This window comes from Rubripirellula tenax (assembly GCF_007860125.1).
GTDB classification, from domain to species: Bacteria; Planctomycetota; Planctomycetia; order Pirellulales; family Pirellulaceae; genus Rubripirellula; species Rubripirellula tenax.
This window is the reverse complement of sequence record NZ_SJPW01000002.1, coordinates 627,818-743,160: the sequence shown is the minus strand read 5'-3', so window position 1 is coordinate 743,160 and position 115,343 is coordinate 627,818. Positions and strand designations below refer to the sequence as shown.

Annotated in this window: 84 protein-coding genes, 1 tRNA gene and 3 pseudogenes (1 of these 88 cut by a window edge); 33 read left to right on the top strand and 55 right to left on the bottom strand. The window is 54.7% G+C overall.

Annotated features, from left to right (window positions below; genetic code table 11):
• Positions 1–60: 60 nt before the first annotated feature.
• The 22 genes and pseudogenes from Poly51_RS31205 to Poly51_RS08415 all read right to left on the bottom strand — a co-directional run bounded on the left by Poly51_RS31205 (position 61) and on the right by Poly51_RS08415 (position 35,271).
• Positions 61–1,890, bottom strand: a complete 1,830-nt coding sequence (locus tag Poly51_RS31205; protein ID WP_246114353.1) for an LptA/OstA family protein — start codon at positions 1,888–1,890, stop codon at positions 61–63.
• Between the two features lie 66 nt (positions 1,891–1,956).
• Positions 1,957–2,979: pseudogene (locus Poly51_RS31760) on the bottom strand (M56 family metallopeptidase); the annotation flags it as partial.
• The gene (locus Poly51_RS08500; RefSeq protein WP_146456280.1) at positions 2,976–3,365 is read right to left on the bottom strand and encodes a BlaI/MecI/CopY family transcriptional regulator; all 390 of its coding nucleotides are present in this window, start codon (positions 3,363–3,365) and stop codon (positions 2,976–2,978) included. The gene Poly51_RS08500 and the pseudogene Poly51_RS31760, both read right to left, overlap by 4 nt.
• A 346-nt stretch (positions 3,366–3,711) precedes the next feature.
• Entirely contained in the window at positions 3,712–4,176 is a 465-nt protein-coding gene (locus Poly51_RS08495) for a hypothetical protein (protein ID WP_246114352.1), read from the bottom strand.
• 2 nt (positions 4,177–4,178) lie between these two features.
• Positions 4,179–5,102: a hypothetical protein gene (locus tag Poly51_RS08490; RefSeq protein WP_146456278.1), complete on the bottom strand. Its 924-nt coding sequence runs from the start codon at positions 5,100–5,102 to the stop codon at positions 4,179–4,181.
• Between the two features lie 361 nt (positions 5,103–5,463).
• A complete protein-coding gene (locus Poly51_RS08485; RefSeq protein WP_246114351.1) occupies positions 5,464–8,316 on the bottom strand; it encodes a serine/threonine-protein kinase in 2,853 nt (950 codons plus the stop codon).
• 35 nt (positions 8,317–8,351) lie between these two features.
• Positions 8,352–8,435: pseudogene (locus Poly51_RS31755) on the bottom strand (hypothetical protein); the annotation flags it as partial.
• On the bottom strand, positions 8,432–9,043 hold the full coding sequence (locus tag Poly51_RS08480; protein WP_186775422.1) for an RNA polymerase sigma factor: 612 nt from the start codon (positions 9,041–9,043) through the stop codon (positions 8,432–8,434). The pseudogene Poly51_RS31755 and the gene Poly51_RS08480, both read right to left, overlap by 4 nt.
• A gap of 313 nt (positions 9,044–9,356) precedes the next feature.
• On the bottom strand, positions 9,357–15,287 hold the full coding sequence (locus Poly51_RS08475; RefSeq protein WP_146456273.1) for a M56 family metallopeptidase: 5,931 nt from the start codon (positions 15,285–15,287) through the stop codon (positions 9,357–9,359).
• Complete coding sequence (locus Poly51_RS08470; RefSeq protein ID WP_146456271.1) at positions 15,284–15,685, bottom strand: BlaI/MecI/CopY family transcriptional regulator; 402 nt, start codon at positions 15,683–15,685, stop codon at positions 15,284–15,286. The genes Poly51_RS08475 and Poly51_RS08470 overlap by 4 nt, the downstream gene beginning before the upstream one ends.
• 216 nt (positions 15,686–15,901) lie before the next feature.
• Entirely contained in the window at positions 15,902–20,533 is a 4,632-nt protein-coding gene (locus tag Poly51_RS08465) for a WD40 repeat domain-containing serine/threonine protein kinase (protein ID WP_146456269.1), read from the bottom strand.
• Positions 20,523–21,146: an RNA polymerase sigma factor gene (locus Poly51_RS08460; RefSeq protein ID WP_246114350.1), complete on the bottom strand. Its 624-nt coding sequence runs from the start codon at positions 21,144–21,146 to the stop codon at positions 20,523–20,525. Before Poly51_RS08460 ends, Poly51_RS08465 begins: the two co-directional genes overlap by 11 nt.
• 646 nt (positions 21,147–21,792) lie before the next feature.
• Positions 21,793–22,245 carry a hypothetical protein gene (locus tag Poly51_RS08455; protein ID WP_146456267.1) on the bottom strand — a complete coding sequence of 151 codons (453 nt, stop codon included), beginning with the start codon at positions 22,243–22,245 and terminating at the stop codon, positions 21,793–21,795.
• A gap of 48 nt (positions 22,246–22,293) precedes the next feature.
• On the bottom strand, positions 22,294–24,207 hold the full coding sequence (locus Poly51_RS08450; protein ID WP_146456265.1) for a serine/threonine-protein kinase: 1,914 nt from the start codon (positions 24,205–24,207) through the stop codon (positions 22,294–22,296).
• Complete coding sequence (locus Poly51_RS08445; protein ID WP_146456263.1) at positions 24,194–24,805, bottom strand: RNA polymerase sigma factor; 612 nt, start codon at positions 24,803–24,805, stop codon at positions 24,194–24,196. The genes Poly51_RS08450 and Poly51_RS08445 overlap by 14 nt, the downstream gene beginning before the upstream one ends.
• 198 nt (positions 24,806–25,003) lie before the next feature.
• Entirely contained in the window at positions 25,004–26,503 is a 1,500-nt protein-coding gene (locus Poly51_RS08440) for a hypothetical protein (RefSeq protein WP_146456261.1), read from the bottom strand.
• Complete coding sequence (locus Poly51_RS08435; RefSeq protein WP_146456259.1) at positions 26,500–28,809, bottom strand: hypothetical protein; 2,310 nt, start codon at positions 28,807–28,809, stop codon at positions 26,500–26,502. The genes Poly51_RS08440 and Poly51_RS08435 overlap by 4 nt, the downstream gene beginning before the upstream one ends.
• A gap of 402 nt (positions 28,810–29,211) precedes the next feature.
• Positions 29,212–30,585: a hypothetical protein gene (locus tag Poly51_RS08430; protein WP_146456257.1), complete on the bottom strand. Its 1,374-nt coding sequence runs from the start codon at positions 30,583–30,585 to the stop codon at positions 29,212–29,214.
• 84 nt (positions 30,586–30,669) lie between these two features.
• Positions 30,670–31,461, bottom strand: coding sequence for a hypothetical protein (locus tag Poly51_RS31200; protein ID WP_246114349.1), 792 nt, complete (start codon positions 31,459–31,461; stop codon positions 30,670–30,672).
• A gap of 309 nt (positions 31,462–31,770) precedes the next feature.
• Positions 31,771–31,974 (bottom strand): annotated as a pseudogene (locus Poly51_RS31750) (MBL fold metallo-hydrolase); the annotation flags it as partial.
• Entirely contained in the window at positions 31,971–34,022 is a 2,052-nt protein-coding gene (locus Poly51_RS08420; protein WP_146456253.1) for a S8 family serine peptidase, read from the bottom strand. The gene Poly51_RS08420 and the pseudogene Poly51_RS31750, both read right to left, overlap by 4 nt.
• A 55-nt stretch (positions 34,023–34,077) precedes the next feature.
• Entirely contained in the window at positions 34,078–35,271 is a 1,194-nt protein-coding gene (locus tag Poly51_RS08415) for a hypothetical protein (RefSeq protein WP_146456251.1), read from the bottom strand.
• Between the two features lie 240 nt (positions 35,272–35,511).
• Between Poly51_RS08415 and Poly51_RS08410 the strand changes: the two genes are divergently transcribed.
• The gene (locus Poly51_RS08410; protein ID WP_146456249.1) at positions 35,512–36,279 is read left to right on the top strand and encodes a hypothetical protein; all 768 of its coding nucleotides are present in this window, start codon (positions 35,512–35,514) and stop codon (positions 36,277–36,279) included.
• Positions 36,242–38,581 carry a protein kinase family protein gene (locus Poly51_RS08405; protein WP_146456247.1) on the top strand — a complete coding sequence of 780 codons (2,340 nt, stop codon included), beginning with the start codon at positions 36,242–36,244 and terminating at the stop codon, positions 38,579–38,581. The genes Poly51_RS08410 and Poly51_RS08405 overlap by 38 nt, the downstream gene beginning before the upstream one ends.
• Before the next feature lie 154 nt (positions 38,582–38,735).
• Here Poly51_RS08405 and Poly51_RS08400 read toward each other — a convergent pair whose 3' ends face one another.
• Together Poly51_RS08400 and Poly51_RS08395 are read right to left on the bottom strand one after the other, a co-directional pair.
• Positions 38,736–39,107, bottom strand: a complete 372-nt coding sequence (locus Poly51_RS08400) for a hypothetical protein (RefSeq protein WP_146456245.1) — start codon at positions 39,105–39,107, stop codon at positions 38,736–38,738.
• Between the two features lie 188 nt (positions 39,108–39,295).
• Positions 39,296–40,561: an HD domain-containing protein gene (locus Poly51_RS08395; protein ID WP_146456243.1), complete on the bottom strand. Its 1,266-nt coding sequence runs from the start codon at positions 40,559–40,561 to the stop codon at positions 39,296–39,298.
• Between the two features lie 412 nt (positions 40,562–40,973).
• Here Poly51_RS08395 and Poly51_RS08390 point away from each other — a divergent pair, with 412 nt between their 5' ends.
• Positions 40,974–43,715, top strand: coding sequence for an FAD-binding protein (locus Poly51_RS08390; protein ID WP_146456240.1), 2,742 nt, complete (start codon positions 40,974–40,976; stop codon positions 43,713–43,715).
• A gap of 38 nt (positions 43,716–43,753) precedes the next feature.
• On the opposite strand, the gene Poly51_RS08385 is transcribed toward Poly51_RS08390, so the two are convergent.
• Entirely contained in the window at positions 43,754–44,308 is a 555-nt protein-coding gene (locus Poly51_RS08385) for a peptidoglycan recognition protein family protein (RefSeq protein ID WP_146456238.1), read from the bottom strand.
• Positions 44,309–44,619: 311 nt separating this feature from the next.
• Positions 44,620–45,642 carry a tyrosine-type recombinase/integrase gene (locus Poly51_RS08380; RefSeq protein WP_146456236.1) on the bottom strand — a complete coding sequence of 341 codons (1,023 nt, stop codon included), beginning with the start codon at positions 45,640–45,642 and terminating at the stop codon, positions 44,620–44,622.
• 247 nt (positions 45,643–45,889) lie between these two features.
• Here Poly51_RS08380 and Poly51_RS08375 point away from each other — a divergent pair, with 247 nt between their 5' ends.
• On the top strand, positions 45,890–46,396 hold the full coding sequence (locus tag Poly51_RS08375; protein ID WP_146456233.1) for a hypothetical protein: 507 nt from the start codon (positions 45,890–45,892) through the stop codon (positions 46,394–46,396).
• A 104-nt stretch (positions 46,397–46,500) separates the two neighbouring features.
• On the opposite strand, the gene Poly51_RS08370 is transcribed toward Poly51_RS08375, so the two are convergent.
• The 11 genes from Poly51_RS08370 to Poly51_RS30970 all read right to left on the bottom strand — a co-directional run bounded on the left by Poly51_RS08370 (position 46,501) and on the right by Poly51_RS30970 (position 57,120).
• Positions 46,501–46,743 carry a hypothetical protein gene (locus tag Poly51_RS08370; RefSeq protein ID WP_146456231.1) on the bottom strand — a complete coding sequence of 81 codons (243 nt, stop codon included), beginning with the start codon at positions 46,741–46,743 and terminating at the stop codon, positions 46,501–46,503.
• 72 nt (positions 46,744–46,815) lie between these two features.
• Complete coding sequence (locus Poly51_RS08365) at positions 46,816–47,214, bottom strand: hypothetical protein (protein ID WP_146456228.1); 399 nt, start codon at positions 47,212–47,214, stop codon at positions 46,816–46,818.
• On the bottom strand, positions 47,214–47,738 hold the full coding sequence (locus Poly51_RS08360; RefSeq protein WP_146456227.1) for a hypothetical protein: 525 nt from the start codon (positions 47,736–47,738) through the stop codon (positions 47,214–47,216). The genes Poly51_RS08365 and Poly51_RS08360 overlap by 1 nt, the downstream gene beginning before the upstream one ends.
• Positions 47,739–47,740: 2 nt before the next feature.
• Positions 47,741–48,769: a DUF932 domain-containing protein gene (locus tag Poly51_RS08355; RefSeq protein WP_146456225.1), complete on the bottom strand. Its 1,029-nt coding sequence runs from the start codon at positions 48,767–48,769 to the stop codon at positions 47,741–47,743.
• A gap of 843 nt (positions 48,770–49,612) precedes the next feature.
• The gene (locus tag Poly51_RS08350; RefSeq protein WP_146456222.1) at positions 49,613–50,986 is read right to left on the bottom strand and encodes a hypothetical protein; all 1,374 of its coding nucleotides are present in this window, start codon (positions 50,984–50,986) and stop codon (positions 49,613–49,615) included.
• A gap of 32 nt (positions 50,987–51,018) precedes the next feature.
• Positions 51,019–53,814 (bottom strand): type IV secretory system conjugative DNA transfer family protein, encoded by a 2,796-nt coding sequence (locus Poly51_RS08345; RefSeq protein ID WP_146456220.1) that lies wholly within the window; start codon positions 53,812–53,814, stop codon positions 51,019–51,021.
• Positions 53,815–53,830: 16 nt separating this feature from the next.
• A complete protein-coding gene (locus Poly51_RS08340; protein WP_146534090.1) occupies positions 53,831–54,547 on the bottom strand; it encodes a dienelactone hydrolase family protein in 717 nt (238 codons plus the stop codon).
• Positions 54,547–55,188, bottom strand: a complete 642-nt coding sequence (locus tag Poly51_RS08335; protein WP_146456216.1) for a hypothetical protein — start codon at positions 55,186–55,188, stop codon at positions 54,547–54,549. The genes Poly51_RS08340 and Poly51_RS08335 overlap by 1 nt, the downstream gene beginning before the upstream one ends.
• Positions 55,189–55,934: 746 nt before the next feature.
• Entirely contained in the window at positions 55,935–56,474 is a 540-nt protein-coding gene (locus Poly51_RS08330; RefSeq protein WP_146456213.1) for a hypothetical protein, read from the bottom strand.
• Between the two features lie 17 nt (positions 56,475–56,491).
• Positions 56,492–56,761 carry a hypothetical protein gene (locus Poly51_RS08325; RefSeq protein WP_146456211.1) on the bottom strand — a complete coding sequence of 90 codons (270 nt, stop codon included), beginning with the start codon at positions 56,759–56,761 and terminating at the stop codon, positions 56,492–56,494.
• A complete protein-coding gene (locus Poly51_RS30970; RefSeq protein WP_222435813.1) occupies positions 56,761–57,120 on the bottom strand; it encodes a hypothetical protein in 360 nt (119 codons plus the stop codon). Before Poly51_RS30970 ends, Poly51_RS08325 begins: the two co-directional genes overlap by 1 nt.
• A 486-nt stretch (positions 57,121–57,606) precedes the next feature.
• On the opposite strand from Poly51_RS30970, the gene Poly51_RS08320 reads away from it, so the two are divergent.
• Together Poly51_RS08320 and Poly51_RS08315 are read left to right on the top strand one after the other, a co-directional pair.
• On the top strand, positions 57,607–58,662 hold the full coding sequence (locus tag Poly51_RS08320; protein ID WP_146456209.1) for an MT-A70 family methyltransferase: 1,056 nt from the start codon (positions 57,607–57,609) through the stop codon (positions 58,660–58,662).
• A 146-nt stretch (positions 58,663–58,808) separates the two neighbouring features.
• A complete protein-coding gene (locus tag Poly51_RS08315; RefSeq protein WP_146456207.1) occupies positions 58,809–59,036 on the top strand; it encodes a hypothetical protein in 228 nt (75 codons plus the stop codon).
• A gap of 51 nt (positions 59,037–59,087) precedes the next feature.
• Here Poly51_RS08315 and Poly51_RS30965 read toward each other — a convergent pair whose 3' ends face one another.
• Entirely contained in the window at positions 59,088–59,825 is a 738-nt protein-coding gene (locus tag Poly51_RS30965; protein WP_222435812.1) for a hypothetical protein, read from the bottom strand.
• A gap of 80 nt (positions 59,826–59,905) precedes the next feature.
• On the opposite strand from Poly51_RS30965, the gene Poly51_RS08305 reads away from it, so the two are divergent.
• Complete coding sequence (locus Poly51_RS08305; protein WP_246114348.1) at positions 59,906–60,175, top strand: helix-turn-helix domain-containing protein; 270 nt, start codon at positions 59,906–59,908, stop codon at positions 60,173–60,175.
• A gap of 180 nt (positions 60,176–60,355) precedes the next feature.
• On the opposite strand, the gene Poly51_RS08300 is transcribed toward Poly51_RS08305, so the two are convergent.
• On the bottom strand, positions 60,356–61,195 hold the full coding sequence (locus Poly51_RS08300; RefSeq protein WP_146456204.1) for a hypothetical protein: 840 nt from the start codon (positions 61,193–61,195) through the stop codon (positions 60,356–60,358).
• Between the two features lie 539 nt (positions 61,196–61,734).
• Here Poly51_RS08300 and Poly51_RS08295 point away from each other — a divergent pair.
• The 10 genes from Poly51_RS08295 to Poly51_RS08250 all read left to right on the top strand — a co-directional run bounded on the left by Poly51_RS08295 (position 61,735) and on the right by Poly51_RS08250 (position 74,489).
• The gene (locus tag Poly51_RS08295; protein ID WP_146456202.1) at positions 61,735–62,703 is read left to right on the top strand and encodes a TauD/TfdA family dioxygenase; all 969 of its coding nucleotides are present in this window, start codon (positions 61,735–61,737) and stop codon (positions 62,701–62,703) included.
• Positions 62,693–63,766: an ATP-grasp domain-containing protein gene (locus tag Poly51_RS08290; protein WP_146456200.1), complete on the top strand. Its 1,074-nt coding sequence runs from the start codon at positions 62,693–62,695 to the stop codon at positions 63,764–63,766. The genes Poly51_RS08295 and Poly51_RS08290 overlap by 11 nt, the downstream gene beginning before the upstream one ends.
• Positions 63,767–63,839: 73 nt before the next feature.
• Positions 63,840–64,988, top strand: coding sequence for an AAA family ATPase (locus Poly51_RS08285; protein WP_146456198.1), 1,149 nt, complete (start codon positions 63,840–63,842; stop codon positions 64,986–64,988).
• Entirely contained in the window at positions 64,989–67,328 is a 2,340-nt protein-coding gene (locus tag Poly51_RS08280; protein ID WP_146456196.1) for a S8 family peptidase, read from the top strand. It begins immediately after the preceding gene.
• Positions 67,325–68,134, top strand: coding sequence for a sigma factor-like helix-turn-helix DNA-binding protein (locus Poly51_RS08275; protein WP_146456193.1), 810 nt, complete (start codon positions 67,325–67,327; stop codon positions 68,132–68,134). Before Poly51_RS08280 ends, Poly51_RS08275 begins: the two co-directional genes overlap by 4 nt.
• Positions 68,131–68,724 (top strand): hypothetical protein, encoded by a 594-nt coding sequence (locus tag Poly51_RS08270; protein ID WP_146456191.1) that lies wholly within the window; start codon positions 68,131–68,133, stop codon positions 68,722–68,724. The genes Poly51_RS08275 and Poly51_RS08270 overlap by 4 nt, the downstream gene beginning before the upstream one ends.
• A complete protein-coding gene (locus Poly51_RS08265; RefSeq protein ID WP_146456189.1) occupies positions 68,708–72,127 on the top strand; it encodes an ATP-dependent helicase in 3,420 nt (1,139 codons plus the stop codon). The genes Poly51_RS08270 and Poly51_RS08265 overlap by 17 nt, the downstream gene beginning before the upstream one ends.
• An 82-nt stretch (positions 72,128–72,209) precedes the next feature.
• On the top strand, positions 72,210–72,911 hold the full coding sequence (locus Poly51_RS08260; protein WP_146456187.1) for a multiubiquitin domain-containing protein: 702 nt from the start codon (positions 72,210–72,212) through the stop codon (positions 72,909–72,911).
• The gene (locus tag Poly51_RS08255) at positions 72,886–74,058 is read left to right on the top strand and encodes a ThiF family adenylyltransferase (protein ID WP_146456185.1); all 1,173 of its coding nucleotides are present in this window, start codon (positions 72,886–72,888) and stop codon (positions 74,056–74,058) included. The genes Poly51_RS08260 and Poly51_RS08255 overlap by 26 nt, the downstream gene beginning before the upstream one ends.
• Positions 74,058–74,489: a DUF6527 family protein gene (locus Poly51_RS08250; RefSeq protein ID WP_146456183.1), complete on the top strand. Its 432-nt coding sequence runs from the start codon at positions 74,058–74,060 to the stop codon at positions 74,487–74,489. Before Poly51_RS08255 ends, Poly51_RS08250 begins: the two co-directional genes overlap by 1 nt.
• 112 nt (positions 74,490–74,601) lie before the next feature.
• Here Poly51_RS08250 and Poly51_RS08245 read toward each other — a convergent pair whose 3' ends face one another.
• From Poly51_RS08245 to Poly51_RS30350, 9 genes are all read right to left on the bottom strand, one after another.
• Positions 74,602–75,840 (bottom strand): tyrosine-type recombinase/integrase, encoded by a 1,239-nt coding sequence (locus Poly51_RS08245; protein ID WP_146456181.1) that lies wholly within the window; start codon positions 75,838–75,840, stop codon positions 74,602–74,604.
• 176 nt (positions 75,841–76,016) lie between these two features.
• Positions 76,017–76,099: transfer RNA gene (locus tag Poly51_RS08240), tRNA-Leu, on the bottom strand.
• 83 nt (positions 76,100–76,182) lie between these two features.
• Positions 76,183–77,478, bottom strand: coding sequence for a glutamate-1-semialdehyde 2,1-aminomutase (gene hemL, locus Poly51_RS08235; RefSeq protein WP_146456179.1), 1,296 nt, complete (start codon positions 77,476–77,478; stop codon positions 76,183–76,185).
• Positions 77,479–77,525: 47 nt separating this feature from the next.
• Positions 77,526–78,119, bottom strand: a complete 594-nt coding sequence (gene leuD, locus Poly51_RS08230; RefSeq protein WP_146456177.1) for a 3-isopropylmalate dehydratase small subunit — start codon at positions 78,117–78,119, stop codon at positions 77,526–77,528.
• Positions 78,120–78,219: 100 nt separating this feature from the next.
• Positions 78,220–79,641 carry a 3-isopropylmalate dehydratase large subunit gene (gene leuC, locus Poly51_RS08225; protein ID WP_146456175.1) on the bottom strand — a complete coding sequence of 474 codons (1,422 nt, stop codon included), beginning with the start codon at positions 79,639–79,641 and terminating at the stop codon, positions 78,220–78,222.
• A 214-nt stretch (positions 79,642–79,855) separates the two neighbouring features.
• A complete protein-coding gene (locus Poly51_RS08220) occupies positions 79,856–80,866 on the bottom strand; it encodes an NAD-dependent epimerase (protein WP_146456173.1) in 1,011 nt (336 codons plus the stop codon).
• A gap of 19 nt (positions 80,867–80,885) precedes the next feature.
• A complete protein-coding gene (locus Poly51_RS08215) occupies positions 80,886–81,089 on the bottom strand; it encodes a hypothetical protein (RefSeq protein WP_146456171.1) in 204 nt (67 codons plus the stop codon).
• 113 nt (positions 81,090–81,202) lie between these two features.
• Positions 81,203–83,059: a glutamine--fructose-6-phosphate transaminase (isomerizing) gene (glmS, locus tag Poly51_RS08210; protein WP_146456169.1), complete on the bottom strand. Its 1,857-nt coding sequence runs from the start codon at positions 83,057–83,059 to the stop codon at positions 81,203–81,205.
• 358 nt (positions 83,060–83,417) lie between these two features.
• Entirely contained in the window at positions 83,418–84,158 is a 741-nt protein-coding gene (locus Poly51_RS30350) for a hypothetical protein (protein ID WP_186775421.1), read from the bottom strand.
• Between the two features lie 228 nt (positions 84,159–84,386).
• On the opposite strand from Poly51_RS30350, the gene Poly51_RS08195 reads away from it, so the two are divergent.
• The 3 genes from Poly51_RS08195 (at position 84,387) to Poly51_RS08185 (ending at position 91,235) form a co-directional block, all read left to right on the top strand.
• Positions 84,387–86,534, top strand: a complete 2,148-nt coding sequence (locus Poly51_RS08195) for a S8 family serine peptidase (RefSeq protein WP_146456163.1) — start codon at positions 84,387–84,389, stop codon at positions 86,532–86,534.
• 91 nt (positions 86,535–86,625) lie between these two features.
• A complete protein-coding gene (locus tag Poly51_RS08190) occupies positions 86,626–88,803 on the top strand; it encodes an FdhF/YdeP family oxidoreductase (protein ID WP_146456161.1) in 2,178 nt (725 codons plus the stop codon).
• Between the two features lie 215 nt (positions 88,804–89,018).
• Positions 89,019–91,235, top strand: coding sequence for a hypothetical protein (locus Poly51_RS08185; protein ID WP_146456159.1), 2,217 nt, complete (start codon positions 89,019–89,021; stop codon positions 91,233–91,235).
• Positions 91,236–91,270: 35 nt separating this feature from the next.
• Here the strand turns inward: Poly51_RS08185 and prfB are convergent.
• A protein-coding gene (gene prfB / locus Poly51_RS08180) for a peptide chain release factor 2 (protein WP_390621754.1) occupies positions 91,271–92,384 on the bottom strand; the annotation gives its coding sequence in 2 pieces (ribosomal slippage) (positions 91,271–92,314 and positions 92,316–92,384; 1,113 coding nt in all).
• 75 nt (positions 92,385–92,459) lie between these two features.
• Between prfB and mnmA the strand changes: the two genes are divergently transcribed.
• The 7 genes from mnmA to Poly51_RS08145 all read left to right on the top strand — a co-directional run bounded on the left by mnmA (position 92,460) and on the right by Poly51_RS08145 (position 103,724).
• Complete coding sequence (gene mnmA / locus Poly51_RS08175) at positions 92,460–93,596, top strand: tRNA 2-thiouridine(34) synthase MnmA (RefSeq protein ID WP_146456156.1); 1,137 nt, start codon at positions 92,460–92,462, stop codon at positions 93,594–93,596.
• A gap of 251 nt (positions 93,597–93,847) precedes the next feature.
• On the top strand, positions 93,848–94,642 hold the full coding sequence (locus Poly51_RS08170) for a hypothetical protein (RefSeq protein WP_146456153.1): 795 nt from the start codon (positions 93,848–93,850) through the stop codon (positions 94,640–94,642).
• Positions 94,643–94,822: 180 nt separating this feature from the next.
• Positions 94,823–95,053, top strand: coding sequence for a DUF3311 domain-containing protein (locus Poly51_RS08165; RefSeq protein WP_146456151.1), 231 nt, complete (start codon positions 94,823–94,825; stop codon positions 95,051–95,053).
• Positions 95,050–96,735: a sodium:solute symporter family protein gene (locus Poly51_RS08160; protein WP_246114347.1), complete on the top strand. Its 1,686-nt coding sequence runs from the start codon at positions 95,050–95,052 to the stop codon at positions 96,733–96,735. The genes Poly51_RS08165 and Poly51_RS08160 overlap by 4 nt, the downstream gene beginning before the upstream one ends.
• Complete coding sequence (locus Poly51_RS08155) at positions 96,735–98,543, top strand: SLC13 family permease (protein ID WP_146456149.1); 1,809 nt, start codon at positions 96,735–96,737, stop codon at positions 98,541–98,543. Before Poly51_RS08160 ends, Poly51_RS08155 begins: the two co-directional genes overlap by 1 nt.
• Positions 98,540–102,529, top strand: coding sequence for an ATP-dependent RNA helicase HrpA (gene hrpA, locus Poly51_RS08150; RefSeq protein WP_146456147.1), 3,990 nt, complete (start codon positions 98,540–98,542; stop codon positions 102,527–102,529). The genes Poly51_RS08155 and hrpA overlap by 4 nt, the downstream gene beginning before the upstream one ends.
• A gap of 7 nt (positions 102,530–102,536) precedes the next feature.
• Positions 102,537–103,724, top strand: a complete 1,188-nt coding sequence (locus tag Poly51_RS08145; protein ID WP_146456145.1) for a vWA domain-containing protein — start codon at positions 102,537–102,539, stop codon at positions 103,722–103,724.
• 48 nt (positions 103,725–103,772) lie between these two features.
• Here Poly51_RS08145 and Poly51_RS08140 read toward each other — a convergent pair whose 3' ends face one another.
• The 3 genes from Poly51_RS08140 to Poly51_RS08135 all read right to left on the bottom strand — a co-directional run bounded on the left by Poly51_RS08140 (position 103,773) and on the right by Poly51_RS08135 (position 105,610).
• A complete protein-coding gene (locus Poly51_RS08140) occupies positions 103,773–104,996 on the bottom strand; it encodes a DUF1559 domain-containing protein (RefSeq protein WP_146456143.1) in 1,224 nt (407 codons plus the stop codon).
• Between the two features lie 7 nt (positions 104,997–105,003).
• A complete protein-coding gene (locus Poly51_RS30345) occupies positions 105,004–105,174 on the bottom strand; it encodes a hypothetical protein (RefSeq protein WP_186775420.1) in 171 nt (56 codons plus the stop codon).
• Between the two features lie 145 nt (positions 105,175–105,319).
• A complete protein-coding gene (locus Poly51_RS08135) occupies positions 105,320–105,610 on the bottom strand; it encodes a DUF1294 domain-containing protein (protein ID WP_222435811.1) in 291 nt (96 codons plus the stop codon).
• A 36-nt stretch (positions 105,611–105,646) separates the two neighbouring features.
• Here Poly51_RS08135 and Poly51_RS08130 point away from each other — a divergent pair, with 36 nt between their 5' ends.
• Both Poly51_RS08130 and Poly51_RS08125 read left to right on the top strand, forming a co-directional pair.
• A complete protein-coding gene (locus tag Poly51_RS08130; protein ID WP_146456139.1) occupies positions 105,647–107,611 on the top strand; it encodes an AAA domain-containing protein in 1,965 nt (654 codons plus the stop codon).
• 330 nt (positions 107,612–107,941) lie between these two features.
• Positions 107,942–109,060, top strand: a complete 1,119-nt coding sequence (locus Poly51_RS08125) for a hypothetical protein (protein ID WP_146456137.1) — start codon at positions 107,942–107,944, stop codon at positions 109,058–109,060.
• 41 nt (positions 109,061–109,101) lie between these two features.
• Here Poly51_RS08125 and Poly51_RS08120 read toward each other — a convergent pair whose 3' ends face one another.
• Positions 109,102–110,421: a hypothetical protein gene (locus Poly51_RS08120; protein WP_146456135.1), complete on the bottom strand. Its 1,320-nt coding sequence runs from the start codon at positions 110,419–110,421 to the stop codon at positions 109,102–109,104.
• 47 nt (positions 110,422–110,468) lie between these two features.
• Here Poly51_RS08120 and Poly51_RS08115 point away from each other — a divergent pair, with 47 nt between their 5' ends.
• Positions 110,469–110,867: a hypothetical protein gene (locus tag Poly51_RS08115; protein ID WP_146456133.1), complete on the top strand. Its 399-nt coding sequence runs from the start codon at positions 110,469–110,471 to the stop codon at positions 110,865–110,867.
• Between the two features lie 182 nt (positions 110,868–111,049).
• The gene (locus tag Poly51_RS08110) at positions 111,050–112,867 is read left to right on the top strand and encodes a hypothetical protein (protein ID WP_146456131.1); all 1,818 of its coding nucleotides are present in this window, start codon (positions 111,050–111,052) and stop codon (positions 112,865–112,867) included.
• Positions 112,868–112,911: 44 nt separating this feature from the next.
• On the opposite strand, the gene thpR is transcribed toward Poly51_RS08110, so the two are convergent.
• Positions 112,912–113,481 carry an RNA 2',3'-cyclic phosphodiesterase gene (gene thpR, locus Poly51_RS08105; protein ID WP_146456129.1) on the bottom strand — a complete coding sequence of 190 codons (570 nt, stop codon included), beginning with the start codon at positions 113,479–113,481 and terminating at the stop codon, positions 112,912–112,914.
• Positions 113,482–113,560: 79 nt separating this feature from the next.
• Here thpR and Poly51_RS08100 point away from each other — a divergent pair, with 79 nt between their 5' ends.
• The gene (locus Poly51_RS08100) at positions 113,561–114,541 is read left to right on the top strand and encodes an alpha/beta fold hydrolase (RefSeq protein ID WP_186775419.1); all 981 of its coding nucleotides are present in this window, start codon (positions 113,561–113,563) and stop codon (positions 114,539–114,541) included.
• Positions 114,542–114,569: 28 nt separating this feature from the next.
• On the opposite strand, the gene Poly51_RS08095 is transcribed toward Poly51_RS08100, so the two are convergent.
• A complete protein-coding gene (locus tag Poly51_RS08095) occupies positions 114,570–114,932 on the bottom strand; it encodes a 2Fe-2S iron-sulfur cluster-binding protein (protein ID WP_146456125.1) in 363 nt (120 codons plus the stop codon).
• A 175-nt stretch (positions 114,933–115,107) separates the two neighbouring features.
• Between Poly51_RS08095 and Poly51_RS08090 the strand changes: the two genes are divergently transcribed.
• A protein-coding gene (locus tag Poly51_RS08090) for a DEAD/DEAH box helicase (RefSeq protein ID WP_246114345.1) crosses the window boundary here: on the top strand, positions 115,108–115,343 show its beginning. It continues 3,094 nt past the right edge of the window; only the first 236 of its 3,330 coding nucleotides appear in the window; it begins with the start codon at positions 115,108–115,110; the stop codon falls past the right edge of the window.

Sequence of the window (115,343 nt, the reverse complement as noted above, 5' to 3'; positions counted from 1 at the left end):
CGCAGAGCCAAGTCAGCGTCGACCGCAAGGAATCACGAGGACTCTACGGAAACCTGCTGGTCAAGGCATGTCAAACTCACCGGTTTTCAGGTTGTACTTCATTGAGACGGCTTTCGTATTGACCGAGTATTGTTCAACGGTGCCGTTTGCTGGAATGGTGCCATTGAACGAAACATTGCCGAGGAGATGCAGCACGTGTGATTCGCCTCCGTCAAACAATTCAACCTTGTCCGCCGAAAGCTTGGTGTCGCCAGTTTGTAACCTGACGTTACCAGTGAACTGCAAATCGTTGCCATAGGAAAGACTCTCAGACACGCCCCGAAAGCCATGTTCCTTCATCTCAAATCGCAACGGTGATCCCGTGATCCGCAGGCCATCCTCGCTAAGCGATAGTTCTTTGCCCTGTACTTTCAGCGCGGAATCGTCAAACGCGAAATCCAGTACGGTATCGGCTTGGAAATGCATCGTCTTTTGGGGCAAATTGAAAACAATCTCTCCGCTAGGACTCGCAATCAGCAGATCGTCATTGTCTTCTGACAGCGCAATGTTCTTTCCCTTGATCCGAACTTTCTCATCGCTGATCTCAAATTCAAATGTGCCTTCAAAATGTGGTGCCCAGCCGAACTTACGGATCGCCTTGGTAAGCTTCAGTGTGTCCTCGTCTGACATTCGGGGACCGTCAGCTTTGATCAGGACGGGTTCATCTTCCGCATCGCTTTCAGCATTTACTTCCGCAACGGCAGGGACAGTTGCATAGGGTTGTGCCTGGAAAAAGGTGATATCGCTGTTCACACCTGGCGAAATTGCGGATGCCGAAGCATCGGTATTGGCTTGCTGCTCGATCATTGACACTGGAGTCGCGGTCAGAATCACGAGCGACACAATCTCTGGGTCGCTCAAGTCTGGCATTGCGTACGCCAAACTATGGCCATGGGGCAAATCAGTTTTAGTGAGGAACTGCTGCCTGACCACTTTCGGCACTTGGACGCCGCAAGTCTTTCCACCGGATTGAAACGAGAATGTGGAGACGTTTTCAATCACCGATCGGTAACACCTGACGTTGAGATCAATGAATCGTTCGTCCATTTCGGGACACAGGGTCAATTCAACACCGCTTTTCTCGATTCGTATTTCGGCTTCTGGTGACTCGTTCGCTGGATTCTGTAATCCCACGACGAACGGACGCTGTGTCATGTCTGCAATGTTTCCTTCTTGGCCATTGAATAGCGTGACGCGCGGCGAGTGAAGCAGATTAGATCGAGCATCGCCTTGGACTTGCTCGACGAGCGATCGCAGTTCAGCGGGACTCAACAACACCATCAACACAGGTGTGCTCCCCGTGTCTTGCGGAATCAAAGCCCAATCCAATGGAAGCTTGCTGAATTTATCCGAGGCCATTGAAACGAACTTAGCATCCATGGTCACTTGATCCGTGAAACCATACTTCTCAATTCGCTCGAGTTCCCTCTTGACGCGATTGTGCGATGAATCGTCGCCTCGAACAATCACTCGATCACCGTCAACGATCACCCCGGTAGGGGCGACATGAGGAAGGTGCCTCGAAACATTTGCCAGAGAACTGGAAAGGATCGCGTCCGCCTGAGCGTCAGTGCATGCGTCTTCCTGCTTGATCTTCTCGATGGCTGGCTTCGCATCGTATGTTTTCACAAACTGCGGCGTGCTCGTTGGAATTGGCGTCCCAGGTCGTGGGGCTGGTTCGTTGGCAGACGCTTGCTGGACCTGCCAGGTCAAATCCTTCGGTGGGTACGGCGGGGCTTGATCGCCTGCGATGCTAAGGGCCGCACCGGGTAGCACACATGCGGCTCCGATCAACATCACGGGGACGACCCACCATGGTCGTTGTGCTTTTGCATTACTAGTGAGTTTCATAATTCGCTCCATCCTTTTCACAGTAAGTTCCACTGGCCGCACGCCCGGCAACGCCGGTGCAGAATGCAGCAAGTGTTTTCGTTCCAAAACAGACAGCAAGCTGCGTGCATACTCCGCCGGCTGGCAGTGCAAGCTGGCAACCGTCTCCTCATCGCAACTTTGCTCCGTCACGCGATCAAAAAGTCGCGACACCCAATACACCAGCGGGTGAAACCACCACAGGCAACAGGCTGTCGTTTGTAACAACGCCCACCACAGATCTCCTCGCCGAATATGTGTCAGTTCATGGGCGAGCAAGATTCGCAATTCGCTTTCAGTGCATTGCGATTCAAGGACGCGAGGTAGCAGGATTCTGGGCCGCAACAGTCCCACAACGGCTGGGCCGATCAGACTGTCGACCACTACCAAACGCACACGTCTGCGAAAGAACCAGCGACGTTGCGGTAACTCAGCCAATAGTTGATCAAGCGTCTCCAGCGTCGTTGAGGCTGGTTCGATACGTGAGTTCCTAACTTTGCGAAGAAACCACATCAATCTCGCTGCTGCGATCAGTAAACATAGGATTGCACTGATTGCCCACGCTCCAACGGCCCAACTAGGCCACTTGGTTTCCGACGTTGCCTTACTCTGGACAATTCCCCCAGGCAGAAGTGTTCGCCTTGAACTCTCGCTGGGTACTCGCTTTGATATCCACTCTGCATCGAACGGCGCGAATGCAGAGTGATTCGTTGACTGCGGGGCTGGTACATCGCTCGGTTGTCGTGGCGACTGAGCCAACGTTGCACCAGGGTCGAACGCCGATTCTTTCAGTGATCCAGCCCGCGTCATTACATAAACGTTCGATATCGTGCTTCGGGACTCAGTTGAGGACCGCAGCAAGCAGAACGGACTCAGCGGCAACGCAAACATTGGTGGCGTCAAACATTTCAGTAACACCAATCCCCACAGCGCATGCGCCAGATGCGGTCGATCTTTCGCAAAAAAGCGCGCCAATAGCAACACGCAAAGAATCAGGACGGTTACCTGAATGCACTGCTGAATCAGCAACTCCCAGATGTTCGGAGCGGAAACCGAAAACCATGCGTTCATGATTTGCCTCCGCTGTTTTCGAGGCGGTCGAGCAATTGGCGTAGCTCATCCAAGTCCTCCCGCTCGATACCGCGATCCTCGATCAAATGGCGGACCAGCGGCATCGAATCCCCACCAAACAGTCGATCGACTAGTTCATCCACCGTCTCGCGGATGACGGTCCGCGGTTTCGTCTTGGCCGAGTAAACTCTTGCTCGACCTTTCAGTTGACTGCTCGCGTATCCCTTGGCTTCCAATCGCCGCAGATACGTTTGCACGGTAGCAAGCTCAATGTCGCGCACGGATGCCAGCAACTCATGCACATCACGAACGCCCGCAGGCCCAATTTCCCACAGCACGCGAGCCACCTCCATTTCACCCTTTGACAACGCAGGTCGAGCAGCCATTTACCTCTCCGACAGATTTCTCTAGTACATTTGTACGCAATTTACTCGGTACAACTGTACTAGGTCAATGCCAGCTGAGGAAGAATGCCGATAAAGCCTATCGCAGTTTCAACGGTCGGTAATCATCTATACGCGTCGTCATGCAAGCGGATCTCGGATTCATGTGCGGCGGAAAGGACCAAAGTCTGCACCCACCGATAGATGTTTCGGGAATTCATGTGCGACGTCTCATTGCGAATTCCAAATATGGAGGGCCAGGGGCGGTCGTTTACTGGCCTTGTCACCTCAAAGTGCCCGATTCGCCTCCTGATCGCTTAGCGCGTGACCGCAAGACAGAGTTGTCCGCTCAGCTTGAGAGCATCCGAAACGAGCGCACTGCGGCAAGGGACAGGTAATACCACACGACGGGACAGAGCGAGAGAATCAGAAGCGAATGCAGAATTTGCGACCAGGAATACTTGCCGGCGAAGATGTTGGAAAAATCGAGATAGCTTGCGAACAAGATGAGTCCTGTTACCAGCAGCAACGGCGAAAGGACAGTCGGAAGTAAGATCATTCCGAATCGCGGTCGCCATCGCTCGCAGGGCACGGCAACCAAGGCAGCGAACAACAAATAGGCCGCTGGGGCAAACCCGAACCACCAGTTCTGCCAGCCCCATGTCGCAATCGGTCTTGTCAGGAACGGTGCCAAATGGATGGCACCGATTAGAACTGCGAATACCGCCAAAGAGATCGCTGCCACTCGGAACGAGCGAGGGATGTGCACCGAGGCGGCGTCTAAATTCGGCGGTGATTCGTAAAGGTTTTTCACCGTTACTGCTTCTTGCGGCGGTACACGATTGTTTCACCAGTGCGTTTCTCGCCGTCGAGATGTTTTGGCATCGTGTTGTAGTCGATGATCAGCAAATCGTGGTTCTTGTCGACTCCCTCCACATACGACACCTTACCGCCGTGAATGCCGACAAACGGTACGTCGGTGAACCAAAGAAACGTGTTGCCAAGGTGAGTGGAGACGATACAGCGATCGGTCGTGAATCCAAGCTCCTCGGCGTCCGCGATCCAGCGTCCGGAATTGCTGATCCCATGCCCCATCTCTTCAAGCCTTCCTGCACTGCCATCGTTTGAATCGGCGGCGTTGGTTGCCCGAACTCCCAGACTGAGTCGAAATGAAGAGGGATATGTGAAGCTCAACGCTCGCGAGTCTGCCGCGAATCCGAGTGCGGTGTGCAGGTCGTCCGCTACTTCCCAGTCGCCGTTCCAATGCGAATAGGAAGTCGGCGTGGCCCCGGAAATTTTTGATGCGGGAATGACCAGATCTTCGAGTTGAAGTCCTGCGTAATCCAGATTGATGATCACATTGAATTTCTCACCCGATCTCCGCGTGTCGTTCACGACCATCCAGTCCCAGTCGCCTTTCATCGCCTTGAAAGACACAGGAACAGTAATTGCTGGGCACTTCGCGAGTTTGTTCAGAAGTTCGTTGATTGCGGATGTGTCACCTGCAAATCGCAAGTTGATTCTTGCGTTGGTCCAACTTCCCTTTACGAACCGACAGTTTTCGCTTTTCAGCGCCGTTTCAATTTGCTTGCGAACGGGTTCGGGAATATCTGGCGAGAGACTCGCGTGCAGGCCGTCGATCGACGCAATGGGGACGACAATCGCAAAGGCCGTTTGTGAAAAGCACGCCAACAGGATCGCGCAGAAGTTCGCGGTGAGAACTTGTTTGATTCGGGACATCAAGGGTCTCCTTAGGCATAGCGATTTGCGAGTCAGCGACGTAGAAGGCTTTCCGAATTCCATCCGTTCTCCGGATGCCATTGTAACCAAATTCAGAACAAGCTTCCGTCTGGGCTTGTCCCGGCGGCGCAAACAACTGGCAGCTACCATCGCGGAATCAACGCGTCCCCTCGCTCATTCTTCCTTGGATCTCCGCTTCGGGCTTGCCCCGGCGGAATCAACGATTCCTGGAACCTTTTCGATTTTAAACCAGACAGTAGGGCGAGTCGCCTTTCTTCGCGACGGCAGGATACGATGCCTGAATCGGCTTCTTGGCTTCACCTGTCGAGGTGATTGGATCGCGAACAACCGCGTTGGATGCTCAATTGCGATCCTCGGTAGTTTGATCGTCACGAGGGCGATCGGTCGCATGAAATCTTGTCGATGCCGAGAAGTTGACGTGAAACAAGAGCTTGTCCTTGTAGATGAGCTGCGACGGTCCTCGGAAAATTCTCTCCTTTGCGTCCCAACCAAGAATCGAGTGGTACTCCCTCCCGTCGTGTCCTTTGCCGAATTCGCGATTCGGGATGCCGTTGGGATTGAAAAAGTGCTTGTAGCCAAAGTCATCGTTTTCGTACGGCGCACTGGTCCACGCCATCGACTTGATCGCGTGGATTTGAAACGCCAGCGGAAACCCGTCTTCGACCAAGTGGATTCTCTGCGTCTTCTCGAGCGGGCCGCGGGGTTCGAAGACATGGATGACAACAAACCACTGATCCTCGGTGCCAAGCGACAACAACTGAACGTCCTCAGAATTCACTCCATCGGCACCGAGATTGCCGCCAAACTTCGCTTCCAGAATCCCCTTCTTGTCGAACAGAAAGATCATCCCGGCGCCATGTTGACCGAACGGTTGTTCAACCTCGGGAGGAAATCGACGCGCGGCAACCGCAACGTAGTCTTTGCCGTGAGACCGAATTGCCTCCACGTCTTTGATACCCATGAAATTGGTAGGACCTCCCACTTTTTCGATGTGTGTTGTCCCGTCGCCATTGAGCCGCAGCAAGTGATTCAGCGCGGCAGCGGTCCGTTTGAACTGCAATTCAGACAACGCAGCCTCTTTGGCTGGAAGCGGCTGAATCAGTGGCTTCATCACCACATCATCAAGATCGGAAAGCGTCAATCGAAAGGGCTGCGACTCGTCATTCGTCATCGATTCGATCGCCGCACCGGGTGACGCACTGACGACCGTTCCTCGAGGCGTCGTCTCCCTTGAGATTGCCGACGGCTGGACCGTGGCCAGCAACATCGTGTACCAATTGTCGGTGAACACAACTCGCGGCGGCGACAAGTGTTCGATTCGCAGTCGACCATCGCTCAGTCGCTGAGCGACCTCAGCGGTCGTTTCAATTTCCATTCCTTCCGGTGGCGTCTCGTCGTGACGGAGTTGGCCGGTTTCCCGTGCATATTCCCTGGCGACATCTCCGGTCAGCTTGAGCAGGATCAGCGAGCCGACCGAGGGTGTGTCATCCTTGCCCTCAGTCTGCGAAGTGACGATGCTACCTGCCACCATGTCTGCTGCAGAATTGCTCTTTCCTTGTTCGCCAGCAATCGCATCTGGTTCCGCTTCTGAACGTTCAGTGTCTTTTGCTTCATCCAATGCCTTAGCGGCTGCTTCGCTCATTTTGAAGGCCATTTCGGCCTGCTCTCGTGCGTTTTTTTCGGACCGTTGTGCAGCTTCCGCTATTGGCCTCTCGGCGTGGGCCAATTCTTCGGTAGTGATGTTAACGACTGCCGAACCGCCTCGCTCCAACGAGACTTTCCCTCCGGCTTCAACCGAAACGCCAGAGAACTTTCCGGCGATTTCGATAACATAGTCGCCAGCGGAAATTCGAGTTGACTCGCTTCCGTGCGAGACCTTCAGTTCTTGCACGACTTCCTTACCCCGCATGACTCGAATGGGAATGTCATCAACTTCCGATTCGATCGTTAGCGTGCCTTTGTTCAGTTCCAGCACGATTAGGACGCCAGCAAAGATCAGCGAGAAGGCGAACGCTGCGGCGACGATGAGTTTACCGATTGGTGGGTAGCGGAAGTCGCCAAGACTTTCGGATGCGGGTTTTGTACTGCGAGAGCCGAAACTCTTGGCGAGTTCCGCTACGGGATTCGCCACGGCTTCGGGGAGCGGCGTTGTGGTTGGTTGCTGAACATGGGCTAGGCAGTCTTCGAGTAGATTGGCAACTTGTTCGGCGGAATCAAAACGGTCGTTGGGGAATTTGCAGTGCAGGCGAGCGACCAGTTGCTCGAACCATTCGGGAACTGACGCTTCGATTTCTCGTATGGGGCGTGTTGGCTCGTTGACGATGCGTTTGAGTACTTCAAAGCTGTGGTCGCCGCGAAAAGGTGGGCGGCCAGTGGCCATCGCATAAAGTACGCTACCGAGACTGAACAAATCGCTGCGGGCGTCGATCTGCCGAGCTTCGGCTTGTTCGGGTGACATGTACTGGGGCGTGCCTGCGATCACTCCCGTGCGAGTCACTGAAGCATCGTCGGCTGCGCGAGCCAAGCCGAAGTCGGTGATCGTAACACGTTCGACGCCTTGCTCCAGCAAGATATTGGCAGGTTTGATGTCGCGGTGAACCAGCCCCTGAGCGTGAGCGGCAGCGAGTCCCGATGCGATTTGCACACCGACCCGCAACGTCTGCTCGATGTTCAACGAGCCCTCGATGTCGATTCGTTTCTGCAATGAGATACCGCCGACGTAGGGCATCACCAAGAATGGCAAGCCGTGCCAGTCGTCGACCCGATGGATTGCGATCACGTTGTCGTGCCGAACCGCCGCTGCGGCCTGGGCTTCGCGAGCGAATCGCTTGCGTGCATTACCGTTCGTTGCCAAACGAGGCGCTAGCACTTTGATGGCGACATAACGGTTGAGCGACGACTCAAAACCCTTTAGCACAATCCCCATGCCACCATGACCGACGATACCGACAATCTCGTATCCCGCAAATCGACCTAACGACTGCGGATCGTCGGTTGGATCGAGCCAGCCACGTATCTCGCGAGAGAGCACGTCGGCCGTTTGTTGCTTGGTGATGGAATCCTGTTCGCCTGATAGCAGCGACGTGATTGCAGCGACCTGTTCTGGGCTGTCGTACTCGTCAGCAGCCAGCAGGTTTTGAGCTTCCTGCCATGACAAACGCGTTGGGCGGCAAGTTGGATTTGCTCGACACACGACTCGCACTCCGTCAAGTGCAGTTCCAGCACTTCGGCTTCGCTGCCGCCAAGCGTCCCTTGCAGAAACTGTTCCAATGCGTCGGGGTTGCATTGCGTTTGAAGCTGTTGTCGATTCATAATTGCGTCGCCATTTCTTCGTGATCGTATTGCCCAGCCACTTCTTGCAGTCGACGTAGAATCCGACTGCGAGCCGCGTAGACCGCGCCGGTCGAGAGCTGCAATTTTTCGGCTGCCTCGGGAACCGAGAGTTCGCCGAGCGTGGTCAGCCAGAACGCTTGCCAAGACGTGTCCTTGAATTCATCGCGAACCAGTTCGGCGGCTCGACGCAGCAGGCTGCGATGATGTTCCTGGTCGATCAAACGCTCAAGTTCGCTTGCTGGTCCTTCGATTGTTTGCGATTGCAGCAAAAACTCACTGCCGCCGCCCGCTGGCTCACGTCCCGACTTTCGCAACGTGCTAATCAATGCGTTTCGAGCGATCGCGTACAACCAACTTCGGAAGCCACCTTTGCTGTGATCCTTTCGCCACTCCGGCACCGCTTTGGCAACGGATACCATCACTCGCTGCGTCAGATCTTCGGCGTCGCAGTGCTGCCAGCCCGCTCGCCGAGCAACCCGATAGACCACTGGACGATAGATCGCATCAAACCGATCCCAAGCCGCACGATCCTCAGGATCGCGGACGCGAATCAGCAGACTCTCGCTCGTTTCAGGTGTTGGTGTCATCACTCGCATATTCCTCTACAAAAGAATACGCGACTCAGCCCCATTCTTTGACACAACGAGCAAAAACTTATGATTTAGCATGTGTATCGCCGTCTAGATATCCGAGGGCGACTTCCGCAGAAAGTGAAAACGACGATAGAGTCGCCAGCGTCGCGACGGACAGTGGCGAGCCCAGCGGAAGCGGATAGTGAGCGCGAATGCTTCCGTCCGGGCTTGTCCCGGCGGAGCAAACAACTGGAAGCTACTATCGCTCGCTCAACGCCCCCTCTCATATTCCTTTTTGGATCTCCGCTCCGGGCTTGCCCCGGCGGGATTAACGACTCTTGTCGTCATAAGCTTTGGACGCTCGCGGTTCGTCGCCGAAGATGGTTCGGGTTGTGCCTGACGTGATATCGCCAAGCTGCACGATGCCGGGACCGGAGGTGAGACCGCTGGAATCGCTGTAGCTGGCGGTGACTCGGCGGTCTGCAACTAGCATCAACTCCGGTTTCAGAAGTTGAGTTGGAATCTTCACAACAAGTATTGACTTACCATCGCGCTCGACGCGTTCGGTTTTGCTGGTCCAATATGCTCCTGGCTTGCCATTCTCGTCCGGCATGTGACCGCGGACGCGAAACGCACCGTAGTAGGCGATCGGTTGAGTCTTATCCGTGCGGCGGTCAACCCACTCGAAAGCGACTTCTGTGTGAGGCACTGCACGGATCGTGAGTTCTTGTGGCAGGGATGTCTTTGCGATCGTGAAGGATTGGCTGACGAAGACGGCCTGTACGTCGCGCGAGTTAGCCGTGCCAGGTAGTTGCTCTTTGCCATCACGCAAGCGAGCGTCTGGATGAATCGTCACGTTGCCTGCGGCCATAACCGGAAACTCAAAAATGCCGTCATCGCCGCTGATTGCCTTGCGACCTGAATGTGGCCCGTGCGGGCCAGTGGTTGTCAGATGAACGTTCGACAATCCATTGCCTTCTGCATCAACGACGCGACCACGCACGATGACGCCGGTCTCCAATTGCAAGTTACCCGCATGGAGAGCCATGTCCTCTGCGTCAGTTTTGTCCGAAACAATCAGGACGTTGCCTCGATTGTTGCCGCCATACTGAATTTCCAGTGGCAAGCACTTGGCCAGTCGCTGCGTAACGGCCTCGTCTTCACCAACTCCGATCTGCGGTCCGAACCCGAGTGCTGTCGTGCCAATTCGTAACCACGATCGCGAGCTGCTTGGTGGAACAGTCACGCGAAACCGCCCCGCATCGTCAGTGACGATCGTTCGACTCCAGTTCGGCCAGTCTCCGTGGTCAAACGAATAAAGCGTCAAATCCATGCCGAGCTTTTCTTTCCAAGACTGATCGTTGATATAAACGCCAGCAGCCAGCTTCACTCCGGCCGCTGGCTTCTTGTCTGGCCACAGCAACCGACCATCGACTTCGGTGCCTCGCCATAGCTTGACGATCGTCGGTTCTTCATCGTTCGCTGCGGTTTGCTCGTGCTTCGGCTTGCCATTCTTGTCAAGTTGAATCACTGTCACCGAAGGAGCCGACGAAAACCAGCCGCTCGGCACTTCAGCGATCCAAACCGATTCGTCTTCTGAAACGTCAACCTCAACAATACCATCCGCGTCACTGCTGTAGGGAAGCAGCTTTGCAGGCGAACCTTGCTTGAAAATACTTGCCGTACACTGAATGCCTTGAAGAGGCGTGCCGTTTTCGCCGTCCACAAGTTTGAATCGACGTGTGCGATTGTCGCTTTGGTTGGCTTCGTCTTCGGGTGGATCGGCGGGCTGGTTCGGTTTGGATTCGCGAATTTGCCAAACAGCCAAAGCCTCCTTGCGATCGGACTTGCCGGCAGCGAACCACGTACCATCGGCAGAGAATGCAGCCGCCGTTGCTTCGATCGGAAGCGTTCGCAGGCGTTCACCGGATTCTGTAGACCAGATCGAAATCATGCGTGGCTCGCCTTTTTCTGGAAACGTTCCGAGCAATGTGAACAACTTGCCGTCGGCGGAGAAAACAAATTGTGGATTGCTGTGGTAGCGGTACGGAGTGTCGATGTCTTGCAGTATCTCGCCTGTCTTCGAGTCAATCAGCTTGACGCCCAGCATGTCACAGATCGCGAACGATTTTCCGTCAGGTGAGAAGCCGGCGCTGGAAACCTGTTGGGTCGAGCTTATCTTGACCGACGGATCAGGATACTGTCGATTGGTATTGTCGTTTCGGAAGTCCAGCACGAGCTGCCCGCTCTCTACGTCCCAAAGACTTGACCCATACTGAGAACCGACGGTCGCCAATCGCTTACCGTCTCTCGTTAGCGCCAAGCTCCGAACAGAAACCCGGTGTTCCATCTTGACTTTCTGGATCACTCGCCCGCTGTTGGTATCCATCACAATCGCATGAGCATCCGGCATGGTTCCGCCGAGGGACACCGATTTTCCAAACGCGATTCGCGAAAGATCTGGAGTACCCGTCAAAGCTCCAAAGCGTACAGAGCCGCGTTCGTCGCTCTTGATGTCATCGGGAATGTGGTGGCACCAAACGATTTTTCCGTTCACTGCATCCCACACGCAAATCTCACCGTCCAGCAATCCGACCACGCGTTTACAGTCCTGAGACAACAGCAAGTTGCTCGCGTACCGCGTCCAGTCCGTCTGCCAATCCAGTTCGACTTCGTCTACTAACTTCTGATCGTTGAGGCTCCAGTTGCGAACCGTTACCCGCAGACCCTTCTGATCCGGTGCCGTTTCCCAAACAAGACTCGCCAGCTTTCGGCTATCAGCATGGAAAGCGACACTGCCGACGCGGCGGTGTTCCGGCAAACGGAACGTCTCTTTGGAAACCGCAGAGACGTCGGCTGAGGAATCCGGCGATTGCAGCACAATCGGCTTCCAGTCGGGGCCGGCCACGGAAAAAGGAACCCCCTCCGTGTTCAGTTCCAATCGCAAGTTCGGAATGTCCGCACGGTGTAGGGTCACGTCGAAGACGGCTTGATACCGGCCGCCCGCTGGCGTGAGCGTGGCGAGATAGTTTTGTTCTCCGGCTATTTGCTCAGCCTTCTTCAATGTGCCGACAACAAGAAATTGAGGCAGAGGCAACGATGTCGGTGATGCGTGATCGTCCGGATCCGCTGACAGCGACACCAGTTGATCGTCTCCTGTGATTCGAGCGACTTGGCCAGACGTCAGCTTCAGATGGATGTATCGAACTGGGCTATAGAAGTCTATAGGAAAGGCTCTTTGAAATTTGTCTTTTGAGCCAGCGAGGGCGGCCACGTTGAAGTTCCAGCCGTCGCCGGGATGAGGCAGTTCAACACTGCATTCGAGTGGCTGATCCGACACGTTGGCGACAAACAAGTCCGCTTCGACGTTCGAGCCGATTTCAAAGTGGGCCTGTTCGTGGGCCCAGCTTGCACCAAGCTGCAATCCCGCGACGTCTTGACCCCAATGAATATTGTTTTCAGGTAATACTGATTGCTTCGGGGATAATTCCCCGAGCAATGTGAACGGCAATGCCCCGCGATGCGGGATTTCGTGCGTCGTGTTCTTGTCTGTCTCGTCGGGGACATAGAATGCCGACCGCAGGTCTGCCGTGTATTGGCCAGGCGACAAGCCGGTGGTGTCGATGGATACGACGTGTTCGGTATCGACGAAGACTTCGCCGGGCTGGAGTGTCAACGTTGTTGTTCCTTCCTGACTCGCTAGCCCGACTCCGCTGATCCGGTTGTTACTATCGACCGATGGAAATTGCATCCCATCGTTCAGATAACAATCCAACGACTTGGTTTCGCCGGAGACGTTTGCCAACCGATACTCGACCATCAATGGGTCACCCGACTTCAGTCCGCCTTCGGGTAAGATCAGTCGCGCACCGGAGAGCAGACCGTCGCGATCGCCCCACATTGACCACTGAACGCCGTCGCCCAAACGATCTTTGGCGTCAGACGGCGGATCGGATTGACGCTCGAAAATCTCGGAAGGCAAATCCCAGGCAACCAATTTTGCAGGAGGCTTGCCGCTGTATTCGCCAACTAATCGCCGGCTATCGTCGCTGAATGCAGCGCCACGAACTTGGCCCTCGGTCGCGATCTGAAAAACAGGCCTGCCGCGAGTCCGCAAGTCCCACACGTGGACTCGATGGGGAATCATGAGTTTCGTCGGATCAACCATTACGTCGTTGCTGGCAACCAGGAATCGACCATCAGGTGAGATGTCGATCGTCTTTGCGATCAGTAACGAACCAACTTCGTTTTGAAGAGAAGCCACGATCTCTAACGTCCGCATGTCGCGAATCTGAATGTCCTGGCGGACATCAGGCCCTTCGGCAAGATACTGCCCATCCGCAGTGAACTTCAAGCAATCGATCTTGCGAGCAACGTGAATCGTTCTGACGGGGGCCTGATCGCGCCAACGCCAAAAATGCAAATCGTTCTGATCGGATACGACCAACCACTCACGGTCTGGACAAAAGGCAACCGCATCGACACGTTTGATGTCGACCGGCAACGTGGTTTCGACTTCGCCAGTTTCGACGCGGTAGACGCGAACGCCCTTTCGATCACCCAATAGGACAAAGGCACCACCGGACTCGATATCGACAGAAAAGGTATCGAGATCAGCGTACTCAGGTAACACGATCGTTTTGCCTACCTGCGTGAAGTCTGTCGTTTTCAGTACGCGAATCTCATGCCACGGCGAAACTCGTCCGCCATCTGAAACTGTCGTTGATGCCTCTCGTACGGAGACGTCCACGATGTACATTCGGTCGGACGATACTCGACGCACGACCGAACGCAGCGTATCATCATTGCTGACATCAGCGTATCGCGGGAACGACGTGCGCAATAGCGCTCCGGTTCCCAAATCAAAATCCCGAGTAGAGGAAAGGACTCGATCGGTTGTCACGACAACGTTGGATGTCGGGAAAACACCGAATGAACGATCGTGTTCCGTCAACTCCTGCTGCCAAACGGGTTCGGGCGTAAACGTCGAAGGCGCATCCTCTTCGTTTGCAGACTCGCCTTCCGCAGATTGCTGGCTCTGCCCCAAGGCAACGATCGATAGGCTCGCAAGCAAAACCGCAGTGAGCGTCACCCCAACGGTCCGTCGCGAAAGTCCAACTCGCGTTGATTGCTCCGCACTGATCAACCGCCGAATTCGATGCCCAAGTTGAGTCGTGTTGTTTCCGGCTGCTGACAATGTTCCCAGCGCCGATAATCGATTAGGATCATTCCCAATACAGAGTTCCGCCATCTGGAGTAACGCATTTGCGTAGGACAATGAACCCGTTGTTGCTGATGCTATGTCGTCACAACAGTTCTCTCGTTCGATGCTGATACGGCGACTGATCCACCAGGTCACCGGGTGAAAAAACAGCAGCGATTCAACAATACGTTGCAACAAGTTGACGAGCAGGTCGTATCGCCTGATGTGTGCCATTTCGTGGCTCAGGATCGCGGCAAGCTGATTCGGATCGAGTCCGCACAACAGGGCTGGAGGCAGTAGGATCATCGGCTTGACGATGCCGACAACCACCGGCACGGTGACTCTCTGGCACAGAGCGACAACCGGAACTCGCTTCAATCCAAGCCGTGACGAATGTTCAGCGATGACCTTCAACAGGTTGGAATCGGTAATCGGTTGATGCGTTCGCCGCAACCGCGAACAGCCAATGATCGACAATCCGAATCGCGTCAACATCAATGTGACGCCGAATGCGTAGGCGATCAGCAGATAGGGTGCAAACGATTGAATTCGCTGTGTCAATGAAAGTGTACGAACAGCCGGACTCGACGCTTCAAGCGGTTCCGCAACTGGCAACTCGGCTCTATACAACTCCGTTTCAGCGGGGCTTTCAAGCGGTGGCAGAACGGGAATCTCGCTACTTGTGAGTGATTCCGACCGCTCGTTCGTCGACACGACATCCACAACAGGCAACTCAATGGGATCGCCAGAGGCGAGAAAGACCGGACCATGCGATTGGTGAACCCACATGAATGTTGCGGCAACGCAAACCGGCAGAGAGAAGAACGCAAGGCAAGCGAACGTGTAACGAACGTTAGCGGAACGGAGCGAGTCGTCCGGTGTTGGCTCATTCGGCGCGGGGCACCGGAGGGCTCGCGCCCTACCGCTAACAAAATCGAATGCCTTTTCGGCATTGACAAGCACGACCGCGACGACGCACGCTTGCCATAAGAAATGACCGAACGTGAGCATCACTTGCAGCGACAGTTCGGACCAAGCAACAGTTGGAAAAATCATGACTTGGCCTCCCGCATCTTCTTGTTCAGCAACTTGCGCAGGCCTGCCAGTTCTTCTGCGTCTAGTTCCGCCACATCAAACAGACTCAGCATCACCGCTTCGGCCGAACCATCAAAGACGCGATCCACAAGATCCCCCAGCATCCCGCGAGAAACATGGTCTCGCCCGATCAACGGCGAGAACCGAAACGCCTTGCCCTGTGTCGGCTCCAGCTTTTCGACTTGCTCCTTATCCACCATCGTACCCAGCATCGTGATCACGGTGGTATGGGCTAGCTCACGCCCGCCTGCCGCCAGCGATTCACGCACCTCGCGAACCGTCATCGGCTCCGCGTCCCACAACACTTTCAGTATTTGAAGCTCCAACTCTGTTGGATACTCCGAATTCGGTCTCGCCATTGACTCATCTCCCGAGTTAAATTCTATTCAACTAGAGATTGCGGAAGTTACTAGCGGTAGTCAAGGGTAAATCTAGCGAAATAGAAATAAAGTTTGCGAAGGGAGGAGCGTCGTTTCGTCAAGCACTAGATCGGTTGGCTCCGCCGGGGCAAGCCCAGAACAGAGAGCTGGCGGCTTCATTATCTTCATTGACTACTGACGGCTATCCAACTTTGATTATTGCGACGTCGCCTCGTTGCCGAATTGCACATAGTGTTGTAGTTCCGGTGGAAGCGTTTTTCCGTTTCCGGTTACTCCATGGCTGCCGGGCCGAACGTACCAGTGGTAGCCGCCAGCAGTCCGATGGATTTCGATGCGAATGGGCGAGTTGTCTTTGGACCAGCCGAGCAGTGCCGGATAGGCTTCCGAATCGCTTTTCCAGATTTCATCGAAGCCTCGGTCGGTGCGAGTTTTCACGGCAGACCAGATGCGATCACGTTGGGTATCCGGCACGATCTTGCCCAGCTTTGACAAAAATTCGTTCGCCAGCCCGCTGCGGTCGTTGGCAAGATCGCCGATCTCGGCAACCAAGTGCCCGTCTGCTGCCAGCGAGTACTTCGTGCGATCGCGCTCATCGTCAATGTACTCGGTCCAAATCTCAGTCAACAAAGAGTCGACGGCAGTTCGAGTCTTGCCGTCCAGGTTCAGCGTGTTGGCGAATTCATGATGCAGACTAACCTTACTGGCTGATTCCCAAACCAGACAGTAAGGCGTGTCTACCGCTATCGCGACAGGCTTGATTGCCGAAGATGTATTGGTTGGCGCATCTGCATAGCTGGCTGCGTTGGGAGAAGACTTCATCTTGGCCGCATCTTCATCCCGTTCGACATTGAATTTGTCCGGCGTCCGTTCTTTACGATCGCCTATCGATGGGAAATTGGGTTCGTCTAAGGTTTCAGCAATGTCGACTGCAACCTCTCCGGTGCGCAACCCGCCGCCGTTTAGATCACTGACGACGTAGGACAGGAAGACCTTTTGGACGTCTTTCACGGTCAGGTAGGTTCTATTTGGGCTGATACTATCGAATTTTGGATCGGGAGTGATATAGCCGAGATCCAGTGGGTTGCCACGCTTACGGATTGGAGTCTCTCCGATTTGCGTGTTGATCGCACCGCCAACGACCATCTCTTTTCGGAGCTCGACCACGTCCAGTTCTTTGCCGCCGGCATCACGAGCGATCATGTTTTGATAGGAAAAGACGTTCGGCACGGTGGCAGAAATCGACTTGCCCGTAGTGCTGCGGTAGAGGAACTCCGTCTCAATTGGCGTTCCTACCTGATATGCCCGTTGCCCGGGAATCAGACGGAATCCTGCTTGCAGTCCCTGGTCGTTGGGTTTGCCCCAGTGGATCGCTGACGCCATGGCGGAGTTGACTGAAAGGTACTGCTGGCGAATCGTGAAGGCCATTGTCGATCCAGGCTTTGCGACTTGCGGCATGACGACCCGCACCGACCAGATTTTGAAGGAGTCTCCCGTTTCCGTTTTGAAATGAGGAAGCACCTCAATCTTTGCACCAGAGGGCAATTGATGTGTCAGTGCAATCTCTTGAAAGTTGGCGAACGTCTTGTTGTCGACTGGGGCTTCATCGCGTCGAGACTTCCAGTCAAGGATCGCTGCCAGAACTTCTTGCAGAGTGAGCGGCGGCTGACGCAGCCCGTCAACTTCGTTATGAGTTGCGTTGAACTCGGTGATTGCGGCCTGCAGCGGCGTCGCGGTTCCAATCGGATCCGGACGCCGAGGTCCGTGGAAGTTGACTGGCGCGGAAAAGAAACGTTGACGGACAACAATCGTCGTGCCGGAGTATTGACTCGCAAGTTCGATGGAGTAGACGCCAATCTCGCCATCACCCGTCTTGACCTGAGACTCACTTCCTTCGATTTTCCAGTGCTTTGGTAGCCATCCACCGATACCGATATCGGTCAGCACACCCATTGTTTCGACGGAGAGCTGCTTGTCGGTTTGCAGCTTCCACTGAGCGAAGCAGCGTAATTCTTCGACCGTGAGTGGAGGCTGTGGAGGCACGTCAAGATCAGCGGCTTGAATCCTATGATTGAAATGACGCACAAATCCCGCCAACGTATTCACTGGAATCGGTAAGCTGCTTCCGCCAGCGAACGGGTCATATGGTTGTGCGTATCCACGACCCGGTGCATAAGCAGGATTCGGCTGCACTGGGTTGGGCGTCTTCGCGGCCTGCGGTTCACGGACTCGATGAAGACGAGTCGTTGGAACATTGCTATAAGCGTCCGGCAACTTTTTTTCGTCTAAACCGAGATCACGCCGTTTCCAAAGCACAATCTTTGAGTCTTCTGGGATGGCTACCATTTGGCGGGATACCGCGACCGACCAGATCTCTCGAGTTGGTCGGTCGACGTGAGCCGGGATCTGATCGATCTTGGAAACATCCCAAACCAGCATGCCCTTTTGGCTACCGGTAACGACATGTTGTCCATCCGGCAGAAATGCCACGCAGTAGACGGGAGCCTTGTGAGCGGCCATCACACCAATCTGCTCGTGCGATGCGACATTCCACACACGAGCGGTTTTATCTTCGCTTGCCGACACCAGCACGCGATCGTCTGGAGAGAACGCGACGCTGCGAACTGCGTCATCGTGTCCATGCAATGTCGCAATCGGCTCGCCTGTCGATAGCTGCCACAAACGAATCGTGTTGTCAAAACTGGCCGAGGCCAGAGTTTTGCCATCCGACGCGAAACAGACATCGCGGACAAGATCGGAGTGGCCTGACATTCGGCGATGCAACTTTCCGCTTTGAACATCCCAAAGCTTGACCGCTTTGTCCCGACCGCCCGTCGCCAGCAGCTTGCCATCTGGCGAGAATGCGACGGCACAACAGAAAGTTGCCGTGTCACCACCATCCAGCACATGTTGAACTCTTTCTTCCTTCAAGTTCCAAATGACGATCTCGCCAGACTGCGGGCCATCAAAGTCTCCGCCCGCGATCGCGAGCAGTTTCCCGTCAGGAGAGAATGCGAGGTTCGCGGCCGCAACTGGGCGCTGGATCTTCGTTTGAAGTTTTCCGGTCGAAACATCCCAAATCTTGACGGTCTTCTCGCCAGTTGCTGAGGCGAGGGTTTCTGCATCGGGAGAGAATGCCACCGACCAGACTCCATTGACTTGCTTGCGATTTTCATTTGCTCCACGAATCGTCTTGTGCAATTCCCAACCGCCGCCTTTCGTCACGTCATTGACATCGACGTTCAGGTCCGGGAATTTGGGAGCCGTCTGATGGTGATGATGATGTGCGGTTATTTCATCGCTTGCGTTGTCCAAATGGGAATGGATGTCGGCTGGCACTAACGCAATCTTCACGACTTCGTCTTCACCTCGCGTCAGCGTGACCTTGCCACCCACGACGTTCACCCCATCCAACTCGCCATCAACTTCCACCACATAGTGACCTGCGGCGATACGAACAGATCTACCGGTCTTCGTGATGGTCAGTTTTAAGTAAAGCTCTCCGTTCTGCATGATCCGAATGGGGATGTCATCTACATCCGACTCAATCGTCAGCGTGCCCTTGTTCAGTTCCAGCACGATCAGTACGCCTGCAAAGATCAGTGAGAATGCGAAGGCTGCGGTCGCGACGAGTTTGCCGATCGGTGGGTAGCGAAAGTTGCCAAGACTTTCGGCGGAGTTCGTTTCGTCGGAACCGAAACTCTTGACGAGTTTCGCTACGGTGTCTGGCAGGGGCGTGGAGGTTGGTTGCTGTACATGAGCCAAACAGTCTTCGAGTAGTTCAGCGACTTCAGCGGCTGATTCGAATCGGTCGTCGGGTGATTTGGAAAGCAGCTTCATCACAATGCCTTCCAGCCATGCTGGCACACTGGAATCAATCGTTTGCAAACGTCGGGGCTGATCGTTGCCGATGCGATTCAGTACGCCCATGGTCGTTTCGGCACGGAAGGGGCTGCGGCCGGTGAGCATGAAGTACATCACACTGCCTAACGAAAACAAATCGCTGCGATGGTCGATCGTGTCGCCGTGAGCCTGTTCGGGCGACATGTACTGCGGCGTCCCTGCGATCACACCGCTGCGAGTCATGCTGGCGTCGTCGATCGCTCGGGCTAGGCCGAAGTCCGTGATCTGGACTCTCTCGATACCGTTTTCCAACAGGATGTTCGCTGGCTTGATGTCGCGATGGACAAGACCTTGAGCGTGCGCGGCGGCAAGCCCATCGGCGACCTGACTTGCGATGCGGATGACTTCGACAACTTGCAATGGACCTGAATCACCGACACGAGCTTCCAGGCTCTGACCTTCCACGACCGGCATCACCAGATAAGGCAATCCGTTATATTCATCGACGGTTTGAATCGGGACGACATGCGGATGGACCACGGCTGCGGCACTTTTTGCTTCACGCGAGAAACGCTTGCGAGCCGACGCACTGGTTGCCAGTTCGGGCGACAGAATCTTCACCGCACAATGTCGGTCCAGCGAAGTGTCGTAGCCCCGCATCACAACGCCCATTCCGCCACGACCTAGAAACTCCATGATCTCGAAGCGTGCGAAACGACCGAGCGATTCTGGATGTTCGGTGGGTTGCAGAAACGTGGCGTAAGCTTCCAGCTTGCGATTCCCAACGTCAACAGGCTGCCGGTCCACGTTACTCAGCAAGTCGCCCACGTCATCCCACGACAAACCTTTACGCGACAGGTCGTCGATCTGCTTCTGGCAGACTTCACAGGCCTCGACGTGCGAGCTGACCTCGCGTTCATCTTCGCTCAGTCGGTCGTGCAACAAACGATCGAGCGTTCGTTCGTCATAGTGAAATCTAGCAATCATCTTTCTTGTCCTCTTCGATTGAGTCACGTAGTGCAGCCTCACGCAGTCGGGTCATCACTCGGCATCTTGCCATCCGCACGGCACCTTCAGTTTTATCAAGCAGCTTGGCAACTTCCGCTATCGAAACGCGCTTGACTGCCGTCAACCAAAACGCGTCCCAGGTGGCTTCGCTAAACTGTGGCCTGACTTTCTCGGCAGCGGCCTGAAACTGGCAGCGTCTCAGTTCAAGATCGAACAGCGTCGCGGTCGGATCGGCGGGCTGGGGGATCTGTTGCAACCACGCCTGGACTGCCGAGTCGCCGCTGCCGATTGGACCTTTGCCACGCGACAAATGATTCACCACCAGATTGCGAGTGATCGTCCCCAACCAGCCGCGGAACGATCCACCGTGATCGAGATCGAAGTCGCCGATCTTTTGTCCGACAATCGCTAGCACCTCCTGAGCCAAGTCTTCCGCGTCGGCGTGCTGCAATCCTTTTGCCGATGCCACCCTGATGATCAAAGGCCGATAGATCGCAGCGAACTCATCCCAGGCTTCTCGCGAAGCGGTTTGGTTGAGGCTGGCAATCAGCGACGCTCGTGTTTCCGGACCTTGCAAAATGATGTCTCCCACTTACAACACACAACGGAGACGCCATTGTCACAGAAATTCGGCCAGTTTTCAGAAGATTCTCGTGAAGGGCGATATCGTGACGACAAGAACGCTTCCGACCAATGCGAGGCAGAAACAAAAGACTCCGTTCAAGCGACCGAAAATTGCCCACAATCACCTGACTGATACAGGGCCAGTTGCACTCCCTGGAGATCCGTCGCGGTGCAAAGGCGGCACCATGGTTCGTCGCAGAGTCGATGGGTATGCGGAACCACCAGCATTGAGTCGTTGGCTCCGCCGGGGCAAGCCCGGAGCGGAGGCCTAAAGATTCAGAATCAAGGATTATCTTTCGTGTTGGCTGTAGCGACCACTTGTTTGCTCCGCCGGGGCAAGCCCGGCGGAAGCGGGGAGGCGGATACTTAGCGCGAATGCTTCCGTCCGGGCTTGCCCCGGCGGAGCAAACAACTGGCAGCTACCATCGCTGACTCAACGCGTCCCTCTCCCTCGTTCATCCTTGGTTTTCCGCTTCGGGCTTGCCCCGGCGGGATCAACGACTCCGAGAGCCTTCACGATCCATAACTCCGATCGCTGATCTTGCACGAATAAACAGGAATTTCCGTAACACTTCAGCCGTCTGAAGTCAGTGGAACGCTTCCGTCGGGTACGTTCACTTGGAAGCAAGTCGAAATTCTCGCGGCGAGTAGGAGCCGTCCTTAAGAACCACCAGCAATGTTTCCGGCGTGGCAAATTCCGCGTCCCGGAGATTGGATCCTTGCGGTGCCTTAATGTTGATTTGATATCGGCCGGGCCAAAGCGATTCGTTGATTGTTGCAATTCCCATCATGTTCGTCGCGAAGGCAGCAAAACCGCCGTCTCCGCTATCTGGACCAATCAATGTCACTTCGACGGAAGCACCAACGACTGGCGACAAGTCTTTCGAGTCGAGAACGAGCATATCGACGGAATACCCCGACCGTCCAGTGTTTCGATCGTCGGTTTGGCCCGTTGCTACGGTCAGCCCTTCCGCCTCTGTTGATCCTGCCATTGCAACCGTTGGCAATAAGAGGGGCGAAGCTGCGGCGGCAGTTAGCACTTGCCGCCTCGTGGTATTCGTGTTCATCGAAAGTCCTTTTAGATCGAAATTGCTGGAGCGGAATGACGATTCGCGTCAGTTGTCAAACGGGCGAAGCTGAGTAGATGTTTTGGGGGACTCCTCGCCCACTTCATTCTTCAGTTCAATAATAGAACGCGAAATTTTCACTGCCAGTGGATGTGTCGGCGCGTGTGTTTTTAGCAAATCAGCCAATTGAGATTCGACTACCGCAAGTTGCTCGCGCAGTTTGTCGTTGGTAATCGGTTCTTCATTGCTTAGACGCGACTGGTCAATGAGTTCCGCAACGCGGGCGGGTTGCGACGCATCCTGTAACGAAGGAAACAGCTTGATTTGCTGTACGTTTCCTTCATCAGTCAGCTCAAGCACCCGACCTTGCCGAAGGTCGAATTCCTCACCGTTGATCGCTAAATCAAAAGGATCTGTAGACTCGCGATAGTATCCGAACGAACGATCTTTCCCTAGCCGAATGCTGCCACGATCTACCCAAGACATTCCTTGCGTATTATGCGTTCCACTGGATGAAGTTTGAAAGTTCCCAGCATAGAAAACGACATAGTGCACGTCGATTTCATCATGCCCCACCACAACAGAAGCAGTGTTGGTACCAATATGTGCGCCGGTGGGACTTGTCCGACGCACCTTGCTCTCCACGTTGTTGCTAACTGAGTTACCGACCGGTAACGGACTGAATCGCCCATCAATTACCCTAAACGCCATAAAGATCGCCAGGATAATTGCCAACGCCAGGCCCACTGAAAGAAACGCAGGCTTGTTTTGGCTCGGAACTAAGTTCATGCGATTTTGCATCGAATTCATCTCCATCGCTTTCGGCAAAGGAACGGTCGTTGGTTGCTGCACGTGGGCGAGGCAGTCTTCGAGCAGTTCGCCGACTTCCTCGGCGGAGTCGAATCGGTCGTCGGGGGATTTGGCGAGCAGCTTCCGCACGATCTGCTCCAACCACTCGGGAACGTCTGGATTGGTTTGTCGAATCGGGCGCGGCGTGTCGTCGGTGATGCGACGCAGTACCGCGTAGCTCGTTTCGCTGCGGAATGGTGGATGACCGGTGCAGAGGGCGTAGAGCACACAGCCGAGTCCAAACAGATCGCTGCGGGCGTCGATCGCTTCACCTCGGACCTGCTCAGGTGACATGTAGTGTGGCGTACCGGGATGGAAACCGCTTCGAGTCAGACTGGCGTCGTCGGTCGCTCGGGCGAGACCAAAGTCGGTAAGCAGCGCTCGGTCAACGCCTTCATCAAGCAGGATGTTCGATGGTTTGACGTCTCGGTGGATCAAACCTTGTGCATGCGCCGCGGCGAGTCCTTTGGCGGTCTGCATGCCGATCCGCAGTACTTCGCAAACATCAAGCGGCCCTTCGCGATCGAGCCGCTGTTGCAGCGAACCGCCTGCGATGTACTTCATCACCAGGAACGGATGCTCGTCGTCAGTTTCGACGTTGTGAATCGGCACAACGTGATCATCGACGACCGCTGCCGCGGCGCGAGCCTCGCGAGCGAACCGATTCCGCGCCGAACCGCTGCTAGCCAAATACGGAGCCAGCAACTTCACGGCGACGGGACGATTCAGTTCCGTGTCGTAGGCTTTGAATACCACGCCCATCCCACCACTGCCGATCAAACGCTCGACATCGTACCGGCCAATCCGGCCCAGCATCTCGGGATGACTGGCGGCGGATAGAAGCGACTTTGCCATGGCGTCGTTCCAGGCAATGGGACGTTTCCAACGCTCACGTGCTTCCAGCGACTCGGCAACGATCGCGTCTCTAGAATTGTCCATTGATAGCCAATGCCGCGTCTCATCCCATTGTTCATCGCTAGCGACCAGCCCAGACAAGCGGCTTTGGCAATGCGCACAAGTTTCAAGGTGCGAGGCAATGTCAGGATTATGTGTGTCGATGTCGTCCTCAGCATCAAGTAGGTCATCGAAAGTGATGCTTTCACATTTCATCATTGGATATCTCCTCAAAGGATTTGACTGCGGACTGCAATCGCTTCATCACTCGGCTACGAGCGATGTAGACACTGCCGGGACTGACACCAAGTTGCGCTGCGACCGCTTCGATCGGTTCACCGTGAACGGCAGTGCGGTGGAACGCTTTCCAAGTCGTATCGCTGACTTGCGATTGAACCCTATCGGAAGCCCGTGCAAATATCTCGCGACGAACTTCTATATCGAATTGGCTCGACACGTCTTCTGCCGCTTCGACTTCATTAAATTGCCGAGTCGCCTCGTCACCACCGTCTGCCCAGGGTCGATGCTTGCGACGTGTCAGAAAATCAATCGCTGTGTTGCGAGCGATCCGATACAACCAAGCTCGAAAAGGTCCTCGGTCCTCGCGGACGATCCAGTCTTTGACCGACTGGGCCACCGCTGAGAGCACTTCTTGAACCACGTCGTCAGCGTCTGCCGCTTGCAACCCAAGCCGCCGTGCCGATCGGTAGACGACGGGAGCGTAGACTTCTGCGAACTCATCCCAAGCCGCGATGTCGGCCGCATCCTGCAATCGCAGGATCAAGCTGGCTCGCGTTTCGGGTGGACTGGCAGTCATCTGACTTCCGATTGGGGCAAGGCTTCGAGCACTTCGGCACTCCTCTACGAAGAAGACTCACCACCCTCGACGATCTTTCACGCAATTGCACGAATTTCATGGAAATTCAAAAAAACCGAGGAAACCGAGGTTTGTAGGCGAACATGCGAATTTTCTTCGATCATTCGTCAACCGTCTCAAGCAATACGCAGAGCAAAGCTACCGAGAGTAATCTGACGGATTAACTAAGTTGCCGTTCATCACGAACATGAATACGTATGATGGAAATGCTGGATCGTCATCACCATGCGTCTTGACTTTCTCTAAGAGAATGTCATTGCGAATGTCTCCGGGCGGTTGGACCTTTTCGGTGAGATCGAGCACGAGTAGGACACTTGTTTGCTTCGCTTCAACACCGGCATACTGCACCGGCTGCTTCGTGTACTTTTTCTTCAGGTGGTTCCGGTCACCATTTTTCTTTTCGACCTTCAGCTCGACAGTCACGTCACGGAACTTGATGTCCGTTTCACCGCCAGCCTGGTCGGTCGCCTCATGCACCTCCTGCCCCATTTCGGGTTGCATCCGTAGGTCACGTAAGACCTGTGTTTGAAACTCGCTTTCCCTCACGTCCTGCCTGCCCTTGTAGATAGCTTCTTGTGCATAGGCCGCCAACAACCGCGTCAAACCCTGGAGCACGACAAGAAGATTTGACAACTCGTCCTGTACTGAAGGATGTTCTGTCACAAGACGCGTGACCAACTCTGAGATGTGCTGATCGAGACTCCGATTGCCAGTCATCAGTGGATTCATCGCGGCATCGACAACCCTCAAACGCAGTTCATCGTGCCCGATGACGGAGGTTTCGCGAAGTTCGCCGTCTATGGTCACGAAGGCTGCACGCACTCGGAAGACCAGATCTTCCATTAACGAACTCTGCGACGAGTTGAACTTGAGTTGGCCTTGCAATTCTGCGTTCAATGCTTGACCTTCTGTCACTTCTGGCGGATCAGCCAGGAATTCTGAAACAGCAAATTCACTCCCAGGGACGGTTGTCAAAAGGTCTATCCTGAGTCGAACGGCATTGTCCGGCCATGCCCGCCCCCGAACTCGGAAGACAACCGAGTACATCACTTGGGGTTTGATAATCTGGGGGCTGGCCACGGCAGCTTTATCCAGGAATGCGATGACTCTCAGCAATGGAGTCGTGGCAGGGGCCGCAGATTTCGACTCTCCGCTTGTGGATTCAAACGACTGCGGATTCTTCGTTGCCGAGTAGACGGTTGGGAGGGGAAGTGCAAGCAGAAGCTCGACTAAGTCATCCTCATCAATGTCAATAGACGCCTGTAGTCTCGATTTCGCGTGCGTCAGACTTGCTGTATTCGGGATGCGGGACTTGGACAGATTTCGCGTGAAGACCCGATTCAAGACTTCAATTTGCTTCGTGATGACAGGTAGCTCGTCTGAGCCATCTTTTGCAGCCTGAGTGCATTTGTGGATCGCCAGTAGCAATCGCAATGCGTCCGTCGCGAGGCCCCACGCATCGGAGGATCTACTATTGCGCTCGCCATCGGCTACCGTCTCGAACCTCTCAACCATCCCCTTGAACTGGCCGGAATCTATCTTCTCGATCAAATAGTCACTTGTAATGATCGAACGCATTTCACGAAGCACGGACATAGAGGCTTCTGCATTCGTCAGGCTGTAGGAATGACTTTTCATCGGACAACCTTCATCCGTGAAAATTCCTCTGCCGCAGCGTCGCAGTCGTCAACCGCGAGATGCTTGTTACCGTTTGCTACGTGCAACAGGTTCTCTATTAACCCTCGCAAGCCTTCGTTTCTCGGCTCATCAGCGATGTTCTCGAACGCAGTAGCGAGTACCCTTGCTTCCGAGTCATGCAAGCCCGCGTTCGCGAAAACAGCCGCGAAGTGAATCGAATCCCAGGGATCGCGCTGCGCGAGTTCTTGAGCGGCTTGCAGGAGATCTGATTTGCAGGCGACCACGTCACCTTCGCCCAATTCGTTTAGCCATTCAAACCCCTGCGCACGGCGGCGATCCTGGCTGTAGCGATCACGACCGTAGCATGCCAAAAAAATTGAAACGAATTTGGCAACTCGATTGGACATGGAACCATCCGGCCTAAAACGTCGGACGATTTGCTCGACAACCTTCGCGTCGTATAGCCTCTCACCTATTGGGATAACGGTCTCCAATTGCCGTACCGCAAACGGCTCAAGCCAAGATCGTCCGGCAATCAGCGACAGCATCGTCTCACAGATCTCGGCGACTTGGTGCGGTTTGTTGGCATAGGCACGTAGATGCCCAGGCAGAATCTGAGCGACTTCGATTGCTTGCTGATCATTGAACCAACTTGAGTTCCGTCTCACCGCTTGCAGCGCTGCTTGATGAACAACTTGCAAGCTATCCTTCAGGTGAACCGTGATGACATCGACGAGGTTGCTGGGAGGTTTTGAGTTTGAGTAAGAAAATGCCGCGACGACTGATTCAATCGCAGCCGCTCGTACCGTACCAGAGGAATAGTCCATGAGGCCTTTCATCAGGTATGGCAGAGTCTTTGACCGAAGCAAGAAATCTTTCCCGATCTGACCAAGGAAGTGAAAACAGGCTGCTTTGAATGAATTGCTGACTACCGGGAAAACTTGGGCTAGGCATCCAGATATTGAATCGAACGATTCTCCAGGCATTTCTTCACAGAGTTCCCCGATTGCTGATCGCAACCTCGATTTGAAGAAGTGCCAATCTTGAGCCGCTGAGTAATTTTTTAGAGCACGTTGCTGCGCGTTCTCCGGTGGTTCATCCGGTAAGGCGATTGGCTTTAGCGGATCTGGAGGGTTTGTTTCGTCACAGATCATCGCGAAATAACCGAGTAGCAGATCAAAATGCTTGTAAGCTTCGCTGGCGAAGTTGTTACATGCGATCTCAAGTGCTTCCAGCACTTCAACCCGAATCGACAAGTCTAGCGTGGAATCTTGGACCCAACTGATGATACGTTTCAAAGCGATGGTCTTCGCCGCTATCGAGTGTTTGTCAGGTCCTGAAGCTTCCTGATCGTCGCTCAGAAAGAGTCCTCGATAGACCTGCACGATATCTTCACAGACGGCTGGACGCTGCGATTCCATACATTCGCAGAGCACGCTGTCCACCGATTCCGGACGATGGCGAAAAGCGGATTCCAGGATTTGAGTGATGATGCTCGACGGTCTATCTTGACCGTCGCGTTCTTGTCGTTGCAGGGCACCTACAAGAGCGTTTAGTAGTTCGATGGCGATTTCGGGCCGTTGCGCCTGGATGGATTGGATCGCGCCGCAAACATTGCGGCGACGCGTGTCGTTGTCGACATCTAGTGCAGCAATTGCCAGTTCTACGAACCGTGCGGGGCGTTCGTCTAAACATCGAATCATCACTTTCGTTGACCATGAATAGTCGGCGTGGTCGTGATAGACGGCTAGGAAATGATGGTTTTGTGAATTCAATAGGTTCTTGATCGCCTTGCCGCTAAGTGGACACGAATCGTCTCCAGACGATTTCAAGAGAATCTCACTTGATCGCTCAACCTGCCTATGTTGCTCGATGTTGAGAGTAGCCATCTGGACAAAGCGATCCGACATTGAATCGACGTGCTTGGCCAGCTCGGAAGCAATAGGCAAAAACTGTTCTGCAAAGTCGTCCATGCCCGAAAGATCAACTACCAATTCGACCGCTGGTGTCGGGAACAAATCGCTAGCGATTTCCGCAGATTCTGCGAGGCGTTCTAGCGGCTCGTCTTGAGCGGCGACTCCGCTATCGAGTACGGTTTCGAGGTAGGAGAGAATCTGTCTCGACTTCGCGTCGGTCTCGGCACGGATCTTTGTGGTTTGTTCTCGGAACTTGGTCTTAAGACGCTCAATCTCTTCCGCATGGCGACGATTCTCTTCGCCTTGCTTGTCTTTCTGCTCTTGGAATTTTTGGATTTGACTTTCGCCGAACGTTGTGTCGCCGTTCGGTGTGTGATAACTGCAATTCACGCAATGCTCGACAAGAAATCGAGAACATGACCAGCTTAGATGCATTCCCTCACTTTCTCCTCCTGAGATTTTGGGGCATCCAACCCGAAATGAAGCGATCGGGAGGCCAGTCGTCTCCGCGTACATTCCGAAGCTTGTACGTTTCATTTCAAAGTGCGAGCACCACTTTGACATGCCTTCGAGCCAACGTTGGTTTTCCTGACCAATTTGGATCAGGTGATCGAGACGCTCTTCCTCTGATTCGTCGTGCCGTTTCATTTCAACAATCGCTACTGAACTGGATTTGATGCAGGTTCTGCATCATAGCATTGAGAACTGAATCCAGTCGTTGCCACGAAACAACTCAAGTAGCCAAAGGTTTGAAACTAGACGCAGGGCGAGTTCTGTGAGCGTCGAATCTGACTATGGAAACTCTGCCTCAACAATTTGTAAGAGGTCCGCAACAATATCGCTTTGCAATTCGTCGGTCATCAAGTGGCCGTAGCGGACTTCTCCTGCGAGATGCCGACGCTGTTCAAGGTGCGCGACTCGCTCGGCAACCGTTGTGTCCCAGAGCCACTTTGTTACGGATTCACGGTACTCGTTCAACGTGCGATAGGCGGGGTACGCGTATTGATTGTTTACGAAATGCTGTTCGAGCTTCGGATGATCGTCAATTAAGTCGTTTATCATTCGCAAGACAATGAATGCCGAAATGTCGTCCCCTCCGGCACCAAAGTTCCGGTCAATGTCCCATTCGTGCGGCTCGAAATCACTGTTCAGATCATTCTTGCCTAACGCGACATACAGATCGTCGTAGGTATCCAGTCCAAACAGCAACAATGCCTTGTCGCTATGGTGGTTACCAAGGTGTTCGTAACTTCCGTTCGCGAATTCCTGATCGACAAAGGCACGTAGCTTTTCTTTTGCCTGCGTCACGCGCACACGGTAGATAGGTGAAACCGATTCCAAAAAATCAGGTTGATCCAAGAATAGGTACGCAAGCACAAGCTTTGTCTTGTTCGGATTCCGCGACATCGTGGACCAGATGCTTTCGACATGCCTGGCTGAGATCGCATCGTTGGGAAGATCAGGGCTTGGCACATCTCGATATGCTGGAATATCAAAGTGTTCGTTCTCCTGCCAGCTTCGTTTCGGCACACCATCCGGAGTTCGCCAGTCGAGTAGCTTCAGTCTTTGATTGCCACCCCGTGGATTCAATGCCTCCGTTAGCCTGCGAGCTTGCCGTTCGGTTAGCCTCTGACCTGCGTTATCCGCAAAGACGCCTGGCCAGACCGGGTAGTCTCCCCAAATCGGCCGGCTGTTCGGTCCATGGCAACCAGTGCATGACTCGTTCGATGGCAGCTTCTGACGGTAATCAACGTTCGCCCGCTCGCTAAGCTGACTGAGTCCATCCGGGAATCGCACGAGATCGAGTCGCCATGTTTTGTCATCCTGAAACTCCAACATCTCGACATCGTTGTAGGCGCGACTCTTGTGGTTTGTCGCAATCGTCATAAAGAACCGACCGTCCGGCAGGAACATGATGATGCGTGGGAAAAGCGCGGAGGAAGGCCGTTGCCGTGACCGCGAGTGTTCGACAAGAGTAAACGTTTTCCGCATCACAGGAGGCAACACAGCCATGAGATCTTCGACGCTACGAACGTCATTCTGAATTACATAAGACTGCACCTCGTCGATGGTCATTTGATCGACCGTCAACTGCGATTTTACGTCCGCGCCAACGGTGACACAGGCCAAGACTGTGGGCAGCAATGCTACGAAGGCTCGATTCATCGTTTCTACTCTGTTGGTAACGTGATTGTTGCTATGGGCGGTTAAGCATGGACGCAAACCGTCGGTGAAACCCTTGCGGAGATGCTACAGGTCGATTGAAAACGAACTTCCTTTCAAGAAGAAGCTCTTGAGCTTGGTCGGATTTCTCGACTCAGCAGTCTGTAGGATCTTTTCAACTTTCTTCATGTGGGGTTCATAGTTGGGCTTGGCAACATCGGATGAGCAATTGAACCAAAGCTTGAACGGATTGTCCGTTTCCGGATTCGTGCTCCGTTGGCTCGAACGTCCGATTCTTGAATCCAATACTGCATCGACAACGGCTGGCTCTGGATTACCACTAGCTCCATTTCCGCAGAAAACGTAGTGGTCAGCTGTTACTCGTTTGCCAAAGTCGTGGTGCCAATTGTGCTCGCTGCCATGATGCTGAACTTTCAGAATATCAACGTGCAGCCCTTCGCCTTCCGCAACGATTCCCGTCGACTCAAGTCCATCGAGTATGTCCTGCCAATGACCATCGCCGGTGAGAAGCACGCTCTTACCGTCTTCTTCCAGGTAAAACATAAGTGATGCGAGATTTGGTAATGACACATCATTCCGATCTCCAAGATGAGACGCTTGTGCGAGTAGCACACTGAGCGTCTCATCGACTGCTGACGCATGAAGCCGATCTTCGTCTCGCGTCTGGTCGCGGCGAATCTTTGCAATAGCACGCTGTCCTTTCCTTGAGCGCAGCCAGTCGTTCCATTCGTCGCGAAGCTTGTCGAGTTCCTCGGAGAAGGGCCCGATCACGGTGAAGTTCATGCCGCCAACCTTGATCGCCTCTGGCGGGTCCGTAACGAACATCAGACCGTGGTTGAATTCAGGATTTACGGGCACTCCCAGTTGCCGTGTCCCGAGTCGTCGCGACAACTTGACCGCCTCCGCCTTCGAGTGCGCGATTTCTGCATAGTTCGCCGCAGCTTCTCTCGCGAAGTCTTTTGGGATCAGCGTAAGAGCCCGAGCCTGTGCCGCTAACATGTCTTCGATTTCGTCAGCGTTCTTACCGACCTGATCGTGGAACGCATTATTCCAAACCTGTTTGAACTCGGGAGGCCGCAACGACTGGGGCTTTCTGGCACGAGTGTTTCCCGATTTTTTCTGAAAATCGAAAGTCTTCCATGCTACGAGGTCATCAGCCATCTTCAAGATGCCGGCGATATGGTCCTGGTCGATATGAGAGACATAGACAACGTCGATCGATTCCCCGTCTTTCTCAATTCGGCTCAATGATGGCGCGACGTGATCAGAGAACGAACCTCGCATTCCACCATCCGCCAGAACTCGTTTTCCGTCTGCCCCCGTGATGAGCAAACAGTCTCCCTTATCTGATTGAAACACTTGGATTTTCATGTCAAGTCCTCCACATCGGCCAGTTGTCGAACTTCCTCAGTGCATGCCAGCGGGTCAATCACTCCAAAACCGGCGTCATCGCGCCAACTGAAATCGTTGTTGGGCAACGGACGACCAGTTCTCTGTAGGATTCCCCGAATTTGTGACGCGGTAAGAAGTGGGTTTTCGGCGAGCATTAGCCCCGCGACGCCACAAACGAAGGGGCTCGCCATACTTGTGCCCGTCATTCCGATCCACTCTTCGTCGTCGTCAAAGTTAAATCCAAACGCGGCGACGATGTCGGTTCCTGACGCCGCTATGTCAGGCTTTAATCGTCCGTCGCGAGTTGGCCCTTGGCTGCTTGAGATGTTGATTCGCTGACGCGCTTCGTCCAAATTCGCAACGGATAGTACCTGCTCACCACAACCCAATGAACTGACTGAGGAGTTATCGACATTGGAAACTTCGTCGAAGAATGAGGGAAACCTCCAGGCAGTGGCTTGCCCAATTGGGCCGATCTTCCGTGGGTCGTCTCGTTCAATCCATCCATGGTAGTGTCCGTCACGAACGTCGAGGCCATGAAGCCGAATCCGCCACCTTCCCGGTGTGATTCCCACGATCTCTCCCGTTCCGAAGAATGGCGTCAAATAGACGCCGATGTAGTTCGCACCGTTGGCTGGATAATAAATCTCGTTGTAGATGCTCAGCATTGTTTTGTCGGACAGTTGTCTGTTTTCGATGAACTGGCCTGGTTCGATAGGGCCAATCCAATCGCCTCCTGGCGGCAGTACGGAAACAGCGAAACGATCTGACGGACCGTACCAAATTTCGAGTTCATTCTCTGAAACATCAATTGCGCCGTTTCCTACAACGATCCAATCGATGTCATTCACCAGACCCTTTGCAGCAATGCGACCGCTGGTGTGGATGCGACCCATCACGTAGCCAACATCATCAGGTTCCTCCGCAGATTCTTGACCTGCGTTTCCTGCGGCGACGGTCACACATCTACCAGCGGACGCGAGTGCGTGCTCAAGCCACCGCGAGACGGCGCTTGATCCATCGTGTGCATGGCCATTCGTTCCCAGCGAGATATTGATGCTTACTGGCAAATGGTCAAGATTTTGATCCTTTTTGATTTCCTCACTCAATTGCAGGATGTAGTCAACAGCATGAGCAATGCGAGTTGAATCGTAGAACGACTTCCTTCGGTCTTGATCCGATTTGGGGAGGTCGATCAACACACCGGCGAGAAAGGCATCACGGCAAACGCCCCGATTGCCAGCCGCGATACTTGCTACATGTGTTCCATGCGAGGCATGCTGCATGCTGGACTGAGGCTCCAAGATTGTGCTGGCGATACCTTCTGTCTCACTCGCATCAATGGCAGCATCCATTTGCTCCTTTGTTATCTCAGAACCAAAGTCAAATCCTTTAGGGTTCGGACGATTATCGCCGCCCTGATCCCAGATTCGTAGAAATCGCGTGCCACCGTCGTCATCCAGAAAATCGGAATGAGCAAAATCGAACCCTCCCACATCGATGACCCCAATTAGGACATTCTTGCCTCCGTTTCTGCCGAACTTGCGAGAAGACAATTTGGGTGCGGAAACCGTTCCTGTTGAAATCTGAGGATGTGGGTGCTTCAGTGCCTCGCCCAGTTCAATGCGGACAACACACTCGCGCTCGGCGAGCTCTGGGAGTTCCGATACAGGCACTTCGAGCATCGCCAGTCGACCTCGCTCTCCCGTGACGGAGTTCGTTGGCATGGGAGAACCGTTTGACGACTCTTGCTCAATAAAGACACTCACTCGCACGTCATCTTCGAGCTGAGCCTGCTTGCCGCGTTCAAGCGGATTGGTTGCATCGCGTGCCGAAATTGCACAAGTCGATATCTGTTGATTCGGTGCTTCCACAAAGCTCTTGAAGTCAAATTTCGCCGTCATTTGCAAAGCAGGTTCAAAATCAGCTCGTACTTCATTTACCTTGGAACTGCCGTTTGCGATCATTCTCAATTTCGGATTGATCTTTCGGAATCCGCTTCCAAGAAGCGGCTTGCTCTTAGCCATGACTCACCTGCGAAAGTATGAAGACGACGTGCTGTGTTCGTTCCAAGTAGAATCGTTAGTCGCCCCGGCTGACTGGAAAGTACTTTTGTCCATCAATTATCATCGGCTCGTCAAACTGCTCCCTGTTCTTTTCAAGCTCTAGAACACGTTTAGAAGACGCCGCAATGTTGTTCGCTACTTGAGCCTGCTCTAGTGCATTCGCCAATGCCGCAAAATCGGCGTTCTTGGATTGCTTTTGATTGAGAATTCCAAAGGCGATTTGCAAGGAATAGTCCGTGCTTATTGCCCCAGTGTCGAACGGTTCGCCGGCGGGAACGTTTCGGAACCAGCGAAGACGTTCAGTCTCCGATGCACTACTCGGAAACGTCATCGGGGATGACGTAGGGATTTGAGCGGTAGCGTGACACGATAGGCATGATGAAATTGGGTTGTCGACCGGTCCGTTCATTCGACCCGCGTAGCCATAGTGTTGGAGAGTGACGTTCGGGTTCAACCAAGTTTCGACGAGAGGCGTTCCAGCAACGGACGCAGGAGTCGCTGTTGGGTCATTTCCCCACTGTAATCCAACGGGACGCATCTTCTCAAATCCGTTGTTTCCGCTGTGATCGTTGCTATAGACAAATGTCCCAAAGACCCAGCCAGTCGTGTCATCGGCGCGGCTGTCTCGGATCGCAACATCAATTTGAAGAAGCTTCATCATTCGAGGCTCCCGCTCTGAAGTGCTTAAGTTCTTCTTCACGTTTGCCTCCCACTCAAACGCATTCTCCAGAAACGGCACTTCGTCAACGGTTGCTGCCGTAAAAAGCAGTTTCGCAGTTACCGTTCCAACGGGAAACAAAGCGTTGGTCGCATCGGGGTTGTCAGGGTCGTTCCAAACCTGCCCAATCGTGTATCCACCCAGTGCGTTGTAGAACCCAACTGCCCAGTTTTGAAATCGCGAGTCTTGCGTTGGTGCCAGTTCATGCGGACGCGATGTTCGTTCTTGCGTCAGGCCATGAATAAACTCTCTTCCCCGCGGCCCCCAGTGCATCCAAGGCGCGTGATACCATTTACGCACCGCGTTGTCTTGGATGCGCCAATCTACAGCAGTGTTTCCTGCGACGACGTAGCCCAGTACGGCGTCCAAGTAGTCACCGGGTTCAGTCTTAAAATCGATGTCGTTCCATGGATATTCTTCGGGCGACGGCAAGGATGTCGGATAGTCCTGGCTCAGCTCGAAGACAGGTCCGGTCCAGCCTTCAGGTGGCAATTCATGCGCATTAGGGAATTGTGCTCTTGATTGCCTACCGAACAGACCGAAAGAGATCACCAAAATCGGGATCAAAATCAAGTGTCGCATTAGATGCCCCCACACCGAGTAGTTTTTGATTTCGGATGCTCGCAGGCACCCCACTACTCCACTAAGATAGCGTTCCCCGACGCAGGATACCACCTGTTGGCGGGATACAGGATTCTCACCGTATTGTTGCACTAAAACCCAAAATCCCGAATGCCGCTAGAACAAACTTTGAAGGGCGTCTATCGCGTTGGGAAATTTGCTTCGGCCTTTTATCCTCCATCCGCCCTTGCACTTGCACTCGGGGAATTGGCCTTTGAGCTTGCATCAGACCAAGCCAATTTGCGCGATAACCAGACTGCCGACAGTTATCAGGAAGAGTTGCGTCTATTGCTTGAGCAACTCAAAAAAAGCGTGGGGCCATCACCTCCGCTTTCGTCAGCGACCTGCGACATCGATGTCAATTCCGAACCTGATGTGAGCCAGGCTGAACTTGACTTAGTTGGGCTTGTATCGGGAGCGGTTCTCGCGATTAAGAAACTACACCTCTCGGGACCAGCGTTTGAAAAGCAGTTGATCGACGCTCCATTGATATTGGGAAGAATTGGCTTCGTGCACAGCAATACAATCCAGCGAGATTTGGTAACGTTAGATCGGCACCAAGCTCTTTCTTCCATTTCTCCGCTCAAAATAGAGAAAACCGACAAAGGATTCAAGTTTGGTGGAGATGCTTTCTTTGTAAATCAAGGTAGCCGAACGCTGCCTCGCGGCACGTTGGGTGAAATCACTCCCAAGCGAAACGAAACCAAAATCGTTCTTGAACGAGATGGCAGCGATGTCGTGCTTAATGTGAAGCAGTTGACTCGCGTCGAATCCAACTCCTCCCCCGGAATTCGAGTCGACGAATTCCCCTGTGCTCGGTTTCGCTTCTCTCCTAATAACTTTGATTTGTATCTCGCTTATTCTCAAGATGGTCAATAGAAGCATGAAGACATTTCCGTTGAAGTTAGTTCAGAAGCAAAAGAATGAAGCAACTGCGGATGGCGAACATGTGTTGCTTGAGATACATGTCCCTCTTGTCGATGGTGCGCCGTGTACGCTTGGAAGCGGTCGCTATGCGAGAGTGGTTTTTGCTCAGGACGCACCCGAGAACCCCAATAACTACTATGCGATAAAATTTCTAAAACGTGACACGGATAGTATCGAGCATTCGCGCATGTCTCGACGACGGTTCTTCGAGGAAATTCGGCGCACAAGTATGATCTCGACCTATGGCCGGGATGACTTTGTTTCCTGGATTGGATTTGGTTACCTAGCTTTCTCTGCTTTGGGCAAGGACGATCGCGAACCGGAGGAAGTGTCGTTTGCTGGCAAGTTTGGGCATGACTGTGAAGTATTGGCAGAAGCGACCAAAGAGTTTTCCGGTAGCCTTGATGAGACGATCAAGCAAGAGCTACAAGGCCCGTTCTATGTGATGGAGCTTGAATACTTAACGCTCGACGATCTGCTTCGGCTTCCACTTGCTGTTCACAGTCATGCGGCAATTCGATATGTGCCAGGGCTACTGAAGCAGTTACGAACCACTGCGGTTGACCATCGGGACGATTTGAAGCTAATAACCAAAGAGCTGTTCAATAATGCTAAGCCAATGCATGAGATCGCAAGCGACTGGGCTGACCAAACGGGAATGTCGCTTCTCAACGAAATTGGCAAGAAGGATGCAGGTCTGCGAAATCAAGCGATCTTGCAGTTATTTCAGTCACTCTTGGCGTGCGTTGGTAGACTGCATAGCACGGAAGATCCGACGATCGAAAAATCCTATTTAGCGCATAGGGACTTGAAGCCAGCAAACTTTCTGATGGACTGGAATTCGGCGTTTCCATTCTCAGCGACCGTCAAGTTGGCTGACCTAGGATTTGCGGCTGACCATAGTTCCGTCCGCGATCAGTGTTTTACAGCGAAGTCCGGGTTCAGGGAGCCGAGTGCGCTTGCACCGGGAACCTATCAGTTTCGCGCTCCTGAGCAAGTCACTCCCGGTCTTGAGATTTCGTTTACGGCGAAGAGCCCAAAGGAGTTGCACGTGCTGCACACTCCAGATTTCGCCATTCGAGAAGGAGACCGATTTATTTCGTCGGAAGTTGTGCATGCGAATCACGATAAGAAGCACAGCGCTCAAGAAACATTCGTTGCCCGGATCGAAAACGTCGCTGTTAAATCAGGGGCGACAGTCGTCCAATTGAACCATCCGTGTACAGTCAGAAATGAAGATCAAACCTATTACCAAGGATTTGTAGTTCGGGAGACAGGGCATCACACCGATATCTTTGCACTCGGATGCATTTTGTACTTCCTGGCGTCTGGCGGAAAAAACCCGGAAAATTTCTATGCACGATGCATCGAATCAGCGGAGTTCTCAGGTGGATCGATCAATACGCAAATCTCATCGGTCTTTGAGTCCTGCTTGAATCTCACACTCGCGATTTGTGTCGATGATCCGGAAAAGATCGAAACTGAACTCGCAGAACAAATCGTACACCTGAATCAAAAACGCGATCCATCGAAAGAGACCGAACTGGCAAGGCAATCGTCGTCGAACCACAAAACCACGAAATCGGTTTCCGGCGAATCAAATGCAACTGCAGAAAGTAGTGACCACCTAGACGCCATCGATCCAGAGTTTCTCAAACAATTCTACAGTGATGCAGGGGATCAGAGTAAATGGTGGTCACGTGTCTTTGGCGATGGTGCAAGCGCTGACGATAAAGGATTCATTTCAAATTTCTGTCAAAGCCAGCGACAAAACCCGGCAACGCAGTTTTACTGCCGAGACAAAAACCAAGATCCGATTCCTTTCTCGATACTTTTCATTGTCGTGCGGATGATGCTCCGTGACGCAAAATACTCGTACGTAGCGACGGCTCAGGAAAAAGGATCGTTTCTCGACGTTCCACTTCACGAGACTCTTACGAAGGAAGTTCGGAAGGATGTTTCACGCGTGTTGGCTGCCAAAGACGGAATCTGCCGAGGACAGCTTCACTCTTCAAATATGACCGCATCAGATTTGTTCGTACTTTTACGAATACTGATGCATCCGTTCCCACCGCTTTCCAACGCAGCAGTCGATGAAGCTAGCGTTGCGTTGGATTCACAGAGCGCCGAAGTGGTCGAAGAAGCTGCCGTAAAGACTGACGATGAACCGAACGAACGAGTCGATGACGGTGAGCTTGTTTCAAAGCCTAGCACAGCAAAGAAAAAGTCAGCTAAACGTAAAACGACTAAGTGAGCTATCGGTTAGAAGCGAATTGGCATCACAGCAATGCTTTTGTACTCTGCGGAGCTTGAATCAGACGCGACGGCCAGATTGATCGCCGCCCATGTGTGAATTGCTGCTCAGCTCACACATTGGGTATAGGTCACAAGCTCACAAACGAACGATTTCATTTGCCACAAGTAACGCAGTCAAGCACGGTCGAAATCTCGATAGCAGTCTTGTCGATTTCCTCGATTGAAAAGTGCGGTTTGATTTCGTGAACCCGAGCAATGAGTTCGTCCTTTTCTCGCCTGCGATCATTGTCGCAGAGGGCAAATACCAATGTTGAAATCAGTTCAAGTCGCGAGGCTGATTCATCGCCAAACTGCTCGATAACCCAGTCGATCCCTTCTTCGCAATCTTGAGAAATATCGGATAGAGAGATTTCATCGCCATGGAAATCCTCACTCGCTTCAAATTCGTAGCCGTAGCCCAATTGATAGGTGACAAGCTCGGACTTCAGCCAACCGTTTGATTCTGCGCTTCGGGCATCGGCCAAGACTTGCTCGTCGTAAGGGCCATAGTTGTAAAGGCGAAAACGGTAGCCTAGCGGGATTCCACGAATTGTCTGAAGCAGATACGCAAACTTCATCAGCGCTGTACGGCCTGGCGGTTTCGGCGCACGCTTCACCAAAGTGGCTAGGATGCCCATTCGTAGTTCGTCTTTGTCCAACACCGTCATCTTGGTCACTCCATGTTCAGGATGATTTGTTCGGCTTCCGTTTTATTCTCACGAAGACAGTACAGCATCATTGTATCCGTCTGCTTCAACCCCTTCACTGCTGCGGAATGCTCAGAAAGTGGTAGCACGCGAGCGTCCGGGTTTTCGCTAAGGATCGGGATGTCTTGGTCTTCCGACAATTTGTACCAAGCTTTGCCTGATCGTGCATCATGCATGACTAAATCGCCCAGTTTATCACGAATCGCTGCGAATCGTTCTTTGTCTGCTGGAGTCGGAACTTCTGGGGTTTGGTAGATCATCCGATAGTGATCGCGATCTCGAATACGTCGGCCATGGTCACCCGCGTGGTCAGCCGCGAGTTCGCCGAGAACTCGCCAATCGTCCCATTTGAGGTACTCCTCCAACCCGTCGCCCTCTAGTGTGGGGAACTTTCCGTCGGGCAAGATCTCTTTGAGCGCTCCTTTCAAGTGGCAATTGAAGGCTTCGCGAGTCTTGTGGAAATACACTTGTGTGAACATGAAGTACCGCGCCAGAACCAATCCCTCGGCCGCATGAAGTCCACCTTGCATCAGTCCGATCCTGGGACCGGTTCCTTCATTCGTCTGGACGAATACCAAGCACCTAATTAACCGCCGCCAATCAAACCGACCATAGTCGACTCCCGCGTGCAACGAATCTCGCAACAGGTAGTCGATTCGGTCAGCGTCAAGTTGGCCGGTTACCAAGTCGCGCCAAATTAATGAACGATTCGTTAGCTTGCCATCGAGCAACGAAGCGACGTCATCAGCCTTGATTTGGTAGTTGTCGCTATCGGGATGTGAGTTGATGACATCTCTAAGTGTCCGCCGAATGATCTCGGCCGAATAGTCTTCGTGTTCAAGTTGAACTTTACCTTGCTTGGGAAAGAGTTCTTCTGATGCGTGAGAGAATGGTGAGTGCCCTAAATCATGCAGCAGCGCAGTAAGCCGCACCAAAACCCTGTCTCGCTTTAACGCATCGTCGTTGAACCCAATTTTGTTGATGAGGAATTGTTTAGAGTTCTTGGTAATTGCATCGAACATCTCGCTCGCGACATGCATCACGCCCAAGGAATGCTCAAAACGTGTGTGCATCGCGCCGGGATATACTTGGTCGGTTAACGCAAGCTGTCGAATGCGCTTCAGACGCTGGTATGCCGGATGATTGATGATTTCTCGCTCCCAATCACGAACGGTGACAAAACCGTGCAGCGGACAGCGCACCTCAATATCGCGTTCGTGTTGTGGTGTCATCTCAGATCCCGAATTGGACGTATGCCCCTGCGAAGGAGAGCAGGTCTCACTGAGGCACCAGGATAGGCACGCCAAGCCGATCTGGAAACTACGGGCACCGCCGCTTGCAGTTCTGCAAGTTCATACCGAGACCGCTTGGCGAGGCTTGCGACTCTAGTCAGCTAGATCGAGATCCGCTGGACCACGTTCTTTGTAGCTTTGCGATGGCGACGGTCGCAAATTCTAATTGTGCGTGGATCGGAGCTGCCCGCAAGATTCCGAATGTCTTCCAGTGACATGCCCTGCACCTAAGCGGTCAGTGATTGTCGGAACCGGGTTCGATTAGGGTACAATGCTCGCCTGCTGGAAAGAGAATCCTGACTGAAGTCGTACTATCTGTCCCTTGAGCAAAACGACGCGGAGGTCGACGACGATGGCAAAGAAAATCGCACGCCCTGAGGTGAAGTTCTCCGGCCGAGTCATAAGCTCTCTTGTTGACTTTCAAGATGGCTCGTCGGATGTGATTGGCCCTCACCATGTTGTCTACCCAAAGACGGCGTCGGATGTTGCGACCGCCGTGACGCTTTCTCAAAAAGCAAAAACGTTCGTAAGAAGTGGCGAAAACGCGACCAAACAGGATTCCGTCGACGGGGCCGGTGGCATTGTCATCAACCTGAAGGAAATGAACGGTGTCACGGTGAAGGGAGGTGCATTACGTGCTCAGGCGGCAGCTACCAGCGAAGCTGTCACGTCACAACTTGCTGAACACGCACTCGCTCTCCCGCTAGCGGACAATCCTTTGAAGAGCATTGCGTCCACCGTTCTATTTGAAACGCCTTCGTATTTGCGTCGCAGCCTTGGCCCGCTTTCTAGTTACATTTCCTCGATACGAGCGGTGCGGCCAGATGGAAAGGCGATCAAGCTGAAAGACAGCCTACAGGAATCGTGTTTGCAAAAATGTCGTGCGATGCAAGCCGTTGTAACGGATGTTGAATTCAAGCCAACCTCAGCAAAAGGACTTTGGATGCATCGGGCAACGTTTCCCTACCCAGGGAAGAAAGTATTTTCCCAGATCTCTCGACAAATATTCCAAACGATCAAATTCTCCACGAAGTTGGAACGAACAGATGTTTCTTTGGATGCATTCAGTGGGCCATACGATATCCCGCTGGTCAGAATCAGCGTACTAGGCTCAACGCCCGCTGGAAGAACTTCGCTGAAAAAGCTACTTGGCAAGGCCGTGAACATTTTGCCCAAGACTTTTGAACCGGATGACATTGCAGTGGAAACGCTCACTGGGCCAGAGGTGTTGGATGCACTTTCTGAATCTGGCTTGGGTACTCCAGGTGATGCCATGTTTGAGTCGACTAGCTTGCATGACTCGGTCGACGCGACTGGCGATACGGAAAACTTTCTTTTGAATCACGCAGACAACGTTGATCGAGACATCGCCTTTCAAGACGAAACTGCGGGAAGGATCATTCAAAAGACAAGACTGACGACAAGCCTACGGTTAAACCCACAAAACGGGCTGGACCTGACTGGATATCGCCACACTCCGATAGCCAACGACTCAACGGAAATTCGCAGCAGGGCGACGCCACTGCACACTGGTGATTCCTTGCAGGCTCCTGTCGAATTCACGGCCCTTGTCCGCGCTAGTCCCATCCCAAATTTCAGGGGTGAAGTGTTTTCAAAGAATGATTGGGGATTCAAGTCGAGAGCACACCAATACGCAACATCTTCTTATTCATCTACCCGCATGACACCGTTCATGCTTGCCTATCCACGGGACGATGGCGATATCGTCGCTGCAATTCAGTTTGCGAGATCCCAAGGCAAACATGTCGTTGCCCGTAGTGGTGGTCATCAATATTCCGGAAAATCGTCGGGCGGAAGCGACACAATTGTCTTGAGCCTCGATCATTTTGACCAACTCGACCACCTGGGCGGCAGTGTGTTCCGGGTGGGGCCTGCTGTTCGATTGGTGAACGTGGCAACACGGTTCAAGAATGAACGCGTCACGATTCCGCACGGCGAATGCCCGCAAGTAGCGATTGGAGGGCATGCACAAACCGGTGGTTACGGACACCTGATCCGCAGTTTTGGATTGTGTACGGATTACGTCACTTCCTTTGACATCATTCTGGCGGATGGAAGCAAGCGGACTGTCGGGCGACCGAGGGAAGACACCACTACGACGCCAGAAAACGACGAGCTATTCTGGGGCGTTTTGGGCGGCAACGCGGGCTCTTTCGGGATTGTAACCAGTTACGAATTCGATTGCATCGAAGATGTTGCACACCCCAACTCCTACGGCTTTACGTTTCGCAGGCGTTACAAGGAGAGTGCGTTCCGAAAGCTCATGAAAGAAGCTCAGAAGTGGACCAAGCAAATTGCGGACAAAACGCTCGACCCAGATCTCGACTTCATGATGTCGGTTGGATCATCGAGGTCGCTTTTCCCCTTTCCGGGGCTGGTGGTTGAGCTAGTGCATGGGAATTTGGGAGGGGCAAGTCAGGTGGTCGATGGCGAGCAGGCTTTCAAGCCGATCATCAGGGCATCAAAGCACAGGGCTGGAATCTGGAATCTGTTTGCGACGAGAGGGAAAGACAGCTTGTCGAGCCTGTCACTCTCCTTTGTTCGCTCTTGGCCGCTCGTCACACGTCAGGGGCGCGAGTTTGTCTATCCCTACAAGAAGCGTGTCAATTGTACTGTTTCAAAACTGAGCAACGAATTTGTAGACGAGTTTGTCCAGAAGGTTAGCCATATAGTGCTGAACGAATCGAAAGTGAAACTTGTTTTTCAAATGAGCTTCGGCGGAGGAGCCTTCAGGGATTCGGCCCGCCGCGACGCGACCTCGATACCTCAAAGAGACTCGGTCTACACTTTCGTTTTCGATCTTTTCTACAAACAGGGTGGTGAACAAATTGCAGAGAGCCTTCAATCAGAAGTTCAAGATCTGATTGCGCGGCACTTCAATGGCAGCCAAGAACGAAGAGTGTTCTGGGGTACTTTTGGCAACACCGATATCAAAGATGCTTCGGTGCGTAAGATGTACTACGACAGTGATTCGCAGTATCGTCGCCTACAAAAGCTGAAGCAGACCGTCGATCCTGACAACTTGTTTCAAACAAGCCTTACCGTGCAATTGCCGGATCAGCGCGATCCATAACGTTGCGAAGCTGACGTATGTGACGTACGGGGCAGGGTCTATGGCGATTGAAGTCCAAGTTCAGTCCTCAGTGACGGAATCTTGTCCATGATCAAATTGCCAGGACACTGCGTTGCGCCCGCCGCCATGAATTCTTGGTGACCACCGAACTTTTGAATCGGGAAATGACCTTTCAACGTCTCGCAAAGAGACTTCAGCTTATTGACATGGGTTTGAGTCAAATCATCGTCGTCCAAGTCCAAAATTTGCTCGTCGTAATCGCCCATCATCAAGACGCCGATCTTTTTGGTATTCGTGCCTCCGACATGTTCACCCTTGAACGTGATGTCTCGACCTTCATAGACAGTGCCGTTCGGGTGGATCATGTAGTGATAACCGACATCGTCGAAGTTCTTGTCTTTGTGCTTTTCTTGAATGGCGAGCGGATCCTTGTCCCCTGCATTCCCTGAATGATGGACGACGATCGAGTCGAAATCCCAATCCGCAACCAACGGTTTCCACGGTCCGGTCGCTCCCCAGACCGAACGCTTTGTGATGTCGTGTGTGGCGATAATCTGATCGCGGACGCTTGTTGGTTTCGGAGGATCGGGCATCGTGATTGCTTTCGTGTTCGCAAGGAAGTGTCAGCGGCGTCCGCCGCGCCAGCTTGAAACGCTTGAATTGTAGCAAAGCATCCATTGATGCAGCGGCAGAACCATCGTTCCACGGCTCGACAGTGGCTCCTTGAACCTCAGCGAGAACACTCTAACGACGTTTTTGGGCAATCATCCTGAGCGATTTTAAGTTGATGTCGCAGCGAGTAATTCAAAACGGACCAATAAATCGTCGGCCATCAACGCGATGGGGCCAGTGATTGGAGAGCTTGCCCGACGTTCAGCGAATGGTGGGAAATGCCGCTGTGATGTCATATTGAAATCCGCTCAACTATGTTACGAGTTACCTTTCGGTTTCGCCGATCGTAAAGTCGCGTCGTTCGAGGATCAGCGTGACCGGCGAGTTGCTGCACGTCCTCAAGAGGGACGCCTTGGCTTAGCAGGTCGGTGATCGTAGTCACTCGGAATGAATGCGGCGATAGCCGCTTGGGTAAACCGGCATTACGCATTCGCCGCTTGACCATGCGGCTCATATCGTTGCCAGTCATGGCGTTGTCCGTCAGGAACTTGGTTCGGCGGATTGTCGTCCGGAACAGGGGAGACTTGTCACATGCGTTGCAAAGTCCAGCAACGCGAAGGTAGTCGGTGATGAATTGTTGTAGGTCGTGTCGCACTGGAATCTCTCGTGACTTACCTCCCTTTTCGGTAAAACGTAGGCAATACTGGTCACCAGCATCGACGAAGTCGCGTTGCCGCAACTTGGAAATCGACCCAACTCGAGCTGCTGTGTAGATCAAGATCCCGATGATCGCCCGGTCGCGACAACCTACCACGGACGACACATCGATGCTGTGGAGCAACTTGCGTGCTAGTACAACTGTGATTTCAGGCGTTTTGCCTTCCACTACTTGCAGGCGTTCGCCACGAACCGAAGCAGCCGGATTTAGTACTACGACATGTCGCGTGACGAGCGTGTCAAAAAAGTGCCGTAGTGCGGCCAAGTGGAGTTTCTTCGTCGCGGCAGCATAGTCAAGCGAATCGAGATAGTCGCCCACATCGCGAGGGGAAACATGCGGAAGTGTGCGACCAAGTCTCTCGCAGTGCTCAAGAAATCGCCGCACAGCGCGTCCGTAGGCGTCGCGAGTATGGGGATTACGTATCCTGCCATAGATGAACTCCTCCCAAGCAAAAGCCGCACCAGCGCCCGCAGAGGCGACCAATGCGGGTAGGAGAGCATCTGACGCTGGCACCACCAAATTCAAGTCGTACTTGCCAGCTAATGCGACTGCTTTACTTCCCGAGTCCTCCATGGTGCCTCCAAGCAAGTCCTGCATCCAACAGCAAGTGATTCAATCATCATCCCAATCGGAAATCACCGATCTACGAACTTATCGGGCAACGCTTTTAGTGCCTCATAACGTCCTTTGTGATGCACTAACGCTAGCACGACATCGACAACGACGGCAAGTAAATTGATGGTCGAAATTGGCGTTCGACGTCCTCGCCGAATCAATCTTGACCTGAACGGTGAAGATTTCCTACCGGCAGTCACGGTGGTTACTTCGACAGGGGGAGGGATTCATGGTTAAGCAGAGTTCGGCGGGATTGGTACTGGGTTCTTTGAGCAACATCGGTAGCGTCATTGCATTGGTGTTGATTCTGCCTGGAACGATCACGTTCACGCGTGCCGACTGGGTAATGTCTACGTTCGTCGCGATTCCGCTGCTGCTCATGTTTTGGTCGATCGTTTCCACGATGGACTGTCTTCGGTTCGGCGGCGTTCGTAGATGGGGACGCATGTTGCTCGCATGGATATTCACTTGGGCCTGGGGACGAGGCTTGAATCGAAATGAACCTCTAGGCTTCGATCCGGAGACGTTCAGTCAGCCAGCGCTTTACCAGTTCTCGACTGACTATGGAGTAAGTGTTGTCGGATGCCTTTGCGTCTACTTAGTGGTAATCGAAGCAATAGCCATCGTCATGTTGCCGGGCGATCACAAGAGGCCGTTCATGGATCAATTCTTCGATGGGTCTGTCGGCGCGTATCCCAATGCGGAAGAATGGGAGTCTGAATGGGAGTCTGAATGAGAGGCCTCGGTGGTCTGGGAACCAAAGAAAACCTCTCCAGGGCAGCAGTTGTGGTTTCTGAAGCCGATCATTCGCATGTCCATTTGGGATGAACTCGGTTGCATTTAGCTTGTCGAGCTGGCTTCCTCGAAAATCCAGTCGTGAGCCTTGTCGACGACCTTGGCCACCAACGGCAGGTCGTCTCGGCCGAAACTGGTCGAGTCTTTCCATTCGTCACCGTCCTTGTAGATCCGACTGAGCGTAACGTTGTGGCGAACTCCGTTGTCCGTTTCGTTTGCCCATATCGCTGCTTTCACAACGCCAAGTCTTACTTCGTGAACGGGGCGTGTTTTCTGCTTCGTTGCCATGGGATTCTCTTGGGTAAAGAGGAAAAGAGCACGTCGACCACTTGGCGGGCGGTGACGCGGTAGATTGCCGATTCAGTCACTGCGACTGCATTTCGGGCATCTACCTAGAAAGTTCTCAGACAAGCCCGCAGGCGTGTACTCGATCCCCGTCCAACCTTGCTGCGTTGCCGCATCAAACTGGTCGGGGCCTTCGTCACAGCATTCGGCGCAGCTAAGTGAGAATGCCACTTCTGCGGGGATGCCGTTCGCGTCTTCCAAGACGCTTGTTGCGCGACGCAACATGTGCCGCGCGACTGTTCGCGTGATCTTCCGATGGCACTCGTTACCAAGAGAACCGATTGGAGTCGTCTTCGGTGGGAAGCCGTCGCGAGCAAGCCATTCCAGCAGGGCTCGCGCGTATTCCGCCACTTCTAACCACTCGCGATCGGTCCATGATCGAAGCATCTCGATCCATGCTTTCTGCGGGTCCATTAGACAGACTCGAATGCGGCTAGATCCTCACCATCCCGCTCGCTGTCACGTGTCAGCAAGATGAGTTGGCAGATCCACTGCGCAAGCTGTCCTTGGATCGCATCGTTGAAAAGCAAAGCTGTCAAAGAATGCGGCGGAGTCATGCCGTCGTTTAAGTCGAGGAGAAGCGAGTCAGCCATTTCAGCCGCGTCTTCGAGACCATGTTTACGACACCAAGCAGCAAGCATGGCTTCCCAGCGTGATTGCGATTCAGCGAAGGGCTGCGTCATACCGCCTGTCGGTGGATGACTCGCCGATTCTGGCTGAAGCAGACACAACGAAGCGTGTTGCTTGAATTCTTTGGCAACGAACTTGGCGATGGGACCATTCAAGCCATCATCACCGTCAAGTTCGACAAGCGTTGACGGCGGAATGCTCCCAGATTTCAAGCTAGTGAGCAGACCAGTTGCCAATGATTCCATTGACTCATGATCAACCGTACTCCGAACGGCGAGCATGGCATTCCAGTATTCCTGAGCATTCATGATTAGGCCGCCAGTGCAAGAGAAAGTAGTTTGCCAACTTTGGCGTCCATTTCCGTTCTGTCCCCGGCGAGTTGCACTCGCTGGGTCACCTGCGTCAACGCATCGACCAATGCGAAGATCGTGAAGGCTCCGTGTTGACGGGCAATCTTCATTGCATCCTTGATCAAGTGCCGCGGAACTCCTTCTTTTGCGAGAATCGAAAGTACTTGCTCGTCATCGTGACCGAGTTTCTCTCGCATCGCTTTGCGAATGCAGTTGACGAAGCCATCGCGGCGTTCATCTCGTTTCACAATCAGCGACTCGATGACTTTCCGCACCTCTGACAATCCGTCGCGGACGTTTGCAGTGTGCTTGCTACTGAACTCGACGACCTCGATCGCATCCCAAACGATGTGATTACGGCAGACCTTCTGGAACCAGAAAGTTTGCACACCCATCGTCCGTCGGCCAACTTCAGAGTTCCATAGGAAAAAGCCAGGAGCGAACGCCTCACCGTCGATTTCTGCCCAACCCGTTGGGTCGATCAGAAACGCGAACATGTCTTGTTCACCACAGTACAATCCCGAACTTTCACCATCACTAGCGGTTTGCGGAGGCGTGAAGTCCGATGCAAATTCCTTAGCGATGTCGAGCAATTCAGTGTTCCAAAGCCGCGTGTAGGCGACTCCGTGAACTGATCGAATTTCTTCACCAACGGTCAGGATCTGGTACGGCTTGTCAGCAGTTGACGGGAGCGTCTCTTCGAGAGCTTTGCTCGCGGTCTTCGGAGAGAGCCGATTGACAGTATCTTTGTGAACCCTTGCCATCCGACACAACTGCGAGAACGACCAGTCGTTCAAGTTGTAGTCTGGAACACTTCCGAGACAGACGGATAGGTCATGGGTGACATTCAATTCGTGCGGCAGGATCCATTGATCCTTCGCAGAGACTCGATCGCTTTGGCACTTTTGATACAGTGACTCAAACGTGTCGTAGCACTGATCCGGCGTTCGCCGAAACAATTCTTCGTGTGCTCTTGTGAGCGTGGCCATGGCAGACAACTCCTGCTTACTGGCGGAAACGACGTGATGACGACCAACGAGGTGCGTCAACAGAATCGCTGAGCTGAACAATGGGCTGGCTCTAAGTAAGTCAGTCCAACATTCAGCTCGCTGCCAGCGAGCAGCGATGTTCTGCGAAAACCTTTTTAGACCACCGGCCTCATGCCGCACGATTGAGCGTGGGGCATAAAGCCGACATACGTCTACTCAGATTCAGTTGTCAATTCTCGGTCGCTAGCTTTCCCTACCACAGAAGTGAGGAATTTGCACGCATATGGTTTCGCTTCCTTAACACGCTTTTTTGGCCAACAACAAGAAAGAGTGGCTTCGTCGTCCTTTCACCGATGGGGCTCGCCCCGCAGAGGCCGAAGGCCCTTGGCCCCGCTCGGTGAAAGGACGATGAAGCCTGCTTTGGCGGAATCACTCCATACGTCGAACGAGTGGCTTTGTTGTTTCGATTCCGCTTGGGGCTGGTCGAAATCGAAATCGGTTCTGGCACGAATGAGCGGAGCCGATGGCTGGGCGAGCAGCTTGCCTGTCTCGCCGTGCCTTTGGCGGAGCGTGAATTGCACGCGAGCGAGCAGATTCTGAAATCACGTCGCGATCTCGCGATTTTGCCATGCGGCGACGTGAATTCAGTAACTGATCGCGGACGAATGCAGTCAGCGGTCACGAACTAAGCGGCAGTTTCGTCCAAAATATTGGTTGCAACGAACGAAGCAGCGAAGATAATGAAGGTTCACTGCCCCAGCCGCCGGGTTATAAAATAAGGGGGCCAGACGTGGGCCAGGTCTGTCAAAACTGGCTTTTTTCATGCGCGCATCAGGTAGCTATTCAGGGGTCGAGCATGCCTTTGTCCTTCAATGTCTTCCCATACTTTCTGAACAGATCGTGTGCGGCCTGTAGCGTCGTCATATCCAATTGACCCCAATGAGTCGGCTTGAGGTAACGATAGTCGGCGGAACCCCACTTTGTGGTGGTGCGGTCGTTCCAGCCTGCATCGAGTACCTTGATCATGTGAATGAGTCCATCTTGAGTTGCTGCCTCTGTTCCGAGCGTAACGAGGTGAGAATAGGACGCGGGGCCAGGCTTCGAGGATTCTTTTCCGCGCAAGCTATAGCCGTTACCAAACAAGGGACTGAGATATTGGCGGATCGCGGGAAGATCACGCTGGAATTCCTGTTCAAGCTTCGTTGCTTCGGCTGCTTTCCGTTTGCGTTCATTAACATCAGCTAAGTCGTCTGCTTTTCGCTTCGCCTCGATTCTGATTCGCTCGGCTTCTTCTCGTGCGATTTTCTCCAGAGCTGATTTTTCTGCTTCAGCAATTTGACGATCTTTCGCGATTGTTGCGTTGGTCGTCATTGCAGCGTTCTCACGACGTGAGATCTCAAGTTGCTCTGCTAGCTGACGCAGTTCGGCAGATCTTCTGTCGGTGGCTCGTTGTGCAAGCAGGCTTCGCAATGTCGTTTCCGACATGCTCGTGAGCTTCGAGGCTCGCGATGTGAGGTCGCGAAGGCTGAGTAGAGTACGCTCGGAAGCTTGGTCGTCACGCTCAGCTTGTCTCTTTAGCTCTCGCACTGCGCCGAGAATCTCAGAGCTAGGCGAAAAGTCGGCAGGCAAATCCTTTTGTGCATCAAGCAGCGGTTTCGCGAGTGTCGACAATTGTTCTTGAAGCAATTCAACGTCGACGCTTTCCGTATCAGAAGCGACCCCAACCAAAGATTCAACTTCCTCGATCATTGCTGCATCACTTGCGACTTTGCGTCCTAGCGGTCCATCGAGAAACTGATCCGTTTCGACTTGAATCGCTTTTGTGTTGGCTTTGAGTTGGTCAATTGCCGAACCCGCGGATGATACTTCACGCAAAGCGAGACTCAGCTTGGAAGATGCAACAGCGAACGCCTCTTGATTCGCCAACTCCGCCTGCCGAAGTATTTTGTCCTGAAGTTCAGCGTTAGCTTTTCGGGTCCGCAGTTCTACGTCACTCTCCATTCCGCTCAAGACATTCTCAGTGCGCCAGGAAGATGCGTAAGCCAGGACCATCCAGAGAGAAAAGAGAACTGCGGCCGATCCGAGCAGCACGCTGAACCAACCACGATTGGAAAGAACGCCAATTGCCTTCGTCCATGCGGTTTTGTCAGGCTCGCGAATAATGAGTGCTCGTTCGCGAGGTGTGGGTTTTGCTTCAGTTTTATCGTTGTTCGTCATTGATGCATTCTCAGAGGCTGGTTGGAATGTATTCAGAATTTTTCGAGGATTGAGCCTGGATCGGGATCGGGCTTTTCCCCTGCTGGTGGGTCATCGGCGTCACCAGTGTCTGCGTCCGGTTCGTCGTCATCCGCCCCGGCGATTTCGTCCTCGAGTCGCCGTTGCCGAGTCCACTCATCTTCGCAGATGACAGTTTCTTCGGTGAGTGCCGGCCAGGGTTGCTTGCTGCGTCGTTCGTGCTCGGCGAATGACATTGCAAATTCGGAGTCGATGGGCATCGTCAGTCCGCCGTATTGAGCGTAGTCACGGTCTGCTTTGAGGCGGATGATGCTCCGTTTTCGCTTGGCACTTATGTTATTGCAGTCCACGGCCGTCAAACGCGGATGCTCAATTTCGGCAAATGATACGGTCGGTTGCTCGCCCGGTTGTTGGCTTGTACTTCTGGACAAAACGACGCTGTTACCGGAGGTGATTGAAAGATCCTGAATCTCTGACTTTGTTGTGACCGAAAAATACTGCTGCACCTGCACGTTGGCTTCGACGGTGGTCGTTAAATCTAAGCCGGATTGTTTCAGATCCTCAAGAGACTGGTGGGCAACAATAAGGCTGATATTCAAGCTGCGGGCTTGTTGGAAAATTTCCTTTAGGCTAGGCGATAGAATGCGTTGGAATTCGTCAATTACTACGTAGGTTTGAACTCGTGACTGTTTTCGTAAGTGCAACGCAGATTTGAAGATTGAATGGAGGGCGAGTTGGGCGAGGTTTGCACTGGTGATGCTTCCGTCACCACTCCCCAGATCGAAGTGGCAAACCTGCGGTGATCTGAAAAACTGCGTGCAGTCGATGGCGTTTTCGAGAGCTTCATTGGAATGCCCCATCCCAGAAATCGCATTGACCGACTCCAGCTCCGCCATTCGTCTAAGCACCATCTTTACGTGGCTTGAGTCGTCTTTTCCTCGCTTAGGCTTGAGGAGCGAGACCTCTTCACTCGCTTTGCAAAGCTCGCGGAACGATCGAACCTCGTCTTTCCTCTCCGCGTATGTGATCACTTCTGCAAGGTGATCAGAGTTGGCGTCGGAGAAGAACGATGGACCGTAAGAAACGCCATATTGCAATCCCAAAGCCTGAGTCAAAAAGTCTGCTTTGGTTTGCGGCGAACGCCCTTTTAAATACTGCTGGTCGACAGGATTGAAGACGTAAGTTGACTCGCCTCGCTGCAGTGTGTGCCAGCGGAATCGCATGGCTCGTTTTTCGCTCTCGATACGGAGCGTCTCGAACAGAGCCGTGTCACCACCCTTGAGGTCCATCACAACAACGGATGCATCTCCATGCTCCATCAGTTGAATAATCAGCGGAATCAATCCGCAGCTCGTCTTGTGTGAACCACTTTTCCCCAAGATATGGACATGCTCCTTAAACGCCGCTCTAGGAATCAGAACAGGTGTGTTGTCTTTGGAGTTGACCCCCATAAAGATTGATTCGTTTGTGCGACGGTCATCGCAATTGGCGACACGTTTGGTGATGTCTTGCCAAATCTTTGGTGTCAGGAAATGGCCGGCACGGACTCCTTTTGGAAACCGGGCACCTAATCTAGAAACCACGATCATTGGTGTCGTAAGTGTGAGAGCCAGACCGGCGAAAAAGCAGACGATGGGTGAAACGATCCACGTGAGATAGCGAACGGTTTCTGCGTCGAATGTGGAAGTGTTTGTGTTCTTCTGGAATGATCTTGGACCAGCAATCTCTACTTCCCAACGATTTCGCTCATCTTCCGTAAGACGGTCGAGAATAGCTTTCTGATACGGCTGTAGAACCGTTGATTGCGAGCTACTGGAAGCCTGAATTGCTATGGCAGGAACTTGGTAGTCTTGCGGAACGCTGATCTGTGCAGCAGCGGCAAGGATGCCAAGTGACGCGACTGTGATGACTTGAGTCCAGCGTTGCTGGCAGTTACCGGTACTTGCATGGTAGTTTCCCACGCCCGGTTGGTTCCGCCAGTTGTAAACGCAAAACCGACGAACGGCTCGCTTCATTCCGTAGTACATTCGTCGCGGTGTGAGGTACGGACGAAGACGTATCTTTCCAAGTACAAACTCAGTTGCGAGTAGCAAGCTAACAGACATGATTAGCCATGCGGTGACCAAAAAGAGTAGAGTTGTCGCAATAGAAAGAGGCGAGTCGGAGCCGCGCAAAAAGATCGAGAACGAAACGATGTAGAGAATCGCCGGCGTGAATAGCACGAGGGGATACCATTCAATGTATTGCGAAGAAAACTGCCGAGCAAATCGCTTCTTCCAACTCTCGCGAAACATCTTACATTCGGACAAGAGCGTCGGTGGAATAGTCTGAAGCTCCATCGTTTGTGTCGCCAAACGGTCTGCGGCATGCACCGATATGACCATTGCAACAAAGAGCGTGACGAAGGATGGGCTGAGAAGAGAAGCCGAATAGCAAATCGCCAGACCGACCAAGGCGGGCAACATCGCAGATGTCACTCGCCAGTGTGAGCACCTTGAGAGCATGATTGTTCGCAGGTAGATCAGTGTGACCAAGCCTGCAATCCACGCCAGATATTCTCCAAGACCCGCGATCGCTAGCCAACTCGCACCAAGAGCAAACGCGGCCAATATGGTTGCCCAGGTCTTTCTCCTTTCACGCAGCCAAGGGGTAGTTTGCTTGGGACGATTTCCAAATATCGGAAGTTCCAAATCCAATTTGCTGTAGTCTGGGAGTTCCGAATACTGCGTTGGATTGTCGCGTGAAGTGTAAGCCGAGTCTGGGTATTCGGGAGTTTGGAAAAAGCCTTCGATGAATTGTTGGATCTTCACTTTTCGTTCCTTTGTCTCAGATTGCGAACGTTTCAAGCCAACGCGAAGGCTCGACACGAACGGAGACAGGGAACTGACGTCGCTTGATTGATGCTGCTAGAGTGTCAGCCTTAGCTTGGCTCGGTGTCAGCATGACAATGAAAAAGAGACGGTTTTCGATTAGCTGCTGAAACGCGGGCACTTCCAATCGTTTGTCTATTTCTGCCTTGCATTTTCGAGCAGCGTGATCGACGGGGCCACCGAGGCATACGACGATCAATCCAAGTCGCTTTGTGCCCAATTCAGGATCAACTTCAAGAAAGTAGTTCTTGGCATCGACTTTCTTGGCCAGTAGTTTCGGCTGAGTTTTGTCGATCTTCCCGCGCGTTAGCTTCTCTCTTATTTGAGGCTCAGCGCTGCAGTATTCCAATATCGCCAGTCGTGTGGGCAAAGCTTGGCTACCGAATCCACCGGTTCGATTTCTTGAATAGCCAAAGTAATCGCACGCGGCAGGTCCATAGCTGTAGTAGACCGATTCATGATCAATCTTATGACGTTCCAACAATCCGTTGCGGATAAGCCTGGTCGTTACTTTGGTGACAGCATTGAGCTGGGAATCGTCGAAGAACAACCGATGCAAAACATCACGCGTGGTCAATCCGTAGACTCGCACGTGATCAAGAATCTCCAAATCTCGATCCATCGTTTTACCGCGAACGGCACGATTATGTTGGGTGGGTTTTCGACGCGCCATTACCAGATCTCGTATGGCAGGTGACGTTTCTGGCAATCCCGATGGAATGCTTCAACTCGTTGCTTGTCATAGCTACCGCCGAACTCAAGAACCAACCGCGGACGTTGATCGGGTGCCTTTGCTAGAACTGCGTCGGGTAGCTTCTGGCGATAGCGAAACGGTGCGAGATCATCCTCTCCAATCCATGTCGCGGCCTTGTCGGCGTCGTTGCGGCGGAGGTTGAGAAACATCTGGGATACGCCCAAGTCATGGGTGGCATGAAAGGAAAGTTTGAGGCGTTTGCCGCCTCGGCCACCAAACATCTTGGACGATTTTGATGTCGCGGTATAAACCGGAGTTTTGACGACACCTGCCGTCCATCGACTCTGTAGCTTCCACGCAACAGCACCAAAATCAGGCGCAGGCGTCTTTGGCTTCCAACTTGCTACGGGGTGATCCATCGGTGGTAGTTCCGACGCAAACACGTGCTGAATCGAAACGAGTTCGACCTCTGCGAGCTTGTTGATGCGACGAATCGCTGCGTCGCTTGTCGCGACTGTATCAGGCCACCACGTATCGCGAATTTGGATACGATTCAAGACTCGAACCTGATGACACAGAATCGAGAGAATTTCCTTGTCGCGTGGGGTTAATCTTGTCACGATGAACTACCAAACTCCCATATTGTGATTCGTGGAGCTGAAAATTCAACAAAAGAAATTGATCGTGTTTCCAAGGTGTTTCCAGATACTCAGATCTGACACTTCAGCACGAAACGAAGTCTGTTACGTCGTAATTTGCGCCTATTTGGAACTGAGAGGCGGCACATGACTCGGCTCATGGCACGGTGAGGTGGGGTGCCACCACGACGTTGCACTGAAGTAGCCGCTGCGAAGAAGCGGCGTGAGGTCGGGCGGCCAAGCCCGACCGAATGGCGAGTCCGTCCAGGACTCGCAAGACCGATTGCAACCGGCTCCAGCCGGTTCGATCGGTGGCCGAGCGGCCAAGCGAGGCTGAGCGACCCTCGTCGCTCATGGCGTCCGCCCTAGCGGACCCGTGCAAGACCGTTCAGGTCGCGTGCCCTAGCACGCATGGCTGCGGAGGGAGGGATCTCCCAAGTGCGAAGCACTGGGGAATCCCGAGTGCAGCGGCAAGACAAAGCCCGCGGCCCCAGCCGCGCGGACCAATCACGGTCAGGCGTTCCGATCTCCTGATCGCGCACGCGATCGGGAATCGTACGCCAGGACAGAGGGGACGTCGCAACGCGACGTGCGCTCTTGTCGAAAAATTGCACGGTTCCGACTGCACTCTATTCGTTGCTTAGGCTCGCTGCTTACGCTGCAGAACTCGATTGTTCGTTTGTTAGTAGTAAAAGGCCGGAAGCGACGATGTCGCCTCCGGCTGTCCGTCATTCAGTCTCAGCAAGGACACCTTCTTGGAGGGACGTTGTCTGCTCGTTTAGCAGACGCGAGACACTTTCCCAAAGGTCGCGAATTTGACGTGGTGAGGTTGCGAGCCAAACGGTATCAAGCATTGCGTCTTGCTCATCCAGCAACGCCAAAATCAGCTTTCCAAGCTCATCGCTTTCCATTAGCCGACGCTTCTCCAACTTTTGCTGTGACTCCATGCGTTTGTCGATGATACCCTTTGCGACCCACTCGCCCCTGTCGGCGATGCTGCTGACGGTTCGCCCACTCAATCGGGAGGCATTGCGTTTTAGATGCTCCACCCTTTCTTCCTTCAGCCGCTCGATTGTTGCGTCGATTTCTTCGGCTCGCTTCACTGTTTCGTCAAGCCCAAGCCGCTGTTGCGCCAACTCTTCCGCTCTTGTTTCGATCGTTTCCAAGTAGCTCGGATCGCGTTCGGCAACGATCCGCGCGATCGTTGACTCGATGCGTTTTCCAATTCTCTCTTTCCAATGCTCTTTCTCTCTGACTGTCATGCTCATGTTTTTTGTCTCCGTGTCTATTGCTTCGTAGCGTTATTAATTTCCATGTCGGCTAAGGCGTCGTTTTCTCGTCGCCACTTCCGAGTCGTCAATTCGACCCAAGCGACTGCGAGTGCGATGTCGCGGGTGTCGCTCGCTTTGAAGAAGCGTGACGTTTCACCAGCAAGGCTCTCATCTCGAAACATGCCAATTTCGATTTCTGAGCTTGGTGTTTGCCGCCGCATTCCGACAACAACGCAACCGAAACTCGTCGCTTCAATCTGATAGTCATCCGCTGTCCAGTTCATTATTGACCTCCTGTTCGTCGTGTTTGTGTGCGATGTACTCGCAGCTCGGGGCGCGTGCTTGCGGGCGTCTTATCTTGCGCGGGCACCTTGGCGAATCCCGCAATCCATTCGCAACCACGAATAACGTCCGGGAAGTCACTCGGGCGGAAGCTTTTGGCGAGCCGCTCCTCGCCATATCTCTCGTAGATTCGGTTTTGGGAAAACGTGTAGCTGATTTCTCCCGTGATACTTTCGTTCTTCCAGATTCTTGTGATTACGCTCCCGTAAATTCGTTGCTTGAGTGGGCGGTTCTCCTCGAAATCTAAAGTTTCGTTTCGTTGGGGCTGAGCGGTTGGCTGAGCCTTCTTTCTTTTCAACATGGCGTGTCTCCATTTGTTGGTTCATTCTTAGCACTGTTTCCGAAGCGTTCCTCGGTCGGTGCAGGAGACACCTGACTTGCTGTCGAGCCGGGGGCAAGGTGGAGAACGGAGCGCAGCGGAGTGGACCTTGCGGCCGAGCGAGCAGCATGGCAGAGGGCGGCGTGCGTTTTCCGCGACGCGGAAACGCATGACGGTCATTTTCCGCGAAGCGGAAATGACGTACCCGTGTGGCTCCTGCACCGACCGAGGAACGCCCCCAAACTCTACAGGATTTGCCTCACATGCTTGACGAATCAAATCGGAAAGGGTGTCAGGTCTCGTACGGCTGTATTCGTCGTGAAAATCAACGTCGACGACAACCGAACTTGCAGTGGACGTGCCATCACAACGTCCACTTTCTTCGCGATTGGCTGTTTTGAGTTTTCAATAGTCAGGGTAATCGCCAACCGTTGGCGAATCAGTTTGTTCCTAACAAAAGGCAATCGCATGGGACTCTTCACGAAAGAAGAGAGTTCCGACCAATCGCAGTCGGAACCGAAGCAAGAGGGTCGAGAAGTCGCTGCTACGAGCGACCACAATGACGCGGCGTCAGCACAGCTAATTGCACTCAACGGAGTGCAGCAAGCGTTGGCGGTCGTGTCGAGGGTCGAAGACATCAAAGAGGTCCGAGACCGCGCCGAGGCCGTTCGCAAGTACATCGAGAGCGTAGGTCTCGGGCTCGAGGTCCAAAACAAAGCCGCGGAACTCAAGCTTCGAGCGGAGCGAAAAGCTGGCGAGATGCTCGCGGAAATGAAACTGCACGGAGGCGACCGGCGCAGTGACCAAAGTGCCGACCGAAGAACGCTAGAGGACTTGGGAATCTCGAAGGATCAATCGTCGCGTTGGCAACTGCTCGCGGCGGTCCCCGAAACCCTGTTTGATGACTTCATCGGGCAATTCACCGTTCGTCGTGTCGAACTAACGACCGCCGAGGCGCTTCGCTACGCAAGAACGATTCGTGGTCCTGGAAAGGGTGGAAAGTCCGCGACGGAAAATGATTGGCTGCCGCCAGCAACGCTGAGTGAGGTCCTTGCATCGGGAGCTAAGTTTGGTTGCATCTATGCTGCACCACCAGCGACGGGGGACGGAGAGGGAACGCTGAGCATTGATCAGTTGTGTGGATTGCCGATCGGTGATCTTGCCGCCGAGAATGCACACCTTCATTTGTGGACCAGCAATGAGCAGTGCGCGGCGGCTCATCGTGTGGTCGAGGCATGGGGGTTCAAGCCGCAAGATATTCTCGTTTGGATTAGGCCCAAACGCGGCCCGGGCCCGTATTGGCGTCGCGCTCACGAGCTGTTGATGCTCGGTGTCCGAGGTGATTGCCCATTCCAAGATAAGACCGTCCATAGCTGGATCAAGGCGAACAAGCCACGAAATGGCGGTAAGCCCTCCGCCGTCCGCGATCTGGTCGAGGCCGTCAGCCCCGGACCCTACGTCGAGCTTTTTGCGAATAAGACTGCTCGCGGATGGCAGTGCTGTCAGGTCGACGATGAAAGCTGATTGGTTCATCGCGTCCTGCGAGCGGTGCGGGAGCAAATGGTTTGCCCCGTTTCAGCCGATGCGGTGTCCACCGTGCGGCAAACTTCACCCGGCAGCCGTTCGCGGATTGCCGGATTACCTAATTTCAGACGACGAGAAAATAGACAATGAGCAAACCACCAGTGATCGAATTTCGGATGGGCCTAATCAAGGCGACTGTCTGGGAGAACCAGACGAAACAGGGATGCCGATACACGACGACGTTGACGCGGCTTTTCAAGAATGGTGACAGTTGGGTCGAGTCGACACGTTTCGGGCGAGATGACTTGCCACTAATCGAAAAGGTTGCGGCGAAAGCCCACGACTGGATATTCGCGAAGAATCAAGGCGGATGAAACATCGCCATGATTGAACAGTAAAGCCGGGCACGACGCCCGGCAGTTTGGTCAATAGTCACTTGGCAGCAGTACGGTCGTCGAGGCCCGGCTAGCTTCCGTAATGATCCAGATCTTTTCGCCTGATTTGCTTTGGTAGATCGAGAATATCCGTGCTCCGGTCCGAATTGCATCTTCGTTGGCTTCGCGGTCATGTTCACTGCAATTCCCCCAATCGCCCGATGCGTGGCGTTGCACCAGATCATAGAGCTCTTGCTCTTCCAGGTGCTCTAGCGCGCCCGGTGTCGCCCCTAACGCCCCAAGCGAGAACTTTGTGATCTCGATTATTCCATTGATATTCTCGTGCTTTGCGTTCTTATCCATGGTGGTGTCTCCAATGATGGGCATGCTGCCCGTTGCTTCCAACGGCCACCCGCCGAAGGCAAATTGTTTTCCTTCCGAGTGGCCTTTCACTCCTGCTGAAGGCCCGCTCGGAAGAAAACAATTCAAAAATCTTTGTTTGCCTTTCGCGCAGCATGCGAAGAGAGCGGCGAGCAACGGCAAGGCGAAAGACAGACGAAGTCTGGCGTAAGCGTTGCTGTGATGAGCGACCGAAGCAGAGGCAAGGCGAAAGACCACACGGTTATTCAATGTGCCATCGACTTCGTCGCTATGCCGAGTTGGTGTAGGTGTCAGATTAAACAACGAGAGTTGCCCCGTGAAAACCGGCGAAAGGGAAAGGGTATCGCCAGTTTCGCGTGCCATCGCAATCGCCACTTTCTTTGTTGTTACAAAGAGTCTGTCTAGCATGTCGAATCACAAATCTGATTGCTTATCAACATGCAGTGACAACTCAGAAGGGTTCGCCCGCCATTGAAAGGAAATCCAACATGAATGAGACCGATGTGGTCGCACGGCTCGAACGAATCGAAACGTTGCTTAGTTCGCTGGTGCAGCAAGAAAAAGTGAAGGATTTCTATACGACTTCCGAAGTCGCCAACATTCTGGGGCGTGCCGAATTTACCGTCCGCGAATGGTGCCGCCTGTACCGCATCCATGCAGAGAAACGACCTTGCGGGCGCGGGCGATCAAAAGAATGGATGATCTCGCACACCGAACTACAGCGAATCCAGAACGAAGGGCTGCTCTCGATCCGCTGAGACTTTTGCGAAGGATGCACGATGCATCTACTGAGGGATGCCATGACGAGAGGGGTTACTCCGTTACACTCCCCATTTTCGAGTAGGACGGTTTCGCTCAGCAAGATGCGAATGATCGTCTTTTTCGACAAGAGGTACTACAGGGCAAAAAAAGCACGCGATACAGTTAGATGAGAACGGCTATTTTGGCTTCTTCCTACGAGGGAAAGAAACCGACTTGCGATTGTCAATTCGCGTTGGCAGGTCAGCCAAGTCAACGTTCCAATGAGTTGCCATGACGGAACGACTGAAGAAATCGAGTCCCTGCGACAGCTCGTCTTCGGTGCTTTCATTGGGATAGTTCTTGGCAAGATATAGGCGAAGCGACTGGGGATAATGGTGTTCGTTGCCCAGTTCATCCTCGTATAGATCAATTGCGAGCTTCGTGTGGCGGATTGCTGAAAGATCGTTGTGCTTGGCTCGTTCAATCATCGCTTTCAAAACGAGGATATCAGCTTGGACTGCTTGTACCGGAATCTGAAGTGCGAGCGTTTCTGCGATTGCCAGTTGCTCAATTGCCTCATTCACAAGGTTTGCCTTCGCAAGCAATCGCGTTTGCGCCTCAGCTTCCACAAGCCGCCGGAAATCGTAGTGCGGGTTGCTGTTACTTGCCCATCGGCTTGCCTCAGAAAAGTAGAAATCCGATTTACGGTGGAAGGCGCAGGCACCGCGTGCCTCTTTGGGAGTCACCGCATCGCGTTTCCAAACATCTCCACTTGGCGGGACATGCAAATGATAGAACTCGGCAATAAGTGCGGTGGCGCGTGCGTTGCGATGCTCATCCAGATCGGAGTACAGCAAAATTCGACTGGCTGCCTCGATAGCTTGCCCAATCAGGTTGTTGATTTGTAATTCGCTCTGCTTGGAATCCTCCAGAAGATGCTTGTAGGTCACGTGCCATTCGACAGAGTCAAGTACTTCAAACTGTTCACTCAGAGCGTAGTGACCCTCTCTTAGCAACTCCAATGCCGCCTGAATCATCGGCGAAAGGTGACACAATTCTTCAGCTCTTTGCTTGAAGGTGTCTTCGTCGTGGTGTCGAACCCATTCGTTGTGGGTGTAGCGCGAAGCTCGAATCCTCGTTAACAAATCTTCCGCGCTAAGTGAAGAATAGCTGAGAGACTCTTCCGGTAACTGAAGACATCGTTCGAGCTTGCGTCGGACGGTGTCAGATGCCTTTCCGGCGAACGCTTCTCGAACTGCAGTGGTTCCGCATGAAGCTTGCTCGGCCAGACGCCGATAAACGGCGGTCAGCTTCAGGTCACCAAAGATGTGTTGCCGCGCCTCGTGTAGTAAATCGAGACGAATCGGTTTGACGGTTGGCGGACGCCCGCGGCTTTTTTTAATCTGAGACATCTAGTATTCCCTCAATACGAGGATACGGCTTCACTCCAAATTCGGCAAATTTCGGGACATGGAATGTTTTTCCGTCAATTTCCCGACAGCGAATCAAACGCTTGTTAGCTACGAATTGGCCTATTCTCCAAAGATCACTCATCTTGTCTTCGTGGAGATAATTTATGATTCAAGACGCAAACTTACAGGAGTCAACCGGCAAGAAGCCCACACCGTTGTCGCTGTCCTTGCATCGCGACTCGGTGCCAATCGATCTTGGTTTGCTCGCTAGCCAAATCGCAGTGTGCGGATATGCGGTCGTCCAAGGCGCGGGACACCAACGCGACCAATTGGCAGAGTTGGCAACCCAATTTGGAAATATTCAATTTCACGAACGGTCGGCCAGCGACGGGGTGGTCGAGATCGAATCAGCACCAGCTAACGGCAACACTGATGCGCAATTTGCCGGGCAGGGAATAGCCGCTTTTCCGTTTCATACCGACGGAAGTTATCTTGACGAAATCCGGCAAATTGACCGTGACGTTTTTGTGCGCGTTAATCCTCCTCGCGGCCTAGTTATTCAGTGTGTCCGGCCGGCGCAGTTTGGTGGCAATCTAGTCCTTTGCGATGGCTTGGCAGTGTCCCGAGCCATTCAAGCAGAGTCACCAGGATTGTTCGCTGAACTACGCCGGTTCGATGTCGCGTCTGTTTGCCGTGGCGGTCGTATCTGCACAAAGTTCCCAGTCTTCGGTTACGGGAGTTTGGGCCTCAAGGTTCGGTTTCGGTCTGACCATTTTCTTTGGGCTGATGCGGCCGGCAAGTTTGCTGTGGAGGAGTTGGTTGAACGTTATTTTCAAGACGAGAGTTTCCAAACCGAAGTGGAAATGATACCGGGCGATATGGTCATCATTGACAATCACCGGATGCTGCATAGTCGAAAGGCGATTGTTGGTGACACGCCGCAGGGGAGACTGATGCGACGTATCTGGATTGCGGCAGAAACCGAATACCTATTTGCACGATCTGGCGCGACCACGCAACAGAGCTACTTGGAAGACGCAACGGTCGACGACTACCGAACGGTTTCATCGCCATTGCCATTTCGCGATCGATTGCAGTGGCCGACCGTGGGAGGTTCGTCTCATGGCGCATAACCCTGCTAACGAACTGGTTGTAGCAATACTTCATCAGGCCGTTCCACCGCCAAGGATCGGTAATACATTGAAACCGATGAAACCTGGGGGCTATAGGGACAGTGGAGCTGACATTGCGTTTGCGCTGCGTTCTATGGGAATCAAAATCGTAACTGAATGTCGTGTTCGGCCAGACGATGACTCTGGCTGGTCCTTTCCTGATTCTGAAATTGGAATCGATAACGCGATAGCGCGTGGTGCCAATTGCCTTTGGTTGAACACAGTTCTCTATGAAGGCCATTCGATTGAACAGTGGCTACACCGTGTTCGGATTGTTGGGCAGCATCCCAGCATGGTTCATCGATGCGATGACAAGTACGAAACGAATCAGCTACTCCGTCACTCGGGCTGTCCGGTGGTTGACAGTCGACTCGTCGACCTTCGCAAAGATGAGACGCCGATTGAATTTCCCGTTGTAATCAAGCCAGTACGTGGGCGAGGCAGTCAAGGTGTTCGCGTGATTCTGGATGCCCAACAATGGCGAGCGGCGGTAGACGATTTTCTCACGCAGGGGTCGTTTGGGACAATCGCGATACTCGAGCCGTTCCTTGCAGGCGAGGAATGCACGGTCACTATCATGCCGCCTGGAAGGTTTTCATTGCATGAGAAAGCCTGTGACTTTGAATCGCCGTGGTGCCTTCCTCCGGTGCAAAGATTTAATCATGAATTTGGCGTGGCACCCTACAATGGTACGGTCGCAGTGACCAAAAACAGCAGAGTCTTCGACAACCGAGAGTGTCGGGCGGCGACTACGAAAGAGCTGATGCAAGCATGCGTGCTGGCATATGGCATCGTCGACGCTCGCGCACCGATTCGGATTGATTGCAGGAAAGACCATGAAGGTCGTTGGCTGATGTTTGACCTCAATGCAAAGCCGAATATGACCGGGGCAGGTCGTCCCGGTCGAGAGAATCAGGATGGACTCGTTGCCATGGCCAGCATCTCTACGGGGCTGAGTTACCGAAATCTTGTCTCTGACCTAGTAGTCAATTCGTGGACGGTTGAGGAAATCGACTCTCCGTAGGTCTACCCAGAAAATGGCGAACAGGAGCAATCTTGCAGTTGACTAGCGTCCCGCAAAATGAGACAATCGTCCCATGGAAAGCACTGCAAACTACATGGGAGAGCTTGTTCGTATTGTGAATGGGGCACTTCGTCTCGATCTGGACAAGGTTCGTAACTACACCGCTTTTCTGGCTGATAAGCTAGAGAAGTCAGGGGATGCGTCCTCGGCAGCGCGTCTAAGGCGAATGCTGGAGGAGACGGAGAGTCAGTTGAGGCCAGTTGGGACGAGCTTTGCAGTCCAGACGCCAGTCGACTCTGAAAGCCGCTTTCCACTTGTCGAAAAAGTGAAGTTTGACGCTGAGTCAGAGCCTCCCATCGTTCTTGAGCCCGAGCAATGGTCGATCGTTAATGAGTACCTGAGTATCGCCAAAAGTTCCGCTCAGGCAGAGGCGGAGGGAATCGTTGGATCGCTGAGTCTTCTTCTTTGCGGTCCACCCGGAACGGGAAAGAGTCGGCTAGTTCGCTATATCGCCGGGGAGCTTGGTCTCGAACTCTATATCGCAAGACTGGACGGTTTGATCTCGTCCTACGTTGGAAGTACTTCCAAAAACATCCGTGCGATCTTTGAGTTTGCAGCGAGCACCCCATGCATTCTGTTTCTTGACGAATTCGATGCAATCGCAAAGGTCCGAGGGGATGCGCAGGAACTGGGTGAATTGAAGCGTGTTGTCAACAGCTTTATCCAGAACTTAGACATGATCGGGTCTCAGTCGCTTGTTATCGCTGCGACGAATCATGACGAGTTGCTTGATGCAGCAGTTTGGCGTCGGTTTGCCTATCGGCTGATGCTGCAATATCCCAGCGCTGATGCAAGGCGTGAATTGTGGAGTTCCTTTGCGAAGTCACTCAAATTTTCAAAGCGCGACCTCGAACTGTTGGTTGACCTCTCCGGTGGTTTTTCTGGCTCTGACATTGCGGAGGTATGTCGCCGACTTCAGCGACGACGTATTACATTTGAGCAAAGTCCAACACTCAAGGATGCCTTTGAAGTTCTCCGGAATTTGAGCATGGGAGAGGGGGAGATGCGGAGGTTCCTTGCCGAGCTGAATGGTAAAGACGTGTTGGCAGTCGTGTCAGCACTTCGAGAACGCGACGAGAGTTTGTATAGCCACGCGGCAATTGCAGCGTTACACGGAGTGACAAAGTCAACGGCTCATCGTTGGGCGAAAGGCGAGGGGTAAATGGCAAAAGGAAAAACGGATGGTCGTCAAGAACGACTGCTGATCAAAGTCATCATGCCCAAGCAGGGTGCTGAACGGAAGGTCTCCGGCGGTGGAGGCAAGGGGAAGCCATTTCGTGATGTCGACTCCAAATATCGTTCGCGGCTTTCGGGGCAGGTATCTGCAATCAGAAAAGCGGTGGCTCCCCAAATTAAGACAGCGGGAGCGGCTCCAGTTCGTGTCAAACTACTCGGCAAAGCGACAGCGAAAAGCCATCGTCCTAAGCAGCTCTTTTCCGACAATACTTGTCCGATAGTTGGAGGTGGCGGTGTCGGAGAGCTGTTCATCAAGGCGACACACGACGGACTGGAAAGCCTTGTTGACGTGATTGAAACAGGTGATTCAGATCAGATCATCAAGGAGCTTTCGTGTGTGGAAGCAATTGAGCCGATCACGCCGCGTTTTCGACGCAACGGTCTAAACGCCCGCGATCTGCTCCGGCGAAGTCCACGTGGTACCGACGGTTTTGTCACTCGCGTCAAGCTATTCGACTTCGGTGATGACGAGGACCAAGAGAAACTGCTGGCTGATTTTCGTCGACGCTGTCACGTGAATGGAATGGAAATTCAAGAGTCACGAGGATACTCATCAAGGAGCTACACTTTTCCGGTTCAGTGCGAAACTGTTGAGGAACTTGAGAAGCTGTCTCGCATCATTGGTGTCCGCTCGATCAACCCGATGCCGTTGATTCGGACGATTCGTCCAAAGATGATTGACACAAAACCGCTTCCAAAGATGCCGACTCCCGATGACGTCGAAGGTGAGTTCCCAGTAGTTGTCGTCGTAGATAGTGGAGTATCCGACGAAATCGACGGCCTCGAACGTTGGGTCGTCGGTCGTGAGTCTGCCGTCGCCGACGAATACGAGAATACTGAACACGGTACGTTTGTCGCCGGACTGATTTGTTGGGGTGACGTACTCAACCCGACGATTGACGGATTGGACCGAAGCCCATGCGGTGTGTTTGATCTCCAGGTCATCCCCAACAGTGATCCTGATAAGGGTGAGACGGACCACCTGCTTGAGGGCGAATTCCTGTTTTCGCTTGAAGAAGCTCTCCAGCAACATGCGAATTCGTTCAAAGTTTGGAATCTGTCGCTAGGCACTGATGAAGTTTGCTCGCTCGACAGGTTTTCCATTCTGGCTGAAGAACTGGACAATCTTCAGGAAAAGTATCAGGTTTCATTTGTGGTTGCGGCTGGCAACTTCACAACGCCACCGTTGCTCGACTTTCCACGAATTGACGCTCAGCTCGAACAAGGTCGCATCACGGCACCAGCCGACAGCATTCTTTCGGTGACCGTTGGTGCCGTTTCACATGTTGGCTACAAGAAGGATGGCCCGAAGCAGCATCATCCCACGCCTTTCTCGCGACACGGTGCTGGGCCGAACCACATCATCAAGCCCGACCTGGTCCACTACGGCGGAACGTGCTCAACCGATTTCAGCCATCAATCAGGAATCCGATCGGTCAGCAAAGATGGTTCGGCTGAAAATCTCGGGACAAGTTTCGCAACACCGCTTGTTTCGAGAACGCTTGCCCAGATTTACCACCATGTCACTCCAACGCCATCGCCGGTTCTTGCTCGCGGACTGTTGACGCACCATGCCCGTGATCCGCGGACTCGATTGCGAGTTCCCGACGGCGATGAAAACTTTTTCGGGTTCGGGTTGCCCGCAACCGTTCCGTATTGTCTTGAGTGTTCACCGCACACCTCAACGCTTGTCTTTGATGATGTTCTACGGCCCGGTTATTTCTTGGAGTGGGACAATTTCCCATATCCGCCCTCGCTTTGTCGTGACGGTCGCTACTTTGGCGAGATTTGGATGACGGTCGCATTCGCACCCACGCGAGGTTCACGCTGGGGCACCGAGTACTGCGAAACTCACATTGAAGCAAATTTTGGCGTCTATTTTCGTGAGCGTTCGCGAGAGACTGGCGAACTGAAACCGAAACCAAAGTTTCGTGGCCTAGTTCCACCGGAGCACAAGAACAAAGGGCAACTGTACGAGTCGTACCAGGTGGAAAAGCTTCGCAAGTGGGCACCTGTTCGCACTTACCATGGGAACATGGGCGAGAACGGGGAACGCGGAGATCGTTGGCGTCTTAAGCTGCAATTGCTTTCACGCCACGGTGTTGAGCGAACCGAAAAGCCGCAACCGTTCTCGTTAATTGTGACGATCGCTGATCCTGAAAACAAAGTGATGGTCTACGACGAAATGGCTCGATTGATTCGCAACCGATTTCAATCGCAGAACTTGACGGTGAGGGCCGGTGCGCGAGTGAGGGCAAAGCAATGACAAAGCCAGTCGTGAAGATTCAGACACCAAGCGTTCCTCCTCTTCAAATGAAGAAACCGGATGGGTCGCTCTATCAGCGACCAGAAGAAGTGGAAGCGTCGCTCGTTGAGCTGTACGGCGTTACGCGAGACGATGTCGCACAGCGTTCAACTCTCACTGACAAAAACGATTCGTGTTTCATTCGATCAGAGTGTGTCTTGCACTTCGTACGTCAGAATCGTTGCGGGCATTCGCCAGAAGCGTTCGGGTTGCTTTTCCAATCGCTTCGACAACGATTGTTACGTGGCCTATGGGTTCCAATGGAGCGGTTGCCGGGAGAGACGGAAGAGGAGAAAGTCAGTTTCCACAAAGACGTCCGGGACTTTGCGCTAGATCACTTTCTTTCGATGATGTGCTCAGATAAGGCTGGTTACGATACACGTCTCGATCACTTTGAATGCAGATTCAATCAGTGTCTCCGGGCAGATCGAGTTGATGCGACGCGAAAGGTACTGCGTCGCCCTAAGCTGCAGTCGATGCCAGATGCAGAGGCGGATTCGGTAGTTTCTGAGTTCGGGCCTGAATTTGTTTCGATTTTTCAGAACAAAACTCCAAATTCTGAAGGAATTGCTTACCGGAATGAGATAGTTGCCGCGATTAACGCTATGCAGAAGGACGAAAAGCAAGTCCTTCAGCTTGTAGCCATGGGATACTCAAATGTCGAGATCGCACGGCTGGTCAATTGTTCTGACAAAACGGTGTACAACCGGCGAAAACGGGCGGAGGCAAAGATTGCTGAGTTTGTCGATTTAGGGGATAGAAAATGAGCCAAGAACATAGTCGTGAGAACGTGCTGTATGCATTCGCAGTCGAACCACAGCACGACCAAGCAACGCTGGAGCGCTACGTTGCCCTCAACCCTGAATTGAAAGCGGAACTTATTGAACTGGCTTGGGAACTGCAAGTTTCTGAGAACGACCTGGAATCAGCCCCGGAAGTTATTGATGATCCGGGTTTAGATGCAGCATGGGAACAATTCCGGTCAGCTGGGTCCTCGTACTCAAGAGACGTCAATCCTTTCCGTGAGGCAAGAGGACAGAAGTTCGTTGAACTTTGCGAATCGTTGTCGCTGCCACGTGCATTCGTGGTCGCCATTCGAGATCGCAGAGTACTGGTGAACACTATCCCGAAGAAGTTCGTTGCAACCGCGGCAAGCGCGCTTGGCGTGACATCTGATGTACTCTTTAAGTTCCTGTCAGAGTCACCGCAAATCCTGAACTCATTGGAATTCAAGGCTGATCGAAAGCCACAAGTTCTTAAGCAAATTTCATTTGAAGAGTTGATCGAGAAAACCGAGTTCTCGGAAGCAGAACGGAAGTCCGCATTGGGGTATCTCGATAGTGACCGATCGACTTGAACTTGCGAGGCAGCGCGCTGCGGCTCTTCACTTCGACGCGGTCGCGGCTGGTCGTAATCCCCATACACCTTATGAATTTGCTCGCGGCGAAGCAGAGCGACGTGGAATCGAAGTTAGCCGCGTTCCGGTCGGCGATGTCCGATTATGCGGTGGCCGCGCTGTGTTTGACCCAGATGCTTGGCTAATCTTGCACGAAGATAGCGGCTGCAAGTTCACTGATGCATTTCTTGTTTCGCACGAAATCGGACATGTTGAACTCGGTGGCGAAGCAGACTTTTTTGCCGTGAGCGACGTTGATCCCATTCGTTCATCAGGCTCTACAGGTGTGGGAACCGATTGGGTCGTCGACTACAGCAGTCGCGAGCGGCGAGAAGTTCAAATGGACCTTTTCGCTCGTGAGTTCTTGTTGCCTCGTAGCTGGATGCGTGTGCTTCACCTTGAGCAAGAACAATCAGCAACCGAAATTTCCGCGCTGGTGGGTGCTCCAAAGCCCGTAGTTTTCCAGCAATTGCTTGACGCCGTTCTGTTGCCAGTGATGGAAGTTGGAGCGTCGCAGTCCCACGGGAGCACCCTCGCATACAACGACAGCCAGTCTGAAGCGATGCGGTACTCAGGTGACACCGCGTTCATGCTCAAAGCTGGACCGGGGACGGGAAAGACACGAACGCTTATTGGACGGGTGGAGCATTTAGTCGAGTCAGGAGTTGCACCCGAACGTATTCTTGTTTTGACCTTTTCCAACAAGGCCGCTGGCGAGCTATCAGAACGGCTGGCTGCAATGAATCCGGATGCTGCAGCAAAGGTCTGGGTGGGAACTTTTCACTCATTTGGACTCGATATCGTTAGGCGATTCCACGACAAACTGAATCTCCCATGTGATCCGTCCTTGGTTGACCGTGCGGATGCGATATCAATGCTTGAGCATGCCTACGCAGGCTTGGACCTCAAGCATCTGAAGAACCTGCAGTATCCATCCCTCGAAATATCAAGGGCTCTGGACGCGATTTCTCGCGCTCACGACGAAGTTGTCGGAGTTGAGCGGTATTGCGAACTGGCAGATCATATGTTGAGCGACGCATTAGAGGAGGATGACGTCATCCGTGCGGAGCAATGCGTGGATGTCGCAACGATTTTTGCAGCGTACGAAACGCAAAAGTCCGCTAAGGGACGGGTCGACTTTGGAGATTTGGTGTCGATGCCGGTGCGACTCTGCGAGCAAGACTCAGAGGTTCGTGAGTATTTGTCCACACTCTACGAGCACGTTCTTGTCGATGAATTTCAGGATGTAAATCGCGCGAGCGTCCGTCTACTTAAGGCGTTATCTCCGAACGGAAAAAATCTCTGGGTCGTCGGTGATGCTCGCCAGTCGATCTATCGTTTTCGCGGCGCGTCACTGTTCAACATACAGCGATTCTGTAACGACGATTTTCCAGGTGGTGTAACTGGCGAACTCGACTTGAGCTATCGCAGTGTTCCCGAGGTGAACCAAGTGGTTCATCATTTTGCAAGTACGACGATGGGCGCAACGGGTGAACCGGTCGCGACCAATCGAGGCTCGTTGGGTCATTGTCCAGAGGTCCACGTCGTTGAAGAGAAGACGGGCGAGGTGCTGGCGATCGCTGACGCCATCACGTCAATGCTCAAGAGCGGACACAGATACCGTGATCAGGCAGTGCTGTGTACCGGCAACGATCGCTTAGCAGAGATCGCTAGAGACTTGGAGCGGTTAGGGATTCCAGTCCTCTTCCTGGGAAACCTTTTTGAGAGAAGCGAAATTCGCGACTTGCTTTCGCTTGTCTCGCTTTTGGTCGACGGCAGGACGATGGGGTTGCTACGCACAGCAACCATGTGCGAATTCACAATGCAGATTTCTGATGTATCTGCTGTCATCGACCAACTGCGAGCGCAAAAAGCGAAACCGATGGATTGGTCCAAGGGCACTTTTGTTGTGGAGTCACTAACGCCTGGAGGCAAAGAGTCACTGGACAATCTTGGCATTGCCCTTGGTGGGTTTCACACCGGTTCAAACCCTTGGACAGTTTTGGCAACTTTGCTTTTTGATCGCACACGAATGGCGGCAAATCTGGCATCGGTTGGCGACGTGCCATCTCGTGCCAAGAGTGTTGCAATTTGGCAATTCATGAATTTCGCGAGACACGCTCCAGGCGGACGTGGAACGCCGACCTTTCGACTGCTTGAACGCATTCGGCAGTTGGTGCTTAATTCTGATGATCGCGAGTTGCGACAGCTACCAAAGGCTGCAGACGGCATTGATGCCGTTAGGCTGATGACGATGCACGGAAGCAAGGGGCTGGAATCAGGTGTTGTCCATATTCCTGGCTTGACGTCCGCCGGAATACCGAGGTCAGCAGGATCACAGCTTAGTGGAGTCGTTACGCCGCCCGACGGAATGATCGAAGGAACAACTGACTCTGGTTACGAAGCGGTCAAAAGCGGCTTAGAGGCTGAACAAGCCAGTCTGTTTTTCGTCGCATTGTCCCGCGCCGAGGATAGGTTGTTTCTTTATCGAAACGAAAAGCGGTCGGACGACAAGAAGCAATCCGCATCGAAATTTCTTACTTGCTTGAATGGCGTTGTTTTGGAGCGACATATTGCGCCAGCATCTGCTTTCAACGATACGGTAAGCGAAACGGCCACCAGAATCACGGTGGAAGAACCGTTCTGCATCACCGACCATCACGTGCGTCTTTATCATAAGTGTCCCCGCCGATTTCTCTACGCACACGTGCTTGAGAGCGGGGGTCGGCGAATGGAGACGCCATACATGAAGCTGCATGACGCGGTACAGGACGTGGTAAACCACGCGGCGTTAAATCCCGGAGTGCAACTGTCGAGGAAAGAAGCAGAGAAGTTGCTGCTTCAGGCGATGTCAGAAAGAGGATTCTCTGACGACGAAGCTGCGTTAGAGTTCAGGAAGATCGCATCGGATTTGGTTAGGTACTTGGTCGCTTGTTCATCCGAAATCGAGTTTCTGCCTTCAGAACCAGGGCAAGTCGAAATCACCGGAGGAAAGGTGGTCGTCACGCCGGACCAAGTTTTTCGTGACGAAAATGGAAACGCCGTTGTTCGCCGCATCCGCACCGGGCATCTTTCAAGCGAGGAAGCTGAATCCTTAGAGTCGACCGCACTTCAGATTTCTGCCGAGATACATTCTGATCGCGACAGCGCTGAAATTGTGAACCTAGCCGACGGGAAAAGGACGCCACTGAAAATGTCGAAAACAAAGCTGGACAACCGTCATGTAAAACTGAATGCGATCGGGGCGAGCATTGTTTCCGGACGTTTTTCGATCAAGGAAAGTAAGACTTGTCCGCTGTGCCCTGCGTACTTCATTTGCGGCAACTTGCCGGTCGGCGAAATGTCAAAAAAAATCTCTGACTGATTACCGGTTATTCCGATCTCACGCGATTAACTCTCCAGACCGAGGCAATTCCGCACTCGGCAAAACTTTGGAGATTTTTTCGATGAGTAAAGAAGATCAGAAAAGCAGGGGCTTTCGTGTTTTGGTCGCCAACGACCAATTGAAGTTCAAACCATATCAAGTTGATGATCCCGTTCCGTTGGGTCGCCAAATCCTTGAGATCGCTGGCTACGATTCGGACGGCGACGCCAGTCTCGCTGCCATTCTGGAAAATGGCGACTTCGAGGACATTCGCTTAGATGAGAAGGTTGATCTGCGAAAACGAGGCGCTGAGCGATTCATTGCATTCCGAACCGACCGCAGTTATCGCTTCGAGGTTGAGAACGACCAGCAACACTGGGGCAAGCCGCTGATTAGCGGCAAAGTCCTGCGGCGACTTGCAAAAGCTGGTGATGATGAGGTGATCTACCTTGAGGTCCGAGGCGGTCAAGATCGACTAGTCGATTCGACCGACCTGGTGAATCTTGAAGAGCCAGGCGTGGAACGCTTCTTCAAAGCACCTAAGCCTGATCCAAGTGTTCAGATCATCGTGAACACACGAGAGAAAACCGTGCCGTCCGAAGACGTGACGTTCGATCAAGTCGTTCAGCTGGCGTTTCCCGGAAGTCACGGAGATACCGAAGAATTCACTGTCACTTACGACGGTGCGTTGTCATGTCCAACCGACGGCAATCTAGGTGCCGGCGGAACCGTTAAAGTCAAACAAGGAACTATTTTCAGTGTCAAACGAACTATTCGATCGTAGTGCTGACTTGAAACGCCTGCGTGAGGAGGGTTACTGCGTCGAGAAAGTCGGCGGGTTCCTTCTCATGCGGGACGTTCCTTACGTCGGCAAGGACCAAAAGGTCCGCTATGGAACTCTGGTCTCCGAACTGAGTGAATCAGGCAACCAGACGCATAAACCTACCAATCACCAAGTGCATTTCGTAGGTGATTCTCCCTGTGATGCATCCGGGAAACCGCTGAACATCAACGACAGGGCAGCGAGCATCAAGCTGGCAAACGGGATGGTGGCAACGCATTCGTTCTCAAGTAAACCAAGCGGTGGTTACACCGACTACTATGAGAAGATGACAACCTACGCGAACTTGCTGGTTGGACCTGCGTCGGTCATTAACCCAGGTGTGTCGGCGAAGTCGTTACGAGTGCCTTCCGCAGATGATGACACCGTATTCAAATACACGGAAACGGCATCGGATCGGGTTGGTATCGGCGAACTGACGAGGAAACTAGAGAACGACGTCATCGCGATTGTAGGACTTGGCGGCACCGGTTCCTACGTGCTTGACGGTGTTGCCAAAACGCCGGTGCGAGAAATCCGGCTTTTCGATAACGATGTATTCCTGCAGCACAACGCGTTTCGTGCTCCGGGGGCAGCATCTATCGAGCAACTTCGTGAGGTCATGCCCAAAGTTGAGTACTTCACCAAGATGTATTCAGCAATGCGCAATGGAATCATCCCCAACGCCGTAGCTCTCGACAGTTCTAACGTCGGTTTGCTTGACGGGGTGACGTTTGCCTTCCTATGCATGGATGCTGGCGAGGCTAAGCGGGCGGTTGTCGAGAAACTCGAAGCGATGGACGCATCATTCATTGATGTTGGGATGGGAGTCGAGCTGATTGATGGATTGCTCAGCGGGATATTGCGAGTCACCACTAGTGTTCCTGGCGAACGCGATCACGTTCGCAAGGGAGGCGTATCGTTCAAAGGTGATGACGCCGAAGACTTGTACGCATCAAACATTCAGGTCGCTGACCTGAATGCGTTGAATGCGATGCTCGCGGTGGGGAAGTGGAAAAAGATTAGGAGCTTCTATTGTGATCTCAAAAAAGAGGTCTATTCCAGTTACACCATCGATACCAACAAGATCGCCAACGGGTTTGAAACGTGATGAAGTATGAAACGCTGAAACACGAATTTGTAACGCACTTTCCTGACCAACCTGAATCAGGAGTGCTTTACATTTCGATTGAGTACAAAAGCGTGTCGCATCTTTGCTGCTGCGGTTGTGGCGAAGAAGTCGTCACTCCACTGAGTCCGGCGGACTGGCAGATCACCTACGACGGACGAAGCATTTCGCTAAGTCCGTCGATCGGTAGCTGGACGCTTCGATGCCGCTCGCACTATGTGATTACGCGGGGAAGAGTGCGCGAGGCGGGGCAATGGACCGACGAGCAAATCGTTGCTGGTCGAAGAAGAGATCGGCTTGCCACAGAGCGTCAGCACGGTACTCAGACCCAACTTGGCGAGACGATGCCCAAAGCAGTGCAAAAGCCCAGGTCTTGGTTCGCGAAACTGGTTGATTGGCTATTTGGTCGCTAGCTTTCCCCGAGATAATGTTCGTACAGAACGAAAGCCCTGGTGATCCAGGTCTTTCGCGGAGTTGCCTGCGTGACTCGGAGCAACATGGTTCGACCAGTGGTCTTAGATTGGCTTAGCCGAAAACGCTCTTGATAACTTCTTGCTCCTTAGTCGGGAATAGATGCCGATAGCGTTTCCGCATGGCTTCGGTAGTATGACCAACCCAAGCGTCGATGATTCGTTGATCGACGCCCTGCGACGCACAGTTGCTGCAAAACGAGTGTCGAAGACAGTGCCACCCGCGAATGACTTCCCACTTTGAGCCGGCCAGCGTCCGTTGGAAGTGGTCATTCGCTTCGTTGCGAGTAATTGGCAACAGGCTCTCGCGACTCTTTTTGCTGCGGGCGATATCAGGAATGCAAAACGTGTGCAGGCCACCTGGATGAACCGTTCGCCACTGCTTGATCGCCTTGGTCAGGCGATCCGACATGGGGACACGCCTAGTTGACCGTTGCCCACGAACTCGCTTTTTCTCGCGAACGACCATGTGTGTTGTGTTGAAGTCGACAAGCCGTGACCGCATCAACTCGCTCCGTCGAGCGCCCGTGTGAGCCGCCGCGACGAACATCGGATAGATGAACGGATGGTTTGCGGTAAGCTCGACAAAGTCAAGCAGCTCCTCAACCTGCTCGCGCGTCAAAAAGAGGCAGTCCCATAAATCTAGGGCAGCGGCCTCGTCCAAATTGCCACGCTCGATTTGCTCTGCAATCTCTTGCATCGTTTGAAAGTGCGGTTTTTCATCCGTCTTCGGAAAGCGAACTCCCTTCAGTGGGTAAGGAGTCGCGACGATGCTCTCCGCCAACGCCCCATTCCAGACGCTACGGAGTGTGACGAGTTCCTTTCTGATTGTCGCCGGGCTCAGCTTTCGACCGCGAATCCCTGGCGCCTTGGCTCGCTTCTGAACGTAGGTCTGTAACGTCTCACGAGTGAGTGAATCTATGGGGAATCGAGCACCAATGTGTCGCTCCAGATGGGTCTGGTGCGTCTTCATGCCGTCAACTGTAGTGTCCTCTAATGCATCGTCCGGTATTCCGTCAAAGTACCGCTGGAACAGTCCCGAAAGCTGAACCCGTTCGGTGGCCGATCGCTTGGATTCCAGCTTTCCATCGGAGAGAAGAAATATCGGAGCGTCTGCGTTGTCAGGCAGCTCCAAACGCCCACTTTCAACCAGCCGAATATTCTCTTCCAGCCGGTGAAGCCTTGTTTGTGCTTCCGTCTCGTCTTTTGTTTTCAGGGAACGTTTGTACTTGCGACCGGCAAATCGAAAGCTGATGTGGAAGTTGCCGGAGGGATCATTTTGGAGCCATGCCATTTTCTCGGTCTCTCTCAATCGAAGTGAGAGTGAGCCTAGCTCTGGGCGACGTGCACAGGCCAGCGACGCAAGCCCAACACAAACGCAGGGGTGCCACTGATCTGCCACTGATGGTTCTGAGAGCGCATGAAAAAAGGACTCAGAGCCAATGCCCTAAGTCCTTTTCTCACAAAGAGTACCGAAGGAGGGACTCGAACCCTCACTCCCTTGCGGGAACTGGATTTTGAATCCAGCGCGTCTGCCATTCCGCCACTCCGGCATTTCATCTCGGCCGTTTGAATGCCGAGAGGTAAGAGTATCTTAACCCTTGACCGATTTTGCAAGCCGGGCTCGCAGAACTCTTTAGGCGAGCGATCGCAGCACTTTGCCCGCTGCGGCGATCGTTTGGTCGATCATCGCTTCGGTATGCGTTCGGCTGAAAAACATCGCCTCGAATTGGCTGCAGGGTAAATAGACCCCTTCGCCGATCAGGCCCCAGAAATAACGCCCGAACGCCTCGCGGTCGCAGCGGTCGGCGTCGGCCCAGCATTGGACGGGATCGGGGCTGAAAAACAATGTGACCATGCTGCCGACGTGGCTGACCGTGTGGGGGATTCCAGCGTCGGTGGCGGCTTTGCCCAGGCCGGCGGCCAAACGGTCGCCGAGTGATTCCAGATACGCGTACGGTGGGTCCTCTTTCAGAATCTTCAGCGTGGTGCTGCCTGCGGCGACGGCGACCGGATTTCCGGCTAGTGTGCCCGCTTGGTACACCTTACCGGCCGGTAACACGTTATTCATGATGTCCGCGCGACCTCCGTAGGCCCCCAGCGGCATACCGCCGCCGACGATCTTTCCCAGCGTGGTCATGTCGGGCGTGATGCCGAAGCGTTCTTGGGCACCGCCCATCGCTAGTCGGAAACCGGTCATCACTTCGTCGAAGATCAAGATCGCTCCACTGGCCGTCGTTTGCTCGCGAAGGCTTTTCAAGAACTCCATCGTTGCCGGAACGCATCCCATATTGCCGACGACCGGTTCCAGGATCACTGCCGCGATCTCGCTGCCGTATTTTGCGAAGGCATCGACGATTCCTTGCACGTCGTTGTAGGAAAGGACGATCGTGTCGCCGCCGGCGCCCGGTGTCACGCCGGGCGAATCGGGTACGCCCAGGGTTGCCGCGGCGCTGCCGGCGGCTACCAACAGCGAATCGACGTGACCGTGATAGTTGCCCGAAAACTTGATGATCTTGTTGCGTCCGGTGGCACCGCGGGCGACGCGAATGGCGCTCATCGTTGCTTCGGTGCCGCTGTTGACCAGGCGAACTTTTTCGATGCTGGGGACCGCTTCGATGATCTGCTCGGCCAATCGCGATTCGGCCTCGGTCGGTGCCCCGTAACTGGTCCCACGGCTGGCGGCTTGCACGATCGCATCGATCACTTCGGGCAGTGCGTGGCCCAAGATCATCGGGCCCCAGGAACCGATGTAATCGAGATAGCGACGGCCATCGATATCGAACAGATACGGTCCTTCGGCTCGTTCGATGAACAACGGAGTACCGCCGACGGCCCCGAAGGCTCGGGCGGGACTGTTCACGCCGCCGGGCATCAATTGGCGTGCGCGTTCAAAGGCGGCGGCGCTTCGGGGGCCGATGTCGTAGTGCATGATTGAAATCGATTCGTGAAAGGTTGCGAAGTTGAGCGACGAATCGACTACCAGGTTCGTGCGTTCTCGTACTCGGTGATCTTCGATTCGTGCAGCAACGTTTGTGCGATGTCGTCCAATCCGTGCAACAGGTTGTGACGACGACTGGAATCGACTTCGAAAGATCGATCAAAACCTTGGCCGTCGGAGATCGTTTGATCTTCCAAATTGACGGTCAACTGGTACGGGGAATTTGCTTCGGCACGCTTGAACAATTCATCGATGTCGGCTTCGGAAAGCTTGATCGGAAGAACGCCGTTCTTGAAACAGTTGTTAAAGAAGATGTCGGCAAACGAAGGCGCCAGCACGACTCGGAACCCGTAGTCTTCCAGCGCCCAAACGGCGTGTTCGCGAGAAGAACCGGATCCAAAGTTTTGGCGCGCGACCAGGATCGACGCGCCTTTCACGTTGGCTTGATTGAGTTCGAAGTCTGGATTCGGTGTTGTACCATCGTCCAGGAAACGCCAATCGAAAAACAGAAACTGGCCAAAGCCGGTTCGTTCGATCCGCTTCAAGAATTGCTTGGGAATGATTTGGTCGGTGTCGACATTGGCGCGGTCCATCGTCGCAACGGCGCCGGCGTGAATGGTAAAGTTTTGCATTAGAAGTAGGTATCAGGTTACAGGTATCAGGGAAAAGCCAACTGGCAGACAGATTGGTTCCGTTGGAGGAAACATAAAACCTGTCGCCTATTACCTCTTTTTACTTGTAGTTCCAGCCGCGGATGTCGACGAAGTGACCTTCGACGGCGGCGGCGGCGGCCATGGCGGGGCTGACCAAGTGAGTGCGTCCGCCCTTGCCTTGTCGGCCTTCGAAGTTGCGGTTGCTGGTGCTGGCGCAACGTTCGCCCGGTTCCAGCTTGTCGGGGTTCATGGCCAGACACATGCTGCAGCCGGCTTCGCGCCAATCGAATCCGGCTTCGATAAAGACCTTGTCGAGTCCTTCTTTTTCGGCCTGCAGTTTCACTTGCCCGCTGCCGGGCACGACCATGGCGTTAACCTCCGATGCAACGTGATGTCCTTTGACGACAGCGGCTGCGGCACGAAGGTCTTCGATGCGGGCGTTGGTACACGAACCGATGAAGACTCGGTTCAGCGTCACGTCCTGGATCGGCATGCCCGCTTTCAAGCCCATGTATTCGAGTGCGCTGGCGGTCGACTTCTGTTCCGTCGCATCGGTGAAATCCGACGGATCGGGAACGCGATCGGTGACGCTGCGAACTTGGCCGGGGTTGGTGCCCCAAGTGACTTGCGGTTGAATGTCTTCGCCGCGGTACACGTTGGACACGTCGTAGGTGGCGCCCGCGTCGGTCGGCAATTGTTTCCAACGCGCGATCGCGGCGTCGAAGTCCTTGGGCGATTCGGGAAGTCCGCGCAGGTAATCGAACGTGGTTTGATCCGGCGCGATCATGCCGGCGCGGGCACCGGCTTCGATCGACATATTGCACACGGTCATGCGTTCTTCCATCGATAACGCGCGGACGCAGTCGCCGGTGAATTCGAGCACGTATCCGGTGCCGCCGGCGGTTCCCAACTTGCCGATCAAGTACAAGATCATGTCCTTGGCCGTGACACCGCGAGGCAACTTGCCGTCGACTCGCAGTTCCATATTCTTGGGTTTGAACTGCAACAACGTTTGCGTGGCCAGAACGTGTTCGACTTCGCTGGTTCCGATCCCGAAGGCGAGCGATCCGAACGCGCCGTGAGTGGCGGTGTGCGAGTCGCCACAGACGATCGCCATGCCGGGTTGGGTGTAACCGTTCTCGGGGCCGATGACGTGAACGATGCCTTGGCGGACGTCGTGGATATCGAACAGCGTGACACCGAACTCTTTGCAGTTTTCTCGAAGCGTTTCGATCTGCTTGCGGCTGATCGGATCGGCGATCGGCAGGCTGCGATCAGACGTCGGGACATTGTGGTCGGGCGTCGCGATCGTTCGCTCGGGGCGGCGGACCGGGCGGTTGTTCAGCCGCAATCCTTCGAAGGCCTGAGGGCTGGTCACTTCGTGGACCAAGTGCAGATCAATGTACAAAATGGCCGGGCCCGACTGGGGCGCGTCGACGATGTGCTGGTCCCAAATTTTTTCGAGCATGGTCCGCGGAGCGGACTTGTTGGCGTCGGTCATGTGCGTTTTTGCCGCTGCAAAGGGCGGCTCAAAAGGGAGAAAAACGGTTGATTTACCTGCCACTGTCAACTGTCCTCGGCGGACTGTCAACGGCTAGCGGCGTTTTGTCGGGCGGACGTCGCGAGCGGGCTCGCCCCGCGGCGGCAGCGAGTTCGCCCCGGGGAAGCGGGGGAGACAAAATCGTCTGAGGCGGCCGAGCTCGAGAAGGTTCGGGTCAAACCGAATAATACTGACGATACCAATCGACAAAGTTCTTGACGCCGGTTTCGATCGAGGTTGCCGGTCGGAAGCCGACGGCCGATTCGAGGGCTTCGATGTCGGCAAATGTGGCGGGCACGTCACCGGGCTGCATTGGCATCAGATTCCGATTCGCCTTCATCCCCAGAGCTTCTTCGATGACTTCGATGAATCGGCCCAGTTCGACCGGTTCGTTGTTGCCGATGTTGTAGACGCGATAGGGCGCCGCGGAGGTCGACGGGTTGGGGTTGGCGGAGTCCCAACTCGGATCGGGGACCGCGATCTGTTGGCTGGTTCGGTCGACGCCTTCGACGATGTCGTCGATGTAGGTGAAGTCTCGCCGCATTTTACCTTCGTTGAAGACGTCGATCGGACGGCCTTCGATGATGGCTTTGGTGAACAAGAACAACGCCATATCGGGACGTCCCCAGGGACCGTACACGGTGAAGAAACGCAGTCCCGTGGTGGGCAGTCCGTACAGGTGACTGTACGTGTGAGCCATCAGCTCGTTCGATTTTTTCGTGGCCGCATAGAGCGACAAAGGATGATCGACTCGCATTGATGTCGCGAACGGCATTTGCGTGCCGCCGCCGTACACGCTGCTGCTGCTGGCGTAGGTCAAGTGGGGCGTCTTGGCGTGCCGACATGCTTCCAAGATGTTCAAAAAGCCGACGATGTTGCTTTCCGTGTAGGCCCGCGGATTCTCTAGCGAGTATCGCACGCCGGCTTGGGCGGCCAAGTGGATCACACGGTCAAAGTCGTACTTAGCGAACGTTTGATCGATCGCTGATTGGTCGGCGAGATTTGCTTCGACGAGCGTGAATCGCGGATCGGATTGAAGCCGTTTCAACCGATCCCGCTTGAGGTCGACACTGTAGTAGTCGTTGACGTTGTCCAAACCGACAACGTTGACGCCGCGATCAAGTAACCGCCGGGACAGGTGAAAGCCGATGAAGCCGGCTGCGCCGGTCACTAAATAGGTGGTCATCCGTGATCTTACATTCGCTTTAGATAGGTTCTTCGATCAGATGCTCTTCCATCGAATCGATCCCGCCGGGGACGATCTTGGTGACGTTCACCTTGGTTCGACGGAGCTCTTCGATCTCGGCAGCCATTTGGGAAATCAAGTTAGCGATTTCGCCACCGGCAACATCACCCAGGTTGACCATCAAGGCTTTGCGAGCGCTGTAAGTAAGTCCGTGCTGTTTCATCGAAATCTCTTCGTGCTGTCGTCATGGAGAAGGAAAAATAGTTGCGCCCGATAATGGGGGGCGACTCTACCGCTAGTTCAGGAATAGTCCGGTCGCTGTCGAATGCAATCTTTCTATTCGACGGTCACGCTTTTTGCCAAATTTCGTGGCTTGTCGACGTCACATCCGCGCAATAATGCGATGTGGTACGACAACAACTGCAATGGCACAACCGTTACGATCGGCTGCAGGAACCCGGGGACTTGGGGGACACGGATGACGTCGTCGGCAATCGCGTCGATGTGCGGATCGTCGTGGCTGGCGACGGCGATGATCGGTCCGCCGCGGGCTTTGACCTCTTCCATGTTGGCCATGACCTTATCGTGCGTCGTGCCTCGCGGGACGATGAACACGCTCGGCGTTTGCTTGTCGACCAGCGCGATCGGGCCGTGTTTCATCTCGGCTGCCGGGTATCCTTCGGCGTGGATGTAGCTGATTTCTTTTAACTTCAGCGCGCCTTCCAACGCCGTCGGGAAATTGTATTGGCGGCCCAGGTACAAGACGGTCGTCGCGTCACAGTACTTTTTGGCAACGTCGCGGACTTGTTGGTCACACGTCAGTGCTTGTTGCACGGCGGCGGGCAGCCGGCGTAGTTCTTCGATGAAACCTTGGCCGGCCTCGTAGCTCATGTGACGGGTGCGACCAAAATACAACGCCAACATCGCTAACACGCAGCACTGGGACGTATACGCCTTCGTGCTGGCCACGCCGATTTCGGGGCCGGCATGCAAGTACACGCCGCCATCGGCCGCTTGGGCGATCGAGCTAGCGACGACGTTACAGATCGCGAGTGTGCGGTGACCTTTGCGTTTGGTTTCTCGAAGCGCCGCCAGCGTGTCGGCCGTTTCGCCGCTTTGCGTGATTCCGAACACCAACGTGTTGTTCTCGATCGGCGGATTGCGATAGCGAAGCTCGCTGGCGTATTCGACGCTGACGGGAATACGGGCCAGCTCTTCGATCAAGTATTCGCCGACCAGGGCCGAGTGCCAACTGGTTCCGCAACCGGTCAAAATGATCCGCTCGACGCTGCGCAGTTGCTGGGGCGTCAGGTTCAGTCCACCGAACACCGCAGTGGCGTCCTGATCGTCCAAACGTCCTCGCATCGCGTTGCGAATCGATTCAGGTTGCTCGTAGATTTCCTTGAGCATGTAGTGTTCGTATTCGCCCAGCGAAACATCGCCGGTGTCGACTTCGAGCGGTCGGATGTCGACGCGGACTTTGCCCGAGTCGCGGTGCAGCACCGAAAAACCTTCGGGCGTTAACACCGCGATTTGGTGATCGGCCAAATAGACGATCCGGTCGGTACGTCCGGCCAACGGCGACGCATCGCTGCTGACAAAGTACTCGCCTTTACCGACGCCGATGACCAGGGGACTGCCGAAGCGAGCGGCGATCATAAAATTGGGTCGGTCACGAAACGCGATCGCCAATCCGTAGGTTCCGCGAAGTCGTGCGATCGAGGCTTGGACCGCCGTCAAATAGCGAACGTTGGGCTGGTCCGCGATCTCGGCCGTGTTCTTCAGGTTTTCGGCAATCAGGTGCGCGGCGACCTCGCTGTCCGTATCCGAATGGAAGACGTAACCCTTTTTGATCAGTTCGTCTTTGAGGATTTGGAAGTTCTCGATCACGCCGTTATGGACCAGAACCACCTCGCCATCGCCGCCCAAGTGCGGGTGAGCGTTGGGTTCGGTCGCCGGACCATGCGTAGCCCAGCGGGTGTGCCCGATTCCCATCGTTCCCACGGGCGAGACCGAGCCGATGCGATCCACCAAGGAATCGATGCGTCCGACAGATCGCGTGATGACAAACGATTCGCCGCCGTGAATCGCGACACCCGATGAATCGTAGCCGCGATATTCTAATCGACGCAGTCCATCAATTAAGAACGGGCATGCCTCATCGCTGCCGACGTAACCTACGATTCCGCACATACTTCTTCTCGTTTGCAGTTCACCATTGCGTCCGGGCTGTCTTGAGCGCGGAGAGGTCGAATGGTGTATTTTTTTCCAAAACCGCCTCTCGAGCAAGAGCGCCGAACGGGAGGGACGTTTTTAGAATTTAGTCCAGATAACATTGCTACCAAACGGAAAATATTTACCGTTCGGCGACAATCAACGGATAGACACGATAGGCGCGTGCCGCCGCAGAGGGAAGTCGCAAAGTTCGGGCGTCATCGCCAGAAACCGTGATGCGCAATAATCCGCCATTAGCCGCGGTGCAGTGAACGTATGTCGCGTAACGATTTCGCCGGCCCGCGCAGCCACGCACCTGACACGATCAAGAAACCGATCAAGCCGCCCGCCGCCCCTGTGCTGCACCAGTCGAGTAAGCCTTCCAGGTGTCACCATCGCGATACAACAGTGTGGTTTCGCTGTGCGAGACCCGCGAAATCAATTTCAACATCGCCTCGTCCTGCCATTGTTCGGCCGCGGTCGCGACCAAAATCAAATCGACGGCTCCGATCGTATGGGCGACACGGACCAATCCGCGGTCGATCGGCTCGGGGTACACCTGAGGACGAATTGACGCACCCCGAAGGGTTTGGTGAAATTGCTTCAGTGTCGTCTCGCCACCGGCCATCTCGAACTGATCGATGACGATGTAGCGGACGGTCGGCACCGCTTCGACGGACTCGCCCTCGGCAGCGACCGGAGGCACCGGCCACTGATTCGCAAGCGTTCCCAAGACGGCGATCGCACGCGATCCGTCTTCGACGTTGATTTCCAAGACGGTGCGGATTTCCCGTCCGGCAGGAGCGGCGAGGGCTTTGATCTGCTTGCAAAGAGAAGCGTGTGGCCCCGAGGATCCAAAAATCCCTAACATCGATGACCGTGCCGGTTTGGGCGTCGGCTTCGACGCGGGCCTGCTCGCCGCCCCCGTGTGGGCGGCAACACTCGGCTTTGAAACAGCGGTTTCAGGCTTCGAATTCGCTGAATTCGACACCTCTGCGACGCTCTTTACCTCGACCGTTTCGGTCTCACTCGATGCGGATCGACCACGAAGGGTGTTCCAAAGTTTCAAAAGCGGCATCAGACGAAGCCTCAAAGAGCAGAAAAGCAGGCGCGGATGTAACGACTTGTCCTTTTAATTCGGCATTTGGGCGTCGGTTCGTCGACTGCTTTCGTCGAAGGTCGGGTTAGGCAGGTCGCGCGTGACTGTGCGACCTACGCTTGGTTTGGGGCGCCCTATCCGAAAGTTCGCCAATCGGCGCAATCCGGCGACTCCCCCCCGCTTTCGAATTACTTTGAGTCCACCCGCTTGTTCACAAGAGACTCCCTGAACGCCGACGCGCACCGAATCGAGCCGTGCGAACGACGACTTGCACTGTCTGCATCGCTGGCGGGTGACTTGATGCTGGACGCATTGGGCGGGACGGTTCTGGGTGGGACGAATCTAGGCGGGACGGGCGATGACCTGGACCTGCAACACAACGTCCCCGTTCCGCCACCGGCCGAACTGCATGACGATACCGACACTGGCGTCGCAGACTTCGACACCACTGACTTACGCGGCGCTGGCCAAACCGTCGTTGTGATCGACAGCGGGATCGCGTGGGACCATCTCGCATTCGCCTCGCCCAATGGTGGCACAGGCTTCGGTCCTGGATACCGCGTCGTTGGCGGATGGGACTTTGCCGAAGACGATGCCGACCCCTATGACGATGGGCCGACCGGCTTCCATGGAACCCACGTTGCCGGAACGCTAGCAGGAAAAACAAACGACTTCACCGGAGTCGCGTCGGACGCCGACATCGTCGCGCTTCGCGTCTTCGACGATCATGGCAACAGCCAACTGCAATGGATCGAATCGGCCCTTCAATGGGTACACGCCAACCGCAACGCCTTCGACTCGCCGATCACGACGGTCAATCTATCGGTCGGCGCGGCACTATCAGATGCCAATCAGGCGATCGCGATGCAGATGCTTGAAGATGAATTCTCGCTGCTGCGCCAGGACAATATCCTGGTGTTCGCCGCGGCCGGAAACTTCTTCGACGGCGGCGATGGCAACACGGGATTGCTGTACCCCGCGTCAAGCGATTCCGTTGTGCCCGTGTCGTCGATCGACGGTAACGGCGAACTCAACGAGTTTGCACAACGACAATCCGATATCTTTGCCGCAAGCGGGCGATCCGTTTCCAGCTCGGTTCCCGACCATGTGTTCGGATGGGACGGACGGGTCGACGATTTCGCGGCACTCGACGGCACCAGCATGGCGTCGCCCCAAATTGCCGGCGCCTCGATGCTGGTCCGGCAAGCGATGATCGACGAAGGGTTGTCGCCGACCGCCGACAATATTTTGGCGCGGATGCGAGATACTTCGATCGAGCACACCGATCCAACGACGGGCCAAACGTATCGAACGTTGGACTTGGCTGCTGCCCTGGTCGGCCAACCCGCGACGCAAGCAACCATCGATCACTTCGACGGTTCGGTGGAAAGCGAACACGTCCAACTGGATCTGCGCGACGGCATCGTGATGCGAGTTGGCGAAAAAACGTACTTCATCGATCCGGCGCACGATGGTGCGATCGTCATCGATGTCGGAGGTGGCTACGATTCGCTGTCGATCTTGGGCAGCGACGCAGCCGAACGTTTGATCTTGAATCCCAGCGGCGACGAAGTCGGTTCGTCCACGGGCTCCCTTTCGACCAATGCGTTTACGATCCAACTGCGAGGATTTGAGAAGGTCGCCTTCGAAGGTGGTGGAGGCCCCGACCGGGCTTCGTTGTTTGATTCGACTTCGTCGGACCACTTGGATTCGCGTCCAGGACTGGCGACGTTGAAGGGCGTCGGGTTCGAGTACACCGTGACGGGTGTTCCGAAGGTTTACGTGCACGCAACCGCCGGCGGTAACGATGTCGCGTTCTTGAACGACAGCAGCGGCGACGACTCGCTTTCGGTTCGACCGCAATTCACCAGTCTGCGAAGCGACGACTCGTTCCAACTGGCTTACGGGTTTGAACGGGTCTACGCGTACGCCACCAGCGGTGGCAACGACATCGCCGAAATCTATGACTCGGCCGGCGACGATACGATGAGCATTTCATCGGGTCGGTCCATCATCACCGGACCGGGTTACCACGTCAGCGCCTCGGGATTCGAGTCGACCATCGGGTACGCCACGGGCGGCGGCAATGATATCGCACGGATTTATGCCGACGAAACGAGCTCGAACTGGGACGTTGCGACCGATCGCGTCCAGTGGACCGGCCAGGACGCGGCGGTCCGCATCGCTCGCGGATTCGAACGCACCGAAGCGTTCGAGCAGTTTGAACCCATCGAACTGATTCCGCTTTCGACCGGCGTCGCGTCGACACCATGGTGGGTCGAAGACCCGAAAATCCGTGCGGAACGTGATGCCGAGGCCTCGCGATCGCTGTTCGCGGCGTTGGGCGAAGAATAGGAAGTGTGAACGGCCCGTGCTGCTGGGCCCGCCGATCGGCTAAACTAGTCCCACGGTCATCGTCCCATTCCTTTCTAGGAAGTAACCAGCAGTGAAAGTCGGAAGCGGCGGCGGATTTCGCGCGATTCTTTACACCTTCAAGAAAGGCAAAGAAGCGGGCGGCGTCTGGAAACTCTACAAGGCTCTTCGATCACGCAACTCGTGCAAGACGTGCGCCCTTGGCATGGGCGGACAAAAGGGTGGCATGGTCAACGAGGCCGGGCACTTCCCCGAAGTCTGCAAAAAAAGCATGCAGGCGATGGCCGCCGATATGCAGCCCGGCATCGATCCGAATTTCTGGAAGAAGACTTCCATCGCCGACTTAAAGGCGATGACGCCGTATCAGCTCGAGCGGCTGGGCCGTTTGATCCACCCGGTTCGCTATCGCCAAGGCGAATCGCACTACGAAGTCATCACGTGGCAAGAAGCATTCGATGCGATCGCCGCCAAATTCGAATCGTTGACGCCCGACGAAACGTTCTGGTACTTCAGCGGCCGCAGCAGCAATGAAGCCGGCTTCCTTCTGCAATTGATGGCTCGTGTCTACGGGACCAACAACGTCAACAACTGCAGCTACTATTGCCACCAAGCAAGCGGCGTCGGCTTACAATCCAGCGTCGGCAGCGGCACGGCGACGATCCAATTGGACGACTTGGAAGAATCGGATTGCGTGTTCCTGATCGGCGGCAACCCGGCCAGCAATCACCCGCGTTTGATGACGACGTTGATGAAGATCCGTCGTCGCGGTGGCACGGTCATCGTGATCAATCCTGTCAGAGAAACCGGGTTGGTCCGTTTCCGCGTGCCCAGCGATCCGGTGTCGTTGATGCTGGGCACCAAGATCGCCAGCCATTACTACCAACCGCATATCGGCGGTGACTTGGCGATGTTGTGGGGGATCGCCAAAGCGGTCAAAAACGCTGGCACCTTGGACAACGATTTCATGCGTGACCACTGCCGCGACAGCCAAGAATGGTTGGCCGCGGTGGATCGTTTGTCATGGGAAGAAATCGAAACCAAGTCGGGCGTCGCGCGCAGCGAGATCGAAGAAATCGCAAAGGTTTACTCGAACGCCAAACGCGTCGTGTTCTCTTGGACGATGGGCATCACGCACCACGCCAACGGTGTCGAGAACGTCCAAGCGATCGCCAACTTGGCGATGTGCCGAGGCATGGTCGGCCGCCCGGGTTGTGGGTTGATGCCGATCCGCGGTCACAGCAACGTTCAAGGCATCGGCAGCGTCGGCGTGACACCAAAATTGAAGGATCAGATCTTCGATTCTTTGCAATCAAAATTCGGCGTCACTTTACCCACGACAGTCGGCAAGGACACGCTCGAGTGCATGGAGTCGGCCGCCACCGGCGAAATCAAAGCCGGCTTCTGTTTGGGCGGAAACCTGTACGGTTCCAACCCCGATTCGACGTTCGCGGCAACCGCGATGTCGAACTTGGAAATGAACGTGATGCTCAATACGACGATGAATACCGGCCACGCGCACGGATTGGCGGCCGAGACGATCATCTTGCCGGTGCTGGCACGCGACGAAGAACCCGAACCGACCACCCAAGAATCGATGTTCAACTACGTTCGGTTGAGTGACGGTGGTCCGCGACGTCTGCCCGGTCCGCGTAGCGAAGTGGAAATCATCGCCGCCATCGGTGAACGATTGATTCCGGACGCCAAAGGCATCGATTGGACCGCAATGAAACAGACCGCGACGATCCGCGATTGGATTGGCGCCGTAGTTCCCGGTTACGGAAAAATCACCGAAATCGGAACGACCAAAGAAGAATTCCAGATCGACGGTCGAACGTTCCGCGAGAAAAAATTCGGCACCGAAGACGGTCGCGCGGTGATGCACACACACACGCTGCCCAACTTGAAGGGCCTCGGCCAACAAGAACTTCGCATGATGACCGTTCGCAGCGAAGGTCAATTCAACACCGTCGTCTATGAAGAAGAAGACCTTTATCGGAACCAAGATCGCCGCGACATCATCTTGATGCACCCCGACGACTTGAAACGCCTTGGATTGCAACACGACCAACGCGTCACCATCAAAAGCGAAACAGGTTCGCTGCCCGGGATCCTTGCGCGGGGCTACGAAGAAATTCGTCCCGGCAACGCTTTGATGTATTACCCCGAATCGAATGTGCTGGTGTCTCGCCAAGTCGACCCGGCCAGCAAAACGCCGGCATTCAAAAATGTGGTCGTGACGATCGAAAAGTAACCAGCCCCTTGTTCAGCGTTGCTTTCGCTAACAACCGGCTAGACATGGGAAAGAAAGCCGACTGACTGGAAGCGTGCTGACAGTCTTTCCCAGATGCCAAAAAGCGTGAAAGTCAGGTGGACACACGGCCGGTGGTCTTGATATAGCCCAACCTTCGATACCGGCGTTCCACGGAAGGAGCCTCGGTCCGAAGTGCCTATCGCTGGGATCGCCCGATGACTGCCTTATTCAATCTGCCGTTTGTTTCCGCCATCTTCTTTGTGCTCGCAGGCATATTGATTGGCCACCTGTTGTGGTTTCACGACCGAACGGGTGATAGCGAAAAGATGAATGGGCTGGAGAGTCGCTATTTCAAGGCTCGCGGATCGGCGCGTCAGCGGAAACGGGAATTCGTGAAACTGCAAAAAGACAACGAGTTTGCGTCCACGGAACTGGAATCGCTCCGTGCGCAGTACGAGTCCCTCAAACAACAAAACGAAGATCACCGATCGGCTGCCTTGGCAGCCGGTGACGAATTGGCGAGGCTTCGCGGCGAACGCGATCTTTCGGATGAAAAATTCGGCAGCGAACTCAAACGCAGCGAAACCGTTGTAAGTCAGTTGCAAGAAGCACTGAAGCTGAAGACATCAGCAGAAAATGACTTGGAACAACGCACGACGTCCTTTGTCGAACTGCAAACCAGCCACCGCGAACTCGAGGTCGAGATCGAGAGCCTCAGAACACGCCTCGAAAAGACAGACAAAGCGTCGTCGGGATATTTGCAAACGATCGATGCGCTGAAACGACAGGTCGGCGAGCACGGACACACCGTGGTGGAGACAGAACAACTTCGCTCGCGACTGGAAGTCGAAGTCGAACAACTACGCCGCGAGCTAGAAACGCAAGCCGACGCGGCCCAGTCGGCCCAGGAAAACGTCGCGATGCTGACCGACCAATTGGCCGATCGTGACGAATCGGTACTTCGTTTCGAGCAAACGCAAGTCGCGCTCGAAACTGAAATCGAACAATTACAACAAACCCTCGACGCGCAAGCGTCGGCGACGGACCAATCGCAGTCTCAAAACGCCAAGACGATCGCGACCCTTCGCGAAGAGGTTGCAACGTTGCGGTCGAATCACGAAGCGGCCGACCAATCGCTCAAAGAAACGCAGACGGACTTGGTCGCACGCTGTGAAGACCTGGACTCTATTCGCGAATCGAATGTCGAATTGCAATCGAAAATCGATGCAATGGCGATCCAGATCGCTGAACAAAATGAACAGATCGAACTGTTCGAAGAGATGAAGATCGAACGTAACGAATTGGCGACTGATCTGCAGTCCGCCGCCAGTTCGTTGGCCGAGCAACGGTCGATGCTGGAATCGCGAGAAGCGGAAGTCGAACAATTGCGAGCCCAGTTCGACGAACTGCAACATCATCTGGCCACGTCGTCCAAGCAAACGGCCGAGATGCAACAGCAAAACGAATCGCTGACCGGTGTGATGGGCAAGCGAGACCAAGCGATCGCTCAGCTGCAATCTCAAGTCGCTCAATTGCAAGCCAAGTTACAGGAAGCGTCAACCGAGAAGGATCGAATGGTCCAACAACGCGAATCGCTTACCAAATCTGTCGCCGAACGAGACCAAGTGGTCGCGAAGCTGCAACAGCAAGTCGACGAGCTATCGCCGCTACGCAACGAGCTTGCCGAGATCGCGACGGTGCTGGGCGAACAGAAGACCGTCAATCAACAACGTGTCGAGCAGATCGCCAACCAGAAGGCCGAACTCGTCAAAGCCGTCGAACAGCAAACCGCCCAACGCCAACGGGCCGCCGAACTGGAAGAACAACTCGGCAAACGGACCGAACAGATTCAATCGCTACAATCTCAGTTGGCCGAACTAGAGAAAACGAAAGCGACGCTGGGCGAAACTCGCCAGCAACTGGCCGTTACTGCAAAGCAAGTCGCGGATGTCACCGGTCAACGGGACGAGCTTGCGAAGTCGCATGGCGAGATGGAAAAATCGCTCGCCGAACTGCACAGCCAAGTTCAAAATCAGTCATCCAACGTCAACGACTTGACCAAGCAATTGCAAGCGAAGACGAAACAGCACGATCAATCGATCGGCGCATTGTCGGACATGAAGCAAACCGTCGATGCACAGCGGGCCAACATCACCAAGCTGGCATCCCAGTTGAAGGCGGCCGAGCAATTGCGAACCGAGAACAAGTCGCTGCAGGATCGCGTGACCGATTTGATGGCACACCTGAAACGGGTCAGTGCCGAGCATGAAGATTCGCTGGACGCCAACAGCAAGGCACTCGATCGCATTCGCAATCTCGAAGCCGACTTGCACGATCACGCCGCTAAGATCCGCGACCTACGCCGCGAACGGGCGTCGATCGCGGGATTGGACGGCCGCGACGAAGGTCAATCAATCCGACGCGCGGCTTAGTGGGGAAGCCGTAACGGCAAAAGGAAAAACAACGGCTACGACGTCGCTTCGATCTTGCCTGCTTTTAGCATCAAGAACGCGTCCAAAAATCCTTGCAGTTCGCTGCCGTCCATGACGCTGTTGAAGTTGCCGACGTAGTGCCCGGTCCTAGCATCTTTGACGCGCTGGTCGGGGTGCAAGAAGTAGTTCCGGATCTGGCTACCGAATCCGGTTCGAGCTTGCGTTTCATACTTGCGAGCTTCCTCGGCCTCACGACGCTCCTCTTCGATCCGAGCCAACTTCGCGCGCAACATCTTCCAAGCGGTTTCCTTGTTCTGATGCTGGGATCGTTCGTTTTGGCACTGAACGACCGTGTTGGTGGGGACGTGCGTCAAACGAACGGCGCTGTCGGTTTTGTTGACGTGTTGACCGCCCGCACCACCGGCCCGATAGGTATCGATCCGAACGTCCTTGTCTTCGATTTCGACGACGAACGAGTCATCGATCTCCGGCGAAACACTGACGGCGGCGAAACTGGTTTGACGTTTCCCTTCACTGTTGAAGGGGCTGATCCGAACGAGTCGGTGCATGCCTTCTTCGCCTTTGAGGTAGCCATACGCCATCGGTCCGCGGATCGCGATCGATGCGTGGTTGATGCCGGCTTCGTCGTTGTCTTGTCGGTCCAACAGTTCGATCTTGAAGTCCTCGCCGACGGCCCACGCCGAATACATCCGCAGCAACATGTCGGCCCAATCGTTCGCGTCGGTACCGCCGTCGCGCGCATTGATTGATAGGATCGCACCGGCCGAATCGTTGGGACCGTTTAGCAATGCCTTCAGTTCGAGATCGTCGAGGATCTTTTCTAACCGGGCGATTTCCGACGCAACTTCGGCGACGATCGAATCGTCGTCTTCGGCCATTTCGAACAGCGCCGACATATCCTCGGCCGAGCTGGTCAATTCCGTCATCGGGCCGACGATCGCCTTGAGAGCCTTCAATTCCATCACGGTCTTCTGGGCCGATTCGTTGTCGTTCCAGAAATCCGGCTCGCCCATCTTCAGCTCGATCGCTTTGCCTTCCTGCAATTTGGCAGAGTAGTCAAAGAGAGTCTCCGAGCTGTTTCAGTCGCTTGGTGATCTCTTTGCTGCGATTGACGAGGTCGGCGTCCATGGTCGTTTCTGGCTTTTTCAGTAGGATATAGAGTTCACGACTTTGCTTCGTCGTTGGTTTCCCTGGTGAATATACATGGCTCGGATTGTTCTCGCGATGAGTGGCGGCGTTGATTCGAGCGTTGCTGCGCACCTGCTTTTGGATGCCGGACACGACGTCGTCGGTGTCTTCATGCGGCACAGCGACGAATCGAGTGCCGTGTGCAAAGTAGACGATCAAGCCGCTTCGACTAGCCTTCCCGTGCTGGGGGGCATGGCATCGGGGCGTGCCGATCACAAACAGGGTTGCTGTACCGCGTCGGATGCTGCCGATGCTCGCCGAGTGGCGACAAAGATGGACATTCCTTTTTATGCACTCGACTTGACCGACGATTTCCGGCGGATTGTCGATTACTTCGTCGACGACTATTTGACGGGGCGAACGCCAAACCCGTGTGTGCGTTGCAACCAGTGGATCAAGTTTGGTCGTTTGTTCGACTATGCCGATGGCATCGACGCCGAATTCGTGGCGACCGGGCATTACGCCCGGATGGAAAAAGCCGCCGGCGTCAACCAACTTCACCGGGGGTTGGACTCGAACAAGGATCAATCGTACGCCTTGTTTGGGATTCGGCGTGACCGTTTGGATCGGATGCTGTTGCCGGTTGGCGGCTTTGAAAAACCTCGCATTCGTGAAATTGCCGAAGGCTTGGGGTTGGGCGTTGCGGGGAAAAAAGACAGCCAAGAGATCTGTTTCGTCACGCAGGGTCACCACAGCGATTTCGTTCGGGCCCGTGATCCGAAGCGGTCCGCTAACACCGATGGCGAGATTGTCACGACGGAAGGCAAAGTCGTCGGCCGGCACGCCGGATATGAAGCGTTCACCGTCGGCCAGCGGAAGAAATTGGGGGTCGCGATGGGCGAACCGTACTTCGTCGTCCGCATCGAACCGGACACGCGGCGCGTCGTGATCGGCCGCAAAGAGTCGCTCGAGAGGGACGGATTGACGGCCGGCGAGGCCAATTGGTTGGTCGACGTTGGCGACGTTCCCCAACAGGTTTCGGTCCAAATCCGTTACAACGGATCGCCGAAACCGGGGACAATTTCGATCGACCCGGACTCCCCCGATCGGTTCGCCGTGCGGTTCGACCAGCCGGAATTGGCGGTCGCGCCAGGCCAGGCGGCGGTCGTCTACGACGGGACTCGTGTGATCGGTGGGGGCTGGATCGAGTGACGCCGGCCACCGATGCTGGCCCGAACTTTAATAAAAATGTCGGTCGACGCAGGGCCGACGCGATCGCCGCACACGTGATCGAAAACCCAGAAGCGAGGGGACTTGGCCGGAAAAAGTTTGCCGCGTCCCCAACCCACGACTACAGTTTGGTGGACATAGTCCAAACACCAGCGGGCCAAATCAAGTCAGTCCAAGCTTGGCCCCACCAGCACCATCTAGACCGAAAGGTTTGGGGGAGAATCGCGGATACGATGAAAAAACTAATCATGGCTGTCGTCACGTGTGCCCTGTTTTCGAGCACCGCGGACGTCGAAAACGCCCAAGCCCAAGGGCAAAACGCAGTGTTGGCCGACTACTACGGCCAAGGTGTTCACGCTTATTACGCCGGTCGATCGTCCGAGGCTTACGAGCTGCTTTCGACGGCCATCAACAATGGGATCAAGGATCCTCGGGCATACTATTTTCGCGGTATCGTCGCCACGCAGACCGGTCGCGGTTATGAAGCCGATTCTGACTGGCAACAGGGTGCCGAGCTGGAAGCGGCCGGAAAAGGCAGTGGATCGGTCGGCCAGGCGCTGCATCGTTTTCAGGGTCCCGAGCGGCTGAAGTTGGAAGACATTCGCCGCAAAGCCAAACTCGATTACTTGGCCAACGCCGAAGCCCAGTCACGGCAACGCTATGGCGAATTGGGCGTCCAAGGCAGTCCTTCGGCTCCGCGAGTCGCACCGGCACCGGCTCCTTCAGCAATCCAGCCTCCGCCTCCGGCCCCCGTCGCAGCGGAACAAAATCCGTTTGGCGAAAGGAACGAAGAGCCGAAGGTTGAATCCGACGACGCCCTGGCCGATGCAATGAATGACCCCTTCGGTGGGGACGCTGCGACACCAGCAGATGCCGGTGCAGCCGACGCGCCGGCGGATCCGTTCTCAACCGGCGGCGATGCCGCAGACCCGTTCGGCGGTGGTGGCGACGCGATGGCCGACCCGTTCGGTACCGATGCCAGCAAACCGGCCGCCGACCCGTTCGGAGACGACCCATTCGGCAACTAAACGCCGGAACACTTCTTTTGCGTTGATCGATAACGAGCGGTTGGATTTTCCAGCCGCTCGTTTTTTGTTGCCACCGCTGCTCCTAAACAGGCTCGCGTCGGCAAGTTACACTGGCCCATCATTCGCGGTCACCCCGACGGTGAACCAGCCCGCCCAGACATCCCACCGAAAGTTTCGTTGATGAAGAAAGTTGTATGGGGACTCGTGCTCCTGCTTGTGGTGCTGCACCAAGACATTTGGAACTGGGACAACGACCGATTGGTCTTTGGATTTCTGCCGGTGACGCTTGCCTATCACGCGGGTTTGTCGATCGCCGCTTCGGTCGTTTGGCTGATCGCGGCGACCACCGCATGGCCGATCCAAGATGACGACGATAGCGTCAATGATGCAACATCGGAGGTGGCACGATGAGTCCGGGAATGATCAAAGTCACCATCATCGGCGTATATCTTGGGTTGCTCCTCGCGCTCGGATTGTTTTCTTCGCGGTTGTTTAAAGGTACGTCAAAAGACTACTTGTTGGCCAGCCACTCCATCGGTCCGTTCTTGCTGTTGATGTCGTTGTTCGGCACCACCATGACGGGATTCGCGCTGGTCGGTTCGACCGGCGAAGCATTCGCCGAAGGCGTCGGCGTATATGGGATGCTGGCGTCGTCGTCCGGCATCATCCACTCACTCTGCTTTTTTGTACTCGGCGTCAAGCTCTGGTCGTGGGGCAAAAAGTACGGCTACACGACTCAGGCCGGTTTCTTTCGCGATCGACTCGACAGCGACAAAATCGGATTGGTCTTGTTTCCGATCCTGGTGGGCTTGGTCGTGCCGTACTTGTTGGTCGGTGTGATCTCGGCTGGCAAAGCGATCGAAGGCGCCACGAGAGGTGACTTCCCCGGTTTGACCGAATCGGGCGCGATCCCACCGTGGTTGACCGAATTGGTCATTTGCGTGGTCGTGCTCGTCTACGTCTTCTTTGGCGGCATGCGAGGCACGGCATGGGCCAACACGTTTCAAACGATCGTGTTCATGGTCTTGGGTGTTGTCGCGTTCTACCTGATCGCGACGGGCTTGGCGGCCAAGTCGGTTGCCGATGGACGCGCCCACCAAACAACCGACGGTCAAAGAGTCGTTCGCACCGAACCTCCGACCGGCCTTTGGGACTCTTTGCATATCGTGTCTCAAGAAATCCCCAAGGCCCGACGTGTGCGAGACCAAGTGACGCCCGAGGATCAAATCGAATCGGTCGAAGCACCGCCCCAGTTCCGCACGCGTGAGCGAATGGACCCGTGGATGTTCTTCACTTACATGTTGATTCCATTTTCGGTCGGCATGTTTCCCCACCTATTCCAGCATTGGTTGACGGCCAAGAGCGGATCGGCGTTCAAGTTGCCGGTCGTAGCCCACCCGGTGTTCATCTTGATCGTTTGGATACCTTGCGTTTTGATCGGCGTTTGGGCGACGTCGGGACTGATCAACATTCCGCCACCGATCGCCGGCGACCCCAACAAGGTGTTGGGATTCATGGTCAAGTCGTTGTCGGGTGACGTGCTGGGCGGATTCCTGCTGGCCGGCATTCTGGCGGCGATCATGTCCAGCCTCGACAGCCAATTCCTTTGCATCGGCACGATGTTCACGACCGACGTGGTGGTCCACTACGGCGGCAAAGATCGATTTAGCGACAAACAGATCATCACGATCTCGCGACTGTTCATCATCGCAATCGTTGCGGTGACGTATTTCCTTAGCCTGACGGACATCGCTCAAACACGAGTCTTTCAGCTTGGCATTTGGTGCTTCAGCGGGTTCAGCAGTTTGTTCCCGTTGGTGCTGTTGGCGGTTTACTGGCGTGGGTTGTCCAAGTGGGGCGCCTATGCCGGTGTGTTGACGGCGGCAGGTGTTTGGTACGCCCTGTTCGCGGCATCGGAATTCGGCGCGATCGAAAACTGGTCGGTCGATTTCACGATCGGCGAGCGGACGATCCACACCATGCCGGTCGCTACCATCTTCTTTGCGTCGCTGGTCGCAACGGTGGTGGTGTCGCTGGTGACACCGAAACCGAGCGCCGAGACGCTGGCAAAGTTTTTCCCTGAAACGACTTGATGGATACGTGGCAAGCTTGGTTGACAATCGCCGTTGCTGCGACATTGCTGGTCACTTTGGCCCTGCGAGTTGCGGCGACGGACCTGCTTGCCGTCGGTTGCCTAGCGATCCTGGTGGTCGCGCAAAGCATCACCGGCACCAACAAATTGCCGACACCCAGCGAAGCGGTTGCCGGATTCGGCAACCAAGCCTTGGTCACCGTCGCGCTGCTGTTCGCGGTAGTAGCCGGACTTGAATTCACGGGTGGGACCGAACTGGCGACGGGCTGGTTTCTCAACCGCGCCAAGACGCTGACCGGCGCCCAGTCGCGATTGCTGATTCCGGTAGCCGCCATGAGCGGATTTCTTAATAACACGCCGGTTGTTTTGGCGTTGATGCCGATCGTGAGTGACCTGGCCAAACGGATCAACACCAGCACCAGTCGGCTACTGCTGCCGCTCAGCTATGCCGCCATTCTTGGTGGCATGTGCACGCTGATGGGGACCAGCACTAACTTGTTGGTCGCCGATCTGAACGACAAAGCGATCGCCGCCGGCGCGACCCATTCGGCACTGCGATTCTTTGATCCGGCGTGGGTCGGTGTGCCGGCAACCGTCATCGGCGTGCTGTACATGATTGTGGCATCGCGATGGCTGCTGCCCGATCGCCGTGGTGCGGTCAGCGTGTCTGACGACCCGCGGCAATACACCGTCGAGGTTCAAGTCGAACCCGGCGGGCCGCTTTCGGGACGAACGATCGAGGACGCGGGACTGCGTCACTTGCCGGGACTATACATCGCCGAAATCCAGCGAGAGGACGGCACAATCGCGGCTGCCAAACCGACGGAAATACTGCGCGACGACGATGTCTTGATTTTGGTCGGTGCACTCGACAGTGTTGTGGATCTGCGTAAGATCCGTGGGCTGACAACATCGGACGATCAGGCTCGCAAACTTCAGGTTCCTGCCTGGCAACGGACACTCGTCGAAGCGGTGGTTAGCCCCCGATGCGGATTGCTTGGCAAGACAATTCGCGAGGGTCGCTTCCGTTCGCACTACAACGCCGCCGTCGTTGCGGTCGCACGCGGCGACAAACGATTGACGGGCAAGCTCGGTGACGTTCGTTTGGAAACGGGTGACGTGTTGCTTCTTGAAGCATCGCCATCGTTCTTGCACCGGCGAGGCGAGTCACGTGATTTCTTTTTGGTCAGCAAGGTACAGCAGGGTGTCATCCGCCGACCCGAACGTGCCTGGTATGCGATCGCCGTGGTGGTTGCGATGGTTCTTTTCGCAGCCATAACACAGCAAATTTTGACTGCGTCGATGGTGGCCGCCATCGCGATGATCGCGCTGCGTTGCTGCACCACGTCGGAAGCCCGGCGAAGCATCGATTGGTCGGTGTTGATCGTGATCGGCGCGGCCATCGGCATCGGTGCGGCGATGGAACGAAGTGGTGCGGCCGCGGGAATCGCCGATGGAATGTTGAGCATGGCCAACAACAACCGACTGTTGACCCTTGCCGCCGTCTACTTGGCGACGATGCTGTGCACCGAACTGATCACCAACAATGCCGCCGCGATGTTAATGTTTCCGATCGCAATGAATGCGGCCGGCGGACTGGGATGCGATCCGACACCGATGATCATCGCCGTCATGATCGCCGCGTCGGCAAGTTTCTTAACGCCTTTCGGTTACCAAACCAACATGATGGTCTATGGCGTCGGCGGTTATCGAGTCAGCGACTATTTGAAATTCGGATTGCCGCTCAGCATGATCGTGTTCGCGGTCTCGATGTTCGTGATTCCACGAGTCTGGGCGTTTTCGCCATGAATCCAAAACCGAGTTCCCCGTCGCTGACGACCAAGGACGTGTCGGCTCCTGGTCCATCCGACAAGGCACGGGAAACGGCTCGCAAAAAGCCACCCGCCGGATCACCGCAGTCACGCAAGGCCAACGCGATCGAACTGCGCAAAGCCGCAACACCCAAGATCGAGTATCCGGCCGAATTGCCGATCACGGCGCATCGCGACGAGTTGATCCAGTTGATTCGCGACAACCAAGTCATCGTTGTCTGCGGTGAAACGGGCAGCGGTAAAAGTACTCAATTGCCAAAGCTCTGTCTCGAAGCGGGACTGGGACGAACCGGCATGATCGGCCATACCCAACCGCGACGCTTGGCCGCCCGCAGCATCGCAACGCGGTTGGCCGAAGAACTGGAAACACCGCTCGGCAAATGGGTCGGCTACCAAGTCCGTTTCGGCGACCAGACGACGCCCGAAACCATGATCAAGCTGATGACCGACGGCATCCTGCTTGCCGAAACGCAATCCGACAAACAGCTAGACGCCTACGATGTCATCATCATCGATGAAGCGCACGAACGATCGTTGAACATCGACTTCTTGATGGGCTATCTGCGGCAACTGCAATCACGCAGACCCGATTTGAAGGTCATCATCACATCGGCAACCATCGACGCCGAACGGTTCGCCGCACACTTCGGCGACGACGATGGCCCGGCGCCAATCGTCAATGTCGAAGGCCGTGGCTATCCCGTCGAGATCAAGTATTTGCCGTGGGAATCGATCACGGACGACGAGACTCGCGGGTACGACGTCTCGCGGCATGTCATCGAAGGCATCGACATGGCTAGCCGTACCGGACACGGCGACATGCTGGTCTTCTTACCCACCGAACGCGACATCCGGGAAGTCTCGCACCGCGTCGCGGGACACTACAAACGATTGGGGGCGGCCGGACGCGTTGACCTGCTGCCTTTGTATGCGAGGCTTCCCCAATCGGAACAACAAAAGATATTTAATCCGTCAGGCAACAAACGTCGGATCATCTTTGCAACCAATGTCGCCGAGAGCTCTTTGACGGTTCCCGGCATTCGGTTCGTGATCGATTCAGGAACCGCGAGGATCAGTCGCTACAGCGTTCGAAGCAAAATGCAACGGTTGCCGATCGAACCGGTCAGCAAAGCCAGCGCGAACCAGCGGTCGGGTCGCTGCGGACGAGTTGGCCCTGGCATTTGCATCCGATTGTTCTCGCTCGACGATTTCGAAAATCGCGAAGCCTATACGACGCCCGAAATTCGCCGCACCAACTTGGCATCGGTGATCCTACAGATGAAGACGTTGCGACTGGGGCGATTGGAAGCCTTCCCCTTGCTCGATCCACCACGCCCCGAAGCGATCAGCGAAGGCCTGCGGACGCTGACCGAATTGGGCGCGATCGATGACCGTCATGAAGTGACCGACATCGGTTGGAAATTGGGCCGCATGCCCGTCGATCCGCGAGTCGGACGCATCGTCTTGGCCGCTCATGAAAACGGTGTGCTCGCCGAAGTTTTGCCGATCGCGGCGGCGATGGAGATTCCCGACCCTCGTGATCGACCACCGGACAAACAACAAGCCGCCGACGAAGCGCACGCGAAGTTTGCCGACGGGCGCAGCGATTTTCTGTCGTACCTACGGCTTTGGCGGTACTACGAATCGGCGCGAGAAGAGCACAGCAAGAACAAGCTTATGCGAGTCTTGAAGCAGCAGTACTTGTCGCCGACGCGGATGCGAGAATGGTCCGACGTCTATCGCCAACTGCGCGAGATGGCGACGCAAACCCTATCTGAGAAGGGCAAACCCAAAGCTCACGTCGGCAAGATGCGGTTCGTCGATGACGAAACCAAACTGATCGCCGACGATCACTACGCGCTCATTCACCAATCACTGCTGGCCGGTTTGCTCTCGGGTGTCGCAATGGCCGGTGACAAGAACGAGTACACCGGCGCTGGTGGCTTGAAGTTGTTTTTGTGGCCGGGAAGCGGCGTATTCGCGGCGAAACCCAAATGGATCGTTGCGGGCGAATTGGTGGAAACGGCCAAAGCATTTGCCCGCACCGTCGCCCAGATCCAACCGGCATGGATCGAGTCCGTGGGCGCACACCTGCTGAAACGTTCGCACAATGATCCTCACTGGAGCGAGAAATCGGGTGCAGCGTTTTGTTATCAGAATCAAACGCTATTCGGATTGCCGATCGTTACACGTCGGCGAGTACCGTTGTCGCCCATCGACCCGGCGACGGCACGCGATTTGTTGATCGACCACGGCCTGGCCGAGTCCCAATTGAAGACGAACGCCAAGTTCATTCGACACAATCGCCAATTGCGAGAATCGATCGCCGCGTTGGCTGCCAAGACACGCCGTCGCGACATGGTGATCGACGAGTACGCGGTCGCTGCGTTCTATCAGAGCCGACTGCCCGCCGAGATTTGCGATCGCGGCCGACTCGAAAAACTGGACCGCGAAACCGAGACGCCCACGTGGACGAAATCGATTCGCGATTCGGCCGGCGTGTCCCAGTGGCTCGCCGCGCCGCCGGAACCGACCGAATCGTCGCTGTACATGCGACCCGATGATCTGATCGAAACGGAAACCGAAACGATCACTCAAGATTCGTTTCCAGACGAATTGGAAGTCGGAAGCTCACGACTGCCGCTGGACTATCGTTTTGAACCCGGATCGGACCGCGACGGTGTGAACGTCAAGATTCACCAAGCGGCACTTTCGCAAATCAGCGACGACCGGCTTGGTTGGTTGGTGCCGGGTCTATTGCACACCAAGATTGTCGCAATGATCAAGTCGTTGCCCAAACGTATCCGCCGCAATTTGGTTCCGGCCGCCGACGTGGCCGCGAAAATTCTTGACGAGTTAGCGGACGACTACGGCAAGACCCCTTTCATGCCGGCATTGTGTGCAGCGATGTCACGTCACGCCGAAGTGCCGGTGACGCCGTTTGACTTTCAAGACGAGAAGCTCGACCCTCATTTACAGTTTCTGGTCACCGTCGTTGACGACGACGGCAACTCGATCGCCGAAGGTCGGCAAGTCGCGCCTTTGATGGCTAAGCTGGGTGCCAGGCCCGCCAACCAACCCGAGCCAACGGCCGAGATTGATGACGTTTGGTCGCGAGACAAGATGACGACCTTCGACATCGACCAGTTGCCTCGCGAAGTCGTGCGGGTTCGCGGCGGCGTTCGTGTGGCACAGTATCCGGGATTGGTCGACGACGGCACGTCGGTAAAAACGTCACTGTTCCCTGAAATGAAGTCGGCGGAATCGTCGATTCGGTCCGGGTGCGTGCGGTTGTTTGCAATCGCCGAAAAGAAAGAGTTACGTTCACAGGTCCGACACCTACCGCGCATCGAACAAGCGAAAATCAAGTTATCGGGTGTCGTTTCGGCCGGCGACATGGAAGACGCGATGACGGATCTGATGGCGCGGATCGCATTCGTCGAAAACCAACCCGTTCTTCGATCCGCTGCTGAATTTGATGCACGTCGAGGCGAACGCGCCCGTCGCATTGCCGAAGCGGCACAAGAAGTTGCTGTTTGGGTCGGACAGCTCGCCGACAGCTACTTCGAAGCCCGAAAAGAAATCGAATCAGCCGGCAAAAGTGGACGTTTTTCGCCCGCGGTCGGTGACGTCAAGCTGCAATTGCAGTGGTTGGCCTATGATGGATTTCTAAGACGGACGCCATGGGCTTGGTTGAAGCACTATCCGCGATACTTCAAGGCAATCGCTTATCGGATCGACAAATTGAAGAGCGGCAGCGGATCGAAAGACGACGAGTCGCGCAAGTTGGTCCAAGATCTGTGGCAACGTTGGCTGGCCAAACAAACCACGTACGAACCCGTTGACCACACCGATAGCGAGTTCCGCTGGATGACCGAGGAATTGCGGGTCAGCTTGTTCGCGCAACCGCTCGGGACGTCGACCAAAGTATCGCCGACACGCTGCGAAAAACTGCTGAGCTAACACCGTCATGGCCGACCCGCTGCGACTGATCGAGACACCGCCACCGCAACAACGAGGCTTGCTTGCGGTGTTGTTGTCGATCGCGTTGCATTTGATCGTCGCGATGGTTTTGTTGATGATCATACGAACGACGGTGATCCGTAAAACGATGCAGATCAAGCTCACCTTGGCAAATGAGCGTGGCAACGAAACCACCGAAGAGCTCCGATCCGTCGTCGTCATCGAACCCACCGAGGCGTCGACGCCAATGGAACCGATCCCTGAAATTCCCGTCGCTGCTGAAATGCCGAAGGGTGACTTGGTGTTGTCATCCGCATTGAAAGCGACATTGGAAACAGCCAATACAGACGCGTCGCCAAGCATTGACTTCTTCGGTTCCCGCGCCTCGGGCGATCATTTCGTTTTCATTCTCGACAACTCGCTGAGCATGAGCGCGCGGAACAATGGCCGATACCTGCGGGCCTGCGAAGAACTGCTTCGATCGGTCAGTCGGTTGACGCCACACCAACGGTACAGCGTCTTCTTATTTTGCTGGGAAACGGCGCCGATATTCCACGAACGCCAACCGCGATACCAATCGGCGATGGGCGACCACTTGGACGAACTTCGTCAATGGATCACTCGCGCCAGCCTTGGACCTGGTACTGATCCGCGTCGTGCCCTCGCGTTGGCCAGCCACATGAACCCCGATGCGGTCTTCTTGCTGACCGACGGCGACTTCAATCAACCGGATCGAAACCGCAACGATAGCGGCTGGATCGATGCTGACGGGAATCCCTACTCGACGTCCTATGAAGCCGCTTGCCGCCACTTGTTCGCCGAACGCGGGATTCCCGTTCACACGATCGCCTACGAAAATCCGTTCTCACGCGGCCAACTTCGCGAGATCGCTGAACAAACCGGTGGCACCTTCCGCTACGTTCCAACTCGCGACATGGAACCCATCGATTTCGAACGCTTCCACCGAGAGGTCCAGGCCATCGACGCACTGAAGAAGCAAGACATCATGCGGATGCGAAAGGCGAAAGCGATGCTTCGCGACGGCGAACTGGTATTTGCGGAATATCTGATCCGTGGCGTCGATGCCCAGCGACTCTCACGCCAGAAAGACCAAGTCACACTCGCCGAAATTCAACGCATCCTGGCGGCTGAATTGGGTGACGTTCGACTGGAAGACTTTCCAGTCACTCGTTAGCAACAGTTGCGGCGCTGAACGAAGCGGGACTTCGCCGTATCCAGAAAGCTAGAACTCTTCCTCGATCGTCTCTTTCGACGCTCGTGTGCCCAGAGCACCCCACAACCCGTAGGGGCTTTCCGAACCCGGCGGAGTCGGGCTGTTGTTTTCGGCCGTCAAAGCGCGATAGTAGATGGTCGGCGTGGTCGACGTTCCCGCTTCGATTGAATCAGTGACGAAGCGGACCGATCCGTCGCACAGCGCCACGTGGACGCCGCCGTTGTGTTGGCTGCTTGGTGGTGCCATGCCGTAGGTGTCGCTGCTGCCGACCAAACAGACTTCGGCATTGGGTGGCAGGATCGTGTTCATCTGTGTTTGCAGCATGTGTAAGTCCGCCCATCGTGACCCTCGTTCACTGAACGTGACGTTGGCGGCATCGGTCCAAAAACGCGGACGCAGCGGATCGATGTACCCAAGTTCGTGACATCGCTTGGGGTTGTTAGCGACGCGAACGAAACCGCCTTTGGCATTGGTGAAGCTGACACTGCGGACGTCGCGGTCTGTTAATCCGGAAATGATCTCACCGATCATGATCGTGTTGGACAATCCGTCAGCGATGTCGCGAAACTTCATTGACTTGCGAGTGACAAAGGCTCCTCGCATACCGCTTCGCACGCGTTCCATTTGTCGCGAATCGGTTTCGTATTCCCAACGATTGCGTGACGAGTTCCAAATCGTGGCGCCTTCTTCGGCATCGTAAAACGCGTCGCCGGTACAGCATGCATAGTTCGTACGGCCCAGGGCGGGCAAGCCGAAACCGGGATCGCTGGGACAACGAAAGGTCGGAATGTCGGTCGCCCACGGCGGGTAGTCACCCAACGTCGGTCGCGGACCAAACGCCGGCCAAACATCGCCATCGGTTTCCGTTAACGGATTGCTTACCGTTTCCCAAATCGCTTGCTGTTCGACGAACGGCAAAAGACCGACCAAGTAGCTGAGTTCGAGCCGCGTAAAACCTCGGCCGTCCTTTCGGATCGCCGCGCCCGTCGAATTTTCGAACTCGTTGGTGGGTCCAACTCCGTGAATGGGAAGTTGCTTGTAGGCCGAATGATAGTTGTGCAAACCCAACGCGATTTGTTTGACGTTGTTGCTGCAACTCATTCGCCGGGCTGCTTCGCGTGCCGCTTGCACGGCCGGCAATAACAAACCGACAAGAATACCGATGATCGCAATGACGACCAGCAATTCGACCAACGTAAATGCGTTTCGGATTTCGCGGGACGATCGTTTCATGGTGGGCCTACTCGGAATCCTCGGACATCAAGCTTTCTTGTTCGATTCGCCGCGCAGCGTCTTCGAACGACATCTCTGAAGTCTCCTTGACTTCGCGCGGCGCAGGATCGCCGCAACCGACGACCACGCACCCCAAAAACGTGGCTCCCAGCCAAACCATCAGCGCGTTGACATTCATGGATTCCTCAATGGAAGAGGTCGTTTCATCACGGCGCCGCAAACTCAAAGTCGACCCCGGTATTGGCTATTGAAAGATGTTAGCGATTCAGAGATTCGTTCCCAAGCGATTTCTCGATCTTGCTCGTAAATTTCATAATTCGGGGTCAGCTTGTCATCCAAACGACGCCAATCACCGTAGCGACGTTGACGATCACGCAAACCATGAAGGCGACTCGATATGAGAGCTTGCTGGACTTGTGACGGAGCCAGCGACCCGCGATCCATCCCCCGGGCCAGCCGCCAACAAGACACCACAAGAGCAGCGTCTTCTCTGGAACGCGTTGGCGGTCCGCCCGAGCCGCACTTTTATCTCGAACGTAAAGCCACGCGGCGACCAGACTGGCCAGGGCGATCCAAACGGACAAACCCGTTAAGATGGCCAGTTGAGTCTTCATCATATCGTCCTTTTTCCTACGCTGAAATCGCCCTGCATGCCTTCCGGATCGCACAAAACGGGATCAAAAAAATCTCCGTCTGGAAAATCGTCCAAACAACGAACTTCAACGCTGGACCAAGCGACGACCGTTGACGGTTACTTTGACACGCTAGCTGAATGGTTGGAACGGGAGGCCGAGGCGGAACGGGACCGGATGGTGCGACGTCGCCAAATCCGCGACCAAACGCACGTCGAACGGACGGGCGAAACGCTGGTGCGGATGGACCTACTGGACCACAACACCGGGCTGGCTGGCCGGTTGGTGCTGGACTTTGGAAAACCGGACGGCAATCCGCTGCCCCAGAATCGTTTGAAGGTCGGTTCGCCCGTGGTCGTTTCCGACGACGCCAATCCGTCGGACAAGGGTGTTCCCGGCGTTGTCAGTGCTCGCAAACCTTACGGCATCCAAGTCGCCGTCGATGTCTGGCCCGAAGGCGATCGATTTCGAATTGATATGTCGCCGGACGAAACGACACGTCGCCGGCAAGTCGCCGCAATGGCCCGCGCACGATCGGCCAGCGGTCGCGCGAAGACGTTGCGCGACGTGTTGATGGGGACGCGACCGCTACGGTTCGCCGATCCTGTTGATGTCGCTTTCATGACCGAATTGAACCCACCGCAACAAGACGCGGTGCGGTTTGCGTTGTCGGCAAAAGACGTTGCGATCATTCATGGCCCACCCGGAACGGGCAAGACGACGACTCTGGCCGAAGTGATCTATCAATGCGTGATGCGAGGCGAACGCGTGCTCGCGTGTGCGTCCAGCAATACCGCCGTGGACAACTTGCTGGAACGCCTTGTCGCAATGATGCCGCACGTGCTTCGCGTGGGACACCCGGCGCGCGTGTTCGAAGCCTTGCGTGGACATACGCTGGACGAGTTGGTCGATGCCGATCCGTCGAACGAAGTCATCCGTGACATGCGGCGCGAAGTACAGGGTCTGATGAAGGCGGCACAGAAAGACTTTCGCGGCAAGGACGGCCATCGCCAACGACGCGAGATCCAGGCCGAAGCCGGACAACTTCGCAATCAAATCCGTTCGATTGAACGTTCGATCATTCGCGGTGTCCTGGATCGAGCCGATGTGGTCTGCACGACGACGACGATCGACGACGACCTGTTGGGCGATCGCGAGTTCGATACGGTCGTGATGGACGAAGCCTGCCAGAGTACGCTGCCCAGTATCTGGCAAGCCGTCATGCGAGCCGACCGATTGATTCTGGGCGGCGATCATCAGCAACTACCACCCACGGTCCTGTCGGATGTTGCCGCGGCGGCGGGACTGCGGGAATCGCTGATGCAGCGGATGGTCCAGCGGGATGGCGAAGAAGTCTATCGGCGGTTGACCGTCCAGTATCGAATGCACGAATCGATCATGCGTTTTTCTTCGGACATGTTTTACGACGAATCGCTAGTCGCCGATGCATCGGTCAAGTCGCACCTGCTGTGCGACCTGAAGGGCGTCGATACGACGCCCCTGACCGAAACCCCATTGATGTTCATCGACACGGCGGGCGCGGAATACGACGAACAACTTGAGCCTGACGGCGAAAGCAAGATGAACCCGAAAGAAGCCAATCTGGTGATCCAGTTGGTGCGAGAGCTTTTCCAGGCGGGCGTTTGCGCTAATCAGATCGCCGTGATCGCGCCGTACGCGGCCCAAGTCCGACTGCTGCGCAATCGCATGGATGCACCGGAGCTTGAAATCGATACGGTCGACGGATTTCAAGGACGCGAAAAGGAAGTCGTCTTAATCACGATGACACGAAGCAATCCCATCGGTGAAATCGGTTTCTTGGCCGACACGCGGCGCACCAACGTTGCATTGACGCGCGCAAAACGAAAACTGATCGTGATCGGAGACAGCGCGACGCTGGGCACCAATGCGTTCTATGCCAAGATGCTTGAGTATTTTGAACAAGCCGATGCATACCGTTCGGTGTGGGAATTCGATTCTTAGCGATCGGATCGGCGGCGAACATACCCAGCGTCCTCAAACTTTGCCTGATCGATCCCGACTTCGCAATGATCGCCTTCGCAATCACGGGCGAGGCATCTGATTCAATTCGATGAAGTTTGATTGGTTTGGTTTAAGTTTCGCTCGTAGACTTGAGTGTTCTCTGTTTACGACGGCGAGCCCGCAGACGGGATGGAAGCGGTAGATCGAGTGTCTTTCACTCGACCCGTCCACGTAAAAACGGACGATGTCTTTCCGCAGTGAGCGACCAGCAACCTTGATCGGCGGCAATCGCTCACTCGACGTGGCCGTCACCCGTTTCGAGAGATCCCTGTGAGTCACACCACTCGATTGTCGGCATGGCTGAGTTTGGCGATGGCGTTTTGCGGCACGACCGCGCGATGCACTGCCCAAGACTTGCCCATTCAATTCGACTTGCCTTCCGTCGCGGTCGCCCATGACACCGAACTGTCATCCGTCGGTGATGCCGCTGCAGTCCCAACAGGCTGGAACACGGTCTCGTTCGAACTGCGTTTGTCGTGCATCAATGAGGCGGCGCCGATCGTGGCGATGCAGCAATGCACCGTTCGCGTCAAGCCTCGCGATGCCTCCGTTCAAATCGTCGACTATTCGCCGCGAACCGAGGTCATCAGCGACCTAACTAGTCCGGTACAGATCAAACGCACGGACGAAAAATCGCGATCGATGGGGCTCTCACTGGACGGAAACTATGGCCGTATTGCTCGCGGAAACGTCGGCAGCGACAACGGCAGCAAGCAGACCGAGAGTGTTCAGTTTGATCGAGCGGCGCCCATGCAGGCGGTCATCACGGCTGGCACGTTCGACCGTGGCCGTGGCGCGTACTTCAAATTTCGCCGAACCGAAACGCAAGTTCTCGAAGGCGAACGTCGCCTTCAAATCACCATGTGCGTTCCGCCGACGTGGCGATGCGAATTGGTCGATGTAGACGTGACGTGCGAAACGGAGCGACGAAAACAAAGCCTGTGGGACAAGAGTTCTCACCCCGTCACGTCGACCAACTTTATCGTTGCCACCTACCGCAACGATGACGCCCAGGCGGCCGAGCTTGCCCATCGGTTGGCCAGTACCGAGTACCAATTGAAAGTGATGGCCCAACGCGTCACCGCGCCGCCCGCGCCGTTGACGTTGACCGGAATGCTGCGTCAGGTCGGCAAGACGTTTGAATCGAATCCCGTTCCGAGCGACCAAAACTGGTTGAGCAATCTGTTGCAAACCGGCGATGATCCGCAACGCGATCGGAGCTTCGCAAGTCTGCCAACGCCGATCAAAACCACAGCGATGAACTACGTTCAACTGCGTCACTGGTTCGTCCGACTCGATGACGTCCCCCTTGATTCGGCGATCGTACGCGCCTCGGGTTCGGCCACTTACGTGCCTACCAAATACACGCCGTCAACGGCTGCGCATTGATTGCTTGGATCGCACGTGCAGACACGAACGGTCGACGATACCTACGCCGATTCTAATTCGGCAATCAACTGCTCCGTCATCCCGTCAATCATGCTGTCTTTTTCGCCAAAGCGAAAATTTCGCAGCACGTTGATGGCGTGGCTCGGACTCTCGATCGAATCGAGCATCGTTTGCCATCGTACTGCCTCGTCAGCGGACAATGTTTGGTAGAAGCTCACGTGATTGGCCAGCAATTGGCCTTTCAATACGACGCGACCGAAGTGCTTCGTTTGCGTTCCTTCGTCGGGAATCACCCAAGTTGCGAACGTGAACGTAGGCAACGTGGTCGTGTTGATTCGGGCCGACCAATCAACGGTCTTGGTTTCGTCACTCCACTTGCCATTGGTTCGTAGTGGTTCCGCAAGCAAGTGAAGCGTGACCTCGACATGGTTAGGATTGTAGTGCCAGTCATGAAACACGATTCCGGATATCACGTCCATCGGGTCAGGCGAGTCGTTGGTAACGACTTCACCTTTCTCTTCGGCTTCGGCAACCTTTTGCTTGTAGGCGTCGGTACTTCGCAAAAAATCGCGCAGCGACTTCTTGATTCGAATCGGATCCGACATTGCATCGAGCACATTCGGCGGTAACTCGCCGCCGGACGCGGTGACTTTGCGAGCCACGATCGAGGTAACCAGAGCAGCAAATTCAGATTCACCGCCGTCGGCAATTTTCCGCGTGATCGCCGGCAACTCGTTCAATTGAAGATAGTCTCGCTCGATCAAGTACTGGGTCAGTCTCGCGATTTGGGCCAAAGCGTTGTCCGCATCATCGGACGACTCCATGACAGATAGATAAAGAACGACGTTCTTGAAATCGCGCCGCAGCGGGCCATCGACAAATCGCTGCAGACGTTCGGCCGACTTACGATCTTGAACCTCAAAGTCGATCCACTGAATCAAGAGCGAGATCAGTTCATCGACCCCGGCGTGGCCGCGTGCCACATTACCGATCGCGTCGTCGTCGCCGCGAAATCGTTCGTGATAGATCGCCAACGAGCCGAGCGCCGAGTCGAAGAACGTGTAACCGCCGGCACCGCCGATATCCGCTGGCATCTTGCCCTGAAACGTCGCGGTGAAGACGTGCTCGCCACCGTCGCCGTGCGTCTGCTGGCCGTGGTAGAGTTTTGCGATTCGATCGACTTCGTCGTCGCTGCGTACTTCGCGGTCGGACGGGTCCGCATTGACCGTACTCCAGTTCACCGTCAACTTGCGATGAATCTGATTCCCGTCGGGTCGGAGTTCGACTTCGTAAACGTTTTTGGCGCATCCGATCGAGATACACGAAATCAACAGGCACACCGACGTGATGAAATGATTCACGATTTCCACTCCCGCAAAAGCGTTTTGACGACGCCTGATTGTAACCGATGCTTGAATTACTGATCGAATTGATAGGCCAGATCGCGGTCGACGTGATCATTCAAGGCGTGTTCGAAATGGGCGGACGGGCGGCGTTAAAGGCTTCCAAGAAAGCGGCCCAGGCGGAACCGGGATCAAACCCGTGGGCGTGGGTCGTGGTCTATATTTCCTTAGGCGCCATCGCCGGTGTGATCAGCGTCTGGATCGTGCCAGTTCATTGGATCGGATCGCCAACGGCGAGGCTATTGAACCTAGCGATCACGCCGATCTTGCTGGGGTTTGCTTTCGAATTACTCGGACGTTGGAAAACCAAGCACCAGAAACGCCGCTATGCAGTCGACCGGTTTTCGTACGGTTTCACCTTCGCACTGGTGATGGGACTGATCCGATATTTTTCGATCGCATGAGGGTCAACCAATTGATGCTATAAGCCACTGGCTTGCTCAAGTTCATGGGCCCCCGCACAAACCACGCGAAGTCGCTTCCGTTTTGACATTGATTGCCGTGACCGGCTTCGTGTAGCCTCGCCGGCGATGGACAGATTCCAGAGGGCTCGCCATGGATGGTGCTGCAGCTGGAGTCTGCGACGATGGACAGTTTTTACAGCGAGGCATGGATGCGCGCCGCCCAAAACCGATGGACGATTCTTGTGGTCGGGGTCACGATGACCGTGACCCTAGGTTGCCGAGGATCCAAGCCTTTTGGTCGCTTCGTGCAAGTCACCAAAGAATCCCAGCACGACGATATCCAAGTCGACACGCCCAATCAGCGACTAGCAACCGCGAAACCCCGCGTTGAAACGGAAGTCACCGTCACGACCCAGGTCGACGGATCACCCTACAACGACCGTTACATCAACAGTCGACCTGTGGATCCATCGACAACCGCATCGAAAACGACGGCACCCACCTACGTCGAACGGACGTCCAGTTCGATTTCCGACCTGCCAACCGAAGCTGCCGATAAACTGCAACTTCCCCGTTCACCTGCGGTCGACCGTGTCGCTGCTACGCGAAAACGCGCATCCGAAAGGCCCGAGGTCCGCCAAGTCGCCGACCTGAGTTCGACGATCACGGATTTGCCGGCCAAACCACAGCCCAGCTCGACATCGGTGTCTTCACGGACGGAACCCAAAACAAAGTCGTCCAGTCGTACGACGCCCATGAACAATGAATCCGTCGCCCCCGAACACTCGGAATTGCTGGCGGCGTTCAGTGACTATCCGCCCGAGGTGCAACGTGAAGCGCTTCGTCGATTGGTGGCGGCGACCTCGCGATCGGCCGAGAAGACGACGCAACCGAGTTCGCTTGACTCCGTGTTGACCCGCAATCTGCAGTATCTGCCTGAGTTGCCGGCTTCCAACCCCAACCGTGGCGACGAAGCACCGGTTCGTTTGGCGTCAAACGAACAACGTGACAGCCACCGCCGTGACGTGGCGGAATCAACCCGTCGGCCCAATGCCGATTCGATTCGCAAAGAAAAAACACCCGTTCGCACCGAATCGCAGGCTGCGATTGCTTCCCTGACGGACGAACCGTCCGGACGCGTGACGGACTTGGACGTCGCTGAATTGGAACCCGTCGTGGTCCAGTCCATTTCCGATGCAAGCGACGATATCAAGTCGCCGGTACAACCGGCATCGGCTTCGCGATCGATCGGTGACGATTCGATGGTCGCTCGGGCGGCTGTCGTGGGCGAAGTCGACGAAGACACCCAGTCGCTGTATGAATCGCTGCTCGCTCAGCTTGCCAAGGCACCGGCCGGCGAGACCGAGTCGGCACGGGCCAGTCGGATGATCAAATTGCGGCACTTGATGGTGCTATCTGGAAACTTGGATGCCGCCGTCGAACAGATCGAAGGCATGCCCGAAGCCGAACAAGAATTCTTGCGGCATCAATTGTTGGGTCTGTGGACGATGGTCGACCCCGACGGACACCCCGTCCCCAGTCGCAGAATCACGACGGCGCTTCCGCAACTTCGCGAAGCCGCCAAGTTTGCCGCGGCCGCGACGGACTCGTTAGAGCTTCGATCGCTCGCCTTTTGTACCGAGATCGAATCGTACGGCCAAATCAAAACGTTCTCGGGCAATCGATTCAGCGCCGGCCAGCAAGTGATTCTTTACTGCGAAATCGAAAACTTCACGGCCAACAAAAACGCCGATGGCTACGAGACTCATTTGCAAGGCAGCTATGACGTCTACAACGCAAAGAATGAACGAATTGTCAGCCAGGTGTTGCCGGCCGACAAACAAGTTTCGGCAAACTATTTGCGTGACTACTTCATCGCTTACCAAATGAACTTGCCGGCTCAACTGGATCCTGGCACGTATCGTTTGCAAATGACGATGGAAGACGTTCACGGCAAGAAGTATGGCCAGTCGAGCATCCCGTTCGAAGTCGCCAAATAACGGCAACACGGAACGCCTTCAAGCAGCAGCACCGATTCGCAGCTCTACAAATCGATCGTGTCCAGCACGTGATAGGTAGGACCCTGCTTGTCCAAGAAACTGCCCACGATCAAAACTTGGTCGACGGGCATCGTACCCAGCGAAACAGAACTCGCCGCTTCGACGCGAGCAATCACATCGCCGCTGGCTTTGCGGCTGCCGCCACGTGTCCGCCCGAGTGTCAGGTGCGGGACATAGTCGCGGGGTTCACGCTTGAAACCGAGTTCGGCAAGATCGAGTTCTAGATTTTCGACGATCTGGGTCAGACTGCCAGAAACGTCGTCGATCCCCGCATAGACGACGCGAGTTTTTTCCAGCGTCGGCAAGCCGCCGGTCCCGGCAAACTGTAAATCGAATGGTTCGTATTCTTCCAGGACGCCGCGAACGACATCGCTGATCTTGGGAATGTCGTTGGTTTCGATGTCGCCGAGGAACTTCAGCGTCAGGTGCAGGTTGTCAGTGGGAACCCACTTGATACCATCGCCAGAAACCTTCAAGCGGTCGATCAACCGGACTGCGGCTTTGGTAATTTCCCGACTCAACGGGATCGCGATAAATGAACGTGTGGTTTGCATAACGACGATGGTACACCGAAACGACACGACTTTTCAGCCACCTATCTTTCGGCCACACCGGATATGGCGGGGCGGCCATTTGCAAACGATCGCTACGATCGGCGAGGACCGATCGATTGGGCTTTCGCCGACGCCGATCCGAGTCCCCGTGTCCGATGGTGATTCGATCGTACTGCATGAAGACTTGGCGAAAGGAGATTTGGCCAAGCCCGTGTCGTCGGGCGGTGATTCGCCAGGCAGCGTACTGCTGGTCCACGGATTGACCGGTTGCCATGCGGCGCCCTACATGACGCGACTGGCCGACCGGTTCGCACGACTGGGGATGCGCGTCTACCGCATGGACATGCGAGGCTTTGGTGCGGCAAAGGACTTCAGTACCAATCTGGCCCACGCCGGACGCAGCGACGATTGCTTGTCCGCGATTTCGATGATCGCCGATCGAAACCCCGACGGACCGATTTTCGCGATCGGCGTGTCGTTGGGCGGCGGTCAATTATTGCGAGGGATGGGTCGCATAGGCGGGGGTATCGACGCGGAACCCGAGTGGATCGATCGGTTCGCCGGGTTGGTGGCGATCTCGCCGCCACTGAATTTGACTTGCTGCAGCGACAACATGCAGCGACTTCGATTGCGACTGTACAACCGTTACTTTATCCGTTCTTTGTTGTCGCGGATTCCGCCGGGCGTTCGTGCGCGAGAAGACTTTGCCGCCTGCATCGCCGCGCCTCGACCGCGGACGCTGCGAGAATTGGATGATCGGTTCACCGCGCCGCTGAGCGGGTTTGCCGATGCGGCGGCTTACTACGATGCTTCGTCGTCTTGCCACGTTGTCGATTCGATCGGCGTTAACACGTTGGTGTTGACCGCGGCCGACGACCCGATCGTTCCGGTGGAATGCTTCATCAATGCCCGACAAGCGTGGTCACCGACGACGCAATTGATCGTTTCCCCCAGCGGCGGTCACGCCGGTTTCATCGACCGCCAACGGCGATCGTGGATGGACGAGGTCGTGCTGGGGTGGGTAACCGCCGCAATGGAACAACGGATTCGCCATTCTTGACGTCTCGTTCGAACGTCTACTGCCAACGTTACTTCGTCGTCCAGACTGGGGTCGGCTGGATCTCATCGGCGACGGGCGAGCCTTGATCTTTGCGGCCGCTGCCTTCCAAACGGCTGATGACTTCGACCGTCATGTCGTGATCGCACGTCATTTGGCAACTCAGACGCACGCCGGCTTCGGTGATTTCGCGGACGCGAAGGGTCTCTTTTTCAGCTTCGGTGATGGCATCCGGCTCTCCGTCGACGAACTTGACTCGACATGTCGTGCATCGCGACTGTCCGCCGCAGGCGAAGAGCTGATCGGTGCCGGCATCTTCGGCCAACGCCTTGACGAGCCGTTTTCCGGCGGGAATTTCGAAAGTTCCGACATTTTCGACAGTCAGTTTTGGCACGGATGATTTCCTGTGGATTGGGATTAAGGGCAGATAGGGCCGTTTCCCATCGTAGCGAAGAATCGAAAACGACAAAGTGCCATCGAGAGATACACGCGACGGTGTTAGACTTCGTAATTGGCTCGAAGCACAACTTGGTCTCCCTCTCGCGGTGGAATTTGACGGTATGGATTTGATGTCCGACGACGCAATCAGTGCCTTCGGTTTGCTGGTGAGTGAAGCGATCGAAACCTTAGTCGATTCACACGACGGGGGGCTTGATAAACGAGCGGCGATGTTGACGGTCGAATCGCCATCGTTCAGCAAAGAGAACGGCCAGATGCTGTTTTCGTTCAAGGTCAGCGGAAACCGACAAACGCCGGTCGTCACGTCGATCGGTATCGTGCCGCAAGGCGCCGAAGAAGACGACGG

Coding starts and splice junctions, on each gene's coding strand:
- Poly51_RS08330 (WP_146456213.1), bottom strand. CDS start 56,474: ATGAGCATGACAGTCAGAGAGAAAGAGCATTGGAAAGAGAGAATTGGA.
- Poly51_RS30350 (WP_186775421.1), bottom strand. CDS start 84,158: ATGCCGCTTTTGAAACTTTGGAACACCCTTCGTGGTCGATCCGCATCG.
- Poly51_RS08350 (WP_146456222.1), bottom strand. CDS start 50,986: ATGACGAACAACGATAAAACTGAAGCAAAACCCACACCTCGCGAACGA.
- Poly51_RS08300 (WP_146456204.1), bottom strand. CDS start 61,195: ATGATTCAGGCGGCATTGGAGTTGCTAAGAGAGGGTCACTACGCTCTG.
- Poly51_RS08385 (WP_146456238.1), bottom strand. CDS start 44,308: ATGCCCGATCCTCCGAAACCAACAAGCGTCCGCGATCAGATTATCGCC.
- Poly51_RS08455 (WP_146456267.1), bottom strand. CDS start 22,245: ATGAACACGAATACCACGAGGCGGCAAGTGCTAACTGCCGCCGCAGCT.
- Poly51_RS08145 (WP_146456145.1), top strand. CDS start 102,537: ATGGCCGACCCGCTGCGACTGATCGAGACACCGCCACCGCAACAACGA.
- Poly51_RS08270 (WP_146456191.1), top strand. CDS start 68,131: ATGAGCCAAGAACATAGTCGTGAGAACGTGCTGTATGCATTCGCAGTC.
- Poly51_RS08430 (WP_146456257.1), bottom strand. CDS start 30,585: ATGAATCGAGCCTTCGTAGCATTGCTGCCCACAGTCTTGGCCTGTGTC.
- Poly51_RS08115 (WP_146456133.1), top strand. CDS start 110,469: ATGCTTGAATTACTGATCGAATTGATAGGCCAGATCGCGGTCGACGTG.
- Poly51_RS08315 (WP_146456207.1), top strand. CDS start 58,809: ATGAGCAAACCACCAGTGATCGAATTTCGGATGGGCCTAATCAAGGCG.
- mnmA (WP_146456156.1), top strand. CDS start 92,460: ATGGCTCGGATTGTTCTCGCGATGAGTGGCGGCGTTGATTCGAGCGTT.
- Poly51_RS08475 (WP_146456273.1), bottom strand. CDS start 15,287: ATGATTTTTCCAACTGTTGCTTGGTCCGAACTGTCGCTGCAAGTGATG.
- Poly51_RS08470 (WP_146456271.1), bottom strand. CDS start 15,685: ATGGCGAGACCGAATTCGGAGTATCCAACAGAGTTGGAGCTTCAAATA.
- Poly51_RS08340 (WP_146534090.1), bottom strand. CDS start 54,547: ATGGCGCGTCGAAAACCCACCCAACATAATCGTGCCGTTCGCGGTAAA.
- Poly51_RS08440 (WP_146456261.1), bottom strand. CDS start 26,503: ATGAAAAGTCATTCCTACAGCCTGACGAATGCAGAAGCCTCTATGTCC.
- Poly51_RS08155 (WP_146456149.1), top strand. CDS start 96,735: ATGGATACGTGGCAAGCTTGGTTGACAATCGCCGTTGCTGCGACATTG.
- leuC (WP_146456175.1), bottom strand. CDS start 79,641: ATGACCGACGCCAACAAGTCCGCTCCGCGGACCATGCTCGAAAAAATT.
- Poly51_RS08280 (WP_146456196.1), top strand. CDS start 64,989: ATGGCAAAAGGAAAAACGGATGGTCGTCAAGAACGACTGCTGATCAAA.
- Poly51_RS08290 (WP_146456200.1), top strand. CDS start 62,693: ATGGCGCATAACCCTGCTAACGAACTGGTTGTAGCAATACTTCATCAG.
- Poly51_RS08295 (WP_146456202.1), top strand. CDS start 61,735: ATGATTCAAGACGCAAACTTACAGGAGTCAACCGGCAAGAAGCCCACA.
- Poly51_RS08410 (WP_146456249.1), top strand. CDS start 35,512: ATGCCGCTAGAACAAACTTTGAAGGGCGTCTATCGCGTTGGGAAATTT.
- Poly51_RS08465 (WP_146456269.1), bottom strand. CDS start 20,533: ATGATTGCTAGATTTCACTATGACGAACGAACGCTCGATCGTTTGTTG.
- Poly51_RS08365 (WP_146456228.1), bottom strand. CDS start 47,214: ATGGACCCGCAGAAAGCATGGATCGAGATGCTTCGATCATGGACCGAT.
- thpR (WP_146456129.1), bottom strand. CDS start 113,481: ATGCAAACCACACGTTCATTTATCGCGATCCCGTTGAGTCGGGAAATT.
- hemL (WP_146456179.1), bottom strand. CDS start 77,478: ATGCACTACGACATCGGCCCCCGAAGCGCCGCCGCCTTTGAACGCGCA.
- Poly51_RS08445 (WP_146456263.1), bottom strand. CDS start 24,805: ATGACTGCCAGTCCACCCGAAACGCGAGCCAGCTTGATCCTGCGATTG.
- Poly51_RS30345 (WP_186775420.1), bottom strand. CDS start 105,174: ATGAATGTCAACGCGCTGATGGTTTGGCTGGGAGCCACGTTTTTGGGG.
- Poly51_RS30970 (WP_222435813.1), bottom strand. CDS start 57,120: ATGTTGAAAAGAAAGAAGGCTCAGCCAACCGCTCAGCCCCAACGAAAC.
- Poly51_RS08165 (WP_146456151.1), top strand. CDS start 94,823: ATGAAGAAAGTTGTATGGGGACTCGTGCTCCTGCTTGTGGTGCTGCAC.
- Poly51_RS08160 (WP_246114347.1), top strand. CDS start 95,050: ATGAGTCCGGGAATGATCAAAGTCACCATCATCGGCGTATATCTTGGG.
- Poly51_RS08170 (WP_146456153.1), top strand. CDS start 93,848: ATGAAAAAACTAATCATGGCTGTCGTCACGTGTGCCCTGTTTTCGAGC.
- Poly51_RS08250 (WP_146456183.1), top strand. CDS start 74,058: ATGAAGTATGAAACGCTGAAACACGAATTTGTAACGCACTTTCCTGAC.
- Poly51_RS08305 (WP_246114348.1), top strand. CDS start 59,906: ATGAATGAGACCGATGTGGTCGCACGGCTCGAACGAATCGAAACGTTG.
- glmS (WP_146456169.1), bottom strand. CDS start 83,059: ATGTGCGGAATCGTAGGTTACGTCGGCAGCGATGAGGCATGCCCGTTC.
- Poly51_RS08140 (WP_146456143.1), bottom strand. CDS start 104,996: ATGAAACGATCGTCCCGCGAAATCCGAAACGCATTTACGTTGGTCGAA.
- Poly51_RS08275 (WP_146456193.1), top strand. CDS start 67,325: ATGACAAAGCCAGTCGTGAAGATTCAGACACCAAGCGTTCCTCCTCTT.
- Poly51_RS08325 (WP_146456211.1), bottom strand. CDS start 56,761: ATGAACTGGACAGCGGATGACTATCAGATTGAAGCGACGAGTTTCGGT.
- Poly51_RS08360 (WP_146456227.1), bottom strand. CDS start 47,738: ATGAATGCTCAGGAATACTGGAATGCCATGCTCGCCGTTCGGAGTACG.
- Poly51_RS08215 (WP_146456171.1), bottom strand. CDS start 81,089: ATGAAACAGCACGGACTTACTTACAGCGCTCGCAAAGCCTTGATGGTC.
- Poly51_RS08420 (WP_146456253.1), bottom strand. CDS start 34,022: ATGGCTAAGAGCAAGCCGCTTCTTGGAAGCGGATTCCGAAAGATCAAT.
- Poly51_RS08375 (WP_146456233.1), top strand. CDS start 45,890: ATGGTTAAGCAGAGTTCGGCGGGATTGGTACTGGGTTCTTTGAGCAAC.
- Poly51_RS08130 (WP_146456139.1), top strand. CDS start 105,647: ATGCCTTCCGGATCGCACAAAACGGGATCAAAAAAATCTCCGTCTGGA.
- Poly51_RS08285 (WP_146456198.1), top strand. CDS start 63,840: ATGGAAAGCACTGCAAACTACATGGGAGAGCTTGTTCGTATTGTGAAT.
- Poly51_RS08260 (WP_146456187.1), top strand. CDS start 72,210: ATGAGTAAAGAAGATCAGAAAAGCAGGGGCTTTCGTGTTTTGGTCGCC.
- Poly51_RS08480 (WP_186775422.1), bottom strand. CDS start 9,043: ATGACACCAACACCTGAAACGAGCGAGAGTCTGCTGATTCGCGTCCGC.
- Poly51_RS08390 (WP_146456240.1), top strand. CDS start 40,974: ATGGCAAAGAAAATCGCACGCCCTGAGGTGAAGTTCTCCGGCCGAGTC.
- Poly51_RS08500 (WP_146456280.1), bottom strand. CDS start 3,365: ATGGCTGCTCGACCTGCGTTGTCAAAGGGTGAAATGGAGGTGGCTCGC.
- Poly51_RS08185 (WP_146456159.1), top strand. CDS start 89,019: ATGACTGCCTTATTCAATCTGCCGTTTGTTTCCGCCATCTTCTTTGTG.
- Poly51_RS08450 (WP_146456265.1), bottom strand. CDS start 24,207: ATGATGAAATGTGAAAGCATCACTTTCGATGACCTACTTGATGCTGAG.
- hrpA (WP_146456147.1), top strand. CDS start 98,540: ATGAATCCAAAACCGAGTTCCCCGTCGCTGACGACCAAGGACGTGTCG.
- Poly51_RS08110 (WP_146456131.1), top strand. CDS start 111,050: ATGGACAGTTTTTACAGCGAGGCATGGATGCGCGCCGCCCAAAACCGA.
- Poly51_RS30965 (WP_222435812.1), bottom strand. CDS start 59,825: ATGCTAGACAGACTCTTTGTAACAACAAAGAAAGTGGCGATTGCGATG.
- Poly51_RS08395 (WP_146456243.1), bottom strand. CDS start 40,561: ATGACACCACAACACGAACGCGATATTGAGGTGCGCTGTCCGCTGCAC.
- Poly51_RS08320 (WP_146456209.1), top strand. CDS start 57,607: ATGGGACTCTTCACGAAAGAAGAGAGTTCCGACCAATCGCAGTCGGAA.
- Poly51_RS08135 (WP_222435811.1), bottom strand. CDS start 105,610: ATGAAGACTCAACTGGCCATCTTAACGGGTTTGTCCGTTTGGATCGCC.
- Poly51_RS08380 (WP_146456236.1), bottom strand. CDS start 45,642: ATGCAGGACTTGCTTGGAGGCACCATGGAGGACTCGGGAAGTAAAGCA.
- Poly51_RS08490 (WP_146456278.1), bottom strand. CDS start 5,102: ATGTCCCGAATCAAACAAGTTCTCACCGCGAACTTCTGCGCGATCCTG.
- Poly51_RS31205 (WP_246114353.1), bottom strand. CDS start 1,890: ATGAAACTCACTAGTAATGCAAAAGCACAACGACCATGGTGGGTCGTC.
- Poly51_RS08220 (WP_146456173.1), bottom strand. CDS start 80,866: ATGACCACCTATTTAGTGACCGGCGCAGCCGGCTTCATCGGCTTTCAC.
- leuD (WP_146456177.1), bottom strand. CDS start 78,119: ATGCAAAACTTTACCATTCACGCCGGCGCCGTTGCGACGATGGACCGC.
- Poly51_RS08245 (WP_146456181.1), bottom strand. CDS start 75,840: ATGGCATGGCTCCAAAATGATCCCTCCGGCAACTTCCACATCAGCTTT.
- Poly51_RS08355 (WP_146456225.1), bottom strand. CDS start 48,769: ATGGCCACGCTCACAAGAGCACACGAAGAATTGTTTCGGCGAACGCCG.
- Poly51_RS08370 (WP_146456231.1), bottom strand. CDS start 46,743: ATGGCAACGAAGCAGAAAACACGCCCCGTTCACGAAGTAAGACTTGGC.